This is a genomic window from Pedobacter puniceum (genome assembly GCF_009674685.1).
In the GTDB taxonomy this organism is placed as follows: Bacteria; Bacteroidota; Bacteroidia; order Sphingobacteriales; family Sphingobacteriaceae; genus Pseudopedobacter; species Pseudopedobacter puniceum.
This window is the reverse complement of the sequence record NZ_WKJI01000005.1, coordinates 1-115,343: the sequence shown is the minus strand read 5'-3', so window position 1 is coordinate 115,343 and position 115,343 is coordinate 1. Positions and strand designations below refer to the sequence as shown.

The 115,343-nt window shown below is 35.2% G+C and carries 94 protein-coding genes and 1 tRNA gene (1 of these 95 running past the window's edge); 19 read left to right on the top strand and 76 right to left on the bottom strand.

All coding sequences use genetic code 11. The features are described from left to right. The 3 genes in view from pseG to GJJ64_RS15555 are tightly spaced (at most 4 nt apart) and all read left to right on the top strand, a layout consistent with a single transcriptional unit that may run on beyond the window. A protein-coding gene (gene pseG / locus GJJ64_RS15565) for a UDP-2,4-diacetamido-2,4,6-trideoxy-beta-L-altropyranose hydrolase (protein ID WP_154288679.1) crosses the window boundary here: on the top strand, positions 1–1,305 show its 3' portion. 189 nt of this gene lie to the left of the window's left edge; only the last 1,305 of its 1,494 coding nucleotides appear in the window; the start codon falls outside the window, past its left edge; its stop codon occupies positions 1,303–1,305. Between the two features lies 1 nt (position 1,306). Further along, positions 1,307–2,347, top strand: coding sequence for a pseudaminic acid synthase (gene pseI, locus GJJ64_RS15560; RefSeq protein WP_154288678.1), 1,041 nt, complete (start codon positions 1,307–1,309; stop codon positions 2,345–2,347). Between the two features lie 4 nt (positions 2,348–2,351). After that, positions 2,352–3,839, top strand: a complete 1,488-nt coding sequence (locus tag GJJ64_RS15555) for a lipopolysaccharide biosynthesis protein (protein ID WP_154288677.1) — start codon at positions 2,352–2,354, stop codon at positions 3,837–3,839. 8 nt (positions 3,840–3,847) lie between these two features. Here the strand turns inward: GJJ64_RS15555 and GJJ64_RS15550 are convergent, their stop codons facing one another. The 35 genes from GJJ64_RS15550 to GJJ64_RS15380 all read right to left on the bottom strand — a co-directional run bounded on the left by GJJ64_RS15550 (position 3,848) and on the right by GJJ64_RS15380 (position 41,521). Next, positions 3,848–5,104 carry a pyridoxal phosphate-dependent aminotransferase gene (locus GJJ64_RS15550; protein ID WP_154288676.1) on the bottom strand — a complete coding sequence of 419 codons (1,257 nt, stop codon included), beginning with the start codon at positions 5,102–5,104 and terminating at the stop codon, positions 3,848–3,850. 112 nt (positions 5,105–5,216) lie between these two features. Beyond that, positions 5,217–6,548, bottom strand: coding sequence for an argininosuccinate lyase (gene argH / locus GJJ64_RS15545; RefSeq protein WP_154288675.1), 1,332 nt, complete (start codon positions 6,546–6,548; stop codon positions 5,217–5,219). 86 nt (positions 6,549–6,634) lie between these two features. After that, positions 6,635–7,105: an ORF6N domain-containing protein gene (locus tag GJJ64_RS15540; protein WP_229655563.1), complete on the bottom strand. Its 471-nt coding sequence runs from the start codon at positions 7,103–7,105 to the stop codon at positions 6,635–6,637. 120 nt (positions 7,106–7,225) lie between these two features. Next, on the bottom strand, positions 7,226–8,287 hold the full coding sequence (locus GJJ64_RS15535) for a M20 family metallo-hydrolase (protein WP_154288673.1): 1,062 nt from the start codon (positions 8,285–8,287) through the stop codon (positions 7,226–7,228). A 6-nt stretch (positions 8,288–8,293) separates the two neighbouring features. Continuing rightward, positions 8,294–9,115, bottom strand: coding sequence for a pyrroline-5-carboxylate reductase (gene proC, locus GJJ64_RS15530; protein WP_154288672.1), 822 nt, complete (start codon positions 9,113–9,115; stop codon positions 8,294–8,296). Positions 9,116–9,119: 4 nt separating this feature from the next. Next, the gene (gene argB, locus GJJ64_RS15525) at positions 9,120–9,911 is read right to left on the bottom strand and encodes an acetylglutamate kinase (protein WP_154288671.1); all 792 of its coding nucleotides are present in this window, start codon (positions 9,909–9,911) and stop codon (positions 9,120–9,122) included. Next, a complete protein-coding gene (locus tag GJJ64_RS15520; protein ID WP_154288670.1) occupies positions 9,911–10,858 on the bottom strand; it encodes a Rossmann-fold NAD(P)-binding domain-containing protein in 948 nt (315 codons plus the stop codon). Before GJJ64_RS15520 ends, argB begins: the two co-directional genes overlap by 1 nt. Positions 10,859–10,873: 15 nt before the next feature. Further along, positions 10,874–11,215: a DUF5615 family PIN-like protein gene (locus GJJ64_RS15515; protein WP_317162945.1), complete on the bottom strand. Its 342-nt coding sequence runs from the start codon at positions 11,213–11,215 to the stop codon at positions 10,874–10,876. Continuing rightward, positions 11,215–11,436, bottom strand: coding sequence for a DUF433 domain-containing protein (locus tag GJJ64_RS15510; RefSeq protein ID WP_154288669.1), 222 nt, complete (start codon positions 11,434–11,436; stop codon positions 11,215–11,217). Before GJJ64_RS15510 ends, GJJ64_RS15515 begins: the two co-directional genes overlap by 1 nt. Before the next feature lie 41 nt (positions 11,437–11,477). Then, entirely contained in the window at positions 11,478–11,675 is a 198-nt protein-coding gene (locus GJJ64_RS15505; RefSeq protein WP_026905351.1) for a hypothetical protein, read from the bottom strand. Between the two features lie 37 nt (positions 11,676–11,712). After that, on the bottom strand, positions 11,713–12,846 hold the full coding sequence (locus GJJ64_RS15500) for an aspartate aminotransferase family protein (protein ID WP_154288668.1): 1,134 nt from the start codon (positions 12,844–12,846) through the stop codon (positions 11,713–11,715). A gap of 31 nt (positions 12,847–12,877) precedes the next feature. Continuing rightward, the gene (locus tag GJJ64_RS15495) at positions 12,878–13,237 is read right to left on the bottom strand and encodes a four helix bundle protein (protein ID WP_154288667.1); all 360 of its coding nucleotides are present in this window, start codon (positions 13,235–13,237) and stop codon (positions 12,878–12,880) included. Between the two features lie 56 nt (positions 13,238–13,293). Continuing rightward, positions 13,294–14,325, bottom strand: a complete 1,032-nt coding sequence (argC, locus tag GJJ64_RS15490; RefSeq protein ID WP_154288666.1) for an N-acetyl-gamma-glutamyl-phosphate reductase — start codon at positions 14,323–14,325, stop codon at positions 13,294–13,296. A 1-nt stretch (position 14,326) separates the two neighbouring features. Then, entirely contained in the window at positions 14,327–15,520 is a 1,194-nt protein-coding gene (argG, locus tag GJJ64_RS15485; RefSeq protein ID WP_154288665.1) for an argininosuccinate synthase, read from the bottom strand. A gap of 67 nt (positions 15,521–15,587) precedes the next feature. Further along, on the bottom strand, positions 15,588–16,241 hold the full coding sequence (locus tag GJJ64_RS15480) for a GNAT family N-acetyltransferase (protein ID WP_154288664.1): 654 nt from the start codon (positions 16,239–16,241) through the stop codon (positions 15,588–15,590). 396 nt (positions 16,242–16,637) lie between these two features. Beyond that, on the bottom strand, positions 16,638–17,366 hold the full coding sequence (locus GJJ64_RS15475) for an acyl-CoA desaturase (RefSeq protein WP_154288663.1): 729 nt from the start codon (positions 17,364–17,366) through the stop codon (positions 16,638–16,640). An 82-nt stretch (positions 17,367–17,448) separates the two neighbouring features. Continuing rightward, on the bottom strand, positions 17,449–18,492 hold the full coding sequence (locus GJJ64_RS15470) for a tetratricopeptide repeat protein (RefSeq protein ID WP_154288662.1): 1,044 nt from the start codon (positions 18,490–18,492) through the stop codon (positions 17,449–17,451). A 32-nt stretch (positions 18,493–18,524) separates the two neighbouring features. Then, on the bottom strand, positions 18,525–19,400 hold the full coding sequence (locus GJJ64_RS15465; protein WP_154288661.1) for a sugar phosphate isomerase/epimerase family protein: 876 nt from the start codon (positions 19,398–19,400) through the stop codon (positions 18,525–18,527). A gap of 2 nt (positions 19,401–19,402) precedes the next feature. Then, positions 19,403–20,287: a hydroxypyruvate isomerase family protein gene (locus tag GJJ64_RS15460; protein WP_154288660.1), complete on the bottom strand. Its 885-nt coding sequence runs from the start codon at positions 20,285–20,287 to the stop codon at positions 19,403–19,405. 11 nt (positions 20,288–20,298) lie between these two features. Further along, entirely contained in the window at positions 20,299–21,567 is a 1,269-nt protein-coding gene (locus GJJ64_RS15455; RefSeq protein ID WP_154288659.1) for an MFS transporter, read from the bottom strand. A gap of 36 nt (positions 21,568–21,603) precedes the next feature. Beyond that, complete coding sequence (locus GJJ64_RS15450) at positions 21,604–22,293, bottom strand: 3-keto-disaccharide hydrolase (protein WP_154288658.1); 690 nt, start codon at positions 22,291–22,293, stop codon at positions 21,604–21,606. After that, entirely contained in the window at positions 22,293–22,688 is a 396-nt protein-coding gene (locus tag GJJ64_RS15445; protein WP_154288657.1) for a c-type cytochrome, read from the bottom strand. Before GJJ64_RS15445 ends, GJJ64_RS15450 begins: the two co-directional genes overlap by 1 nt. Positions 22,689–22,698: 10 nt before the next feature. Further along, the gene (locus GJJ64_RS15440; protein ID WP_154288656.1) at positions 22,699–23,751 is read right to left on the bottom strand and encodes a sugar phosphate isomerase/epimerase family protein; all 1,053 of its coding nucleotides are present in this window, start codon (positions 23,749–23,751) and stop codon (positions 22,699–22,701) included. Positions 23,752–23,793: 42 nt separating this feature from the next. After that, entirely contained in the window at positions 23,794–24,936 is a 1,143-nt protein-coding gene (locus GJJ64_RS15435; RefSeq protein WP_154288655.1) for a Gfo/Idh/MocA family protein, read from the bottom strand. Between the two features lie 3 nt (positions 24,937–24,939). After that, complete coding sequence (locus GJJ64_RS15430) at positions 24,940–25,512, bottom strand: gluconate 2-dehydrogenase subunit 3 family protein (protein ID WP_154288654.1); 573 nt, start codon at positions 25,510–25,512, stop codon at positions 24,940–24,942. Positions 25,513–25,536: 24 nt separating this feature from the next. Continuing rightward, complete coding sequence (locus tag GJJ64_RS15425; RefSeq protein ID WP_154288653.1) at positions 25,537–26,979, bottom strand: Gfo/Idh/MocA family protein; 1,443 nt, start codon at positions 26,977–26,979, stop codon at positions 25,537–25,539. 10 nt (positions 26,980–26,989) lie between these two features. Further along, positions 26,990–28,669, bottom strand: a complete 1,680-nt coding sequence (locus GJJ64_RS15420; RefSeq protein ID WP_154288652.1) for a GMC oxidoreductase — start codon at positions 28,667–28,669, stop codon at positions 26,990–26,992. A gap of 178 nt (positions 28,670–28,847) precedes the next feature. Then, positions 28,848–29,519, bottom strand: coding sequence for a GDSL-type esterase/lipase family protein (locus tag GJJ64_RS15415; protein WP_154288651.1), 672 nt, complete (start codon positions 29,517–29,519; stop codon positions 28,848–28,850). A gap of 19 nt (positions 29,520–29,538) precedes the next feature. Next, positions 29,539–30,945: a calcineurin-like phosphoesterase C-terminal domain-containing protein gene (locus GJJ64_RS15410; protein ID WP_154288650.1), complete on the bottom strand. Its 1,407-nt coding sequence runs from the start codon at positions 30,943–30,945 to the stop codon at positions 29,539–29,541. A gap of 59 nt (positions 30,946–31,004) precedes the next feature. Next, a complete protein-coding gene (locus GJJ64_RS15405) occupies positions 31,005–32,588 on the bottom strand; it encodes a DUF5689 domain-containing protein (RefSeq protein ID WP_154288649.1) in 1,584 nt (527 codons plus the stop codon). 23 nt (positions 32,589–32,611) lie between these two features. Then, on the bottom strand, positions 32,612–34,144 hold the full coding sequence (locus GJJ64_RS15400) for a SusD/RagB family nutrient-binding outer membrane lipoprotein (RefSeq protein ID WP_154288648.1): 1,533 nt from the start codon (positions 34,142–34,144) through the stop codon (positions 32,612–32,614). A 12-nt stretch (positions 34,145–34,156) separates the two neighbouring features. Further along, entirely contained in the window at positions 34,157–37,396 is a 3,240-nt protein-coding gene (locus tag GJJ64_RS15395) for a SusC/RagA family TonB-linked outer membrane protein (RefSeq protein WP_154288647.1), read from the bottom strand. A gap of 225 nt (positions 37,397–37,621) precedes the next feature. Next, on the bottom strand, positions 37,622–38,350 hold the full coding sequence (locus GJJ64_RS15390) for an MIP/aquaporin family protein (RefSeq protein WP_154288646.1): 729 nt from the start codon (positions 38,348–38,350) through the stop codon (positions 37,622–37,624). A 62-nt stretch (positions 38,351–38,412) separates the two neighbouring features. Continuing rightward, positions 38,413–39,903 carry a glycerol kinase GlpK gene (glpK, locus tag GJJ64_RS15385; RefSeq protein WP_154288645.1) on the bottom strand — a complete coding sequence of 497 codons (1,491 nt, stop codon included), beginning with the start codon at positions 39,901–39,903 and terminating at the stop codon, positions 38,413–38,415. Between the two features lie 4 nt (positions 39,904–39,907). Then, complete coding sequence (locus GJJ64_RS15380) at positions 39,908–41,521, bottom strand: glycerol-3-phosphate dehydrogenase/oxidase (protein ID WP_154288644.1); 1,614 nt, start codon at positions 41,519–41,521, stop codon at positions 39,908–39,910. 190 nt (positions 41,522–41,711) lie between these two features. On the opposite strand from GJJ64_RS15380, the gene GJJ64_RS15375 reads away from it, so the two are divergent. Next, the gene (locus GJJ64_RS15375; protein ID WP_039448788.1) at positions 41,712–42,476 is read left to right on the top strand and encodes a DeoR/GlpR family DNA-binding transcription regulator; all 765 of its coding nucleotides are present in this window, start codon (positions 41,712–41,714) and stop codon (positions 42,474–42,476) included. Between the two features lie 73 nt (positions 42,477–42,549). On the opposite strand, the gene GJJ64_RS15370 is transcribed toward GJJ64_RS15375, so the two are convergent. From GJJ64_RS15370 to GJJ64_RS15350, 5 genes are all read right to left on the bottom strand, one after another. Next, positions 42,550–43,938 carry a Gfo/Idh/MocA family protein gene (locus GJJ64_RS15370; protein ID WP_154288643.1) on the bottom strand — a complete coding sequence of 463 codons (1,389 nt, stop codon included), beginning with the start codon at positions 43,936–43,938 and terminating at the stop codon, positions 42,550–42,552. Between the two features lie 39 nt (positions 43,939–43,977). Beyond that, a complete protein-coding gene (locus GJJ64_RS15365) occupies positions 43,978–46,836 on the bottom strand; it encodes a phospholipase D-like domain-containing protein (protein ID WP_154288642.1) in 2,859 nt (952 codons plus the stop codon). Between the two features lie 234 nt (positions 46,837–47,070). After that, complete coding sequence (glpT, locus tag GJJ64_RS15360) at positions 47,071–48,405, bottom strand: glycerol-3-phosphate transporter (RefSeq protein ID WP_154288641.1); 1,335 nt, start codon at positions 48,403–48,405, stop codon at positions 47,071–47,073. 22 nt (positions 48,406–48,427) lie between these two features. Beyond that, entirely contained in the window at positions 48,428–49,282 is an 855-nt protein-coding gene (locus tag GJJ64_RS15355; protein WP_154288640.1) for a glycerophosphodiester phosphodiesterase, read from the bottom strand. Between the two features lie 128 nt (positions 49,283–49,410). Beyond that, positions 49,411–49,869, bottom strand: coding sequence for a DinB family protein (locus GJJ64_RS15350; protein WP_229655562.1), 459 nt, complete (start codon positions 49,867–49,869; stop codon positions 49,411–49,413). A gap of 181 nt (positions 49,870–50,050) precedes the next feature. Between GJJ64_RS15350 and rplM the strand changes: the two genes are divergently transcribed. The 6 genes from rplM to frr all read left to right on the top strand — a co-directional run bounded on the left by rplM (position 50,051) and on the right by frr (position 54,210). Then, the gene (gene rplM / locus GJJ64_RS15345) at positions 50,051–50,494 is read left to right on the top strand and encodes a 50S ribosomal protein L13 (protein WP_026905384.1); all 444 of its coding nucleotides are present in this window, start codon (positions 50,051–50,053) and stop codon (positions 50,492–50,494) included. Between the two features lie 16 nt (positions 50,495–50,510). Continuing rightward, the gene (gene rpsI / locus GJJ64_RS15340) at positions 50,511–50,897 is read left to right on the top strand and encodes a 30S ribosomal protein S9 (protein ID WP_026905385.1); all 387 of its coding nucleotides are present in this window, start codon (positions 50,511–50,513) and stop codon (positions 50,895–50,897) included. An 18-nt stretch (positions 50,898–50,915) separates the two neighbouring features. Then, the gene (rpsB, locus tag GJJ64_RS15335) at positions 50,916–51,740 is read left to right on the top strand and encodes a 30S ribosomal protein S2 (protein ID WP_026905386.1); all 825 of its coding nucleotides are present in this window, start codon (positions 50,916–50,918) and stop codon (positions 51,738–51,740) included. 101 nt (positions 51,741–51,841) lie between these two features. Next, positions 51,842–52,681 (top strand): translation elongation factor Ts, encoded by an 840-nt coding sequence (gene tsf / locus GJJ64_RS15330; RefSeq protein WP_154288639.1) that lies wholly within the window; start codon positions 51,842–51,844, stop codon positions 52,679–52,681. A gap of 232 nt (positions 52,682–52,913) precedes the next feature. Beyond that, positions 52,914–53,618 carry a UMP kinase gene (gene pyrH, locus GJJ64_RS15325; RefSeq protein WP_154288638.1) on the top strand — a complete coding sequence of 235 codons (705 nt, stop codon included), beginning with the start codon at positions 52,914–52,916 and terminating at the stop codon, positions 53,616–53,618. 28 nt (positions 53,619–53,646) lie between these two features. Next, positions 53,647–54,210 carry a ribosome recycling factor gene (frr, locus tag GJJ64_RS15320; RefSeq protein WP_154288637.1) on the top strand — a complete coding sequence of 188 codons (564 nt, stop codon included), beginning with the start codon at positions 53,647–53,649 and terminating at the stop codon, positions 54,208–54,210. A gap of 77 nt (positions 54,211–54,287) precedes the next feature. Here frr and ald read toward each other — a convergent pair whose 3' ends face one another. Next, positions 54,288–55,415: an alanine dehydrogenase gene (gene ald, locus GJJ64_RS15315; RefSeq protein ID WP_154288636.1), complete on the bottom strand. Its 1,128-nt coding sequence runs from the start codon at positions 55,413–55,415 to the stop codon at positions 54,288–54,290. A gap of 193 nt (positions 55,416–55,608) precedes the next feature. Between ald and GJJ64_RS15310 the strand changes: the two genes are divergently transcribed. Then, a complete protein-coding gene (locus GJJ64_RS15310; protein WP_154288635.1) occupies positions 55,609–56,073 on the top strand; it encodes an Lrp/AsnC family transcriptional regulator in 465 nt (154 codons plus the stop codon). Here GJJ64_RS15310 and GJJ64_RS15305 read toward each other — a convergent pair. Genes GJJ64_RS15305 through GJJ64_RS15295 form a run of 3 tightly spaced genes read right to left on the bottom strand, consistent with a single transcriptional unit; the run spans position 56,070 to position 58,745 of the window. Beyond that, complete coding sequence (locus tag GJJ64_RS15305; RefSeq protein WP_154288634.1) at positions 56,070–56,642, bottom strand: LutC/YkgG family protein; 573 nt, start codon at positions 56,640–56,642, stop codon at positions 56,070–56,072. The two genes, GJJ64_RS15310 and GJJ64_RS15305, sit on opposite strands and share 4 nt — an antisense overlap. Next, the gene (locus GJJ64_RS15300) at positions 56,639–58,018 is read right to left on the bottom strand and encodes a lactate utilization protein B (protein WP_154288633.1); all 1,380 of its coding nucleotides are present in this window, start codon (positions 58,016–58,018) and stop codon (positions 56,639–56,641) included. The genes GJJ64_RS15305 and GJJ64_RS15300 overlap by 4 nt, the downstream gene beginning before the upstream one ends. Beyond that, positions 58,011–58,745, bottom strand: a complete 735-nt coding sequence (locus tag GJJ64_RS15295; RefSeq protein WP_154288632.1) for a (Fe-S)-binding protein — start codon at positions 58,743–58,745, stop codon at positions 58,011–58,013. The genes GJJ64_RS15300 and GJJ64_RS15295 overlap by 8 nt, the downstream gene beginning before the upstream one ends. A gap of 144 nt (positions 58,746–58,889) precedes the next feature. Between GJJ64_RS15295 and GJJ64_RS15290 the strand changes: the two genes are divergently transcribed. Together GJJ64_RS15290 and GJJ64_RS15285 are read left to right on the top strand one after the other, a co-directional pair. Further along, positions 58,890–59,759 carry a helix-turn-helix domain-containing protein gene (locus GJJ64_RS15290; protein WP_154288631.1) on the top strand — a complete coding sequence of 290 codons (870 nt, stop codon included), beginning with the start codon at positions 58,890–58,892 and terminating at the stop codon, positions 59,757–59,759. Between the two features lie 124 nt (positions 59,760–59,883). After that, positions 59,884–66,522, top strand: a complete 6,639-nt coding sequence (locus GJJ64_RS15285) for an Ig-like domain-containing protein (RefSeq protein ID WP_154288630.1) — start codon at positions 59,884–59,886, stop codon at positions 66,520–66,522. Between the two features lie 5 nt (positions 66,523–66,527). On the opposite strand, the gene GJJ64_RS15280 is transcribed toward GJJ64_RS15285, so the two are convergent. The 16 genes from GJJ64_RS15280 to GJJ64_RS15205 form a co-directional block, all read right to left on the bottom strand. Next, a complete protein-coding gene (locus tag GJJ64_RS15280) occupies positions 66,528–67,802 on the bottom strand; it encodes a LamG domain-containing protein (RefSeq protein WP_154288629.1) in 1,275 nt (424 codons plus the stop codon). A gap of 23 nt (positions 67,803–67,825) precedes the next feature. After that, positions 67,826–68,539 (bottom strand): LamG domain-containing protein, encoded by a 714-nt coding sequence (locus GJJ64_RS15275; RefSeq protein WP_195759302.1) that lies wholly within the window; start codon positions 68,537–68,539, stop codon positions 67,826–67,828. A 67-nt stretch (positions 68,540–68,606) separates the two neighbouring features. Then, positions 68,607–69,350, bottom strand: a complete 744-nt coding sequence (locus GJJ64_RS15270; RefSeq protein ID WP_195759301.1) for a LamG domain-containing protein — start codon at positions 69,348–69,350, stop codon at positions 68,607–68,609. A 59-nt stretch (positions 69,351–69,409) separates the two neighbouring features. Continuing rightward, positions 69,410–70,882 (bottom strand): LamG domain-containing protein, encoded by a 1,473-nt coding sequence (locus GJJ64_RS15265; protein WP_154288626.1) that lies wholly within the window; start codon positions 70,880–70,882, stop codon positions 69,410–69,412. Positions 70,883–70,899: 17 nt separating this feature from the next. Next, the gene (locus tag GJJ64_RS15260) at positions 70,900–71,676 is read right to left on the bottom strand and encodes a LamG domain-containing protein (protein ID WP_154288625.1); all 777 of its coding nucleotides are present in this window, start codon (positions 71,674–71,676) and stop codon (positions 70,900–70,902) included. 79 nt (positions 71,677–71,755) lie between these two features. Continuing rightward, complete coding sequence (locus GJJ64_RS15255) at positions 71,756–72,646, bottom strand: glycine-rich domain-containing protein (RefSeq protein ID WP_154288624.1); 891 nt, start codon at positions 72,644–72,646, stop codon at positions 71,756–71,758. A gap of 45 nt (positions 72,647–72,691) precedes the next feature. Continuing rightward, positions 72,692–73,423: a LamG domain-containing protein gene (locus GJJ64_RS15250; protein WP_195759300.1), complete on the bottom strand. Its 732-nt coding sequence runs from the start codon at positions 73,421–73,423 to the stop codon at positions 72,692–72,694. An 11-nt stretch (positions 73,424–73,434) separates the two neighbouring features. After that, positions 73,435–74,184 (bottom strand): fibrinogen-like YCDxxxxGGGW domain-containing protein, encoded by a 750-nt coding sequence (locus GJJ64_RS15245; RefSeq protein ID WP_154288622.1) that lies wholly within the window; start codon positions 74,182–74,184, stop codon positions 73,435–73,437. Positions 74,185–74,504: 320 nt separating this feature from the next. Continuing rightward, the gene (locus GJJ64_RS15240; protein WP_154288621.1) at positions 74,505–75,254 is read right to left on the bottom strand and encodes a LamG domain-containing protein; all 750 of its coding nucleotides are present in this window, start codon (positions 75,252–75,254) and stop codon (positions 74,505–74,507) included. A gap of 35 nt (positions 75,255–75,289) precedes the next feature. Next, a complete protein-coding gene (locus GJJ64_RS15235; RefSeq protein ID WP_154288620.1) occupies positions 75,290–76,138 on the bottom strand; it encodes a fibrinogen-like YCDxxxxGGGW domain-containing protein in 849 nt (282 codons plus the stop codon). Positions 76,139–76,150: 12 nt separating this feature from the next. Continuing rightward, the gene (locus GJJ64_RS15230; RefSeq protein ID WP_154288619.1) at positions 76,151–76,915 is read right to left on the bottom strand and encodes a LamG-like jellyroll fold domain-containing protein; all 765 of its coding nucleotides are present in this window, start codon (positions 76,913–76,915) and stop codon (positions 76,151–76,153) included. 138 nt (positions 76,916–77,053) lie between these two features. Then, positions 77,054–80,329, bottom strand: a complete 3,276-nt coding sequence (locus tag GJJ64_RS17045) for a hypothetical protein (protein ID WP_154288618.1) — start codon at positions 80,327–80,329, stop codon at positions 77,054–77,056. Positions 80,330–80,342: 13 nt separating this feature from the next. Further along, a complete protein-coding gene (locus GJJ64_RS15220; RefSeq protein WP_154288617.1) occupies positions 80,343–80,963 on the bottom strand; it encodes a hypothetical protein in 621 nt (206 codons plus the stop codon). Then, complete coding sequence (locus GJJ64_RS15215; RefSeq protein ID WP_154288616.1) at positions 80,963–81,460, bottom strand: T9SS type A sorting domain-containing protein; 498 nt, start codon at positions 81,458–81,460, stop codon at positions 80,963–80,965. The genes GJJ64_RS15220 and GJJ64_RS15215 overlap by 1 nt, the downstream gene beginning before the upstream one ends. A 351-nt stretch (positions 81,461–81,811) precedes the next feature. After that, on the bottom strand, positions 81,812–82,873 hold the full coding sequence (locus tag GJJ64_RS15210; protein WP_154288615.1) for a hypothetical protein: 1,062 nt from the start codon (positions 82,871–82,873) through the stop codon (positions 81,812–81,814). Positions 82,874–83,021: 148 nt separating this feature from the next. Beyond that, positions 83,022–84,143: an acyloxyacyl hydrolase gene (locus GJJ64_RS15205; RefSeq protein ID WP_154288614.1), complete on the bottom strand. Its 1,122-nt coding sequence runs from the start codon at positions 84,141–84,143 to the stop codon at positions 83,022–83,024. A gap of 284 nt (positions 84,144–84,427) precedes the next feature. On the opposite strand from GJJ64_RS15205, the gene GJJ64_RS15200 reads away from it, so the two are divergent. Continuing rightward, complete coding sequence (locus GJJ64_RS15200) at positions 84,428–85,447, top strand: DUF6268 family outer membrane beta-barrel protein (RefSeq protein ID WP_154288613.1); 1,020 nt, start codon at positions 84,428–84,430, stop codon at positions 85,445–85,447. On the opposite strand, the gene GJJ64_RS15195 is transcribed toward GJJ64_RS15200, so the two are convergent. The 5 genes from GJJ64_RS15195 to GJJ64_RS15175 form a co-directional block, all read right to left on the bottom strand. After that, positions 85,444–85,932, bottom strand: coding sequence for a DUF2147 domain-containing protein (locus GJJ64_RS15195; RefSeq protein WP_229655561.1), 489 nt, complete (start codon positions 85,930–85,932; stop codon positions 85,444–85,446). The two genes, GJJ64_RS15200 and GJJ64_RS15195, sit on opposite strands and share 4 nt — an antisense overlap. Before the next feature lie 303 nt (positions 85,933–86,235). Then, entirely contained in the window at positions 86,236–87,663 is a 1,428-nt protein-coding gene (locus GJJ64_RS15190; RefSeq protein ID WP_195759299.1) for a TolC family protein, read from the bottom strand. Between the two features lie 2 nt (positions 87,664–87,665). Further along, positions 87,666–90,821 (bottom strand): efflux RND transporter permease subunit, encoded by a 3,156-nt coding sequence (locus tag GJJ64_RS15185; RefSeq protein WP_154288612.1) that lies wholly within the window; start codon positions 90,819–90,821, stop codon positions 87,666–87,668. 24 nt (positions 90,822–90,845) lie between these two features. Further along, positions 90,846–91,946 carry an efflux RND transporter periplasmic adaptor subunit gene (locus tag GJJ64_RS15180; protein WP_154288611.1) on the bottom strand — a complete coding sequence of 367 codons (1,101 nt, stop codon included), beginning with the start codon at positions 91,944–91,946 and terminating at the stop codon, positions 90,846–90,848. A 95-nt stretch (positions 91,947–92,041) separates the two neighbouring features. Continuing rightward, positions 92,042–92,383 carry a hypothetical protein gene (locus GJJ64_RS15175; protein ID WP_154288610.1) on the bottom strand — a complete coding sequence of 114 codons (342 nt, stop codon included), beginning with the start codon at positions 92,381–92,383 and terminating at the stop codon, positions 92,042–92,044. A 224-nt stretch (positions 92,384–92,607) separates the two neighbouring features. On the opposite strand from GJJ64_RS15175, the gene GJJ64_RS15170 reads away from it, so the two are divergent. Further along, positions 92,608–93,966 carry a dihydroorotase gene (locus tag GJJ64_RS15170; protein WP_154288609.1) on the top strand — a complete coding sequence of 453 codons (1,359 nt, stop codon included), beginning with the start codon at positions 92,608–92,610 and terminating at the stop codon, positions 93,964–93,966. Positions 93,967–94,019: 53 nt separating this feature from the next. Here GJJ64_RS15170 and GJJ64_RS15165 read toward each other — a convergent pair. Together GJJ64_RS15165 and metG are read right to left on the bottom strand one after the other, a co-directional pair. Then, positions 94,020–94,091, bottom strand: a tRNA-Arg gene (locus GJJ64_RS15165). Between the two features lie 63 nt (positions 94,092–94,154). Continuing rightward, on the bottom strand, positions 94,155–96,215 hold the full coding sequence (gene metG, locus GJJ64_RS15160) for a methionine--tRNA ligase (RefSeq protein ID WP_154288608.1): 2,061 nt from the start codon (positions 96,213–96,215) through the stop codon (positions 94,155–94,157). Between the two features lie 172 nt (positions 96,216–96,387). On the opposite strand from metG, the gene GJJ64_RS15155 reads away from it, so the two are divergent. After that, positions 96,388–97,275 (top strand): S66 peptidase family protein, encoded by an 888-nt coding sequence (locus GJJ64_RS15155; RefSeq protein ID WP_154288607.1) that lies wholly within the window; start codon positions 96,388–96,390, stop codon positions 97,273–97,275. Positions 97,276–97,329: 54 nt separating this feature from the next. Here the strand turns inward: GJJ64_RS15155 and GJJ64_RS15150 are convergent, their stop codons facing one another. The 7 genes from GJJ64_RS15150 to GJJ64_RS15120 all read right to left on the bottom strand — a co-directional run bounded on the left by GJJ64_RS15150 (position 97,330) and on the right by GJJ64_RS15120 (position 108,931). After that, a complete protein-coding gene (locus tag GJJ64_RS15150) occupies positions 97,330–98,817 on the bottom strand; it encodes a RagB/SusD family nutrient uptake outer membrane protein (RefSeq protein ID WP_229655560.1) in 1,488 nt (495 codons plus the stop codon). 11 nt (positions 98,818–98,828) lie between these two features. Then, positions 98,829–101,777, bottom strand: a complete 2,949-nt coding sequence (locus GJJ64_RS15145) for a SusC/RagA family TonB-linked outer membrane protein (protein ID WP_154288605.1) — start codon at positions 101,775–101,777, stop codon at positions 98,829–98,831. 222 nt (positions 101,778–101,999) lie between these two features. After that, the gene (locus tag GJJ64_RS15140) at positions 102,000–103,505 is read right to left on the bottom strand and encodes a RagB/SusD family nutrient uptake outer membrane protein (RefSeq protein ID WP_154288604.1); all 1,506 of its coding nucleotides are present in this window, start codon (positions 103,503–103,505) and stop codon (positions 102,000–102,002) included. A 13-nt stretch (positions 103,506–103,518) separates the two neighbouring features. Next, on the bottom strand, positions 103,519–106,689 hold the full coding sequence (locus GJJ64_RS15135) for a SusC/RagA family TonB-linked outer membrane protein (protein ID WP_154288603.1): 3,171 nt from the start codon (positions 106,687–106,689) through the stop codon (positions 103,519–103,521). Positions 106,690–106,999: 310 nt separating this feature from the next. Next, positions 107,000–107,767 carry an exodeoxyribonuclease III gene (locus GJJ64_RS15130; protein WP_154288602.1) on the bottom strand — a complete coding sequence of 256 codons (768 nt, stop codon included), beginning with the start codon at positions 107,765–107,767 and terminating at the stop codon, positions 107,000–107,002. 36 nt (positions 107,768–107,803) lie between these two features. Next, positions 107,804–108,511 (bottom strand): peptidylprolyl isomerase, encoded by a 708-nt coding sequence (locus tag GJJ64_RS15125; protein ID WP_154288601.1) that lies wholly within the window; start codon positions 108,509–108,511, stop codon positions 107,804–107,806. A gap of 72 nt (positions 108,512–108,583) precedes the next feature. Next, positions 108,584–108,931 (bottom strand): hypothetical protein, encoded by a 348-nt coding sequence (locus GJJ64_RS15120; protein WP_154288600.1) that lies wholly within the window; start codon positions 108,929–108,931, stop codon positions 108,584–108,586. 126 nt (positions 108,932–109,057) lie between these two features. Between GJJ64_RS15120 and GJJ64_RS15115 the strand changes: the two genes are divergently transcribed. From GJJ64_RS15115 to GJJ64_RS15105, 3 genes are read left to right on the top strand one after another with little or no spacing between them, the layout of a single operon-like run. After that, positions 109,058–109,378 carry a hypothetical protein gene (locus GJJ64_RS15115; RefSeq protein WP_154288599.1) on the top strand — a complete coding sequence of 107 codons (321 nt, stop codon included), beginning with the start codon at positions 109,058–109,060 and terminating at the stop codon, positions 109,376–109,378. 38 nt (positions 109,379–109,416) lie between these two features. Continuing rightward, positions 109,417–111,717: a TonB-dependent receptor gene (locus GJJ64_RS15110; RefSeq protein WP_154288598.1), complete on the top strand. Its 2,301-nt coding sequence runs from the start codon at positions 109,417–109,419 to the stop codon at positions 111,715–111,717. Between the two features lie 30 nt (positions 111,718–111,747). Beyond that, positions 111,748–112,308, top strand: coding sequence for a hypothetical protein (locus GJJ64_RS15105; RefSeq protein ID WP_154288597.1), 561 nt, complete (start codon positions 111,748–111,750; stop codon positions 112,306–112,308). Between the two features lie 72 nt (positions 112,309–112,380). On the opposite strand, the gene GJJ64_RS15100 is transcribed toward GJJ64_RS15105, so the two are convergent. Next, a complete protein-coding gene (locus GJJ64_RS15100) occupies positions 112,381–113,298 on the bottom strand; it encodes a PorP/SprF family type IX secretion system membrane protein (protein ID WP_154288596.1) in 918 nt (305 codons plus the stop codon). A 32-nt stretch (positions 113,299–113,330) separates the two neighbouring features. Beyond that, positions 113,331–115,343, bottom strand: a 2,013-nt coding sequence (locus tag GJJ64_RS15095; RefSeq protein ID WP_154288595.1) for a T9SS type B sorting domain-containing protein, incomplete at its 5' end; no start/stop codon positions are given.

Sequence of the window (115,343 nt, the reverse complement as noted above, 5' to 3'; positions counted from 1 at the left end):
AAACAAACAATTGCAGAAGAACTATCTTTTCTATCTTATTTGTTAAAAAAGGAAGATATTTTAGTTTTAGATGGTTATCATTTTGATTTAGCTTATCAACAAGAAATAAAAAAACAACAGCTAAAACTAGTATTTATTGATGATTTGATTGCCTTCAAACAAGTGGCAGATGTGGTTATCAATCAATCTTTAGCAGTAAAATATCAGGATTACCAAAAAGAAAATAATACCCAACTAAACTTAGGTTTAAACTACGCACTTTTACGCGAGCCCTTTTTTAAACTACAAGCATGTAGAAGCATACAAAAGGTAGAGAAAGTATTTATTAGCATGGGTGCTGCGGATGAACATAATACCAGTTTAAAAGTAGCTAAAACTCTACTTCAAGTACCCTATTTAAAAGAAGTGCATTTGATGCTGGGAGCCATAAATCCTCATTTAAAGAGTATTCATGAATTTATTGCACAGCAAGATGATGTACAATTTAAAATTCATGTAAATATTTCTGCTGATGAGCTACAAAATTTATTAAGCCAATGCGATTTAGCCATTTGTGCTGCCAGCGGCATTTTAATAGAGGCTTGCGCTGTAGGAATACCTATTATTTCTGGTATAACTGCCGATAATCAAAAGGATAATTTAAGAGGATTATCTGAAAAACAGGTACTTTTTGATATTGGTAATTTCTTAGAAATAGAGGATGAGGATTTTGTCAAGCAAATCACGCAAGTTTGTAATCAACCCGATGTTTTAAACCAACAAATGGTTAAACAAAGAACTTTGATAGATGGAAGATCTCCGCAAAGGATATTAAACATCTTTAAAGATTTAGCTGCTTCTAAGCTGATATTTAGATTTGCACAAGATGAAGATTGCGATTTATATTACCAGTGGGCAAATGATGAAGTGGTACGCAAAAACTCCTTTAATCAGGAGGCTATTCAATATGAAAATCATGTGCAATGGTTTAAAGCTAAATTAAAAGCTGTTAATTGCTATTTTTACATGTTTTTTGATAGAGAGACCAATAGCCCAGCCGGACAAGTAAGAATTGATAAAAGTGGAGATGAAGTAATTATAGGCATTTCTATTGATGAACATTTTAGAGGAAAATCATTAGGTTTAGAAATGCTTGGCAAAGCAACACTAGATTATCATCATCAAAACCCAGAAGCTACTATTATTGCCTATATCAAAACAGAGAATATAGCTTCTTATAAATTATTCAAAAAAGCAGGTTTTGGCGATGAAGAGACAAGCCTTTATCAAGGAAATCAAATTTATAAGCTCTTTAAAAAACCTTAGTATGAGAGATATACAGATAGGAAAATTTACGATAGGCCCAAATCATAAGCCTTTTATCATAGCCGAGATGAGTGGCAACCATAACCAGTCTTTAGAAAGAGCTTTGGCTTTGGTTGATGCTGCAGCTGAAGCTGGTGCACATGCTTTAAAATTGCAGACCTATACTGCTGATACCATTACCATGAAGGGTGCTTATACCATTCAGGATAAAAATTCTTTATGGGATGGAAAAGAACTTCATGACCTTTATAAGATGGCTTATACGCCTTGGGAGTGGCATGAAGCTATATTTAACCGAGCTAAAGCTCTAGGTATGGAAGCTTTTAGCTCTCCTTTTGATGAAACTGCGGTTGATTTTCTGGAAGGATTAAACGTTCCGGCTTATAAAATTGCTTCTTTTGAGAATACACATCATCCACTTTTAAAAAAAGTGGCACAAACTGGTAAACCCGTAATTGTATCAACTGGTGTAGCATCTATTGCAGATATTGATGAAAGCGTACGTGTTTTAAAAGAAAATGGCTGCCAAAATATCATTTTACTAAAGTGTACAAGTACTTATCCGGCAACGCCAGAGAACACCAATTTATTTACCATTCCTCATTTAGCAAATTTACATCATACGGTAGTAGGTTTATCAGACCATACCATGGGTATTGGTGCTTCTGTAGCTGCTGTGGCTTTAGGTGCTAGGGTAATAGAAAAGCATTTTACTTTAAGAAGAGCAGATGGAGGAGTTGATAGCGCTTTCTCTTTAGAACCAGAAGAATTAAAAGCCTTGGTTGTAGAAACAGAAAGGGCATTTTTAGCTTTAGGAAACATCCAATATGGTGTGCAAAAAGCAGAAGAAAAAAGCTTATTATTTAAACGTTCTATTTATGTTTCTAAAGATGTAAAACCTGGAGACATATTTAGTGCTGATAATTTAAAAATTATTAGACCAGGTTACGGTTTAGCACCTAAATTTTGGGATGCCATTATAGGAAAAAAAGTAAAAGAAGCTATTAAAGCAGGTACTCCTTTAACTTGGGAGAATTTATAATTACATGAGTAAAACAGGTACCATTGGCTCACAAACCATAAAAGGAAGCATTTATTCTTATTTAGGAATCATCATTGGCTTTTTTAGTGTTACTGTTTTACGTTCTCACGGATTGGGGCCAGAAGAAAACGGGATATTAGATTTAATTCTGTCTTTCACCATGATTTTAGCTCAACTGGGTTCTCTAGGCTTTTTCAACGCCAGTATCAGATGCTTTCCCTATTTTAGAGATGAAACAAGAAACCATAACGGTTTTATGTTTTTATTACTAGCAATACCTTTTTTGGGGCTTTTACTTTTCATGCTACTTTTTTACTTAGGTAAATCTATATTACCTGTGGAAAGTAATTTCACTACGCTGTTTCAAGATTATACACCTGTTATACTGGTACTTACTTTGGGTACCGTTTTATTTAATGCCTTAGATACTTTTAACAGAACAGCTTTGTTAGATGCAGTTACAGGCTCAACACTTAAAGAATTTGTACAAAAACTTACGGTAGCCATAGCCATGAGTTTGATGCTTTATTTTACCTTACCTTTTCCATTATTTCTATGGATTTGGGTATTGGCCAATCTCATCCCAACTGTATGGATATTTATCAAACTATACAGAAAAAAAGCTTTTAACCTCAAACCTGATTTTGCATTTTTAAATTCAGAAATGGTTAAGATGCTAAGTAGCGTGAGTTTATTTGCTGTGCTTACGGGTTTCACCACCATGATTATCCAATACATTGATAAAATCATGATTAATGAGATGATTAATACTTCCTTAACAGGGATATACAGTATCACCGCATTTTTTGGTACTGTGGTATTAATGCCTTCACGTATCATGTACAGAATTGGTGGCATCATCATAGCAGAGAAATGGAAAGTTAATGATATAGAAGGGATAAAATCTGTATACAAGAAAAGTTGTATCAATCAGCTTTTAATTGCCATGCTCATATTTATTGGCATTTGGGCCAATATTGATAATGTATTTGAAATGATTCCTAAAGAATACGAGGCTGGTAAATATGTGATTTTATTCATCAGCCTTTCTGGCTTAATAGAAATGGCAACCGGCTTTAACGGTGTTATCATTGCCACTTCTAAATATTATAAGTACGATACTTATTTCTTTTTAGCACTTATATTCATCACGATAGCTACCAATTATATTTTTATCCCTATTTGGGGGATAACCGGCTCTGCTATGGCAACAGCTTTGGCTACGCTATTATTTAATTTCTTTAGATACCTTTTCTTGGTTATGAAGTTTAAGATGCAGCCTATGGGCTTAAATAACCTTTTTATACTGATGATAGGCTTGTTTACCCTCTTCATCATTGGTTATTTACCAAAACAATCTTTTTTTGTTTGGGATATTATCTTACGCTCGGGTATCATCACCTTACTATATGTAAGTAGCATTTATCTGCTTAAACTAGCTCCAGAAATGAATACCATCATTGATAAATATAAAACCAAATTATTGAGCTAGAACACGGCTTATTTCAACTTAGCCAATGCTTCTTTCAACTGTGGAATTTTAGCTGCAATTTCATCGGCAGAACAAGCGCCTACAGATGCTCTATACCAACACATATCATCGGTACCGAAAGCAGAAAAAGGCACCAAAGCAATATTAGCTTCTTTTATCAAGTAAAAATTTAAATCTATGGATGATTTTAAGACCTCTCCTTCTGGGGTACTTTTGCCTAAATAATCAATTTTTAAGGTAAGGTAGATAGCACCCATAGGTTCAATAGCATCTACTGCAAAACCTTCATTTTTTAAGGCGTTAATACCTTTATAAAGTGTATCTAAACTATTTTGTATGCGGGTTTTAAAATCTCCTAAATAAGTATCAACAGCTAAAGTATCTTTTAAATATTTGGCCATAGCTACTTGCTCTGCCTTTGGTGCCCAAGCACCCATGTGGCCTACAATAGCTTTCATTTTATCAATAATTTCTGCCGGACCAAAGCCCCAGCCTACCCTCACACCCGTTGCTGCAAAACATTTTGAGCTACCATCAATAAAAACGGTATAATCTCTTAATTCTGGAAATAAAGTTACCGGGTCTATATGTTGGTGTTCGCCAAAAGTTAATTGAGAATATATTTGATCGTAAAGGATGTATAATGGTTTTTCTCCTGCAGCTCTACTTTTATTTTCTGCAATAACCAATTCGCAAATCTCTCTGAGCCCTTGTTCAGAAAACATGGTACCCGTTGGGTTTAACGGAGAACATAAAGCCAATAAACTAGCACCTTTTAAATGTGGTTTCAACTCGGCAGCAGTAGGCATAAAATTATTCTCAGGCTGCGTAGCTACACTAATTCCATGAGCACCTAGTAAATGAACGTAATGGTTATTATTCCATGATGGAGCTGGGAAAACTACTTTATCTCCGGCATCAATCAAAGCTAAATAAGTGGCATAAATAAGCGGACGAGAGCCTCCAGAAATCAGAATTTCATTTTTTGCCGCGTAATCTAAACCCATTCTGTTTTTCAAGAAATCAGCAACGCTTTCTCTTAAAGTTAAAACACCATCTGCAGGTGGGTAATTCGTCTGAAAATCAGCGTAAGCGTCAACAATATTACTTTGTAGCTCAGCAGGAATAGGATATAATTGAGCATCAAAATCACCAATAGTCAAATTAGCTATTTGTGCTCCTTTGGCCTTCATTTGGTTTACTTCGCCTGCTATTTTTATAATCTCTGACCCAATTAAGGTTTCTGCTAATACTGATACTTTCATTGTTATTTTGGAATTACGATTGACGATTTTTGATTTTTCCTTACGCTCGGTTTTTATTCTTGCGCTCGTTTGTAACGAGTGCTTCATGTGGTTTGGCGATTCTATCGCACCTTTACTTCACTAATTTATCAATTGCCATTTCTATTTTATCAAACTTAAATTGTGCCTCTAAATTCTGCATCATGGCTTTAACTTCTGGTAAATTTAAGTTTCCGATACTTCCTTCGTGGGTATGATTAACGGTTCTATCCGTTTCAAAATTTCCTGCTTCAATATCTAAACCTACTTTTTTATAAGCTTCTCTAAATGGCATGCCCGCCAACACCAAATTGTTAACTACCTCAACGCTAAATAAGTAAGCATATTTATCATCTGCCAAGATATTATCCTTAATCTTGATGTTTTTAAGCATCAGTTTTGCCATATCTAAGCAACTCATTAGGTTATTAAATGCCGGGAAAAGCGTTTCTTTAAGCAGTTGCATATCTCTATGATAACCTGAAGGCAAATTGGTGGTTAACATCATGATTTGATTTGGCAACGCTTGTAACTGGTTTGTACGCCCTCTTATCAGCTCCCAAACATCTGGGTTTTTCTTATGAGGCATAATGCTAGAACCTGTTGTTAATTCATCAGGGAAACTGATAAAACCAAAATTCTGGTTCATGAATAAGCAAGCGTCCATAGCCATACGGTTTAGCGTTGCCGCGATGGAAGACATAGCCTGTGCAAGCACTCTTTCACTTTTACCACGTCCCATTTGCGCATAAACCACGTTGTAATTTAGTGTATCAAAACCCAATAATTGGGTAGTTAAAGTACGGTTTAAAGGAAAAGATGAGCCATAACCTGCAGCAGAACCCAAAGGGTTTTTATTACTGATTTTAAAGGCTGCTAACATCAACTCTAAATCGTCTATCAGGCTTTCCGCATAAGCTCCAAACCACAAACCAAAAGACGATGGCATGGCAATTTGAAGATGTGTATAACCGGGTAATAATTTATCTTGATGTTGCTCGGCAAGTTGGGTTAATAAATCAAACAGCTCTTTTGTAGAAAGCACCATTTCCTGAATTTGACTACGGAAAAACAGCTTTAAATCAACCAAAACTTGATCGTTTCTAGAGCGTCCGCTATGGATTTTCTTTCCTGCCTCGCCCACTCTCTGGGTTAAAAGCATTTCTACCTGCGAGTGTACATCTTCTACACCATCTTCTATAGTGAAATTTCCATCAGCAATTTCTCTGTAAATATTTTTCAACTCACGTTGTACTTTCTCTAAATCTTCTTTAGTCATTAAGCCAATACTTTCTAGCATTTGAGTATGTGCTAAAGAACCTAAAACATCAAAAGCAGCAAGATAAAGATCCATTTCTCTATCCTGTCCAACCGTAAAAGTTTCTACCAGGTTATTTGTTGATGTATTTTTTTGCCACAATTTCATTTTTTGGAGTATTGAGTATTGAGTATTGAGTATTGAGTATTGAGATTTTTAAATCATCATTCAATCAAATTCAATACAAATTGATATTATTTATTGTCTTTACCAAAGTGAAAACCTATTCTAACTCTTTCTTTTGGTTGATCTTTCTTTTCCAATAATTCATCTAAATATTGGAAAACAACTTCAATATTTTTACTATGATTACTGAGCTGCTTTTTAATTTCGCTTATTTCTAACTTTATTTCTGAATGGTCAACAATAAACTGCCTAAGTTTAGTAAAAATTCTAACTATTTGAATATTTACATGTATAGCTCTTTTACTATTTAGAACACAAGAAAGCATGGTTACGCCTTGTTCAGTAAAACAAAATGGAGAATACCTTAATCCCTTTTTATCAGAATTGGAGGTCACAAATTGTGACCTCCAATTCTTAAATTCTTCCGGAGACATCTCAAACATAAAATCTTCTGGAAATCTCTCGATATTTCTTTTTACAGATTGTTTAAGCACTTTTGTTTCTACACCGAAAAGTTCTGCAAGATCTCTGTCTAACATTACTTTCTGATTTCTTAACAAATAAATCTTGTTAAGAATGATTTCTTCTGGTATAGTTATAGGGCTATTCAAAATTCTTAATACTAAAAAACAATTAATCTACTAATTAATGCTTACCTCTCAAATAATCTCACTTATCATCTTCACATACAGCTTTATGCCTTCTTCAATTTCATCTACATAAATAAATTCATCTGCGGTATGGGAGCGGGCAGAATCTCCCGGACCACATTTTAAAGATGGAATATTTAATAGAGCTTGGTCTGATGTTGTTGGCGAACCATAAGTTTTTCTACCTAAAGCAATACCTGCTTGTACAATAGGATGATTTATTGGAATAGAAGATGGCTTTAACCGGGTTGAACGTGGTATCACTTCACAATCCACAAATTGCCTAATAATTTTTAGAACTTCCTCATTGGTGTAAGCATCTGTTACCCTAACATCCACTGTAAACTTACACTCGTCTGGCACCACATTATGTTGCGAACCTGCATTGATAATGGTTACTGTTGTTTTGATAGGCCCTAAAGTTGGTGATACTTTGGTAAACTGATAATCTCTAAACCAAGCAATATCTTTTAAAGCATTGTAAATAGCGTTCTCTCCTTCATTTCTTGCAGCATGACCAGATTTTCCTTTAGCCACGCAATCCAGTACCAGCAAACCCTTCTCGGCCACTGCTAAATGCATTTCTGTAGGTTCACCTACAATGGCAAATTCTAGTTTACCTAAATCTGGCACAATGCGCTCTAAACCTTCTTTACCAGAGATTTCTTCTTCGGCCGTAGCTGCAATAAGGATATTATATTTTAAATTTTCTTTCGGATAAAAGTATAAGAAAGTAGCTATTAAAGATACCAAAGCGCCTCCGGCATCATTACTTCCTAAACCGTAAAGCTTTCCATCAATAATTTCTGGCAAGAATGGGTCGCGGGTATAACCTTGATTAGGCTTTACCGTATCGTGATGCGAGTTAAGCAGTATCGTTGGCTTTTTTACATCAAAATGCTGATTATAAGCCCAAATATTATTTCCTTTACGATGGATGTTAACACCTCGCTGCTGTAAAAAAACAGCTATTTCATCGGCTGTTTTATCTTCTTCTTTACTTAACGATGGTATAGCAATTAACCTTTGTAATAATGCTAAAGCATCTTGAAACAAAATGTCTATATCCATCAATAATTAATCTTTATCGTACAATTCGCCAGCTTTTTGTGCTGATAATTTTATTCCTTTAATCATGGCCGAGCTAAAGCCGTTATGCTCCATCTCATTTAAACCGGCAATGGTACAGCCTTTCGGCGATGTTACCTTATCAATCTCATGCTCTGGATGCGATGCTAGCTGTAAAAGTAAATCTGCCGCTCCTTTAGCCGTTTGTGCTGCCATTTTTAAAGCTTCGCCAGCATGAAAACCAACCTCAACACCACCTTGTGAAGCTGCCCTTATAGAACGTAAGAAAAATGCGACACCACAAGCACATAAGGCTGTAGCCGATGTCATTAATTCTTCATTAATCACCACACAAATACCTACCGTATTAAAGATATTTTTCACCAATTCTATATTCTCTTGAGATGCATTTCCTACCGAAATACAAGTCATAGATTGCTTAATAGCGATAGCCGTATTAGGCATTACCCTTACTACTTGCACATCCTTTTTCAACCTGTTTCTGATATCCTCGCAAGAAACACCAGATATTACGGAAATGATTAAATGCTTACTTACATCTATTTGCCCAGCAATTTGATCTAATACCTGATTTAATTGTTGAGGTAAAACCGCTAAAACAATAATATCAGCTTGGGCAGATGCTGAAACGTTATCTGCACTAACCTGAAAGCCTTGAAATTTATACTCATCTAAAGCCTCAATATTTCTTCTGGTTAAAGTGATGCTAGATGCCGGATATAAACCAGATTGTGCTAAACCTTTAGCCAGAGATAAACCGATATTACCACTTCCAAGAATGGCTATTTGATTTGATTTTTTAAAGTCCATGGGCTTATTTTGTTAATCTTGTTCCAAATATACTTTCTTTTTGCAAAGCAGCTAATTTAGCAGCATGACCGATATAAACTTCTTTCACCCCATTTTGTATGGCATCAAAAGCATTTTGCAGCTTGGGTAACATCCCATCAGCAATAATTCCATCGGCTTTTAGCTCTTCAAAATAAGATGGATTTATTTCTTGAATAACAGAATTATCGTCATTGATATCTCGCATCACGCCATTTTTCTCAAAACAATAAATCAATTTTGTTTCATATAAAGATGATAAGCCTAGCGCTAAAGCCGAAGCAATAGTATCTGCATTGGTGTTAAATAATTGACCATTTCCATCATGCGTAAGCGCATTAAAAACAGGCACTAAACCTGCTTCTAACAAGGTTTTGATGATATTGGCATTCACAGCATCAGGCAATAAATCTCCTACAAAGCCAAAATCAACATCTTTAACGGGGCGTTTTACGGCTTTTATAGCGTTTGCATCAGCACCTGTCATCCCAATAGCGTTAACTTGGTTGGCTTGTAACTGGGCAACAATATTTTTATTCACTAAACCACCATACACCATGGTTACTACGTCTAACATAGCGGCATCAGTAATTCTTCTGCCATTTACCATCTGCGTTTGTACACCTATTTTTGCTGCCGTTTGTGTGGCTATCTTGCCGCCACCGTGAATTAAGATTTTAGCTCCTGATAAGCCCGCAAAATCTTTTAAAAATTGTACAAGTTGTATAGGGTTATCAATAACATTACCACCTATTTTAATAATATATAATGGATTCATTAGCTACCTTTTAACATTGATTTAATTACCGCCTGAGCTGCCCAAACCCTATTATTTGCTTGATTAAGCACTAAAGAATTTGGTCCGTCTAGTATTTCGTGAGAAAGCTCTAAACCTCTTCTTACAGGTAAGCAATGCATTACGCCAGCGTTGTTGGTGAGTTTTAACTTCTCGTTAGTCATCATCCAACCTTCTCCATCAGAAAGTATTTTACCATAATCCTGATAAGAAGACCAATTTTTTACATAAACAAAATCAGCCCCAGCTAAAGCTTCATCTTGATTGTTGGTTACGACAGCATTTCCAACAAATTCTGGCGCTAAATCGTATCCTGCTGGGTGGGTAATAACAAAATCGTAATCTGCTTTATTCATCCACTCTGCAAAAGAGTTGGCAACAGCTTGTGGTAAAGGTTTAACATGAGGCGCCCATGTTAATACCACTCTTGGTTTAGCTGTTGTTTTTAGCTCCTCAATGGTAATTAAATCCGCCAAACTTTGCAAAGGATGTCTGGTTGCCGATTCTAAACTCACAACCGGAACACCGCAAAACTGTACAAACTTGTTAAATATCAACTCAGAATAATCTTCATCTCTATCTTTTAAACCTGGAAAAGAACGTATCCCAATGATGTCACAATATTCTCCCATAACGCCAGCAGCTTCTCTGATATGTTCTACCGTAGTACCATTCATGATGATGCCATCTTGTGTTTCTAAAGCCCAGCCTTCTTTATCCATATTCATCACCATTACCTGCATACCTAAATTCATAGCTGCCTTTTGGGTGCTTAAACGGGTACGTAAGCTAGGATTTAAAAATATTAGACCAAGCGTTTTATGCTTTCCTAAATGCTCATCAGCAAAAGGATTTGCTTTTAATTGGATAGCTTCTGAAACCAGTTGGTTAACATCAGTTACGTCTTTAACGGAGGAGAATAGTTTCATCTTTATTGAGGGTTATTAATCTATTTCTAGGCAAGCTAATCCCTGATAATCAGGATTATCTATAAAATCTTTTATCAGTTGATATTTTTCACAAAGAACTTTAGCAATATTTATAGTGGTTGTGTTTCCAAATCTTAACCAGATAATTTTAGGTGGATGCCCGTTAAGATTGGCTATTTCAAAAAAATCTGCATCAAAAGTTACGATGGTATATTCGTTATTCTTTGCGAAATCCCAAATTTCTTTATCAGAGGAATTTTCAAGCTGCAAAGACCTTACTTGACCAGCATCAGGATAAAACTCTTGTATTTTAGCTAAAATTCTAAATGAAATATTCTGGTCAAAGAGTAGTTTCACTATGCAACTCGTATTTTATGTTCTCTATCAGCCGCATAAGCCAAACAGGCTTTAATTTGGTTATCAGATAACTCAGGAAAATCTTCTGTTATTTGCGCTATGGTCATGCCATTAGCTAACCAGCTTAAGATATCATAAACAGAAATTCTTGTTCCAGAGATACAAGGTTTTCCAAACCTTTTATGAGGCTCTATAGAAATATAATTTTGGTATGCTATCATATCTTAAATCTTGCTTTCATCAGACCAACGTATTTCAAATTTCATACGTTATATTTTCTCATTACTTCTTCTGTAGATTTTGTAAGTCCGGCTTTACCCTGCTCCTGACCTCTTTTAATTCCTTCCTTAACGTGGTCGGGTAAAAGATTTGCACTTTCTAATAATGAGAGATAATCCTCCATACTTAGTTGTACAGCTGTTTTATTTCCTTTCTCGTCTACTAAATAAGTAACTGTCATATCACAAATATAACCATTATCAAAAAGAGTTGAAAACCTAAGCTTTCAACTCCTTACTTAATGCTTCTAAAAATCTATCAGCGTGTTCTTTGGTCAAATTTAATGCTGGCAATAACCTAATCACGTTAGGTTTAGCTTCGCCAGTGAAAATATGATGGTTAAATAACAAGTTTTTCTTCACTTGGTTAAGCTCTTCTGGTAAATCAATACCAATCATTAAACCTTTGCCACGTACTTCTTTAATATGGTTTAGTTTCTGAAGCTCTTGAATTAAATAGCCGCCTATTTTAGCTGCATTATCCATCAAATGCTCTTGCTCCATCACTTCTAAAACGGCTAAGGCTGCTGCACAAGCCAAATGGTTACCACCAAAAGTAGTACCTAACATACCATGCCAAGGTTTTAACGCCGGACTGATACTGATACCGCCAATAGGAAAACCATTGCCCATGCCTTTTGCCATGGTATAAATATCAGCATCTACACCAGCAAAATCTGAAGCATAAAATTTACCACTTCTACCGTAACCACACTGTACAGAGTCTGCAATGAAATAAGCTCCATATTGTGTACATAATGAGCGTATACTTTGCAAAAATTCATCACTGGCAACCTGTATACCGCCAACACCTTGAATACCTTCTATAATAACAGCACAAATTTCATTTCCTTGTTCAGCAAATAAGGTTTTTAGTGCATCTACATCATTATGAGGCAAGAAAACAACATTTTCTGTTTGGTTAACCGGAGCTATAATTTTAGGATTATCTGTTGCCGATACTGCTAAAGATGTTCTGCCATGGAAAGCTTTGGTAAAAGCCACAACTTTTTTTCTTCCATTGGCAAAAGATGCCAATTTTAAAGCATTCTCATTAGCTTCGGCACCAGAGTTACACAAGAAAAGCTGATAATCTTCTCTGCCTGATACCTTACCAAGTTTATCTGCCAATTCTTCCTGTAAAGGAATTTTAATAGAGTTTGAGTAAAAACCCAATTTACCTAACTGTTGCGTTAAGCGCTCTACATAATGCGGATGCGTATGACCTATAGAGATTACTGCATGCCCGCCATAAAGGTCTAAATATTGCTGCCCTTTATCGTCCCAAACCAAGCTTCCTTGGCCTTTTACGATTTCTATATTGTTTATTGGGTATACGTCGAATAACTTCATAATTATTTGCTGAAAGCGAAAAGCATAAAGCTTAAGGCTTCCTAATCGATTTAATAAGATTAATTAATTTTGACTTAATGATATTGATTTTACTGTTAGATGCGTCATAATCCTCAACAGTTATATATTCAAGATCCTTAATAAGAAGTAATATATATTCAACTTCTTGTGCAGAACCCAGAGCATTATCTAAAAAATTCGCAAAATCTTTATCTGTATTTCTACCTGCTCCTTCAGCTATATTTAAAGGGATAGAATAAGTAGCTCTCTTTAATTGACTAGCCAAATCATACTTTTCTGATGCTGGCATTTTAGGCAATATGAATTTATATGTAAACAAAACATTTTCATGTGCTAGCTGCCATACTTCATATTTTTTAAAATCCCTCATAAAATATATTTTGTCATCAATATAGGTGCTTTAAGCATTAAGCCTTTAGCTTTAAGCTAAAAGTAGACTGCTTTCAACCTCAATCCTTCCCTCTCATCCAAACCAAACATCAAATTCATATTCTGGACCGCTTGGCCAGAAGCTCCTTTCAACAAATTGTCAATAACAGATAATATCATCAGTTTATTGCCGTGTTTTTCTAGATGAATTAAGCATTTATTGGTATTCACAACTTGCTTTAAATCTATATTCTCTTTGCTGATATGTGTGAAAGGCGCATCTGCATAAAAATCTTGATATAATTTCTCTGCTTCTTCTAAACTTAAATCACACACTATATAGCTTGAGGCCATAATTCCTCGCGAAAAAGCGCCTCTGTAGGGTATAAAATTTATCTCTTTATCAAAATCAGCTTGTAATTGCAAAAGGCTTTCGCCGATTTCATTTAAATGCTGATGCTCAAAAGCTTTATAAACCGATAGGTTATTACTCCTCCAACTAAAATGAGAAGTTGTTGTTGGCTTTTGCCCTGCACCTGTAGAACCTGTTGTTGCAGTGATGTGTACTTCAGATTTTAACAATCCTGCTTTGGCCAAAGGCAATAAAGCTAGCTGTAAACAGGTTGCAAAACAACCTGGATTAGCAATGTTTTGTGCTGTTTTGATGGCTTCTTTGTTAAGCTCTGGTAAACCGTAAATAAATGCAGAAGGCTGAAGGCCTAAAGCTGAAGACTGATTTTCTAAATCGCTTTTAGCTTTTGGCTTTAAGCTTTTAGCTTTTAAACGAAAATCTTGAGAAAGGTCAATAATTTTGATATTATCATTAAAACTATTTGCTTCTAAAAACTTTCTAGCATCACCATGGCCAACGCATAAAAACAATACATCAATATCTTGTGATAATTGATCAGTAAAAGTTATATCGGTATCGCCTAGTAAATCAGTATGCACATCTGATATTAAATTACCAGCATTGCTGTTACTGTGTACAAAAGCAATATCAACCTTTTGGTGATTAACCAAAATTCTTAAAAGCTCTCCACCTGTGTAGCCTGCTCCGCCAATGATGCCTACTTTAATATTACTCATCTTAAAGCCCTTCGTTTACTTTATGCCAAATACTTACTTGGTTACCAAATATTTTGGAGAATCCTTTTACATCGTCTCCGGTGTAACCTTCATTCATCTCGCCATAGCTACCAAATTTACTACTCATCAAATCATTCTCAGACTCGATACCAATAATCTGGAATCTGTAAGGTAACAGCTGTACAAATACTTTTCCGTTAACTGTTTTCTGTGTATTTTCTAAGAAAGCTTCAATATCTCTCATCACTGGGTCATGAAACTGACCTTCATGCATCCAATTTCCATAGAACATGGCTAACTGGTCTTTCCAGCTTAACTGCCACTTGGTTAAAGTATGCTTTTCTAAAGCATGATGAGCTTTGATAATCACCATAGGTGCCGCGGCTTCAAAACCAACTCTTCCTTTTATCCCAATAATAGTATCGCCTACGTGGATATCTCTACCTACACCAAACGGAGCCGCAATTTCTTGTAAAACTTGAACTGCCTCTGTTGGGTGGTTATATTTTTTACCATTTACAGCAACCAACTGCCCCTTTACAAATTCAAGCTCAACATTTTCTGCCTCTGTTTTAGTCACTTGTGTTGGCCATGCCTCTTCTGGTAGCATACCATTAGAAGTTAGGGTTTCTTTACCTCCTACAGATGTACCCCAAATGCCTTTATTGATAGAGTATTTAGCTTTCTCTGCATTAATTTCTACGCCATGTTTATGTAGATATTCAATCTCAGCTTCTCGGCTCAATTTCAAATCTCTAATAGGCGTAATGATACCCACTTTAGGAATCAAGATATTGAAAATCATATCAAAGCGCACTTGGTCATTACCAGCACCAGTACTACCATGAGCAACAAAATCAGCATTAATTTCTTTTGCATAGTTTGCAATAGCAGTAGCTTGGGTAACACGCTCTGCACTTACAGAAAGTGGGTAAGTATTATTTTTTAATACATTACCAAACACTAAATATTTTAAACAAGAATCATAATAGCCTTTTACTGCATCAACAGCATGATGAGAAGCTACCCCTAAACTGTAAGCTCTTTCTTCTATTTGCTTTAATTCTTCTGCAGAAAAACCTCCTGTATTTACAATTACCGAGTGTACTTCTAAATCCAAATCTTTAGAAAGATATATGCAACAAAATGAGGTATCTAATCCTCCGCTAAAGGCTAAAACTACTTTTTTCTTCATTTCTTTTTTAGTATTGAGTATTGAGTATTGAGATTTGCGATCTCATATTTCGATACAGATTTATTCTTTAAATTAATCCGGCTACTACCATTTTTAAGGAGCGCAATTTTGCTTCTATTCTTTCTAGTAAAGTAGCTTTGTGTGTTATCTTCTTTAATCTTTCGGCTTCTTCGGCTTTTTTCTCTTCTGGGTCGTAAAGCATGGCTGTACACATACAATTTTGCCTGTTTTTACTCATCAGAATATCGTAGTTTACACAGCTTTGGCAGCCTTTCCAGAAATTTTCATCTTGGGTTAGTTGCGAGTAAGTAACCGGCTCATAACCTAAATCAGAGTTAATTTTCATCACGGCTAAGCCTGTTGTTAAGCCAAATATTTTAGCGTTTGGATATTTCTCTCTAGATAAATCAAATATCTTAAACTTGATAGCTTTAGCTAAACCAGCTTTACGATAGATAGGGTTAACTATTAAACCAGAGTTAGCCACAAACTCGCCATGGCTCCAAGTTTCTATATAACAAAAACCTGCCCATGTACCGTCTTTGTGCAAAGCAATAACTGCCTTACCCTCTAACATTTTATTGGCAACATATTCTGGAGAACGCTTTGCTATACCTGTTCCACGTACTTTTGCCGAGGCTTCCATCTCGTTGCAAATAGTTTCTGCATAACCTACATGTTGCAAACCGGCAACCAGTATGTTAAAATCGTTAATATGCATTTTTTGAAAAAGATAAATCCTTCATGAGGGATTTTAATCAGAATAAACAAAAATTTAATTAGAGACCTGTTTACTTACAAACAGAAAAAGATGTTGAAACTATCAGCAGAGGTTTAAGCCCTGGTGACAAACAGAGGTCTTCGTCGTAGTAAACGAATAGATGTGTGTAAATCAGAAAGCAACATATAGAAATTAAATGCTTTTTTAACAGCAGCTAATTTCTTAAAAGTATGTAAGTTTTGTTGTTTCATTTCTTTTATCCATCAGCCACTTAGGGCTGATATTTGACGCAAAAGAGCGTATTATTTTTATTAATTACAATAAAAAAATGCAATTAATGATAATAAAATAAAAAGGTGTTGTAAAATTAACACAACACCTTTATTTATAAGTCTTTTAGGCTTTCCTTAATTTGATTATCCTTACCCAATGTAAAACCTTTAAAACAGGATATACGGGGTCAAACTCGAACCACTTTTTTGCAAAGTTTGGGCTGTTTGGAAACTTATGGTGATTGTTCTGAAAAAGCTCTCCTAACATAAAGAAATCAAAAGGGGTTGAGTTTTTAGATTTATCATCATTATCAAAATTTGAATATCCATATTTATGGCCACACCAGTTTACAATAGCGCCATGTAGTGGGCCCATAATAAAATGAATGGGAAGTAATAAATACATCCACCAAGAGGTTGCAAAAAACACGTAAAAAGCAATGTATCCTAAGCCAAACAATATTCTTGAGGTATAAGAAGAAGCTACTTTATCTATAAATTTCCATTCAGGATAATTTCCTTTAAATTCTTTATCAGCTTGTAAGGTTCCTTCTGCAAAGCCATTGTACATACCTCTGGTATTCCACATCATCTGGAAAACATCTTCAAAAAAATGTGGCGAATGAGGGTCTTTTTCTGTGTCTGAAAAAGCATGGTGCATACGGTGCATAATGGCATAAGCTTTAGGTACTAAGTAAGAAGCGCCTTGACTAAACCATGTAAAAATATAAAAGGCTTTCTCCCAAAACTTGTTTAATGTAAACATTTTATGAGAAGCATAACGGTGTAGGTAGAAGGTTTGGGCAAAAAGGGAAAGAAACCAATGTGCCAAAAAGAAAATAAGAATGTACATGTGTGATTTTAAAAAATTTAGATAATATAATCTGGCTGCTAAGTTAGGCTAATTGTTTTTTAATCTAAAAAAAGCCTTTGTTTTAATTTATTGATTTATTAAAATAAACGTAGTGATCTTGCTCTTTGTTATATATTTCCTTGTAACGTTTATACTGCTGCTGATCTCCTAATTTTTGATAAGTTAATGCCATATTTTTTAAAATATCAGCTTTAAAATAGCTGTTATGTGCATTTAACAAGTTATTTGCCAGTTTTAAATCGGCCAAAGCCAAACTATAATCTTTTATTTTATTTTTCACTTTTGCCAACATCAGTAAAGAGCGGATGATACCTACGCTATGGTTAAGTTTTTTTGCTAAAATATTAGCTTGTACAAAAAACCACTTAGCTTCTGTAAATTTATTCTGATGCCAATAAACACGCCCCAATTGCTGATAGCAGTTCATTTCGGCTTGCTTACTATTCATCCGATAAGCCATCAATAAAATTTTGGTTAGGATTTGTTGCTCTGCATGTTTTAAATGACCAGCTCTAAGCATCAAATCATTTTGTTGTAATAATGCTTTAATAAGTTTTTGGTCATGTTCCATAATCTTATATCCGGCTATAGCCATATCATTAAAATCGGCAGCAGCTTTCTCATCTCCATTTAATAAAGATAGTTGATATAAATAACTTGATGTTTGGGCAACCTGAGCGTGGTTAAGCTGTGCTTGGTAAAGAAATAATGCCTTACTAAAATGATGATAAGCAATGTTTAAGTCGCCAGATAAAGTTTCTGTAACTGCCATCATTTTATATAAACCTGCCTGATGATTAAGCAAGTTTGCTTTGGCATAAAAATCAAGCTGTTGTGTTAAAGCATTAAAATAATGTTGGCGCTGGTGATAGCTTATTGCGCTTACGCTGATGTTTAGACTTAAAGCATCGGTTACGCTTTTTACCAGTTGATAAGTATCTAAAAGCACAATACCATCTGCCAATAAATACTTGTCTGGTTGTTTATAGAAAATAGAATCGGCAAATTTTTGTTGAATACTATTGTATAAAACAAAATTCCCTCTTGCAAAGCTCTTTCCTGTTATACAAATACATAAAATTGATAATAGAAAAAAACGTAGCATGAGGGTATTTTAATTTACAAAGCTAACTGCTTTTATATGATATTTTGCAAACGCTTAGCGCTAATTTTGATACTTTCAAAAGGATTAATATCAAAATTTTCTTGCTCTACAAAAGGATACTTTAAGCCTGATAATTTTGCCTCTTTCACAAAAGATTCAAAATTGATAGAACCGCTACCAACTTCTGTATTTTTTTTAGGGTTTATTTTATCCATATCTTTTACATGCCATAAAGTAAAACGACCTTTATAAGTTTTAAAAAGCTTTAAAACATCTTGTTTTGCTCTTACAGCCCAGTATAAATCTAATTCAAACTCTATATTTGGATGCGTATTTTCTACTAATATCTGATAAGCTGTTTTATCTCCAAGTTGTTTAAACTCAAAATCGTGATTATGGTAAGCCAATTTTAACCCTTCCTTTTCTAATTTTTCTGAGACTTTATTAAGCTTTTTAGCAAACGCTTTCACGCTTTCTGTAGTATTAAATATTTGAGGATTAATACCCGGAACAACTATATAAGTTTGCTTTAAAACTTTAGCAGCTTTGATATAATCATCTATGATAGATTCATCACCAGTTTTTTCCCAATCATGGAAATTATAATGCCCACTAGGGCTTGTTAAGCTGTATTTGTCTAACAATTGCTTAAACTGAGGTGCTGTTAAGCCCCAAAAACCATCTTTAGCAGAATAGCCATAAACTTCTACCCAAGAGTAACCTGCTTTTGACACTTCGGCAATTACATTTTCTACACCTTTAGGAAATTCGTCTCTTAATGAATAAAGTTGTATACCTATTCTCTTTTTATCATCTACCAAACAACCAAGATTTGGCAAAACCAAAACCGATGCGGCAGCTAAACCTACTTGCCTGATAAATACTCTTCTATTGTTAGATGCTTTCATAATTAAACGTCACAAATTTTAACTGCTTGATATAAAGATGCTATTTTATCTTCTTTTTTAGGAATAAATTCTTGCGCAACATAGCCTTTAAAACCTGTTGCTACAATGGCTTTCATAATAGCCGGATAATTTAGCTCCTGATTTTCGTCTATCTCATTTCTACCTGGTACACCTGCAGTATGGTAATGTGCAATATAAGGGTGGCTATCTCTTATAGTATGGATAACATCTCCTTCATCTACCTGCATGTGATAAATATCATAAAGTAATTTGAAGTTTTCTGAGCCTACTCTTTTACAAAGTTCAACACCCCAAGCTGTTTTATCTGCAAAATAATCTTTATGGTTAATTTTACTATTTAAAAGTTCCATAACCAAGGTTACTTTATGCTTTTCTGCAAGCGCAATTAGCTTTTTTAAACCTTTAGCTGCATTATTTAAACCGGTTTCATCATCCATACCTCTGCGGTTTCCGCTAAAACAAATTAGATTTTTATACCCTGCTTTAGCAACAATAGGAATCATCTCGGTATAATTCTGGATAAGTTTCTCATGAAAATTTGGTTCTGCAAAGCCATCAACCAAATTGATTTCTGCACCGTTACACATGCTAGAATCTATACCATGCTTTTTCAGAATATCCCACTCTTTAGGCCCAACCAAATCAATAGCTTTAATTCCTATTTTTTTTGATAAAACACAAAGTTCTTCTAAAGACATAAAACCGTATGTCCATTTACATACCGCATGGTTGATGTTTCCTTTTAAAGTGATGTTTTGCTTTTCATCAGAAGAATTAGCGAAACTTAGCATAGGTGTTGTGGTTAAAGCAGCAGTGCCTGCTATTATATTTTTAATAACTGTTCTTCTATTAGTTTCCTTTGGCATTATGATGCGAATTAATGAGTTAAAGCCTCTTTTTTCTTATTTTTCATGTAAATAACCAATCCTGTAAAAGCTACAACTAAAACTATAGGAATTACTAAAGTAGCTTGTAAAACTTCTGGTCCGGCTGCATTTTTTGCCTCATTAAGCAAATTAGCCATTTCTGTACCTGGTGCTGCACTTAAATAGTCGGCTTCATTAGCACCTGCCGGGAGTTTTTTTAGGATTAATCTATCATAAAAACCTCCCATGAAAATGGTATAAACAGAAACTGCAAACATACCGGCACCGCCCATTAGGTTTAAACCTAAAGCACCCGATTTTGGTATATTCTCTGCCACAAAGCCTAACATGGTAGGCCAGAAATAACATACGCCTAAGCCAAAAATAAAGGCTGCAAAATAAATAGCATTTCCTGTTAAAGTACTTAATAAGTATAAACCTAAAGCAGCTAAAATAGCAGAAATTAACAATACCCCTTGCGGAGAAAAACGGTGAACAATAGGTTCTGCCAAGCCTCTTCCTATAACCATTACACCTGTGGTAAGGGTTAATATCAGGATAGCATTATCGGTAACGTTTTTAAGTAATACATCTATCCATTGGCCTGTAAAAAGCTCGGTAATAGCTGTGCCAAACATGCAAATGAACATGAAAATAAATAAAGGCGATGTTACCGATTTATACATAGTAGCTGTAGAAACACCAGAAGCTACACGCTCTGTTACTGGAAAATCTAATTTAGAGAATAAGTAACCGTATACCAAGGTTGGCACTATCATGACAGCTACTTGTATTTGCCAACTTAAACCTAGGCTGTTAAATAAAATTACGATAAGTGTTCCTAAAAATATACCACCTGGGAACCATAAATGAAAATGGTTTAGCTTGGTAGTTTTATTATCAGGATAAATGGTTGCAACTAATGGGTTACAAGCTGCTTCTACTGTTCCGTTAGCAATACCAATAAGTAAAGTAGAAATGAAAAGTGTCCAATATCCTTGTGCAAAAATGGTTAAGACAATACCTAGCAAATGAAAGATAAAGGCCATCACCAATAATCTTTTCATGCCAATGGCATCAACTATAAAACCACCTATTACTACTGCTAAGGGGAAGCCCCAAAAAGCTGTAGCTGTTATGGTGCCTAATTCTGTTGCGGTTAATTGAAAATCTGTTCCTAGTTTTCCTAAGATACCGGCTCTTATCCCAAAAGATAAAGAGGTAACCAACAGCGCAAGACAGCTTGCCCAAAATAGTTGGCTTTTATTAATATTATTCATTTAAAATTGGGTTAGGTTATAATTGGTTGGTTGGTATTAAAGTGCTTTTATCATGATGTTTTTAAACCAAACTTCATCGCCATGGTCTTGTAATACAATTTTTCCTGATTTAAATTTTCCAAAATCAGGCATAGTTTTAAACTTACTAGCAGCTACCATTTTATTCCAAGCCTCATCCCACATGGTTGTAGAAACAACTTTAACTCCGTTTAAATAAAATTCTAACTTGCCATTATTGCTTATAATTTCTGCCTTATTCCACTCGCCTGCTGGTTTTACTGTTTCTTTGCTGCAAGGAATTAAATCGTATAAATCTCCAGCTCTGTGTTTAAATATTTTAGCATCCGGATGCCCATCATTATCTAAAACCTGCATTTCTGGGCCAGTTAAATAAGGTTGTGGATATTTCTTAGCATCCTCAAATACATTAAACATAATGCCGCTATTAGCATTTTTTGCCACTTTCCACTCTAGTTTTAAATGGAAGTTTGCGTAATCTTTATCGGTAGCTAAGTCTCCGCGTTGAGCTCTATCTGCAACTGGTTTAAAATGGAGAACTCCATCTTCTATCGTCCATGCAGAACCTGTTTCTGCTTTGCCGTAAGTATGCCAATCTTGTGTTCCGTTTGCCAATAAGTTTTCCCAACCTTTATTGGCTTTTACTTTTTGCGATTTGCATGATAGCGTTACCAATAACACCAACATGCAGGTTAAAATACTTCTCATTATTTCTTAATTGTTAAGATATACTTGACCATTTCTTCGGCATCAGCCTGGCTAATTTGTGGATGAGCAGACATTGGAACTTCTCCCCAATTTCCTTGTCCGCCGTTGATAATTTTACCAGCAAGCATAGTAATATTTTCTGGCGTAGCTTCATATTTTGCAGCTACATCTGCATAAGATGGCCCTACTAATTTTTGTTGTTCTTTATGGCAACCTAAACAATCTGATTGTGCTATTAATTGCTTGCCCTTGGGTTCTTCTGCCGCTGGTGCTGCTGCACTTTCTGCCACTGTTGAAGTTTCTGAACTTGTACTTTCTGTATTTTGCTGACCACCACCACAAGCCCATAAACTAACTGCAAGAATACTTAAACTTAATACTTTGCTGATTTTCATAATTATATTGTTATATACCTAAAACTTGATTATTAAAATTTGCATCGCCACCGGAAGCTGCGAAATCATCAAAAGCTTTTTCTGTTACCCTAATGATATGGTCTGCAATAAATTTTGCCCCTTCTTTAGCTCCATCTTCTGGATGCTTGATAGCGCACTCCCATTCTAAAATTGCCCAACCATCGTAATTGTATTGTGCCAACTTGCTAAATACCGATTTAAAATTCACCTGTCCATCCCCCAAAGAACGGAAACGCCCGGCTCTATCTATCCAATTTTGATAGCCGCCATAAACACCTTGTTTGCCCGTTGGGTTAAACTCTGCATCTTTAACATGCATCATTTTTATACGCTCATGGTAAATATCAATAAAAGCCAAATAATCTAAACACTGTAATACAAAGTGCGATGGATCATATAAAATATTTGCTCTTTTATGATGATTTACTTTATCTAAAAACATTTCAAAAGTTACACCATCATGTAAATCTTCACCGGGGTGAAGTTCATAACAAAGGTCTACACCGTTTTCATCAAAAACGTCTAAAATAGGTTTCCAACGTTTTGCTAACTCATCAAAACCTGTATCAACCAAACCTGCTGGGCGTTGTGGCCATGGGTAAACAAAAGGCCATAATAAAGCACCACTAAAAGTAACATGAGCGTTTAACCCCAAGTTTCTTGATGCTTGTGCTGCATACTTAAGTTGTTGTACTGCCCAAGCAGTTCTAGCTTTTGGGTTTTTATGTAATTCTGCTGGTGCAAAGGCGTCAAATAAATCGTTATAAGCAGGATGAACCGCCACTAGCTGCCCTTGAAGGTGTGTAGAAAGTTCGGTAATTTCTAAACCCGCTGCATTTACTTTTCCTTTGATTTCATCGGCATAAGCTTTACTTTCTGCTGCTAATTTTAGGTCTAAAAACCTACTATCATTTGTAGGTAATTGTAAACCTTTAAAGCCTAAGTCTTTTGCCCATTTACAAATACTATCTAAACTATTAAAAGGCGCTTGGTCTCCTATAAATTGTGCTATAAATAATGCTGGTCCTTTTATTGTTTTCATTGTTATCTGAGATTTGCGTATTGCGTAGTGAGTATTAAGTCATTAAAAATTTATCCATTTCTGGGATGATTTTCCAGACTCAATAACTTTTTCTATAAATGTCATCCCTCTTACGCCTTCTTTTACACCCGGATAATCAAGTGCTTCTTTTGCCGGCTGCTGCTGGTTCATTTCTGCTAAAACAGTTAAAGCAAAATTTCTATACAAGTTAGCAAAAGCTTCTAAATAACCCTCGGGATGCCCGGCTGGTGTACGTGTATTATGTGAAGCAAAAGAACTTACATAGGCACCACCAGTTCTGAAGGTTTGTGCAGGCGCATCTAACCATTTTATAACTAAAGAATTAGCGTCCACTTGTTGCCATTCTAAACCTCCTTTTTCCCCGTAAACTCTTATTTTAACGTTATTTTCTTCTCCGGCAGCTATTTGTGTAGCCATTAAAACCCCGCTTGCCCCATTATTAAATTTAAGTAGAACGGCGCCGTCATCATCTAACCTTCTACCCTCAATTACGGTATTAATATCAGCGCAAAGCTTGGTAACACTTAAACCGCTTACATACTCGGCAAGGTTAAAAGCATGAGTACCAATATCGCCCATGGCACCAGCAATACCACTTTTAGATGGATCTGTACGCCAATCGGCTTGCTTATTTTCTACCGCTGTACTTAACCAGCCTTGCGGATATTCTACATAGATTTTTCTAATGGCTCCTAGTTTACCCGCCAGAACTTGCTGACGAGCTTCCTTCACCATAGGATAACCCGTGTAAGTATGGGTTAATAACAGTTTTTTACCTGTTTGCTGCTGTATTTTTTCTAACGCTAATGCTTCTTGAAGAGATAGTGTGATAGGTTTATCTAAAATAACATGAAAACCATTTTCTAAAGCCATTTTAGCTGGCTCGAAATGTAAGTGGTTTGGTGTTACAATACTGATAACTTCTACTCTCACGTCTTCTGGTAATTTTTTTTCTGTTTCTATGAGTGTTTGGTAAGATGGATAAGCTCTCTCTGGCGATAAGCCTAACAAAGCACCGGTTTGAGCAGATTTTTCTGCCGAGCTGCTGAAAGCCCCACAAACCAATTCATAGTAATCGTCTATTCTTGCTGCAATACGGTGTACTGCCCCAATAAAAGCATCGGGGCCGCCACCTATCATGCCTAATCTTAATTTTTGTTTCATAAGTTATGGTGTAAGATAAACAGGGTCTCCTTTTTTATAAGGAATACAAGCGTCATATCTGCCTGGTACTTCTACATAAGTTAAAGCTTTGCTACCGCCTATTTCTGATGTAAAATAACCCAATAAAGTTAGCTCTTTCATCATCCTAAAATAATGTGGTGGCGCTTCCTTTTCTTTTGTTTCTTGATACGCTTTTTGTTGTTTATCTAAATTAGTTAATAAAGCTTTTTTCTGGTCTTTATCTAAAGAAAGGAAATCTGCTTTATATTGTTTTTTAGCTTCATCATCAACGTTTTTCAATCCGTCGAGGAAAACTTTTTGATGTTCTTTATCATAACAATCTTTCACCATTAGGGCCATAAACTCGCCTGCTTTAGTAGCTTTGGCACCCGGCGTATCGGTTTCTGGAATAATGGTTTCTGCAATTTCATCTAACAGTAAAACATCATTGCTATTAAACAAATCATTTATTTGCTTTGGCGATGAAGTACAACCTGTTAAAGTGAAAATTTCTGCCCCTAAAACAGTACCTCCTAATAACAGGGCTACTGATGATATGGCTTCTCTTCTATTCATGATTTTAATGTTTTTGGTCTTTAATTAAACACCTAGCGTCCAGCCGGCTCTGTAATTTCTTTTTACAAATTGATTAGCTTCCTCAAAATTGGTTACCCGCATTTGCGCATTATCCCAAAGTAATTTGATGTTTCTGCCTGGAAAAATGTCTTTACCATCCTTTTGTGTTTTGATATCATAAGACCTGATGGCTAAGTTGGCCATTAAAAGAGCTTCTGTTAAAGGAACTGCTTTTTCAAATGGCGAACTCAGTTCTTTGTTACCATAACCTGCCAAGCAAGCTTCTACCCATTGTGCATAATGACCATTGGTGCTTCCGGTTACTCTGTCGTATTTTTGTTTAACTTTTACTTCCTGAGTTTTGCTGGTAGGCAATAAACGAGGGTTTTGGTTATAAGTACCCGCCATCATTTTGCCTTTTGTACCTATAAATAACATCCCGTTTCCACCATCACCAAATACTTCATTTGGGCCTAATTCTTCTGGGCGTTCTGGCTGTATACCGCCATCCATCCAATGTAATTTAATTGCCGATTTATTTTTTGCCGTTTCTGGGAAGTTTAGGATAACATGGCTAGAAGGTGGGCAAGATTCTGGGAAATAACCACGTTTAAACTCATCTACATAAACAGAACCAACGCTAGCTTCAACTGAAGTTGCTGCATTTAAGCCTAAAACTGTGAACGGACCTTCCATTAAATGGCAACCCATATCGCCTAGTGCTCCAGTGCCATAATCCCACCAGCCACGCCAGTTAAAAGGCACCAATTTATCTACATAGTTTTTCTGAGGTGCAGTGCCTAACCATAAATCCCAATCTAGCTCTTTTGGAATTTCTGCAGCTTGCGATGGCCACGGAATACCTTGCGGCCATACTGGGCGGTTTGTCCAGCAGTAAACGGTATGTACTTTACCAATTACACCAGCATCAAACCATTCTTGCATTTGCCTAACTCCATCATCTGAAGCCCCTTGATTACCCATTTGGGTAACTACTTTATATTTTTTAGCGGCATCTAATAAGACGCGAGCCTCATAAATATCATGCGTAAGCGGTTTCTGTACATAAACATGCTTACCCAATTGCATAGCTGCTAAAGTGGTGATAGCGTGGTTATGGTCTGGTGTAGAAACGCAAACGGCATCAAAGTTTTTTGATTCTTTATCAAAAAGCTCTCGCCAATCTTTATAATATTTTGCTGTTGGATAATCTTGTCTTGCTTTTAATGCTCTTCTATCATCCACATCGCACAAGAAATTGATAACGGCTTTGCCTGAATTATGGAAGCTTTTTAAATCGCTATAACCTTTGCCACCAACCCCAACACCGGCAATATAAAGTTTATCACTAGGAGCTAAAAAACCTTTACCCAAAACATGTCTGGGTACAATAGTAAACGCTACCGCTGCAATTGCACCAGATTTAATAAAGTTTCTTCTACTTTGTTGATTACTTTTATTTTCCATGTTTAAGGTATTAAAGGTTCATCTTTTTAAGTTCAGAAACAGCGTGGTCTACTGCTCTGGCAGTAAAAGCCATATAGGTTAAAGATGGATTTACGCAGCTTCCTGATGTCATGAAAGAGCCATCTGTTACGTAAACATTTTTAGCATCCCAAACTTGATTATGCTTATTTACCACAGAAGTTTTAGGGTCTTTACCCATACGGGCTGTACCCATTTCATGAATACCTTGACCAAAACCGTAACCATTATCATGCGCTTTAACATCTTTAAGACCTGCTTTTTCAAGCATTTCTTTAGCGTCATCCATCATATCCTTACGCATTTTAATTTCATTCTCTTTTATTTCAGCATCAATAGCTAAAACGGGTAAGCCCCATTTATCTTTTACAGTTTTATCAAGGGTAACTTTATTTTCATGGTAAGGTAAAATCTCGCCAAAAGCTGTCATACCCATCGTCCATTGGCCAGGTTCTAATAAAGCCTCTTTTAACTCGGCACCTATGCTTAACTCTGCTATCTCGCGGTTCCAGCCTTGTCTGCCCGCACCACCTTGATAGCCGAAGCCACGTAGGTAATCTCTTTTCTCGCCATTCATGTTTCTAAAACGTGGTACATAAATACCGTTTGGTCTTCTTCCGTAATAGTATTTATCATCATAGCCCTCTGCAATACCAGAAGCTCCTAATCTGAAGTGATGATCCATCAGGTTATGACCAAGCTCGCCACTGCTACTTCCTAAACCACCTTCCCAAACATCGGTTGCAGAGTTCATTAATACCCAAGCAGAGTTTAAGGTTGATGCACAAAGGAAAATCACCTTAGCTTTATACTCATAAGTTTTATGAGTTTCTGCATCTATAATTTCTACACCTGTAGCTTTTTGGGTGTCTTTATCATAAAGAATTTTAGTAACGATAGCATGCGGACGAAGCGTAAGATTTCCAGTTGCCATAGCTGCTGGTAAAGTGGAGGATTGTGTACTGAAATAAGCGCCAAAAGGACAACCTAAAGAGCATTTATTTCTGAACTGGCAATTGCTACGACCTTTAATAGGAGCCGTAACATGAGCTACACGACCAATAAACATATGTCTTTGATCTTTATATTGTTGTTTGATACGAGCTGCCACATCTTTTTCTACACAATTTAATGCCATTGGTGGTAAGAACTCGCCATCAGGTAAGTGAGCCAAATTTTCTTTTGAGCCACTTATTCCGGCAAATTTCTCAACATAACTATACCAAGGAGCAATTTCATTATAACGAACTGGCCAGTCTACAGCAATACCTTCTTTAGCATTGGCTTCAAAATCTAAATCACTCCAACGATAAGATTGTCTACCCCACATTAAAGATCTGCCGCCTACATGGTATCCCCGATACCAATCAAAGCGTTTTACTTCTGTATAAGGAGCATCTTTCTCATTAACCCAAAAACTTAGGTTCTTTTCTGATAGCGCATAATCTCTTTTAAGAACAGGATAATTGTCTATCATTTCTTGCGTTCTTCTACCTCTGTGCTCAAACTCCCATGGAGCTTTAGTGGCATTTTCATAGTCTTTTACATGCTCTACGTTTCTGCCTCTTTCTAGTAAAAGTGTTTTTAGACCTTTTTCTGTGAGTTCTTTAGCTGCCCAGCCTCCGGATATACCGGAACCTATAACTATGGCATCATAGCTTTGTTCTGACATTCGTTTAATATTAAAAATTGGTTAAGTGAATATAGAAATTTAATTTCTATAAACAATGAGCTAAGTGTATTTTTTACAATATGTTATATTAGGATTTTACCAATAAACGTAAAAACCACACTAAATATGATTTAGTGTGGTTTCAGAAGCTTTAAAAAAAAGCTTTAAGTGTTATAAACTATAAATATTTTTTTAGCAATTGTGCCCAAACTGCATAACCTGCAGCTTTTAAATGCAAACCGTCATGGGTATATTCTTTTTTCATACGGCCATCGGCATCTAAAAATATTTTATGCGTATCTATTAAGGTGGCTTTCTCTTCTGCTGCTAACTTCTTTAAACCTGCATTAACAGCAGCAATATGTTCATCCTTATTATAATGATTTTTAAACTGCGTAAAAGTATTATTTACAGGAAACACCGTTTGCAAGTAAATTTTCGTTGCCGGAGACTCCTTTTTGATTTGCTTTACAATTCTATAATAATTATTGATGATTAAGCTATCAGGAATATTTCTTGAGATATCATTGATACCTATTAACAAAAAAACCTTAGCTGGTTTACCTTCTGTTACTTCACTTAATCTTTCTAAAACACCAAAAGAAATATCTCCAGAAATACCTCTGTTCTTGATATTTGGGTTACCTAAAAGCTCAACCCAATCTACCCCAGCGGTAATGCTATTACCTAAAAAAACAATATCTGTTTGGGCATTTGGGTAACTTTTAAATTGTTCTACTTTAAGCTCAAAATTGCTAGGGCGATACGTAGAGTCCCACTTTACAACTTGTGCATGGGTTTGGTTAACAAGAAAAAATAGCGCAAGGCTAAAGAATAATAACTTCTTCATATATCTAAATTTAGGAGGTTTAAATTACAGTTTTCTCTTCATATTTATTGCCAAACCTATCTGTTGCTTGTACTTTGATATTTCTAACCTCAGGATTGATATGAGCCATAAATAAATGTTCTGTTCTTCTAGGTTCTGCAAAAGAGCGTGGTTTAGGTAATTGATCGCCTTTGTATAATTTTACACTTAAAGGATCAAAACCTTTGGTTTGTTCTAGCAATCCCATGTATTTATCATCGGCCCACCATTCTATTTTCCATTGCGGGTCCCAATTCCAAACATTGGCTAAAAGCCTTTTTTGCGCTGTTAGTTCTTCTATATGTAAACTTATTTGATGCGTTTTAGGTTTCCGCATAGATTTATAATACCAACTTAACTGATTACCTTTTACATGATAAACGCCATAACCACGAGGAGCACCATCGCCGCAGATTGGCCCTGTCCACCATGCACCACAAACAGTACCGTGTACGTGTTCATAAACATTATCTGTGATAAAGTTATCGTTATAATGAGTATGCCCAGACATGATATGTACTTGCCTACCTTTCAGAATTTCATACAAAGCGGCGTTATTCTTAACTGCATTATGTACCGGAATATGTAGTCCAATAACGATTAAATGCTCTTTAGGAACAAAAGCTAAATCTTTCTTCAACCAAGACAACTGCTCATCTGTGATATAGCCATCGTATTTTCTTTCTTCACCTAGGTACCGAACATCATCTAAAACAACATAATGTACCTGCCCCCTGTTAAAAGAATAATAGGTTGGCCCAAAATTTTGCTTAAAGGTTTTATCAGAAGTTTCATCTCCGCCTTGGCGATAATCCATATCATGATTACCTAAAGCTTGAAAAAATGGTATGCCCATTTGTTTAACCGCTTCTGCATAATCTTTAAATAGTTCAAGCTCATCCCAAACTAAATCTCCGACACCTATACCATGTACCAAAGCTTTATCTCCTAAATCTTTAACCAGCTCCTGTACATCAGGCACAGATTCTTCCATCATTTGCTTTACATCGGCTTTGTTTTTCACCTGTGGGTCTGCCCAGATAACAAAATAATGCTCTTGGTCGTTCTGTTTAAGCTTGGTTAAGTTAAAATCAAAACTGTTTGTGGTATTTAAATTTTCATATTGTTTTGAGATACTGTTTTGAGTTTTAAACTCGTAACCAGCCGGTGTACTCATGAAAACATGGGTAGCTTTATCATGAGCTTTAAATTTATAAAAACCATTTTTATCGGTTTTCACCACACTAAAACCATCAGAAATAACCACATCTGCTAAAGCTTTACCGTTTACTTTTACGCTTCCGCTGATGGTTTTATCAGCCTTGTTTAAAAAACCATGACTATTTAAACTTATAAAAGCACTACCGGCTAATAAACTAGTACTTTTTATGAAAAATCTTCTGTTCATTTTAATTTTTGATTATAAAAGTTCAGGAGTTATGTTAGATAACTCCTGATACTTTATGCTTATTGTTTTAGTCTGGTTGGGGCTACACCATCCGGATTTTCTGTTGTTGCAGCCGGGAATACTCCTTCTAATTCTTCTAGTGTAGAAGTTGCTGTTAACCTAAAATTGGTTTGTGTTCTCGCTTTTACCCATCTTCCTAAATTTGCGTTATAAATACCACCTAGCTTGTAATAGAAAGCTGCATCAGAAGGGGTAGTATAAGTTAAGTTAATGGTATTGCTTCCTTGTCTGTAAAAAGGCTGAGATTGTAATGTTATAGGGTTGATGACATCATAATAATCTGTATTTGCAATTTTATAACCAACAACTGGCGGACCAGCAGAGAATAAACTTCCGCCAGCAGCTACAAATATAACATCAATAGGTTGGGTATCCTTAGTAACATCTGTTCCTTTAAAAACAGCCATACCAAATGCATTACCGCTGTTAGCTAATAAATTAGTGTTTTTGGTTCCAAATCCATCGCCATTTGTTGTGGTATAGTTGAAAGATCTAATCCAATTTGCATTACTTATAGAAGTAGAACTAGCGCCATTAATTAATTTAGTAGAACCTCCTACATAGAAGAAAGTACCTTTAGCAGCGGTACCTGTGGTAAGGTTAAATTTAAAAGTTCTAAATGATGTAGAACCACCACCAGTAGCCCAACCATTAACAGGAAAACCGGTAGGTTGTGCTGTACCAGCATTATTAGTAACAACAACAGAGAAAGGTGTAACAGAGAAATCAATATCTCTGGTTGCCATTAACTGAATGTATTCGTAATTACCATCAGTACCACTTACATCATTTATAAAACCACTAATAACAATATCAGCAATTTCTGGAGTAGAGCTTAAAGGAACAACATCATTAAGAGTTCTTATGCGGTGCTCTGGAATAATTTTACCATCTGCACCTTGTTTACTGATGATAATGCCATAATAATTAGCAGTAAAAGGCAAACCGCTAGTATTAGCAAAAGTTGCGTTGGCCTCTGTAAATAAGGTGAGGTTATCAAAACCATCGTTGATGATTTTTTCTCCTCCGTAAACAGCTGTTGGCGCTGGAACTGGATCAAAACCTGCCTTAACAATTGCTACCAAGGTACTTTCATACTTATCAGGATTGGAAAGAATAAGGTTAGCTCCTACGCGGTTTGCTGGTATGGTTTTTCCTGAAGCTACTTTGGTAACGTCAGAACCATCAACACCAGTAATTTGTAATAAACCATTTACTCTTTTTAATACTCCACCGGCAATTTCAACAACAACAGAATCTCCGGGAACGTAATTAGCAGCTTCTGGTCCAATAGCAATAGAGATTCCTCTTAACTCGTTTAAGCGTTTTTTGTCTTGTACAATAAGTAAACCAGCAGGTAAGTTATTTCCAGAATGATCTGAAACCACAACAGCACTTATTTTTGAAGACCCAAACATATTGTCAACCGTAAGGTTTAAGTCGGTACCTTTGTATAAGCTTCTTAAATCAAAGATTGGAATGTAAGGACTTACTACGCCGCCCGGATAATTACTTTTCTCGCAACCCACCCATATCGCCGATAAGGCAAGGAAGCATAAACTGAGAAATATATTTCTTTTCATTTTCATGATATTAAAATTTAATGTTAAGGTTTTTGCCACCAAACTTGTGTAAATATCTCATCAGGACCTTGTGCGGCAACAGCAAGTTTGTAATTGGATGGATTAGCAGATTCTACATAAACAGGATAAGTCATACGAGCTGGCATAATACCATCATTTCTTAAACCCGGACCTTTTGGTAATGTTGGATATCCTGTACGTCTGTACTCAAACCACTGTTGGTTATCTGCCAAGAATAAAGCGTAATATTTCTGTAAATGGATTTTCTCCATTTTTTCTGCTAAACCATCTGTAGGAAGGAATTGCATATCTGCATTAATTAAATAAGTATCAACACTTAAACTCCATGTTGGTACCCATAGCGTAATGCTATTTAAAACTCCTGATTTATAAAAATCTTCAGCCGAACCATTTATCCAGCCTTTAGCTGCCGCCTCTGCTAGTATGAATTGCTGCTCTGCATAATTCATGATCATCCCTGTTAAAGGATCATTTTGTAAATTTTGTGCTGGGAAACCAGAAACTACTGATGCACTAGAATAAAAATAAGATTGTTTTGGCTCGCCAGTACCGGGTACATAACCACTTTTTACACCAGCAAAACCATTTGGACCTTGTGCAATTCCCCATCTGTTTACTCCATTTCTACCATAGGTTGAAATATCTAAACGAGGATCGTTCCAGTCTCTTAAATGATCTATAAAAAAAGCACCAATAGAAGGGGCTCTCCAATCTTGCTCTCTTACACTTAAAACGTAAGGAGAAGTGAACGGACCCATACCTGTCCATTTCAAAATAGCTGATTCATCATTACTAGCTATTCTTGGATAATTTGATGGATTTACATCTACAATATCTTTAATTTTATCTATACACTGCTGAGCTACTTCTGCTTTACCAGATAAACGAAGTAATAATCTTAAATAAAGAGAGTTACCAAATTTTCTCCATCTTGATGCATTACCTTGGTATACAGGATCACTACCTGCAAGAATATTGGGAGCTCCTGCTAATAAAGTATTAGCTTCTTCTAATTGTTGAAATAAACCTAGATAAACATCTTTTTGTTGATCAAATTTAGGTTCAAACACTAGTTCTTTACCTTTTAAAGCTTCACTGTAAGGGATATCTCCATAAGTATCTGTTAAAATAGAAAATACCCAAGCTTGGCAAATAAGAGAAATACCTCTGTAAGATTTATCTATATTACTATCGCTATTTGCTAAATTATATATGTCTTTGAAATTGTTTAGCTGCACATACAAGTTATTCCAAGCATAATCAGAAAGGTTTCTACGAAACTCATATCTAAAAACAACTGCCTCAGCATCACTTTGGTTAACGGTTACCTGCATTAACTCGTTATTAAAGTTTCTGTTTCTAACCATGTTAGTTGTTAGTGTATTTACCAAAGCAGGTGCTAATAACTGTGCTGGTAATGCACTTGGCGTACCATTGGGGTCGGTATTAATCTCTGTAAAATCTTTCTGACATCCTGGTGATATGACAACCAGTACAGAGATAAATATCATCGTTATTCTCAATATCTTTTTCATTGCTATTTTGAATTAAATTCCTATAATTAAATTGATGCCGTAGGTTCTAGTAGATGGAAACTGTGCTGTTTCAAAACCTTGAACAATATCAGTTCCTGCTAGTGTACCAAACTCTGGATCGAATATTGGCCATGGAGACCAGATAAACAGGTTACGACCATAAACACCTATAGATGCTTTTTGCATACCTAATTTCTTAACTAATTTTGGTGTTAAGGTATAATCTAATCTTGCCTCTCTGAACTTTATGAAGTCTGTTCTGAAAGTACTTCCCTCTGCATTATCAATACCCATATGAGATCTGTAATAACCATCAACATCAAAAGTTATTTTATCATTCGGACGGAAAGTTCCATCTGCATTTTGAATAACCCCGTTTCCTATAATACCGCTATATCTACCTGGTAGTGTTTTGGTTAACTTACCTTGCTCTACTAATTTATAATGACTTAATGAATGTGCTACACCACCAACTTGGGCATCAAAAAGGGCATTAAATCTAAATTGCTTATATCTAAATTCATTACCTAAACTTGTTCTAAATTTTGGAATTGTATTTCCTAAATAAACTACCTCATCACTAATTTTAGCAAATCCGGTAGCTTCGTCATAGATTACTTGTCCGTCTGGAGCTCTTTGGTAACCTCTTCCATATAAATCACCCATGCTACCACCCACTTTAACTACAATTTGGCCTCCACCAACTGGTCCATTTCTTAATACAACTGAGCTATCTCCTAATTCTTCAACTCTGTTTCTGTTTGATGAGAAAGTGAAGTAAGAAGTCCATTTAAAACCAGATTTTGTACTAATTGGTGTACCATTAACGGCTAGCTCAAAACCTCTGTTACTAACTTTACCAAGATTCACTAAAACTTGATTATAACCTGTAGAACGGTCAACAATACGTGTTAAAATTTGATCTTTGGTATTTCCATAATAGTAAGCAACATCAAAACCTAAACGATTATTAAAAAATCTTAAATCGGCACCAAACTCATAAGTTGTAGTTCTTAACGGTCTTAAATTTGGATTTGGTAATAAACTTGGGTTATTTAAAGCTCCTCCAGGATATAAACCACTACCTGCTATTTCATAATTATAAGATGTTCTGTAAGGAATAGTAGAACCACTACCAACCTCAGAGTATGAAGTTCTAAACTTAGCAAAGTCTATCAATTTTGGTAGTTTAAATATTTCAGAGGCTAGGAAACTTAAACTAGCTGAAGGATAACTGAAATTAACATTATCTGTACGATTTGGCGTTGCTAAAACGCTATTCCAGTCTATTCTATTGGTTAAATCTAGATACAAAAAGTCTTTGTAAGAGGTAGATAATAAGCCATAGAAACTATTGATATTGTACTGACTTCTAAATGGATAAGTAGCTAGAGGCCCAGCACTGTTAGCTGTAGTATAAACCCCTGGTTGATTTAAAGAATCGGCTCTGATTTCATCTTTATTGTAGATGTTTTTCAGCATGCTTCCTCCTGCCGTAGCTGTTACTTCAAAGTCTTTTTTAAACTTTTTAGTATACTTTAATAAGAAATCGCTACTTGCTTCTTGCGAATATATATTTTGTGTTCTGTAAGAACCTTTTGGTAATCTTGTACCTGCATCATAAGGACGCTCTTGCGCTCTTCTTTCATAACCCATATCCAAAGAGGTTCTTACCATTAAGCTTAAATTCTTGGTGAAATTGTAAGTAGCTTGGATGTTTCCGGTAAGAGTATTTCTATCAGACTTATTGATAAACTCATAAGAAATAGCATAAGGGTTTTCTGGGAAAGAGCTAAACGGATATTGTATAGCCCTTCCTTCTTGACCAAGTTTCCAATAATTTCTTAGCCAATCTGGATCTGCACTTGGCTGCCAAAATATATACCAATACATTAAAGACTGGTTACCATAACCTGCTCCGGGTAAATTATCACTATTTCTGTTTGTATAGTTTATTTTAGAAGTAACCTGAAGTTTTGAGTTGATTTTAGAACTTACAGATAAAGCCACTGAATTACGATCATAACCTGTATTTGGAGTAATCCAAGTGTTTTTAACATTGGTAACAGAGAAACGAGCAGTAGTTTTATCTGTACCGCCATCCAAACTAACTGAGTTTGTAAAAGTTTCACCAACCTCAAAAAAGTCATTTAATTTATTGTAAGGCACCCATGGTGTTCTTTCTGTTCCTCTAGTTTGAGTTACAGGATCGTATTGAAAAAACATTTGCCCGTCAAACCTTGGTCCGTAAGCAGAACTTGTTCCGCTAGTACTTGGTCCGTCTGGTCCAGCACCAAATGAATAATAAGAAGCACCACCAGTACCTTGACCATATTCATACTGTAAATCTGGCCAACGGTTACCGCTTTCAAGTGCAACGTTAGAGTTAAAAGTAATGCCTAAACCTTTTCTTTTTGCACTTCCAGATTTTGTAGTGATAATGATAGCACCATTAGCACCTCTTTGTCCGTACAATGCCGCAGCACCTGGTCCTTTTAAAACAGAAACGCTTTCTATATCTTCCGGATTAATATCATTTAAACCACTACCATAGTCGGCCGGCATATTATCACTTCCTGTACCATACGCACTCTCGCCAGCATTAGCAGTACGTCTACCTGTACCTTGGTTAATAACTACGCCATCAACAACAATTAAAGCCTCGTTATCGCCAGTAAGATTATTCTCACCACGAAGGATAATTTTATTAGAACCAGCAGGACCACTATTAGACCTTACTAAGTTTAAACCCGCTACTTTACCGGATAAAGCATCTGTCCAATTGTTAGAAACTGCATCAGTTAACTGTTCGCCTTGTACAGTAGTAACAGCATAACCCAAAGCTTTCTCTTCCCTTTTAATACCTAAAGCCGTTACTACAACTTCATTTAAAGCAGTGGTGGCAACTTTTAATCTTATGGTTAAATTGCTTTGGCTGTTAGCAAAAGTCATTTTCGTAGGCTCATAACCTATGTAAGAAAAAGTAACCATGGTATTCTTTGGTATGTTGATAGAAAACTCACCATCGAAATTGGTTGTACCCAAATTTTTCTTGTTGCTATCTGTTATGATAACACCAATGATAGGCTGACCATCATCATCGCCGATAAGTTTTCCTTTAATACTTATAGATGCCGTTTGAGCAAAGGCACTTAACGTATTAAAAATAATTAGAAAGAAGGATAGAAATAAAAGGCTTATACCCTTTGTTTTTACCACTTTCTTTGAGCGGGGTAAACATTTCTCATTCATTATTTAAAAAATTGATTTTCAATTACTTATTTAGTATTTAGGTCTAGCTTAATAATAAATTTATTAAGTTATTTGGTTTATTAAAATTAAAATAAAAAACATTTAAAAACACCATATTATTTACAATTTATTTTTTATTGTTTCTTTTTGTTGTTAAGCGGCACAAATAGAGCAATTAAATGTTACTAACTGGTTATTCTTATGTTAAGTATTTGTTATGATTGTTTATGAGAGTAGTATAAATAATAATGCGGCCAAAACTGCCCCAAAAAGAGGTCCTATAACTGGTATCCACGAATAAGACCAGTTACACACACCAGCTTTCCCTTTATTGATGAAAAAGAAAACAATACGTGGCCCTAAGTCTCTTACCGGATTGATAGCGTATCCGGTTGTACCTCCTAAAGATAATCCAATTGCCCAAACTAAAAAAGCAACAGGTATAGCACCTAAAGAACCTAAACCTATAACAGTTTTAGGATTTTCTAGCTCGGCCCCAGTAAAATAAAAGATAGTAAAAATGAGAACGAAAGTTCCAACAAGCTCATTCATAAAGTTTAAGCCTTTATTTAAAATAGCAGGTTGGGTATAAAAACAAGCAGCTCTAAGGTTAATATCGTCTGTACTTTTAAAATGATCATAATAAAAAAACCATACCATTAAGGAACCAGCTGCTGCTCCTATTAGTTGCGATAATGCATAAGCAGGAACTTCTGCCCAAGCAAATTTATCGGCAACAGCCAAAGCTACACTTACAGCAGGATTTAGATGCGCACCACTATGAGGCCCTGCAATAACTACTCCTACAAAAACAGCTAAGGCCCAACCAGTAGTAATTACTATCCAGCCAGAATTTTGTCCTTTTGTTTTATTGAGCACTACATTGGCTACAACACCATTTCCCAATAAAATCAGGAAAAATGTACCCAAAAACTCGGCTACATACTGATTCATGTTTTCTTTATTTTAGTTTATAATTGGTGATGTACCTTTTCCAGACTAGGTACATTTGTTTTTTATAAAGTTGTCCAATGGTTAACCGCCTGAACAGCTTTTTTCCATTGCTTAATGTTATTTTGAACCTGTGTTGTATGGGCTGGCTCAAAAATTCTATCTACTTCCCACTGCTTCTTTATCTCTTCTATATTAGCCCAAACACCAACCGCCAAACCTGCTAAATAGGCTGCACCAATTGCAGTTAACTCTGCCGCCTTAGGTCTTATAACAGATGTATCTAAAACATCTGCTTGGTACTGCATTAATAAATTATTTACGGTAGCACCACCATCCACACGTAATTCTTTAATGGCAAAATCAGCATCGGCTTCCATAGCTTTTAAAACATCCATGGTTTGGTAGGCTATACTTTCTAAAGCTGCTCTTGCTATATGTGATGATTTAGTCCCTCGGCTTAAGCCAAAAATTGTCCCTTTAGCATAAGGATTCCAATGTGGAGCACCTAAACCAGTAAAGGCAGGCACCAACACAACACCTCCATTATCTTCACAAGCACTAGCCAAATCATCAATTTCTGAAGATGTTTTAATAATACCTAAACCATCTCTTAACCATTGTACAATAGCGCCTGCCATGAAAATACTGCCTTCTAAAGCATAATGAACTTCATTATTTATCTTCCAAGCTACGGTAGTAACTAAATTGTTTTTAGACATTACAGGTTTGTTACCGGTATTCATCAGCATAAAGCAACCTGTACCATAGGTATTTTTCACCATACCAGCTTGTGTACAAAGCTGCCCAAAAAGTGCCGCCTGTTGATCGCCTGCTATACCTGCAATTGGAATTTTAGCAGAAAATATAGCTCCTGCTGTTTCTCCATAAACTTCACTTGATGATTTCACCTCTGGTAAAACCGATTTTGGAATATCAAAAATGCTTAACAATTCATCATCCCAACTTAATGTATGGATATTAAAAAGCATGGTTCTTGATGCATTGCTTACATCTGTAATATGAACTTTTCCTGCTGTTAATTTCCATACCAACCAGCTATCTACCGTACCAAAAAGTAAGTTTCCGGCATTGGCTTCTGCTCTTGCACCTTCAACGTTGTCTAAAATCCATTTTAATTTTGTGGCAGAGAAATAAGCATCAACCATTAAACCGGTTTTTTCCTTTATCGATGGTTCTTTACCAGCTGCTTTTAGCTCATCACAAAAAGAAGCTGTTCTTCTATCTTGCCAAACTATAGCATTGCAAATAGGCTCGCCGGTTTGTTTATTCCAAACGATGGTAGTTTCTCTTTGGTTGGTAATGCCAATACAGGCAACGTCTTGCGGAGAAATTCTGGCTTTGATAACTGCTTCTGTAGCCACACCTATTTGAGAGCTCCAGATTTCCATAGCATCATGCTCTACCCAGCCACTTTGCGGATATATTTGTGTAAATTCTTTTTGAGCAACTGCTAGTTGCTTGCCTTCATCATTAAAAATAATTGCTCTTGAACTTGATGTTCCTTGGTCTAAAGACAAAATGTATTTACTCATGATATCAAGCTTTAGTTAATAATTGGTCTTCTGTATAAGTTGGCGTTACCGGATGCTTGTTTAATAAATATTGTTTAGCTAAAGTTATAAAATTGCTTATTTGTTGGGCTTTCCATTCTTCATTTTGGTTTAAAACCGATGCCATTAAATCGGCAACTTTAGGAGCCATTTCTATAGCCGCTTGCGCATCAACAAATAAAATACGCAATCTTCTAGCCAATACATCTTCTACGGTACGAGCCATCTCATTTTTGGTAACCCAAACTACTTCTGCTAAATAATGTGGGAATTTAGGATGTAGCAAAGCTTTTAAACTTGAATCTTGCTTCATAAGATTTTGAATATGCGCAGCATCCAAGCCGTAAAAATCTAAATGGTTACCTAGTTTTTGCGTTGTGCTTCCGTGGATAGCCAAAGCTTCTGTTTTACAAACTGCATTTGATAATTTAGCTACTTGAATAACTTGATCTATAGTATCTTGCGCCATTTTACGGTAGGTAGTCCACTTACCACCGGTAATAGTTACCAAACCAGTATCACTTACAATAAGCTTATGACTTCTGGATATTTCTTTTGTTTTACCTGTATTTTTTGTTGGCGCAGCTAAAGGCCTTAAACCCGCAAAAACGCTTAACACATCTTTTTCAGTCGGCTTTTTAGCCAGATAAAGTGCTGCTGTTTGTAAAATAAAATCTATTTCTTGTTGTAGCGCTTCTGGTTCGAGGCTATTTTTATCTAGCGGTGTATCTGTTGTACCTACCACTAAATAGTTATGCCAAGGCACCGCAAATAATACTCTACCATCAGAAGTTTCTGGAATCATTAAAGCAGCATCAGCAGGCATAAAAGATTTATCTAAAACAATATGCACACCCTGACTAGGTCTTACCAAAGCTTTTGAGCCTGGTTTATCCATACTTAAAATATCATCAACAAAAACTCCCGTAGCATTTATTACAGCTTTTGCTTTAATATTATAAGTAATTTGTGTCTCTAAATCTCTTACAGCAACACCATTAACCTTAGAACCAGATTTAAGCAAGCCCTCTACCTTCATATAATTAAGTACAGTAGCGCCTTGTTCTATGGCGGTTTGCGCCATGTTTACTGCTAAGCGGGCATCATCAAACTGACCATCGTAATACTCTACACCGCCTCTTAACCTCGTACTATCTAAACCTGGTAAAGCTTTCTCTACACTTTTTTTATTTAATATGGTTGATGAACCAAAACTAAATCTTCCGGATAACCAATCGTAAAGCTTTAAGCCAACAACATATTTAAGCTGTTCAAAAACGCTAAAACATGGTATAATAAAAGGTTGCTTTTTTACTAAATGTGCTGCATTTCTCAACAATAAACCTCTTTCTCTTAAAGCCTCGTAAACCAATGCAACATCTCCGGCTGCCAGATACCTAACCCCACCATGAACTAATTTGGTACTTCTGCTTGAGGTTCCCTTTGCAAAATCTGATTGCTCTACCAATAAGGTTTTAAAACCTCTTGAAGCAGCATCAACTGCACAACCTAAACCAGTTGCACCACCTCCTATCACCACAATATCCCACTGTATGTCTTTTTCTAAGTCTTTTATCTGGCCTTCTCTATTCCTATCCATAATTTAAAAATCGAAAGTAAATCGAAACACTAAACAATTATAAGAAAATAAATCGAAATAAAAAAGAACAAATAAAAATAAAAAGAAAACCTTAACGTATTAAAAAGAGATTAGAAAATATTTTGGTAACCTATAAAACATTTTCTTTTTATATTTAATTATTACCTTAGAAAATCAAAAAAATAGTGTAATGATAAATATTGCAGAACGCCATCAGTTTATTTTAAATAAACTTCAAAAAGAAGAATATATAGCAGTAGTTGATTTATGTAAGGAACTTGATGTATCACCTGTTACTATTAGGAAGGATTTAAAGCTGCTAGAAGAGAAAAACTTACTTTTCAAAACTCATGGTGGAGCTACACTTCAAAACCCTTATACTATAGATAGGCCTGTTAATGAAAAAGAGAAAATTCAATCTTTAGAGAAGGTTAAAATAGCATCAACCGCGGCAGGCATGATACAAGAAAACGATGCTTTAATTATTGCATCTGGAACAACCGTTTTAGCTTTGGCAAGAGCTATTCCTGCCAATATGCATCTAACTGTAGTTACAGCAGCTTTAAACGTAGCGCTAGAATTAACTAGGCATCAAAATATTGAGGTTTTACAATTAGGCGGTTTGTTAAGAAAAAGCTCATCATCTGTTACAGGTTCTTATGCGGAAACTATTTTAAAAGACTTTTTCTGTAATAAACTTTTTTTAGGTGTTGATGGTATTGATCTTGAATTTGGCTTAACCACAACCAGCTCTATGGAAGCCCAGTTAAACAGAGAAATGATTAAGGTTGCCCAAAAAACCATTGTTCTGGCAGATTCTACTAAGTTTGGTAAAAGAGGATTTGGTAAAATTTGCCCAATTGATGAAATAGACCATATTATTACCGATAGCGGCATTTCTGCTTCAACTTTGCAAGCAATAGAGAGTATGGGAATACATGTTACAGTGGTTTAATTATTATTTATAATATAAAAAACAGCGCCCTCAAATAAGAGAAGCGCTGTAATTATACATCTCCAAACTAAATTTAAATCTTAATATCCATTATTTTACCGGTTCTACGACTTTCCTCAGCCATGAAGCCCATGATATGGCTTTCGATAGATTCATCAATAGTAGAAGTTAAAATACTGGCATTTTGCTGACCTACAGCTTGTACAAAATCTTTAACCAAAAGCCAATCGCCACCACCATGGCCACTATTTTTATAACCATCTACATCTTCTGCTTTAGGTATAAACTTTACTGATTTACCGGTTCTAAAATCACTTACAACTAGTTCTTCCATATCGCCAACCATATCTCCCATAGTTCCCATGATACGGGTTCTTCTTCCGTGATACGATGTAAAAGCCTCCATAGAGAAACTTGCTGTAACACTATCAGCAAACTGGATACTTGTTATGTAATGGTCTGGCTGGTCATTCTCCATACGGTAAACACATCTGCCGTAATTGGTTGTTTTTAACCGTTCCATAATTACTTCCGGATGCTTGGTTTTATCCTCTGGCAAATCTAAAACGCCTAATCTTTTTCTCTTTTCATAATACTCTTTAATGGCAGAGTAAGGACACTCTCTTTCTACTTTACAACCATCTGTACATCGGGCAGTACTACCCGCAGGTGCGTTTTCTTTTTTAAACCATTTCAAATCGCCCATGGCAGCTATTTTTTGACTTGATTTATTGATAATCCATTTGATGATATCTAAATCATGACAAGATTTTGCCAAAATAATAGGAGTAGTTTGCTTCGCATTATGCCAATTGCCACGCACAAAAGAATGTGCCATATGGGTATGTTCTATTGGCTCAAAATGTTGTACACTTACTATTTCTCCAATGGCACCTTGAGTAATTAAATCTCTCATTTTAACAAAATAAGGTGCGTATCTGAGCACATGGCAAACAGCAACAATTCTACCTTTTTTCTTCGCTAAACTTAAAATTGCTCTGCATTCTTTCTCTGTTGGTGCAATGGGTTTTTCAAGCAAAACATCATAACCCATTTCTAAGGCTTTCATGCAAGGCGCATAATGCAAATCGTCTGGTGTAGAAATAATAACAGCGTCAGCAAACTTAGGTTGTTTAAAAACATCTTCCCAAGTCTTAAATCTATATTTATCTGCTATCTGATGTTGTTTTGTATACCTATCGTTTCTAAATTCATTAGGCTCTGCAACGCCAATAATATCTAATTGATCTGGAAATTTAGCTGCAAAATTACCATAAACCGTACCCCTGTTGCCAGCTCCAATGGTGATTGCTGTTATTGCTTTACCAAGAGGCTTATGTAGTAAATTTGGCCTGCTGGTATACAAAAAAGAATCATTAGCTAATTTAGCTATTACCTCTGTACTGATGACTGTGGCACCCAAAGAGATGCTTATTGTTTTTAATAAATTTCTACGATTCATGACAATTTTATTAATGCTTAACGCAATTATTATGGATATTTATTTGATAAATTTTACCGAAAGCTTCTCATATGCCTTATCCAACCTTAGTATGTAAAGGCCTTTAGACAAATTTATAGGTAAAGCAATTTTATTTTCACCTGCTACTAATTTCACACGTTCTGATAAAATTTGCCTTCCCATTAAATCAAAAATGTTAAGAAAGCCTTCGTCTACTTGTTGTTGGTTAATAAAAACTAATACTTTAGCATCATCTGCAAAAACCTTTAACTCATTGGTTAATAAAGCATAATTTACAACTTTGATTTCAGATAATTCAAAATTACCATCAAAATCTACCTGCTTTAATCGGTAATAATTATTTCCAATTTTTGGATTTACATCTGCATATTGATAGTAATTAACAGCAGTTGTTGTACCATTGCCTTTTACAGAGCTTAATAAAGTCCAATTTTTAGCATCGCTTGATTTTAAAACCTCAAAATGCGAGTTGTTTTTTTCTGATGATGTGCTCCAATTTAAACCTACTTGTGTGGCTTGTTTAACTACTTCAAATTTATTTAAGACTACCGGTAATGATGTTGATACAGCTGTACCTGCAATGGTAAATACATCATCAGAAGATGTTTCTGATAAACCAAAAGCAAAAGAACCACCCGTAGATGTATAACCCCAAGAATAAATTCTGAATTTGATATTTTTAGCACCTTCAATATTTTGTAAAGCAGCTACACCAGATACATCTATTGGGTCTTGCGGAATACCTCCGGCAAAAGTATTTGAGAAAGCTACAGTTGAGCTTGCATCTAAAAAAGTACCTCCGTTAATACTATATTGGATAATATAATTTCTTGCACCTGCACTAGACCGTCTTAACTTAGCATAAATGGTCTTAATAGAAACTTTATAATTAGCCAACACATTAACATCAAACTCTACATAGCTATTATTGGCTATAGCGCTGGTTTTATCTGTAACAATTGTATAACTAAGGTTTGCGTTTGTTCTAGAGCTAAAACCTTTTGATAATGAAGAAGCTTCTAAACCACTTCCTCTAATCATAGTAGATGAACCAATAGCATTAGAACGAGTAGTTGAAGCAAAAGAAGCTGTCTCTCCACTTAAAGTATTTGCAGACCAGCTGATGAGTAAATTATCATCAGAAATATTAGCTAAATCGCCTCTAATGGTAAGTACGTTTAAATCAGTTGTTGAACTTTGCCCAAAAGCAATAGTTCCTGTTCTAGTACCTTCGCCATATACATAAAGTCTTATTTTTACTAATTCATTAGGCCTAATGTCTTGCAAATCTGCAATATTACTCACATCTACAGGGTCTAAATAATAACCGGCAGTAGTAGAATTAACACTAATTTCTGAACCAATATTCGTAATAGGACCACTGTTAAGGATATAAGTCCACTGTATTTTAGATGAACCATTAGAAGTTCTTCTAATCTTAGCCGAGATTTCTGATAAAGAGATGGCTTTACCAGGTAAAGGCTTTACAGAAAACTCATAATATTCATTTCTATCTTTAGCCTCAGTTAAAGTAGTAGTTAGTATACCCGAACCTAAATCTACTTTAGCTGATGAAAACCCCTTAGTTAACACGTTGTATACTAACCCGTTGCCCCTTGCTATTTTTGAACCTAACATACCAGATGAATAAGTGGCTGGGTAGTCTGATAAATCTGAAGTGGTAATAGAGTTAAAGTCCCATGCTAATAATTGAACCGATGGAACAACAGTTTTTAATCCTTCAAAGTAAGTATGATATTGATTAAAAACCGAAGAGTTTAATAAATACACTAAAACCTCGTTATTGGTTTTAAGAGCAGGATCAGTATAATTATGAGAACCTGTAATAATAACTTTTGAATTAGCCTGACCTTTCCAAGTGCCTTCTATCAGCATGATTTTAGCATGAATATTAAATTTAGCATCGCTACCACTTTCTAAATTAAATATCCTTACCGTTGCCCCTAGTTGTTGCAATTGTCTTAATTTAGTTTGTACCAGTGTTCCTGCTGCATCTTTTGCATAAACTTCTATAATTGCCCCTTGATTTTTAAGAGCAATTAATTTATCGGCTATAGCAACTCTTAAATCAGACCAATCAGACATAGCAATTCTAATTTTAGCATTTGCTACATCTGTAATAGCATCAAGATTTTCTAGAACGTTATCCTGCCCAATAAAACTGCCACCAGAAATCTTTGGAAAAAATTCGGCTCTTAAACCATTAGCCACATCCTCAAAAACATCATAGTTGAAATTGTTTTTCATTCCTGAAGCAGCATTATTACGCATAACTTGCCAATTATTTAAAAAAGCATTGTAGATACCTGCATTATTAAATGTTATAGCATCTTGAACTTTTTTAGCATCAGAAGAAGTAAAGTTGTGCGATGTCTGAAATGTAACATTACTTACTAAACCAGCATTTGTATTTACCTTAGAAAATAAAGCATATTTATGATGATTGATGGAAAGCGTACTTACATCGTTATAAGTAGCTACTACCTCAGATGCAGCTAAATTTGTTTGCAACCATGGTAATGAAGTAGCATTAGTCTCCTGACTATCAGACCTACTCATATCTACCAATATTTTGATATTCACTCCTCTAGTTTCTGCATTCTTTAAAGCATCCATCAAAGGCTGATAATTAATTAGATAAATAGATATCCTAATTTGCTCTCCGGCGGGTGTGTTATCAACCAGAGAAATTAACCTATCCAAGATAACAGTAGAAGTACCTTCTCTAGCAATAGTAGAAGCATTGGTAAAAAGCACCTCTGGGAATGTAATATTAACCTGTGCTTTTAGGGCTGAATTCATCATGCTAAACATCATGAAAAACATCCCCATTTTAAAAAGTAATTTTCTTATCATACTCTCTTAATTTTAGTTTATAATATTCTGTTTTACAGTTACTTAAATCAAAATAACAACTCAATTTTTAGGCACAACAAAGGAGCCTCAAGGGTTTTAAACCTTGAGAAACCTTATAAGCAATATGTGTTAATGACTAGTTTTTAGTTTGAGTTGTCGCTTGTCTGTTAAACGAAGAGAAACAGTTAAACCATCCGGATATGTTTAACTCTCGTTTCCTTCGGGCATTACAAATTATATGGTTGATAATCGTTTAATTTCATCTTTCCATGTTAATAAGCTTAAGAATATAGTTAAAACGCAAGCCATTACTAAAACGTAAAAGCCTCCGTCCCAGCCCCAAGCATCCACAATGTAACCAATAGCAATATTGGCAAATACAGATCCTCCTAAGTATCCAAATAAACCGGTAAAACCTGCCGCCGTACCCGCTGCTTTTTTAGGTACCAAGTCTAAGGCTTGCACACCTATCAACATCACCGGGCCATAAATAAGAAATCCTATTACAATCAAAGAAATATTATCTATCATCGGGTTTCCGGGCGGGTTTTTCCAGTAAACCAATACAGCTACCAATACAAAAAACATGTATACAATAGTTGCAGGTACTCTTCTGCCATTAAAAACCTTATCACTTAACCAACCGCAAAGCAAGGTTCCCGGAATACCAGCGTATTCATAAGCAAAATAAGCCCATCCAGACTCAGACATAGAAAAACCTTTTACTTCTTTTAAATAAGTTGGTGCCCAATCTAACACACCATACCTCACTAAATACACAAAAACATTGGCTATAGCTATAAACCATAAAGCTTTGTTAAAAAGTACATAATCAAGAAAAATACGCTTAGCGCTGAGTTCTTTTTCAGCTTCCGGAGAAGCCTCTCCTTCATTTTTATAAATCTCTATAGGTGGCAAACCACAAGATTGTGGTGTATCTCTTACTAAAATATATGCAAGTATGGCAATTGCCAATGCAATAAAACCTGGGAAATAGAAATTGCTATGCCAATCATTAAAAATAGCTAAACCTAAAATAGCTAAAGGCCCAATAAGGCCTCCTCCTACGTTATGCGCAACATTCCAGATTGACATTTTAACACCTCTTTCTTTTTTAGAAAACCAGTGTACCATTACACGTCCACATGCAGGCCATCCCATTCCTTGAAACCATCCGTTAAGAAATAATAAGGTAAACATGATGGCAATAGAACTGGTGGCAAAAGGAAAAAAGCCCATCAAAATCATGGTAAATGCAGATAACATCAGCCCAAGAGCTAGAAACTTACGGGCATCACTTCGGTCTGATACGTTGCCCATTAAAAACTTACTCATTCCGTAAGCAATAGAAACTCCTGATAAAGCTAAACCTAAATCTCCTTTAGAATATCCTTGCTCAATTAAGTTGGGTATGGCCAAAGAGAAATTTTTCCTTACTAAATAATAACCTGCATAGCCGATAAAAATTCCTAAAAAAACTTTCCACCTTAACTGTTTATAAGTAGGATCTATTTTTTGTTCATGTATAAGAGGTTGATGCTTTGCTGGGTCTAAAAAAGATAATTTCATGTATCTTAAAGATAATTAGCTATTAAAATAAGTTTGGATAATCGGATATAATACCATCAACACCTAATTCCTTTAGTTTTTCTATTTCTTCTTCGGTATTAATTGTCCAAGGTATCACTTTTATACCTTGCTTTTTACAAGCCTCTATCATTTCTTTAGTTACTAATTTATACGCCGGACTATAAATAGCGGGTTTAAAGCTTAAATCTTTAAGATGATTTTCTAGAGAACCTTTAGAAACTAAATAAGCAGTTTTAACTTGCGGATATTTTTGATGAACGATTTCTAAAGAGCGAGGATCAAAAGATTGAATAATCAATCTATCTATTATGCCTTTTTTCTTGATGACTTTCATTAAACGCTTCACAAACTCCTCTGGTGCTGGGTGTAATTCTCCATCACCTTTTGGAGTAATCTTGGTTTCCATATTATAATGAGGTGCCGGATAACCTTTTTCTTTAGCATAAGCCTCAGAAGCGTCAATTAAATCCTCGAGAAGTGGGATATTTACTTTCAGTTTCTTTTGTTCTGGAAATAAGGGGTGGAGTTTAGAGCCTACATCGTAAGTTTTTATTTCTGCGTAGTTCATTTGGTAAAGCTTTAAGCCTTTCCCTTTTGGTATTTCTTTACCATTTTGATCTAAAGCAAATACATCAGAAATATAGGGATCATGAGAAACTAATACCTTTTTATCTTTACTGATAGCAATATCCATTTCTAAAGTAACCCCATAATCGAGTGCTAATTTCATAGCCGGAATAGTATTTTCTGGCATTAACCCTCTACTTCCACGGTGCCCTTGTTTATCAAAATTTGCCTGTGCCATGCTAACAAGGTTAGAAAAAATCAACAATAAAGCTAATACTAAATTTCTCATTTATTTAAATTGTATATACAATGCTAAACAAAAAGAAACAAAAAATAAAATAATAAATAAAAACAAAAAGAAAATAAAAAGATAATAATTAGTTAATAATAGCTCTAGTATGAAATGCACAATAATAACTACCGTTTATAAAAAATATAATCAGTATTAACAGGCTCTAAGCCTATTGATTTAAATTCTGTTGCAATTTGTGCTCTGTGGTAATTAGAATGATTGGTGATATGAAACAAGATATCGCATACACTACTATTAAATTCTATTCCATTACTTGTTTTGTAGTTGAGGACAATATTAAGGTCGAAATCCTCTATAATCTGTAAAGTTTGCTGATAGTTTACAGCATTAATATTTGGTAAATCAACAAGTAAATGAACATCCCAAACACCGAAGCTAGTAACTTGAGACTTTATTCTTTTATTCCATATATGGTGTGCATTTAAAATGTGGCTATAAAGTTTAATAGCTTTTTCAGAAAGCTTATCAGGATGTTCACTATAGACACTCTCTAATTTTGTATTGGCGTAATTATTATAATCGAATAATTCTTTAAAAAATGATTTCATTGTTGTGGTTATCATGATTTATAAAAATACGAAAGTTTAGATGCTAACAAGCAAATCACTATTAAGTTAAATACAAAAGAAAATAAGATAACAAATATCCATTTAAAGCCCTTGACAATTAAAGATAAAGCCCTATCTTTGCAGTCCCTAAAAATTAGGGATAAAACATTTTTATAAATAATTTAAAACAAAGCAAGTGAATACGTTAAGTTACAAAACTGTCTCTGCTAACAAAAAGACCGTTGACAAACAATGGATTGTTGTTGACGCTCAGGGCGAGATTTTGGGGCGCTTGTGTTCTAACATCGCGAAAGTGATTAAGGGCAAAAACAAGCCAGGGTACACCCCACACGTAGACTGCGGCGATAATGTAATCGTTATCAATGCAGACAAGGTTAGACTAACTGGTAATAAATTAGGTGATAAAACCTATATTTCTTACACTGGTTATCCAGGTGGTCAACGTTTTATTTCTCCAAAAGAGTTATTAGCAAAACATCCTGAAAGAGTAATCGAGAAGGCTGTACGTGGTATGTTACCTAAAAACAGATTAGGAAGAGCAATCTTCAAAAACCTATATGTTTATGCAGGTAATGAGCATCCACATGTTGCACAAAACCCTAAAGAAGTTAAATTTTAATTAAAGGAGAAAGAAAATGTCAGTTACTAACACTTCTGGAAGAAGAAAAACTGCAGTTGCCCGCATTTATTTAACTGAGGGTAATGGTCAAATTACCGTAAACGGTAAAGATTATACAGAATATTTCCCAACATTACCTTTACAATACATTGTTAACCAGTCCTTCATCGTTGCTGAGGTTACTGGTCAATACGATGTTAAAGTAAACGTAGCTGGTGGTGGTATTAAAGGTCAGGCTGAAGCTGTTCGTTTAGCGATTGCTAAAGCTATTGTTGAATTAGATGGAATTAGAAAACCTGCTCTAAGAGCTAAAGGCTTAATGACACGTGATAGACGTATGGTTGAGCGTAAGAAACCAGGTAGAGCTAAAGCTCGTAAGAGATTCCAGTTCAGTAAACGTTAATTTTAGGAGGACACAACAATGGCAAGAACAACTTATCAGGACTTATTGGATGCAGGTGTACACTTTGGACACCTTACCCGCAAGTGGAATCCTAAAATGGCGCAATACATTTTCATGGAGCGCAATGGAATCCATATTATCGACTTAAACAAAACTTTAGTAAAAGTTGAAGAGGCTGCAGCTGCTATCAAGCAGATTGTAAAATCAGGTCGTAAAGTATTATTTGTTTCTACTAAGAAACAAGCTAAAGACATCGTTGCAGAATATGCAAAATCTGTAAACATGCCTTATGTAACCGAAAGATGGTTAGGTGGTATGTTAACGAACTTTGCTACCGTAAGAAAGTCTATTAAAAAGATGACCAACATCGATAAAATGACTAAAGACGGTACTTACGATGTATTATCTAAAAAAGAAAAATTAATGATACAGCGTGAGCGTATTAAATTAGAAAACCTTTTAGGAGGTATCGCTGATTTAAACCGTTTACCTGCAGCATTATTCTTAATAGATGTTAAGAAAGAGCATATCGCTGTTACTGAAGCTTTAAAGTTAAATATCCCAACTTTCGCAATGGTGGATACTAACTCTGACCCTTCTAACATTGATTTCCCTATTCCTGCGAATGACGACGCAACTAAATCTATCTCTTTAATCGCTGGCATTATTGTTAAAGCCATTGAAGAAGGTTTAGAAGAGCGTAAGCAAGAGAAAGAAGCAGAATCTGACAAAGAAGCAGCAGCTGAAAAAGCTAAAGCTGATGCGCCAGCTGTTGAAGCTAAAAAAGGAAAGAAAGCCGCTGAAGTTACTGCAGAAGTAACTGAAGAAGCAAAAGGCGAATAAATAATTTAGTTGTGGGTTGTTTGTTTTTAGTTGATAGATTTCTACAACTAACAACTAACAGCCCATTACTTTTAGTTTGAAACTTAAAAAAAGAAAATAAAATGTCTACAGTACAAATTTCTGCAGCAGATGTAAATAAACTTCGCCAACAAACTGGCGCAGGTATGATGGATTGTAAAAAAGCTTTAACAGAGTCTAACGGCGATTTTGAAGCAGCAGTAGATTACCTACGTAAAAAAGGTGCTAAAGTAGCAGCTTCTCGTCAGGATAGAGATTCTAACGAAGGTGTTGTTATTGCTAAAACTACTGCCGATGGTAAAAAAGGTGTTGTAGTTGAAGTAAACTGCGAAACAGATTTCGTTGCTAAAAATGCTGATTTTATTGCATTTGCTGATGCTATCGCTGCTAAAGCTATTGAAACTAACCCAGCTTCTTTAGAAGATTTATTAGCTCAAGAATTAAACGGAACTAAAATTTCTGACTTAATATTAGACCAAACTGGTAAAATTGGTGAGAAAATTGGCGTTTCTAAATACGAAGTTATTGAGGCTGAGAAAGTTGTAGCTTACATCCACGGTAACTACCGCTTAGGTGTATTAGTAGGTTTAAACCAAGATGCAGCTGGCGTTGATGAAGCTGGTAAAGACGTAGCTATGCAAATTGCTGCTATGAGCCCAGTTGGTGTTGATAAAGACGATGTTGATGCAAGAGTAATCGAAAGAGAACTTGAAATTGCTAAAGAGCAAATTAGAGCAGAAGGCAAACCAGAAGAAATGGTAGAAAAAATTGCTGCTGGTAAATTAAACAAGTTCTACAAAGAGCAAACTTTATTAAATCAAGAATTTGTTAAAGATTCTTCTAAAGATATCAGAACTTTCTTAAATGGAGTTTCTAACGGCTTAACTGTAAAATCTTTCAAGAGAATTGTTTTAGGAGCTTAATTCAGATTTGAGTAATGCGTATTGAGTAGTGAGATAGCTTAACAAATCGAGAAAATTAATAATTAGATTTGAGTAGTGTGTATTGAGCAGTGAAGATTGCATAATAGACCGAAAAAATTATAAAATCCTCATCTTTTAGTAGATGGGGATTTTTTGTATCAGCGTTTAGCTAAATCTAAATTGTTATTTTATTTAACAGGATAATTCCTATTTTTGCCAAAATCCCCCTTTAATGAAATATAAGAGAATTTTACTGAAACTAAGTGGAGAATCCCTGATGGGAGACCAACAATATGGTATTGATAATGCCAGAGTATTACAATATGCAAAAGAGATAAAAGCAGTTAAAGAAGAGGGAGTAGAAGTAGCTATTGTAATTGGCGGAGGGAATATTTTCAGAGGCTTAAGCGCAGAAAAATCTGGTATGGACAGGGCTCAAGCAGATTATATGGGTATGTTAGCAACAGTGATTAACTCTATGGCCTTACAAAACGCTTTAGAAACAGTTGGTGTTTATACCCGTTTACAATCGGCTATAAAAATGGAACAAATTTGCGAGCCTTACGTTCGTAGAAGAGCCATGAGACACCTAGAGAAAGGTCGTGTTGTAATTTTTGGTGCCGGAACAGGTAATCCGTATTTTACAACAGATTCTGCAGCTGCATTAAGAGCTATAGAGATTAAAGCTGATGTTGTTTTAAAAGGAACCAGAGTTGACGGTATTTATACTGCAGACCCTGAAAAAGATACAACAGCTACCAAGTTTGATCATTTATCGTTTACCGAGGTTTATGATAGAGACTTAAATGTGATGGATATGACAGCTTTTACTTTATGTGATGAAAACAATCTTCCCATTATTGTATTTGATATGAATAAGCCTGGGAACCTGATGAAGTTGATTAAAGGAGAGACTATAGGCACTTTGGTTAAATAAAAACTAATTTTACGTAAATAAATTAAAGATGAACGAGTTTATTAAGTTAGAATTGGAAGAGGCTACCTCTACCATGCAAAAAGCTTTAGCCCATACAGATAGTGAGTTTACTAAAATTAGAGCGGGCAAGGCATCTCCGGCAATGCTAGATGGTATTATGGTAGAGTATTATGGAACACCTACTCCACTTACGCAAGTAGCTAATATCAACACACCAGACGCAAGAACCATTGTAGTGCAACCTTGGGAGAAATCTATGATTGGTCCTATTGAAAAAGCCATCATGATTTCTAATGTAGGTTTAAACCCACAAAATGATGGACAATTGATTAGGTTAAATGTGCCACCTTTAACAGAAGAAAGAAGACGTGATTTAGTGAAGAAAGTTAAAGAAGAAGCAGAAGCTGGTAGAATCAGCATCAGAAATATTAGAAAAAACACCAATGAGAGCATCAAAAAATTAAAAAATGATGGTGCCTCTGAAGATGAAATAAAAGTTGGAGAAGCTGAAGTTCAGAAAATTACCGATGCTTATATCGCCAAAATAGACCAATTGGTTGAGCTGAAAGAGAAAGATATCATGACTGTTTAAGTCTGTAAAATAAAAAGGGAACATCGCTATTGCTTTGTTCCCATTACTGTTAGTTAGTCAGTGTATTATCTTTAACCTTAAGCAGGTATTTCTTCTTCTAATCTAATAATGGGTTGTAGTGGTAAGTTAAAGGCATCTGCAACTCCTTTATAAACTACATCTCCATTTACGATATTTAATCCTTTTCTTAATTCCTCATTCTCTTTAACGGCTTTTATCCAACCTTTGTTTGCCAATTGTAAAGCATAGGGTAAAGTAGCATTAGTTAAAGCTAAAGTAGAAGTGTAAGGCACAGCACCCGGCATATTAGCTACACAATAGTGTACAATACCATCTATCATAAATATAGGATTCTCATGCGTGGTAGGCGTACAAGTTTCTATACAACCACCTTGGTCTACTGCTACGTCAACCAAAACCGTTCCCGGTTTCATTAACTTCAACATAGAGCGTGTAACCAAATGAGGTGCTTTAGCCCCGGGTATTAAAACTGCACCAACAATTAAATCTGCTGTTTTAACAGCTTCTTCTAAATTATATTCGTTAGAAATTACCGTATCTACGTTGGCAGGCATGATATCTTCTAAATGACGTAGCCTTTGCAAATCTACATCCATGATGGTGACATTAGCCCCTAAACCTGCGGCCATTTTAGCTGCTTGTGTCCCCACAATACCACCACCTATTATTAAAACATTAGCAGGCTTAACTCCGGCAACACCACCTAACAAAACACCTCTTCCACCTGTTGGCTTACCTAAATACTTAGCACCTTCTTGTATAGCCATTCTGCCCGCAACTTCAGACATAGGGATTAAAAGTGGTAAGCTTCTATCCTTTTTCTCTACTGTTTCATAAGCTAAACAAATAGCCTTACTTGCAATCATGGCTTTTGTTAGAGCTTCTGATGATGCAAAATGGAAATAAGTAAATATTAATTGATTTTCTTTAACTAGTGGATATTCTTGTGCAATAGGTTCTTTTACTTTGCAAATCATTTCTGCAATAGCATAAACTCCTTCAATGGTATCCAATAGTTGAGCACCTACTTTTGTATAATCTTCATCGGCAAAACCACTACCTAAACCAGCAGATTTTTGAATATAAACTTGGTGGCCATTTTTTACAAAAGCAGCTGCACCTGCAGGAGTAACTGCAACCCTATTCTCGTTATTCTTAATTTCTTTTGGTACTCCTATAATCATAAATGTGTTTTATTCTTTTTCAGTATTTAAATAAATTCCTTTAAAGAATATCTAAATTACGACATCAGAATATTTTTTTATCACTCTCAGAAAAATAAGAAAATTCATATATTTAAAAGGAATATAAAAGAAAATTATTCTTCAAATAATTGTTTAAACACCCAATAAAGTAAAATCTTTCTTTTTATAGCTTATGGAGGTAGATAAAACAGACCTAAAAATATTGAAACTTTTGCAGGAAAATGCGCAATTAACTTTCAAAGAGATATCACAAAAAATTAATCTTTCTATCACGCCAATACATGACCGTATTAAAAGAATGGAAAAAGAAGGCGTTATAGAGAAGTACGTTACCATCCTTAATAAGAAAAAGGTTGGGACTTCTTTAGTTGTGTATTGCAACATCACATTGGATAAACAAACGCGTCATAATTTTACCGAATTTGAAGAACGCGTTACCCAATTCCCAGAAGTTGTAGAATGCCATATCGTCTCTGGAGGTTTTGATTATTTACTTAAAGTGATAACCAAAGACATGGAAAGCTACAACCAGTTTCATCAACAGAAATTATCTGTGATGAGTACTGTGGCCCATATACATAGTTTCTTTGTGATGTCTGAAATTAAAAGTACTACAGTTTTACATTTGCAGGATTAAACCAAATAAACCGTTAAACTTCTTGCTCCGTGGGCACCTATCACTAAACTTTGCTCAATATCAGCGGTTTTAGATGGACCAGCAATAAAAACACCAAAGCCTGTTTCCTGAACTTGTAGTTTTTGGTACGCCTGATACATATTATCTACCAAAGTAGCTTTATCTAAAACAATAAATAAATGCTGGCAGATGAATGGTAATAATCTGTTGCCCATTTGTGCCTCATACAACCAAACCGAACCATTTTCTGCTACGCCTAAAGTTGCTTTTAAATAAGCTCTGTCTACTCGTTCTAAATCAAATGAAGTTTGCGTTTTTAAAGCATCATCTATATTAAAAACGGTATCAACTACAAATTCTCCTGATTGCTTATGTGCAGCTATTTCTTCTTTAACCTGTTCTATATTTTCTAATGCAACAACTTTACCTCCTATGCCTTCTAAAACTAACTTAAACTGAGCTAGTTTATCATCATAATGGGTTAAATGCTCGTCTGATAGCTGAGGTAAATCAACCAAAGCTGGTTTATTTGCGGTACAGGTTGCTAGTATTTTTTCTCTTGAGCTCATTTGTTTTTGTTTTGTTGATACCAATCGTGAAAGCTTTGTTTTGGTGCTTCTGGCATTTCTCTTTGTTTATACCAAACGTTTAATTTGTTATTGCCTAAGAAAGGCATCGTTCTTAAAAACCATCTTCCAGATTTACCAGCCCATCTGTAAACTTTAGGATTTGAGAATAGCCAAGCCATCCCTTTCATGGCCATTTTCTTTTCTGGCTTAACATAGCCTTCTTCTACAATGACTTGTCGCCATTTCCAAAGTTGCTCATGAATATCAATTTTAACTGGGCAAACATTACTGCAAGAGCCACATAGGGTTGATGCAAAAGGTAAGTCTGCATTGGCTTTCATATCTAAATTTGGATTTAAGATAGAACCAATAGGACCAGCAACAGCGGTATGATAGCTATGCCCGCCACTACGTCTATAAACTGGGCAAGTATTAAAACATGCTGCACAACGGATACATTTTAATGAGTTTCTAAAATCGGCTCTGCCTAATTGCTTTGTTCTACCATTATCAACAATAATGATGTGCATTTCTTGCCCTGGTCTTGGCTTTTGAAAATGACTAGAATAGGTGGTAATAGGTTGCCCAGTTGCGCTTCTGGCTAATAATCTTAAAAACACGCCTAAATGCTCGGCTTTAGGAATAATTTTTTCTATCCCCATACAAGCCACATGAATTTTTGCGGTGTGGGCACCCATATCGGCATTACCCTCGTTGGTACAAACCACAAAACCACCAGTTTCTGCTATGGCAAAGTTTACACCCGTAATAGCTAGTTCTGATTGAATGAAATGGTTTCTTAAGTGTTGTCTAGCGGCTTCTGTAAGGTATTGAGGGTCGTTATTTCCTTCCTCAGTATGTAAATGTTCATGAAAAGTTTCACTAACATCTTGCTTTTTAAGGTGAATAGCTGGTAAAACGATATGACTAGGCGCTTCATCACGCAATTGCACAATACGTTCGCCCAAATCTGTATCAACAACTTCAATACCTTGTTTCTTTAAATAATCATTTAAATGGCATTCCTCCGTAAGCATGCTCTTGCTTTTTACAATACGGCTGATGTTATTATCTTTTAAGATTTTATGCATCAGCTGGTTATGCTCTAAAGCATCAGCAGCCCAATGAATTTTTATACCATTGGCTTCAGCTTGTTTCTCAAAAGCTGTGAGGTAATTATCAAGGTTTGAAAGTGTATGATTTTTAATTTGCGAGGCCCATTCTCTAAGTTGTTCCCACTCAGCAATACCATGTACGGCTTTATCTCGCTTTTGGCGCACAAACCATAAGGTATCATCATGCCAATCTGTTCTGGCCTCATCTTTTATAAATATCTCTGCCGCAGCAGCGTGGTCTAAAGTCTTTAAATTACTCATGATTTAATATTTCTGCCAGATGTATGGCCTTTACCTTACTACCTTGTCTTTTTAAGATTCCTTCTAAGTGCATTAAACAACTTACATCGCCAGCGGTAATATAATCTACTTCGTTTTTTTGATGTTCTTCTATCCTATCTTTACCCATTTTTACACTAACTGCTTCTTCAAATACGCAGAAAGTACCACCAAAACCGCAACATTCATCTTTACGCTCTGGGTAAGACAATTGCAAACCTTTAACCTTTTGTAGTAACTGCTCTGGTTTAGAGAATTGAGGTAATACCCTTTCTGTCATAGATGATAAATTCAAACCTCTTTGCCCGTGGCAACTGGTATGAAAACCAACTTTATAAGGGAAGTTTGAAGAAAGATGCTCTACTTTTAAAATATCAACCAAAAACTCGGTTAGCTCATATATAGTATTTCTAATTTTTTGTGCCTTTGCGGGATTTTTATCATCCTTAAGATGCTCTTTAATGTGCAAAACACAGCTGCCAGATGGCGCTACAACATAATCATAAGCATCAAAATTGGCAACAAAGTTTTTATCACACCCGCCTGTTAAAGCAGAAAAACCACTATTAGCCATAGGCTGCCCGCAACAGGTTTGGTTCTCTGGATAATCCACATCGCAGCCCAATTTTTTTAATAATTGATAGGTTGCGATACCCACTTGAGGGTAAAACTGATCTATATAACAAGGAATAAATAGTCCAACTTTCATGAATGCAAGGTTTTATAATTGCGATTTGAAAAGTAAAACTACAGCGAAAAGAATTTTTAGAATACCACGTCTTTAACCAAAATTGATACTATTTTAACATAAATTGGTAATTATTACTATTTTTAGATTATAATAACATCAAAAATGAAACCTCACTTACTTAAAATAGCTTTAAACCCTGAGCATTCTTTTAATGTAAGGTATGATGTTGTTCCGCATTTTTATGATAAATGGCATTATCATCATGAGATAGAATTGGTATACATCATTAAAGGAACAGGCTTACAATTTATTGGCGATGAGATTTACCGTTGGAAACCCGGCGATATGTTATTAATAGGCTCAAACCTGCCCCATTTATGGCGTAGTGATGAAGAGTTTCTTTTGCCAGATTCATTGGAAAAAGTTGAGGCCATTGTGGTACATTTTTTACCTAGCTGCTTTGGTGCAGATTTTTTTAGTTTACCAGAACATCAGGAAATCAACAGGTTGTTAAATCAATCAAAAAAAGCTTTTAGAATACAGGATGCGTGTAGAGATTTAGTTGCCGATAAGCTATTTCAGCTGCTTAATGCGTCAAAGAGTAAAAGAACCATTTTGCTTCTAGATATTTTATCAGATTTAGCTGATAGTCCGCTTAAAAAGCCTGTTTTAGATAAAGAATCAGACTTTATCAATCAACCTAGTGAGATGGATAGGTTAAATAATATATATCAATACATCCTGAATAATTTCACAGAAGAGGTTAGTTTAGACCAAGCTGCACAAATTGCACATTTAACTCCTCCTGCTTTTTGCAGATATTTTAAGACCAGAACGCGGAAAACCTTTTCCCGATTCTTATTAGAGTTAAGAACTGCTCATGCTGCCAAACTACTAACAGAAAGTTCTAAAACAGTAGCTGAAATTTGCTATGAAAGTGGTTTCAATAATTTTTCTAATTTCAATAGGCATTTTAAAAATATTATTGGAAGAACACCTTTAGAGCATAGAAAATTTTTTAGGGTTTTATAAATGATATAAACCTTATTTCTATATATTTACCCTCGTTAACTTATATTTAATAAGTTAATTGTAACAAATTTCTACTGTTTAAGTAAAAGGTTTGTAATTGCTCTCATTATTAGAACTACAGTTTATGCCTGACATTAAAAATGTTATCAGGTGGTTTCGTTATGTTAAAAAGTATGTAATAGGTAAAAAAATCTACCCATCCTATTTTCTTTTAATGCTTTTTAGCTTTGGTTTTGCAACCGAGGCCTTGGCACAGTGTGGAACAGGCGCAATACCTTTAGATTTAAGTAGTTCACCTGATGCAACAATTGTTACTCCATTATTAACACGTAACGAACCTGGAAGTTGTATTACATTTAGTATTACATTGCATCCAGGAGCACAAGGAATTAGGTTTGCTATCCAGGACGGAGCTAACCCACCAGGAGCATTAACTTACAGCATTAACTGTGGCCCTAGCCAAACATACGGTCAAATTGTTTGCTTAACAGGAGTAGGCCCTCATATTGTTACCTTTTGTAAACCTGGAAATAATGCTAATAGCTATGCTGTAACTTCTGTACCTAATGTGCAAGCACAAAGTAATAGTCCTACAGGTTCAAGCGTATCAAGTCAGGTTTGTGAGGGAGGAACGTTAAGTTTAACAGCTACCACTATCCCAAATGCTACTTATAGCTGGTCTGGACCAAATGGTTTCGCTTCTAACGTACAAAATCCAATTATCCCAAATGTTTCAGCAGCTGCTGCCGGAACTTATACAGTAGTTGTTACAGCCCCAGGTAGCTGTGGAACTCCATCAAGTTCTACACAGGTTACCATAAATCCAAAACCAGCAACACCTATTGCTACTGCTAATGGACCAATTTGTGAAGGGGGGAGTATCAGCCTTTTTGCTAGCACTATACCAGGGGCAAGCTACAGCTGGACAGGGCCTAACGGGTTTACATCAAGCTTACAAAACCCAGTTATTAATAATGCAAGTACAGCTGCATCCGGAACTTATACCGTTAGAGCAGTTAGCGGTAATTGTATTTCAGACGCAAGCACAACAAATGTTGTGGTAAACCCTAAACCTGTAGCTACTGCTACACCAACCGTGGCTACTTTATGCTCTGGCACAACCAGTACTATCATATTATCTAGCAACGTAGCATCAACAACATTTTCTTGGACGGTTACCACAACAGGTAATATTACTGGTGCTTCTGCGGGAAGCGGATCAAGTATCAACCAAAATCTTGTTAATACAGGCACTAATAATGAAACGGTAACTTACACCATCACCCCCACTGCAAACGGCTGTGCTGGCGATCCTATTACTGTGACTTTAACTGTTGCACCAACTCCGCAGAGAGCACCAATAACACCACTATCTCAAACTATTTGTTCTGGAAGTAGTACTAATTTACCGCTAAGTTCTACCGTTGCTAATACAACTTTTAGCTGGATAGTAACACAGAACGGCGTAACCGGAGCTTTTGCAGGAAGTGGTACTAGTATCAACCAAATATTATCTACAACAGGTGCCAGTAGCGGAACAGCTACCTATACCGTTACTCCTATTTTAAATGGTTGTAGTGGAACATCATTTAATATCACAGTAAGCGTAAACCCTTTACCAGTGGTTACTGTGCCAAATAATTTGGTTTATTGTGATGGAGATAATGTACCAGTTACCAACTTTAGTAGTACTTCAGTAGGTACTACTTTTTCATGGACGAGTTCTAACCCAGCACTTGGTTTAGCAGCATCTGGAACTGGGAATTTACCTTCATTTACAGCTACCAATACTACAAATGCACCAATCACCAGTATTATTATAGTTAGAGGAACAGCTAATGGCTGTGAGGGTGCTCCTGCAAGTTTCAGCATTACTGTAAACCCAAGAATTATTGTAAGTGTACCTTCTAATTTAACTGTTTGTGATAATACCATCATCTCTGCTAGTAATTTTAGTAGTAACTTAGCTGGTACAACATATACTTGGACAAATTCTAATACGAGTATAGGCTTAGCATCATCTGGAACAGACAATTTACCTAGTTTTACAGCTACAAATACCAGTGGTGCAACCCAAACTGCCACCATAACAGTTACGCCTTCTTTAAATGGATGCACTGGAATACCAAGTTCTTATACCATTACGGTAGAACCTCTCCCTAATGTTACTGTTTCAACAACACAAACTTCATCTTGTGGCACTAATGATGGAACTATTACCGTAACAGCTACCGGAACTGGCACATTAGCATATTCTAAAGATGGTGGAATAACTTTTCAAGCTAGTAATGTTTTTACTAATTTGCCTGCGGGAAGTTATCCAATAGCAGTAAGAAACGCGTTAGGTTGTATTGTTTATGCAAATCCGGTAACTTCTGTAACAGCACCTAATCCTCCGGTAAAACCACAATTATCTACTAACAACCCGGTTTGTGTGGGCGAAGTATTCTCCATAGGTATCCTAAATCCTGATAACAATACTACTTACAATTGGACTGGTCCAAATGGTTTTACGGCAACAGGTTCATCTATAACAATTAATAACCCAACAGCAGGAAGCTATGCGGTTACCGCTATTACAGGCGGTTGTAGCAGTGAATCTGAAACTTTTAGTTTAGTAGTAAAACCCTCGCCAATTGTTAACGTACCGTCTAATATGGTAGTTTGTAATAATAGCTCCATCCCTGCTACTAACTTTAGTAGTAACCCTAATGGAGCTACTTATACATGGACAAATGACAACACTGCTATTAACTTACCCGCAAGTGGAAATGGTAATATCAATAGTTTTACAGCTACTAATAATACAAATTCCCCTATAACAGCTACCATAACCGTTACACCAAGCTTAAATGGTTGTGTTGGAACACCAAGAAGTTATACTATTACAGTTAATCCATCACCTATTGTTACTGCCACCCCTCCTAGCCAAAGTATTTGTTCTGGTAGTGCGCCATCCATACAATTATCTAGCAATATACCCGGAACTACCTATTCTTGGACGGTAGTACAAACCGGAGTAAGTGGAGCTACTTCTGGAACGGGAGATGTTATCAATCAAGTAATTACTGCTACATCAGGAACGGCGGTTTATACGATTACGCCCACGGCTAATGGTTGTGTGGGAAATCCTATCAATGTTACTATTAATGTTTATGCGGTTCCGGTAGTAGAAACTACCGCCGGAGATAGCCAAGAAATTTGCTCTGGAACAAACACTAATATTCCGCTTTTTAGCAGTACCAGTGGTACCACTTACAATTGGACAGTTGTTCAAAATGGTGTAACAGGAGCTTTTAATGGTTCTGGAACTGGTCCGATAGCACAAAATTTAGTTGCCACCAGTAATGTAACTGGCACAGCTGTTTACACGATAATTCCTGTTTCTAATGCTTGTACTGGTAACCCAATTACCGTTACAGTTTTTGTAAAACCATTAGCAGAGGTAAGTGTACCTAATAATTTTGAGGTTTGTGCAGAATCTCAGATACCTGCGAGTGTTTTTACAAGTACAGTTGCGGGTACCATTTACAACTGGACAAATTCTAATCCGGCTATTGGGCTGGTAGCCAGTGGCGGTGGAAATGTACCCAGCTTTATAGCTAAAAATACTGGTACTACGCCTATTACTGGTACTATTACAGTAACCCCAAGTCTTAATGGCTGTAATGGTCCCTCAAAAACTTACATTATAACGGTTAAACCTCAGCCTATAGCTATAAAACCTAATGATATTACTGTTTGTGCAGGCAATACTGTTGCGCAAGAAATATTGCAAAGTTTACCTAGTGGCGCTACTTATACTTGGACAAACTCTAATTCTGCTATAGGTTTGGCAAGTAGTGGAATAGGAAACATCCCAGCTTTTACAGCAATAAATGCATCAGGGACACCTGTTACGGCCGTAATAACTATTATACCTACAGTAAATGGATGTATTGGTTTACCAACCAGTTACTCTATAACAGTAAATCCTTCACCTAATTTAAATATCAGCCCGGCAGAGGCTATTATTTGTGCTGGTGGTAGTGTAACCCTTACAGTAAGTGGTGCTAATAGTTATGTTTGGTCGCCTGCTACAGGGTTAAATACAACATCATCTGCTACGGTTGTTGCCTCACCATCAGTAACAACAACCTACACTGTTTTTGGAGTTGGAAATTTTGGTTGTGCTTATGCTAAAACAGTGAAAGTTATAGTTAACCCTCGTATCGTTTTAGCGTCAACAATTAAAAATGTAAGCTGTAATGGAGCTAATGATGGAGAGATAAATATTAATATTTCTGGTGGTATAGCCCCTTATAACGTTTCTTATAGTTTAAATAGCGGCCCTTCTTCAAGTTTAATCAATACTTCATCAGGATTGGTAAACTTTAATAATTTAAGTGCCGGAAATTATAGTATCAGCGTAATTGACGCTGTGGGATGTACAGAAAGTATCAATATTGTTATTAACCAACCTTCTCCTTTATTGGCAACTGCAAGTATTAATAATACAACTTGTAAAACATCATCTGACGGTAGCATAACCATTACACCTAATGGTGGAACAGCACCGTATAGCTATAGTTGGGTAAACCAAAATAGTACAAGTGCTGTGTTAAATAATGTAACTGCTGGAAACTATACTGTAATAATTAGAGATGCTAACAATTGTACTTTCTCTTTAAGCTCTACTATTTCATCAGGAAATTGCCCTCCAGTGGCTTTAGATGACAATTTTGTCACAGCAGAAGACACACCAATAAATGCTATTGTTGCAACTAATGATATTGATGCAGATGGGGATGTTTTAACTTTTACAAGATTAAGCAACCCAGCTAATGGTAGTATTTCTTTTAATAGCAATGGTAGTTTCACTTTTGTACCTAATAGTAATTGGAGTGGCACTACATTTTTTGATTATAGAGTTTGTGACCCCTTAGGTTTATGCGATATCGCAAGAGTTACTATTACTGTAACCCCAGTAAATGATGCCCCAGTTGCTAATGATGACAATTTTACTCAGACTGAGGATAACCCTATTAACGCTACAGTAACTACCAATGATTTTGATATTGATGGCGATGCTTTGGTTTACACCAGAATAAACAACCCTGCCAATGGTAGCTTGATTTTTAACCCGAATGGTACTTTTACCTTCACGCCTAATCCTAATTGGCATGGTACAACTTCTTTTGATTATCAGGTTTGTGACCCTAATAATTTATGCGATATTGCGACTGTAACGATTAGGATAAACCCTGTAAATGACCCTCCGACGGCCGTTAATGATAACTTCTTTGAAAGAGAAGATAGACCTGTACAAGGTACTGTAGGTACAAATGATTCTGACCCTGATGGGGATAATTTAACTTTTATTAGATTAAGTAGTCCTGCTAATGGTAATATCACATTTAATAATAATGGTACATTTACTTTTACACCTAATTCCAATTGGAATGGGACAACATCTTTTGATTATCAAGCTTGCGATTCTTTTGGTTTATGTACCAGAGCAACTGTTTTTATCAACATCACTCCGGTAAACGACCCCCCAATAGCAATTAATGATAATTTTACAGGTGTAGAAGATGTTACAATTAACGGAAATGTGGCTCCAAATGATCGTGATATTGATGGTGACCCTCTATCATTTAATATTTTAACTAACCCAGCCAATGGTAGCATAACTTTTAATACCAATGGTACTTTTAATTTTAGGCCTAATACCAATTGGAATGGTAACACAACCTTTACTTATCGGGTTTGTGATAATCAAAACCTATGTGATACAGCAACCGTAACAATAGTTATTAGCCCGATTAATGACCCACCAACAGCCATTAACGATAGATTTTTAGTTTTAAAAGATTCTTTAATAACCGAAACAGTTGCTAGGAATGATTATGACGTTGATGGTGATTTCTTAACTTTCACGAGGCTTACCAGCCCTATGCATGGTTCTATCACTTTTTCTGGAAATGGAAGTTTCACTTATGTACCGAACAGAAATTTTGTTGGTAGAGATTCTATTCGCTACCGGATTTGCGACCCCTTGGGTTTATGTGATACGGCAACAGTTCTTTATTTGGTACAACCTAGGGTAATGGTAAATTTAATACCTCCAACTGGTGAAATTTTAGAAGGTGAAAGTATAACTATTAGGGCGCAACTAACAGAGGCTCTTTTAGAAGATGTGATTATTAATCTTGCATATACAGGTACTGCAAACTTTCCTTTAGATTATGAACTTAGAGCAAGTACACAGAGTTTATTTTTTCCTGCAGGTAGTGTTTTTAGTGCTGATTCTTTGATTATAACTAGTAAAATAGATGCTTTAAAAGAACCAGTTGAAAATGTAGAAGTGAATATAGCTTCAACATCATCCATTTTTGTTCTTATTGGTACCGGATCTAATATCAATATTGTTGATAAATACCCAGAAAGTAAACCTATTGGACCGGAAGAAAACCCAGATATTAACCCAGATCCATTTATATCTCCAAACGGGGATGGTATAGGTAATGAAGGTTTTATTATTTATAATATTGAAAAATATCCTGATAATGAACTTATTATCTTCAATAGATGGGGAAATGCTGTTTTTAGAGCCAGAAATTACAACAATAAAGACAACTTATTTACTGGAAGTGCCAATACAGGGATATTAACCAACGAGAATGTTGTTCTGGTTGATGGCGTTTATTATTTTCTTATTTACACTACAGATAATACTGGCGTTAAAAGAATGAATAAGGGGTATATTATTATCAGGAGATAAAAATATTAATACCCCCAAAATTCTAATTCTCCTATATAATTATTTCCATCAGGAAATTCTAATCTCCATGTTGTACCTGAAACATTCGGCTGAATATAATGCCCTGTTCCGGTGTAAGATATATTTAAACCGTCTGCAGAAGAAATAGATGCAAGTCTTGTATAAGTACCTACTGTATTACCATCAACTTTTAAAGTAACGGTATTTGGAAATGAATCACCTTGATTACGAGGAACTAAAAATATTTTTGTAATGGTTACTGCCCTAGGGAAAACAAATTGTCCAAACTGGCCTGTTCCTCCACTGCTGCACCAATCAAAATCTGTTCTTGTATTATCAAATAGCGCCTGAGGCCCCCAAGTGGTACTACCTTGATAGGTATTAAATCCGGTAAAACTAACATTACCACTACCTAAAGTTGTATTAAAAGGAAAAGTTCCTGAAGTTGTTATAGCGGTATAGTTGCCTTTTGGAATTAATAAAACCGAATTTGAAGGTACCTTACCTTGTACAAAATTACTAGTAGTACCAGTTTTCGCAAAGTTCATTAAAGTGCCATTAAGGGCATTGCTAGTTTTGTCTGATATTGTTGTAATAGCTGCATTACTACCGCCTGCTACCCCTTGATTAAAAGTATAATAGGCTTTTAAACCAGTCTCGTTACCAAATAGCTCTGTATTCATACTCGCTTGAATTTGTGCCTGTGTGCGGGCTACATTCCAAATTCTAACATCGTCAATAGCACCTTTAAAATATTCTCCGTTATTTGTAGATCCTATTCTAAAATTAGCTGCAGAAGCTACACTTGGAGATGAAGGAGAATCTTCTGCTTTTATAACTCCATCTACATAAATCCTTCTTTTAGTACCATCATAAGTAGCAGCAATATGATACCATTTATTATCAGCTAAGCTTACTCCCAATGGTGCATATAAATCTCTGGCCCACCAATAATTAATAATGTTATTTCCATCACCTAACCTTAGGGCATTAACTTGATTATCAGAACCGTAATTCCCCCATCCTACTATTCCATTAGAAGAATGAACACTTGGCTTAATATAAGCCTCTATCGTATAAAAACTAGACCCTTGCGGTACTATTGTATTAGTAGGAATTGAAATGTAATCATCTACACCATCAAAATGTAAAGCATTAGCTGTTACCTGATTTAATGGAGTGGAATTAGTGCTTTTCAAAAAACTTATTGGTACAACCTGCGCTAAAGAAAAGACAGGAAGTAACATTAATAAGCATATTTTAATAAAGTTAGTTTTCATTTTACTTAGTTTTTGATTTAACCTTAATAACCATATTTTACTTTTTGAGCGTTCCAATTGGTTGTTATATCAGATGCGGTTAATGCATAATTATAAATTAAGGCTGCCCCTAAACGAAAATTTGCTCCCTCATTAAGCGTGTGACGTTGACCAAAATAAATTTTACTTCCTGAAGTAAAACTTGTTAAAGATGCAGTATAGGTAGAAACTCCGTTAATATAAAAAGTTATGCTATTTGCTGATTTTACTACAACTAGTTGGTTCCAAGCATTACTTGTAATTGAGGTTACAGAACTTTGCCAACTTACACTAGGAGAGTGATAGCTTATTTGATTACTTCCATTAATAGCAATTTCTAAATTATCTCCAAAGCCAGTACTTAAAATACGAGAAAAATTTCCTCCAGGTGCTCCTATAGGATATATCCATAAACTACAAGTAAACTGAGCTGGCCAAACGAAATTAAAATTTGCATTATTACTTCCACTAAAAGTGAAATTTGCAGGAGCTGTAGAAGTATAAATTGGATTACCCACTAAGGTAGCGTTATTACTAGATCCACTAATATCTGACCATGTAGTACCAGAGCCACTATAGCTAGACGCTACAGATGCATCTAGATTTAAAACTAATCCGTTGGTAACTATGGGTCCTGATGGATTAGGAACAGGAGGAGTTACATAGTTATTATTTCCTCGAAATAAATTTTGTTGTGCTTGCAGATTACACTTAAACAAAAGAAACATTATTAAGACACAAAAGGTAATTTTCATTTTTAAGTATTTATAATTCTTGTAAAGCTGTTTAATTGCTGATAACTTTTCCTGTAATGAAATTACTGGTAGTACCATTTTTAGTAAAACCCGATAATGTAGCATTTAAAGCATTTGAAGTCTTATCAAGAATAGTTGTAATTGCACTGTTATTATCACCAGCAATTCCTTGGTTTAATGTATAATAAGCAATTAATCCAGATTCATTCCCTATTAACTCTTTATTCATATTAGTTTGAATTTCTGGTTGTGTTCTAATAACATTCCATACTCTAACATCATCTATGCTACCTTTATAAAATTGTCCATAAGTAGGAACACTAGCCCCTATGGTAAAAAAATGCTCCTGCGAAAGAATAGACATTGTAGTCGTTAATCTAAGTACTCCATCTATGTAAATTAAAGTACCGTTATTAACACCAGAATTAAATGTAAAAGCTATATGATGCCAAGTATTGTCATTTAATAAAACACCAGTAGACCTATTAGTTGCAGCTCCCCAGTCATAAATAATAAGCTCATTATTATATAAGAATGCCATATAGGCGAAAGTTTTACCAAATATTGCGCAGTAACTAGTTCCGGCATTACTGGTTTTAATCCATCCTTCAATAGTACCAGAACTTAATTTGAATTTATCATCATTAGTCCCCGATACCCTATCATCAATCCCATCAAAATCTAGCGCATTTGCTGGAGTTGAACCATTAGGCTGAGGAGGCGCTACGTACTTATTATTACCTCTAAAAAAATTCTGTTGCGCTTTAAGAGACATTGTAATACTTATTAAAAGGAATAATAAGTATGGTCTTATATTAATCATATTAATAAGGATTAATTGATGAGAAATCTTGTTTTATACGCATTAAATATTTGAGTAATTTCAGTTTGAGATAATGCTCTATTGTAAAATAGTATCAAACCAATATTTGCATCCATATTATAACTTGCACCATCATTCCTTACCCATCCGATACAAACTTTATTAGCAGTACTATTAGGAATAGCGTTAACTACATTTGCTGTTTTATCTAGATTACCATTTATGTATATGCTTTCTGTGGTACTATTGTAGGATACAGCCATACAAAGGTAAGATGAAGTTGATGGTACAACTCCAGTATTTGCACCCCAAGAACCTAAACCACCACAAGATCCGCCAGAATACCGGCCTCCACTACCAATGCCTGAATGGATTTGAGTTCCTGTGCAAGAATTATCTCCTGGGCCTAAGCTTAAAATCATTTTAGCAGCACTTACAGAGTTAGGCTTAAAAAAGACAATAGAGGTATAGCTTCCATTTCCTAATGGTAAATTATTGTAATTGGTAGATACCATAGCTCTTAAACTAGATATGGTAGGAGTTGTCTTAATTACTTTAATTCCGTTGTCTGTAGTAAAGATAGGTGCTGGTGATGTCCAAGATATATGATTGTTATTTCCTGATAAATCAAACCAAGTATTACCTGTTCCACTATAACTAGCTGTATTATCGGCATCTAAATTTAGTACAAGACCATTTGTTATTAAATTACCTGGAACAGTGCCTACCACAAAATTACTTGTAGCTCCAGTTTTGGCAAAGTTTGTAAGTGTTCCATTAAAAGCACTCGCTGTTTTATCTAATATGGTTGTAATTGCTGTATTATTACCACCTGATATACCTTGGTTAAATGTATAATATGCTACCAAACCTATTTCTGAGCCGCTTAGCTCAGTATTCATGTTGGCTTGTATTTGCGCTTGGGTTCTTTCTATACTCCAAACTCTAACATCATCTATTCTACCTTGATAAAATTGTCCTGGCGCTCCTTGTTGAGAGCATCCTATAGAAAATTTAACATTTGAAGAATGTAAGAATGGCCCAGGATTAAAATTATACTCTACTCCATTTTTATAAAACTTAACATAACCCACAGCTTCATTATAAACTACAGCAATATGCTGCCATTGATTCATATCTGCTGCAACAGGATTCCATCCATTAGATCCGTATCCTACATAAAACTTTCCTGAATTAATAGCAATAAATCTGTCCCAATTGCCATCTTCAATACTTACAATCATTTGCCAATCACCATTGTTTTTTGTTGGATAAACCCAAGCTTCCCAAGTAGTAATTGGCATTACAGAAACATCAGCATTTAAGGTTGTAATGATATGATCATTTATCCCATCAAAATCTAAAGCGTTAGCTTCCAAGGTTGTTACTGATGAGGTCTTTTTTTGAAGAAAACTTATAGGAACTACCTGTGCTGTTATTACGTAAGGTAATAAGAGTAATACTAATAATTTTAAATATTTCATGCTATTAGTCTTAATAACTAGTTTATGGGGGCTGTTGAGGGTACTATCCAACTAGGTGAATTTATTAATGAACCGTTGCTATCGTTACTGATACTATTAGATGTAGTAGCTCCACTACCCTCATCAAATTTGTAATAGGCTACTAAACCACTGCTATTTATTGGAACAGTAGTATTATAATTGGCTAGAATTTGTGCTGCCGATCTACAAATATTCCATATTCTTACTTCATCCATCATACCATTGTAAGCCTCAGACGCGGCAGATAATGTAAGTGAGTTATTTGTGCTTCCGGTAATTGTACCATTCCAAATAGTAGTAGATACGGCTAGGCCATTTCTATATATTGTAATTGTTTTAGAAACTACATCATAAGTAAACGCTACATGTTGCCAGGTATTTGGAACTACAGTGTTATTAGGTGTTACTGCAGTATTAAGATCTCCATTTAATACAACAGCAAGAGCATTTGTTGCACCAGCTCTACCTCCAAAATAATAACCTGTTGGATAATATCTATGAACTAATCTATCCCACTGTCCGATACCTAAATTCTGACTTGGATTTATCCAAAGCTCAATAGTCATAGACCCTGTAATATTAAGAGATGAGCTTGTACCACAGTCTATATATCTATTAGGAGATGAAAATTGTAATGCATTTCCAGCACCTAATCCATTATTAGATGTTTTAGATATGATATAGTTGTTATTTCCTCGAAATAAATTTTGTTGAGCTTTAAGGTTATAAGCAAGAGTAATAAGAAGAAATAAGGCGTAGTGTTTAAGTCTCATATTTATTATTCATGTTAAATAGTGAAATGCATCAAACCTTTTCTATTATTAAAGTTGCTCTTTAAAATTTTCTTGGTTTTTAATTTAAAACAAAGTTTCCCGATACTTTAAAAGTATGTATGGTATATCCATTAACTTCAGAAATATCACCCCCGGTAGCCCTTGGCCTACCTAAATATCTAATGAGCACAATACCTGAAGCTCCTCTACCTGCATTAAAATTAGTTGCTGTTGAAGGCCCGCCGCCGCCACCTCCTCCAGTATTAGGTGTGGCATCTTTACCAAAAGTAGGCCCTGTTCTACCTCCATCACCACCGCCATGTGTACCTAAACCAGTTGTAGTACCCTGATATTCACCACCGCCGCCGCCACCTCCATAATAATTACCATCTATAATACTCAAAACACCTAAACCACCGTTACCAGGACTTGTACTAGTTGCAGATTGGCCGGCCCCACCAGAACCTCCGCCACCACCACAACTTCTAGAAGAGAAAGCGTTACCTCCAGCAAAACCACCTTGGCCAGCATTTCCAGTATTGTAATCATAAGAACCGCCACCACCATTCCAACCTGTATTTGTTCCAGGGCCTCCGGAACTTCTAGATCTTCCACCATTACCCCCCATTGCAGTTATTGTACCTGTATTTCCTCCTGAAACAGAAGAATTACCTCCATTTCTACCAAAATGATTGTAACCAGCTGGATAGTCCGTTTGTACAGCAACAGTTATACTTAAGCTTTTTACACCACTAATATCATAACTTGCAATATTTATAACCTGGCCACCTCCGCCGCCGCCGCCAACATCTCCACCACCTCCGCCGCCGCCGCCAACAACAGTTAATGCTACTTCATTAATTGGCATGGAAGGCACAACATAATTATTGTTACCTCTAAAAAAAGTTTGTTGAGCTTTCAGATTAAAGGTTAAGAATAGGAGAATAAGTACAGTATAATTAAGTTTCATATTTTATTATCTTAAAATCCTTCTAGTTACGCTTGATTTAAATTATTATAATCCAAATCTTGCTTTCGTAGCATTAAAATTTTGTTGAATTTCTTCGGCTGCAAGAGTTCTATTGTAAATTCTGACTATAGCAATTCTTCCGTTTAAACGAGAATTTACATCAGAGCGGGTAGCACCAAAATTTAGAACTCCGTAAGCATTATCGGCACCAGTACCTGTATATTTTGTTTGATTGATGTATAAATCACCATCTTTAACTAAACAGAACCTGTACCAAGTATTGGCTGGAGGTTGTCCTGTGCTATTAAAACTTCTTCCTCCATCTCCGTTACCATCTGTTCTAAATGATGAGCCATTATAAGTATAGGACCCTGCATTTCCGTTATATGTTAAAATATCTCTATCTGAATTGATATTGTTACGTATATCATAAAGCCATATCTCTAAAGTGAAATTTGGGTAAGAGGATAAATTCATACTACTTACATAATCATCTACACCATCAAAAGTTAAAGAACCTCGATTTGCAGTACTATAACCAACACCATTAAAAAGTGTAGCATTCCTATTATTTCCACTTAAATCTATCCATATAGTTCCAGTTCCAGGATAAGATGCTGTATTACCTGCATCTAAATGTACTAGAAGTCCATTTGTTACTATAGAGCCTTCTGCAGTATTTGTTTGTACAGGCTTACCTAAAAAACTTATTGGAGCTACTTGAGCTTCACCAAAAAGCGGAAAGATTAGGAATATAATTAGCTTGTACAGTTTCATAATCGTTTTTATTATCGCACCCAATACCATATTATACCTGGACTTTGTATTAAGTTCTCTATCCAAGGAGATGGATCCCAAGTAGTATTTGAGGTTACTAGCGTACCCCACCAGTTTCCTGTCCCATCATCAGTTGTTATAAAAGCGTTATTATTAGCAATATTACCACGCCATGGCATACGTGGCTGTATAGAGTTTGTTAAAGACAAACTATAATCGTAAGTATCCCAAGCAGTATTTCTGGTAACATTTGTTTGAGAATTATCAGTTTTAACAAAAGTGTAAGCTTGGTTAGCTGTCCAAATACCACCGTATCTTCTTCTAGCGCTAGCATCTATCATATACTGAAATCCACTAGGACTTTTTTTAATATAATCTGCCCAAGCTATGATAGAATAATTATCTGTTATGCTAGGAGTACTCGTGTTTCGTAAAATAGCATTATCATAAGTCCAACCAGAGCTGGTAGAATTACATAATATCAATGTCCATCCGCCCCCATCTGTAGTCATATCCGCATAAATTTGAAATGGTGCCCCACCATTTACATTAGGATTCTTTATCCAATATATACCGTCAGTAGAGCTTGGATAATCTGTCTTAATTTGAAAAGCACTTGTACCGGCCATTGCGGCTGTTTTTCCGTCACCAGCATTAACAAGATTGCTTTTTTGAATAAAACTTATTGGTGCTACCTGTGCAACAGAAAAAAAAGGAATAACTATTAAGAAAAGTAAACCATTTAATTTAAGCTGATTCATTTTTTTATATTTAAATAGTTAATCAAAACCTGATTAATTGCTTGAAAATTATCTTATTCTTGTCTTGCTATTGAAATAATAGACTAGTCTGGACAATGGCAAGCTTTGATTTGCTAGTTACATTTACGTCAAAATCAAAATTATTACTAGGAGGCGCTATTAAAGGCTCTCCAAGAAATAGTGTAGAAATTAAATTTTTACTTTCCATTGTTATACGATTTTATCAAATAAATTGAGTTAGCCTAGTCTTATTAACACTAAAATAATTATTGCTGATTTTCCAATTAAATAATGATTATAAACTGATTTTATGTAATTCATTAAAATGGGCCAAAATTGGGTGTAAAAGTTGGATTACCGATTCGTGATATTGAAATGTTATTAGTACTACTATCTTTATAAGGTGCACTTGAATCATTAACTAATAAAAGAAATTGCGTACCGGGTATAGCTGTTAATAAAGTTTTTGGAGGAGTGAAATTACTTGTATATACTGCTGTACCTACAACATACCTCATGTTGGTGATATAAGCATCTAAATAACTTGACCGCCAAGTATTTCTACCTATTAAGATAGTGCTTAATGAGTTAAGAAAAGTGCCTGTACAGTCTGTAGAACCTCTTTCAACACCATCTAGATATGCTTTAACAATGCCATTAGATCTTACCATAGCAATATGATGCCATTTTGTTGTTGTTAATAATGATGATAGAAAAAAATTCCTATCTCCCGTACAAGGATTATTAACATTTATACGTGTTGCAAAATATCCATTATAAAAAGAAATATAATCATTTTGTCCTCCACCAAAAATTGGATCCATTAAGCCCGCTCCAATCGTATTAAGCTTTATCCATGTTTCGAAGGTGAAATCTGCCGTAGCATTAAAAGATGAAAGTTTAGTAAAACTTAATTGATCTAATGTTGCTGCTGTAAATTTTATACTATTAGTAGTTGCTGTAGTAAGCGTTGTACTCGAATTACCCAAAAAACTTATGGGTACCACTTGTGCAAAAGATAAAATTGGTAGTAGTATCAGTAATAAAATATATTTTTTAAAATTTATCATGATCTTATAATTTTCATTTAAATTTATATAAGCTTTTATCTTACGTAAACTTCTACCCTAGCACTTCTGTTAATACCTAAAGATCTATGACAACAGTTAGCTTTATCTCCTGCAGAAAAATTACCATAGGCTACATCCATCCCTATACCTCCTGATACATCGTTAGAGCCTTGGTCAGTTTCATTATTCCATGCAAACCCCCATCGAACCCTAGCACCTGAATTAGTTGTATAATTTAAACCATAAAATGTAAAACCTCCTTGATCAGAAAATTTGGTGTTATTAAAACCAGAAAAAGGCATTGACCCATTTGTTGAAGTATTATAAGCTAATTGACCCCCACTAAATTTTGATATAAGTGTAGTACGTAATCCATTACTATGAAAATTAGTTTGTAACCAACTCCATTGAGATAGTCCATCAATACTTCCACTTTCTCCAGAAATATTAGGTATATCTGGCCATAAAGCCATTAAATCTTTGGCTTGAAAAGTATTCATGACATCATATTTTGCATCAGCATCATTTAAAGTAACATCTGCTGCATTAAGAGTGCTTGTTGTTGTCCAATGAGTTGAACTATAACTAAATGTTGTTCCTCTAGTTGCTTTCATGGCAAGCATCCAACCTCCTCCATCATACATACTATTCATCAAGCAATAAACTTGTTTAACACCAACAGATGGAAGATTTATCCAATACACCCCATCAGTAGAGGAAGGATAATCTTGCTTAATTTGTAGAGCACTTGTACCTGCTGTTGCCGCTGTTTTCCCATCGCCCGCACCAGATAAATTGTTTCTTTGAATAAAACTTACAGGCACCACTTGTGCAAAAGAGATAAACGGAAGTACGATGAGTAATAATTTAATAATTCTTTTCATTGTGATTAAAACTTATAAACCATATTTTGCTCTGTGTGTATTGTATATTTCAAGAATCTCTGAATTAGAGAGGGCTCTATTATAAATTAGAATTTGATAAATCTGTCCGTTAGGTCCCCATGGCTCTGCTCCATCAAGTATTCTCATACCTATTCTGGCTATAGAAGTTCCTGTATTAATAGCATTAGCCACTCCACTACCTTGCTGAACACCATTAACCCAAAAATTATGTAGGTTACCACTATTAGTATAAGTTACCGCAAAACAATAATTTGTTGATGGGTTTACCGCTGCGCCTCCTGAAGATGGATATGCGGCCCAAGTATGTGTATTTAACCTGCCATCACTTAATGATAAAGCGAACGCTTGATTTGTATTAGTAGAACCATAATGTATTACATGTTGTATACCTGAAATACTAGTTGGTGTTCTTACAAATGCAATTATTGTTCTATCGCTAGTGCCTGTGGGTAATTTAGAAGGATCTAAAGTTATGTACTGGTTTAAGGCATTAAAATTAAAATAACCACCGTTTGCTACATTATAAGTAACGCCGTTTAGTATAGTACCATGATTAGCGCTTGGGCTTAAATCGGTCCAAATGGTGCCAGTACCAGGGTAAGATGCTAAATTACCTGCCTCTAAGTGTAAAACTAATCCATTAGTAAATGGAGCTTTAGGTATATAGGTATTATTACTTCTAAATAAGCTTTGCTGTGCGTGTATGTTGAAAGTAAGTGAGAAAAAAAAAATTAAAAAGGAGAGTTTAAATTTCATAGTCTTTTTATTTTACAGAATGATTGTTAAGACCGAAGTTAATAGCGTACTATTTTAGTATTAAAAATTGCCCATCACAAATAATTAGCGATGGGCAATTCTATTTTTTAAATCTTAATATTTATTAAAATTGTCATTTTAGAAATTTTGTAATATCGCTGCATAATACGTTGTGCCATCATAAATTATGGTTACAATATCAGTTTTACCAGCACCAGCTGTTATGGTAGGTGCAGTACCCCCAGACCATTTCCAATTTGTAGTAGGGAAAGTTACAGTTCTAGAACCAGTTGCGTCTTGCGTAAATTCTATAATATAAGTTCCTGGAGTTGGATTTGTTAAAGACAGGGTACTGATATTTGTTCCTAAAGTAACTTGGAATAAATTTCCCTCAGACAAATTAAGCGTGGTAGTTGCAGCAGCAGCAACTGTAGGCGCTGTAATGGTATATTTTTTGGCTGTTACAGTACCTGCAACACCCACACCACCGTTAACTACTAATGCTCCTGTGGTAGTGCTAGTTGAAGCTGTAGTAGGCAAGACTGATACTTTAGTAGGTGCAATTTCAAATAGCGAAGGAGCATTTCCGTTTGAAATCGCTACACGAAATTTCAAAGGGGAGCTTCCTGCATCTGGTGCGTCATTAAACATACCCGTATTTTTTGCCCAATCACCTCCTCTAAAAGAAAATCCAACTGCATCATTATAAGTACTTCCAGCAGCAGCTCTCATTTCTTGAGCCGCCGGTGCCGCCCATGTAGGTAAACCACTAGTTAAGGTTAAAACTTGTCCATCTGTTCCCTTTGCTAACCTAGTTCCTGTACCAGAAGTTCCTCCATAAATGATATCCCCAGCGCTAGTCATAGGTGATAATGCATCAAAAGCAGCAGTTTTTGTTGTTGCATTAGTTCCTCCATTGGCAATAGATAATGTCCCAGTAACTCCACTAGCTAAATTGGTAGCTGCTGTTGTAGCTGCAGTTCCATAACCTTGCCCTACGTTCCAATAATATGTTGAACCATTATAATAGAAGCTCACTATATCTACAGCATTACCTGCTGTTGATAAACCAACAGTGGTTGTTGATGAAGAACCTAATACCCTATGTGTACCTGAAGGTAATGTTAGAGTTGCACCTCCACCAGCTGGCTGAGTAACTACAAGAGTTCCGTAAGAACCACTTGCTGGTGCTGAACTAAACGCCAAAGTACTATTTCCGGCCAAAACTACTGAAGCATTTAAGCCTAAAGTTGGATTCCAGGTTATAGTACCTCCTGAAGGTGTTAAAACTATAGGAGTTGAAGCATATATTGGTGTAGTTACTGTACCTGCAGTTATACCGTTAGTTACTGCTAAACTTCCTAAAGTACCTACTGATGTTAAAGATGAATTTACAACTGTTGATTTTAGTGTAGTTCCTGTTAAAGTACTAGCATCTGCAGTTACTGTAATATCTGCAGTTCCGTCAAATGCGGTTCCATTGATATTTCTTGATGTTGCCAATTTAGTAGCAGATCCTGCATTTCCAGAGATACTTCCTCCTATAGTACTGTTAAAAGTTTTAGCTCCTGCAATAGTTTGTGCGCCGGTAGTTAAAATACCTGGATTAGATGCATCGGCAGGACTTAGACTTAAAACGCCGCTCGTAATAGTAGCTCCATTTGCATTAGCTAAGCCAATAGTACCCACAGTGACAGATGCATTCGAGCCCGCAGGACCTTGAGGGCCTGTTGGTCCAGCAGGACCTTGTGGACCAGTAGGACCAGCAGGGCCTGTTAAACCAGTTGCACCTGTAGGGCCAGCTGGGCCTGTTGCTCCTGTATCTCCTTTGTCTCCTTTCAATCCTTGCGGACCAGTTGCTCCAGTAGGACCAGCTGGACCTTGTGGACCAGCAGGACCTGTTAAACCAGTTGCACCTGTAGGACCGGCTGGACCTGTTGCTCCTGTATCTCCCTTATCTCCTTTCAATCCTTGCGGACCAGTTGCTCCAGTAGGACCAGCTGGACCTTGTGGACCGGCAGGACCTGTTAAACCAGTTGCACCTGTAGGACCGGCTGGACCTGTTGCTCCTGTATCTCCCTTATCTCCTTTCAATCCTTGCGGACCAGTTGCTCCAGTAGGACCAGCTGGACCTTGTGGACCGGCAGGACCTGTTAAACCAGTTGCACCTGTAGGGCCAGCTGGGCCTGTTGCTCCTGTATCTCCCTTATCTCCTTTCAATCCTTGTGGACCAGCTGGGCCTGTCGCTCCTGTATCTCCTTTGTCTCCTTTTGGACCTTGCAAACCTTGTGGACCTGCTACTCCATCAACACCGGCTGGACCTTGTGGACCTGTTGCTCCTGTATCTCCTTTGTCTCCTTTCAATCCTTGTGGACCTGCTACTCCATCAACACCGGCTGGACCTTGTGGACCTGTTGCTCCTGTATCTCCTTTGTCTCCTTTCAATCCTTGTGGACCTGTTGCTCCAGTTTCACCTTTATCTCCTTTTGGACCTTGCAAACCTTGTGGACCTGTTGCTCCAGTTTCACCTTTATCTCCTTTTGGACCTTGCAAACCTTGTGGACCTGCTACTCCAGCAGCACCGGCCGGACCTTGTGGACCTGTAGCTCCGGTATCTCCTTTGTCTCCTTTTGGACCTTGCGGGCCTTGTGGACCTGTAGGCCCAACTGGTCCTTGTGGACCTGCTGGCCCGGTAGCTCCAGTTGCTATCGTAGCAAAAGTATTGTCTACATAAGTTTTTACAGCTTTTTGTGTTGGATATAATACATCACTCGTTCCTAAAGTTATTGATGAAGACTTATTTGCTAAATTCTCTTTAGTATCTAGGGCAGCTTTTGTTGCATTACTTATAGGTTTATTGGCATCACTAGTATTATCAACATTACCTAAACCTACTTTTGATGGACTTATTCCGCTTGCTATTTTAGCATCTGTAATAGCCCCATCGGCTACTTTTACTGTTGTGATGTTGCCGTCACTTACAGATGCTGTTTCTGAAAATAAAGCATAAGGAACAGACATAAAGGCTTGATCACTAATCTTTGTATAAGATGCACAAGTACCAGTAGTATTCAAACTTACTACCAATCTCTTATTTCCTAAAGACCAACGGATTTTATCAAATCCTGATGCATATCCTCCTGTCTTTGTTCCTGTACCTATCATCAGGTTAACCATACCAAACATATCTGTTGTTGTTTGTATGGATTCCTGATATTCTACCTGTGAGGAGCCATCAACAATTTCAAATTGCATACAAATTTTCTTGTTTACTAAAGGAGCATTGGGAATGTCTGTACCTGGTGCTGATAAACCTTTAGGATTCAAAATAACTGCTTGATAGCTTATCCCTTTTTGTTGAGCGTAAACATTTAGCGTTATAAATGTTATTAAGCTGAGTATAATTCTTTTCATATAAATGGAAGGATTAATTAATATCGATACTAAAACCTAGACTTAGACTATGGTTATTAAATGATAGCTTTTGACCATTATTGTTGGCTAAACGATACTGTTTGCCATAATCATAGTCTGCAAGGACTTGTATATTATTGTTGATAGAAAACCTGTAAGAAAGGCCTAGTTGCGTATTTAAAAACAAGCCTTTGAATTCTTTCTCTTTTAACAGATCATATCTGCCACCGTTAATCTGTTGGCGTCCATGTATTAAAGTTGCCAAACCTAAACCTCCTTTAACAGAAAGTAAATTCCTTTCTATTTTTAAAAGCCTGTAATATCCTAAACCTTTAAAATTAGCGTAAGAAGTTTCCCATACTAGGTTATTTGAAGCGTAAGAACCGCTAGCATTGTATTCTTCTAAACCTATGCTATAACCATAATAAAAACGCTTCTTTTCTGGTATTTTACCGATATAACCAAACTCATAGCTTTGTCCAATTTCATTCTGTAGATTAGCAACCTCATTCCCACTACTGCTAAATTTATAGTTATTAAGGTTTCTACCTGATTTAATAAATACTGTTTGAGCTTCTATGTATTGCAGACTAACAAGCAATAAAAAACTCAGAAGAATCGTTCTTTTCATCATTATAGTTTAATTAAGGTTTTTGAGTGCGTGTAATTTTTAGCGGATAAAACAACTATATAACTCCCAGGAGCTAGATGTTCAATATTTAGTTCCATCGCTGTTAAGGGAGCTTCAAAGTCTTTTTTATAAACCATTACCCCTAACAAATTGTATAGAGTCACATTCATTGCCTCAGATAGTGTTTCTGAAAACCTGATGTTTACCCTTGTTAAAAATGGATTAGGATAAATAGTTGTTTCTATACTATTAATATTGTATACAGGAATGAATTTTGAAACCATACTTTGCTGAAATCCTTGCTGTATGGTTAAATTAGATATGCTTGAATTCCCGATTATACTTTGCTGACCTACAGTTTGTCTAACCACCATACCATCTTTTAATATCGATGTATTACCCTGAGATGATAACATCTGGTGGTGTAAAGATTGCCCTTGAGCTTTTAATCCTAAAACTGATAGGAAAAAAATTAAAATTTTAAAGATTTTTTTTAACATAAGCCGTATTAAAATTCTATATGAAAACTCGATTTTAATTCTTCTAAGATGTATCTAGTCTTCACTAAACAATTTCAAAACTAACTATCCAAAATCTGCAGCTCAAATATTAGTAGTAACTCTAGAAATTACGTTGTTAATTTTTATGACACTTTGATTATCAGTATTTTACAGATATTATAAGAAAACAAAGCAAACGTTAAAACATTATGGATTTGATGCTTTTTATTCTAACTTTCAGATAAAAATTAAGGCGTTATAAAAGCAATTACACTACGGTATAATAGGTAAGTAATAAAATGATTATAAAAAAACACGCTATAGAAACATTAAATTGGCTCTAATAGACTACTACATGTAATCTAAAGACTTCATAAAATCTGAGGGTACACCACCATGAAATTTCTTAAATGGTTTGTATAAATGATGCCTAGAACTAAATCCTGCAAGTTGAGATAAAGCATCAATCGTATAATTATTATGCTTTTTACTTTTCACAATATCTATAAAATACTTCACCCTATTCTCATTCACCAAATCATTAAATCCAGATTTGTAGTTCGCATAGATATATCTGTATAAAGTATCTGAAGAAACTTTCAACTTCTTACTTAAGTCTTCCATTGATGCATCAGCATTAAGAAAGTATAAATTATCATAAAAAGCTTCGTTAAAAGTGATATGATCAATTTCAGTATCGGGTTTCTTTGTAAAATAGTTGCTTAAAGAAATACTGAGTTTTGATGTATTTAAAAACTTTGGTCTGAATAAAAGTGCCAAAACAGTTATAAATAAGACCAAACTATTCAAATACCGACTTAATTCGCTATTGTATCCATTAAAAATACGATTTATACCAGATATAAAAATGATAACTACGCCTACAATGAAAAAACAAATCCAACTTTTAATTCGCTTAAAATATATGTTATCTGCCTGATATTTTGATTGCATCTTAACATATAAAGAACCACTAATAACTAAAAATGCAATCAAATACCCTAACTTAATGTAAGAGACATATTCTCCTAAAACATTTTCATCGCTTAACGGAATTCTTATATCAACTGGTTTTATAAAAAGATAATATATAACGAAAGCTAAATAGTTTAAAAGGCTTATTACTGAAAATACTATAACATAGTTTTTAACTTTATTATAACATAAAGTAGAAAACAGTGTCATAAAACATATAGAAAGCAAAGGGAATGGCAACTCTAGTAAAACTCTATTATAGCCATAATAACTACAGTATAAATGACTTGCACTATACCATAAAACACCTGAAACATAGCCAATTAGAATTGTTTTTAGTGATTTATTTTTTTTAAGCACAAAAATCAACTCAAATAAAACTATTAAAGAAACAACAAAAAGTGCTGAGTAAATATGGACCAAGATGTTAAAACTCATAGCTTCTAAATCAAGTTAATTTTTAAATTATTGTACTAACCTTTTTAGAAAAGCAATGATAATGATAAAGACAACGCTTCAGATGCCTTAAAATAGGGATACGATTTAATAATAATTTAAAACAATTACTATTGTTAAAATTCAGCATTTATAAGGTTAAATTATAGGTAAAACCGAAGCCTATAAAATCTGCCTCAGCTTTATGAACATATAATTTTGTTTGAAATGCTAGCTTTTTATGGAAATGATAATCTGAATTTGCCGTCCAATAAGTTTGTATGGGTTTTAGACTATTGAAATATAAGTAATATCCATATTTGGGGCTTATTAAAAATTTTCCAATCCTCACACTCGGACCTATAGCTGTACCTAATCTCCAATTATCAAATGAAGTAGCAAGAGATTGATAAGTACCAAGATTATTATCTGCATCATAAACCTTATGGTAATAAATAGCATCAATACCTGAGCTTAAACTTAAAAAATAATTGAATTTGTAATTATAGCCTAAGTAAAAAGCACTCCTAAATAATCCTTTTGAGCTTTTATAGGCCCCTCTTCTCCCTAAATTTATACCAAATTGTAATTCATGCTTATTTAAAGTGGTATCAGAAAAAGCTCCTAAATTCTCATTTGGATACCTATTATCAATGCTCTTTAACTTTTTTAAAATCCCAAAACTTAAGGATGATTGATTTAAACCCATATTTGGGACACGTGTTGCAGCATTTGAAAGATGTAAAAAGTTTATTCCTGTAAGCAATTTTACTGATGGAGCTATATTTATTTCTGTTTTAAGAGCCCCTCTTGCATAAATATTTATATGACTACCAATAATTCTATTTTCATTTGTATAGATAGTTTTATTTGTATAGCCCAAGCCAAAGGCCGGTGAGAAATTTAGATTTACATATTTTGTTTTTAATAAAAAGAAGTTCAACCCGTAAAGTAGCGCATAAGAATCACCAAATTGGTTTTTATTTTCATTGATTTTAAGGCTTCTTAAGGTGTTAAATCTTAAAACCCAATCTTGACTTTCTATATTCATTCGCCTTTGCCAGGATGTATTTATAGATTTGTGATAAATTAGCTCACCGCCATAAACTTTACCAGATAAATGATTAGTAGAAGGAAAATACTTTAAGCTCAACTCGGTATTAAACTCTATGCTATTACCCAAATCTTGAGCAAAAGCATGGTTAATTAAAGCCACAAGAATTAAGGAGATTAAAAACTTTTTAAACACACAAAGCGATTCAATTAAGGCCAAATACTTCCACTTTTAAAGGAAGCTGCGCTAAATTAATCTCCTATTGAATGTTATTTACCCCTTAAATAGATAGGTACAAGGAATCTAAATACTTTGTATGCCTTTGTAAAAACAATACTTATAAGAAATTAATAAAAAGTACATCAAACCCCATAAACTTTTGCTTACTAGATATTTACTAGAACCTGTTTCATGATAAAACTTAATAAAGAAATAAATAAAAATTAAACAGATAAATGTCTAGCGACTTATATTTGAATTCTAATCAATTTAAAATTAAACTCATGCAAAAAATTTTATTTTATCTATTGATGTTGACTTCTGTGCTATCATTTGCTCAAGAAGACACCACAGAAGTTGTAGATTATGGCAAATTTGGTGATGCAGAAGGGGTTAAACGTTATTGTAACCAAAAAGTAATTAACCAACTTCCTCAACGTATTATAAGTTTTGGTTATGAGCACCAAGGTGGTTTTACCATGCCAGGTATTAGGAATTCAGCGTCATCATCAACACTTCAAGATTTTACAGTAAATCAGGTTTCTTCACTAAGGGCTCAAGTTAACATTCCGGTTATATCAAATACCAAAATTATATGGCAAGTAGGGGCCAATTATTGGGCAAGTAGGTTTAATTTAGATAACCCTGGTAATAATTCTTTTGCACAAGCATTAGATAGTAGAGCATTAACCACAACAGGAATTAATACCACCATTTTTAAGCCCTTAAACGAGAAGAATTTTTTAATTATTCAGGCTAGCGCCGATGTTAACGGGCTTTTTAAAAATTTTAGTGATATTTCAAGCGATGCCATTACCATTAGCGGAGCTGCCATTTATGGATGGAAAACATCTGATAGAAATATGATAGGAGTGGGTATCTCTCGTACTTATAGAGCAGGGCAACTTTTACATGTTCCTATACTTTTCTGGAATAAAAGTTTTAACGACCATTGGGGGATGGAACTTTTATTACCTGCCCGCGGTCATCTAAAATATAATTTTTCTACCTCTAATATTCTTCAACTAGGTTTTGAACTTGAGGGGAATCAATTCCTAGTAAATTTACCTAACAGCCAAAACGGAAAGGTTTTTTTACAAAGAGGAGAACTTAAACCACGAGTTGCATGGGATAAGAAATTAACTGGCTTTTTATGGTTGAGTGCGCAAGCTGGATATAGGCATAATTGGCGCTTTGACGTTATGAACGGATATGATGCTAGAGAAACAAGCCAACGTTATTTCTCTAGCAACTTAGGTAATCCTTTTTATTTTAACCTTAGTTTAAACTTTGTATCGCCTTAATTTTTAACAACTTGCTTGGTCCAAACATCTGTTCTGCCAATTAAAGAAACGCCAATATAACCTCTAACTTCAAGAGTGTTGGCATTGAGCATCTTAATAGTGCAAGAATAGGTGTTTCCGCTTTTAGGATCGTAAATATTACCCTCATCCCACAAATTTTTCTCTATAAATTTAAAACCCCAAATATTTACCAAGCCTACTACTGGGCGGTTTTTAGAGGTTTCTGTAGGATTATTTTTGTCAAGTTTAGGTTTTCCAGTATCCGGGTCATTAGGCTCTTTTAACCATACAATTTTACCTTGATAGGTTTCCCCATTTTTATAAATACGAACAATTGCATTTCCATCTCCAGTCTTCCAAACACCAACAACTGCATCTGGGTTATTTACAATAGATGCTACCGTTGCGCTGTTACCTAGAGATACAATCATAGCGGCTATGATGACGAAAAGAAACTTTTTAGTGGCTAAATATTTAGTTATCATATCATTAAAATGGTTTATTGAAAAGATTATAAACAAATATAAAAAAATTATACACTTGCTAAAATTAGTATCATGAAGATTTAATAAGCAAGTAGCTACAGGGCTTACAAAACGTGAAAAGGCACTTTTGGTAAAAAAGAGCGACACTCACTATGTATATAAAGTTAAAAACACAAAGAAGTTGTCTCAACTACTCTTCCACAAGACAACTTCTTTGGCTTTACATATACTAGTCCTAATTAAAAGAAATCTCTATTAAGAAGATATTATGATAGCATAAACCTGAATCTATATTCTTATATTTTACCACCCTCCACCTAAAGCTTTGTATAAGTTTACTGCTGCAATATGTTGTCTTTTATTCACATTTATCAATTCAAATTTTGCTTGAAGAGAATTTTGTTGAGCTAGCAATACCTCTAAATAACTTGCTCTTCCTGTGCTGAATAGTTCAGTTGACATATCAACCGAGTTATTAAGCACACTATTTTCTTCCTTTTTTAAAACATGCAAGTTCTTTAGGTTTTCTAATGCAGATAATTGGTTCATAACTTCCGTATAGCCCGTAAGAATACTTTTTTGATAATGATGCATAGCGCTTAACTGATTGGCCTTAGCATAACTAAAATTAGCCTTTAAAGCGTTCCTATTTATCAAAGGTGTCATTAAACCTCCTAATGCTTGGTAAGTGATAGATGCTGGAGCTAAAAACAAAAACTCTGGCTTAAAGGCCTGAAAGCCTAGCCCAGCAACTAAATTCATACTTGGTAAAAACGCAGCTTTTGCAGATTTTAAATCAAACTTACTTGCTTCAAGTAACAATTCTGCCTCGCGGATGTCAGGTCTGTTTTCAAGAAGTTGTGAGGGTAAGCCAGTTTTAATTTGACTAGGAACATCAGCTAAAAGAATTTCTTTAAATCGTTCAACTTTTTGGGGGAATCTCCCTAGCAAAAAATTTATTCGATTTTCAAATTCTACAATTTGCTGTAATAGCTCTTTCTCAATTGCTTGAGTGTTTAGCAGTTGAGCCTGAAATTGCTGCACAGCTAATTCATTTGTTCTACCTGTTTCTTTTTTGAGTTTTATGATTTCTAAAGCATCTTTTTGCCTTTGAATAGTTTGCTGAATAATTTCTAACTCATGATCTAGCGCAAGCAATTCATAATAAGAAGTGGCAATATCTGAAACTAATGAAGCAGTAACAACTTTAGCTCCCTCTGCACTTGCAAGAAATTGATTAATAGCTGATTTTTGTTTGCTTTTTAATTTTTTCCAAAGATCTATTTCCCAACTTGCCTGAAAACCAAGAAAGATATCAGGTAAGTTGATAGGTACTATTCTACCCGGTGTCATTTCTGTAGCAATATTTCCAGCTCCATCCATTGTATAACGTCCGAAACGACGGATACCGCCATTAGTCCCTGCATTAACCTGAGGAATTAAACTAGCTTTTGCATTTGTAACACTCGCTCTAGCAATTTCAATTTTTTGAATGGCGATGTTAAGATCGTGGTTATTTACTAAAGCAGTATCAATAAGACCACTTAATATAGGATCATTGAAATAGCTTCGCCAATTTATTTTCGATATTTCAGAACTATCTGAATCGTTATAAAAACTAGGAGGCAATGGTTTTTTTTGTATGGATAAGTTAGTGTCTACAGTTTTACAAGCATTAAATATCATACCCGTAAATAAACACAAGCCTACGTATATTCCTTTAATTTTCATTTTTAAGGATTTAAATTTTCAGTAAAAGGTTTTTCATCATTCCTATTGGAGCTAAATTTCTCAGCTATTTTTGCGAAAGCAAAATATAATCCTGGTATTAAGATAACACCGCATACGGTACCAAAAAGCATCCCTCCGGCAGCTGCAGTTCCAATAGTTTTATTACCAATAGCCCCTGCGCCTGATGCAAGCATAAGCGGAATTAAACCGGCAATAAATGCAAAAGATGTCATTAATATTGGGCGCAAGCGTTGTTTAGAAGCTTCTATTGTTGCTTCTAAAACCGATTTACCTTGGCTATGGCGTTGTGCAGCAAACTCAACAATGAGAATAGCATTTTTTCCTAATAACCCTATTAACATAATCATAGCCACTTGAGCGTATATATTATTTTCAAGTTGGAAAACCATAAGCAATAGTAACGCACCAAATACCCCTGTGGGTAAAGAAAGAATAACGGGTAATGGTAGCAGAAAACTTTCATATTGTGCGCAAAGGAGTAAATAAACAAACAGCAAACAAATGATGAAAATGATGATAGATTCGTTTCCGGCATTTGCCTGATCACGTGATGATCCTGCCCAATCAAAATCATAACCTTTAGGTAATTTTTCCGCGGCAGTTTCTTTAATCGCACTTATGGCATCCCCACTACTGTATCCATTTGCAGGCTCACCATTAACCAATGCTGAGGAATACATATTATATCTCGTAATTTGTTCTGGCCCATATATTTTATCTATGGTTATAAAAGAAGCTATAGGAACCATTTCTCCATCCCGGTTCTTAACATGTAAATTCATTACATTTTCTGGAAGAGCTCTAAACTCTGGTGAGGCCTGAACCATTACTTTATACATTTGACCAAAACGGATAAAATTGGTAGCATATTCACTCCCTAGGTGAATTTGTAGAGTGCTTAAAATATCGTCTACAATTACATTTTTCTGAGCGGCTTTAACATAATCGATATTTACCATCAACTGTGGGAAACTTGCGTCAAAAGAAGAAAAGGAGTTATTTATTTCTGGCCTTTTATTAAGTTCTAGCACAAAGTTTTTTGCAACCTGCTCTAATTGCTTGGCATCCCCTTTACCTGATTTATCTAACAATCTTAACTCAAATCCGCTTGAGTTTCCATAACCAGGAACGGGTGGCGGTGTAAAAAATTCAATACGAGCATCCTTAATTTGCGATGTTTTCTGCTTAAGCAACTCCATAACTTCCTTATCCGTTTTTTCTCTTTCATTCCAAGGTTTTAAACTGATGAGGTTCATTCCGTAGCTAGCTCCCGTACCATCTGATAATATACTAAAACCCGCAAGCGTTGAAACTGAAGATACCTCGTCTAAAGACTGAGCAACTTGCTGAATATGATCAACTACTTTTTCTGTTCTTTCAAGAGTAGAACCAGCTGGAGTGGTTATATTGGTATAAATAGTCCCCTGATCTTCATTAGGTATGAACCCGCCAGGAACTATATTGCCTAAAATTCCTGTTGCCAGAAGGAAAAATATTAAGCTACCAAATGTTATAACTCTTCTATTTACTATTTTCTTTATTAACCTAGCATATTTGTTTTCTATACCATTATAGGAATGATTAAACCAATTGAAAAATCTATTGAGCATACCTTTAGAATGCGCTTCACCATGGGTGTTTTTAAGTAGAATAGCGCATAATGCCGGGGTTAGTGTTAAGGCAATTATACCAGACAGAACAATAGCAACTGCCATTGTTAAAGAAAATTCTCTATAAAAAATACCTGTAGGACCAGATATAAAAGATACCGGAATAAAAACCGCAGACATCACTAAGGTAATGGCTATAATGGCTCCAGTTATTTCATGCATAGCCAATTCTGTGGCCAAACGCGGTTTAACATTGCCATTGCTCATTTTAACATGGACGGCTTCTACTACTACAATAGCATTATCAACCACAATACCTATGGCTAGTACTAAAGCAAATAGTGTAATTAAGTTCAAAGAAAAGCCCATCAACTGCATGGCCAAAAGTGTACCTATTAAAGAAACTGGAACTGTTAAAATAGGTATCAATGTAGAGCGCCAGTCTTGAAGGAAAATAAATACCACAAGCGCAACCAGAATGAACGCCTCAATTAATGTCTTTATAACTTCCGATACGGAAGCATCTAAGAAAGCTGAAACATCATAACTTACGGTATAATCCATACCTGCGGGGAAATTCACTTTCAGTTCTTCCATGCGGTTTTTGATGTTACTAATTACTTCCCGAGCGTTACTACCTGGTCTTTGCTTTAGCATAATGGCAGCAGAAGGTCTTCCATTTTCCTTAGAAAGTACATCATATTCTTGCGAATCAAATGCTACAGTAGCAATGTCTTTTAACTTTAGTATTTCGCCACCTCCATTACTTTTGATAATGATATTTTCATATTGCTCTACCGTATTAAATTTTCCGGTATACTTTAAAACATATTGAAGTGCTTGAGCTTTTCTTCCAGAACTTTCTCCAACTTTACCAGGTGCTGCTTCAATATTCTGTTCACGAAGACTATTAACAACATCTTCCGTAGAAATAGCATAGGTCGTCATTTTGGTAGGGTTTAACCAAATACGCATAGCATATTCTCTAGAGCCCATAATATCTGCAAAACCTACTCCTTCTATTCGCTTTAGCTCAGCCAAAAGATTGATATCCGCATAATTAAAAAGAAATTTCTCGTCGGTTTCTTCATCTTTACTCAGTAGATTTAGGTATAATAACATGCTGTTTTGTACCTTTTCTACAATAACTCCGGCTTTTATAGCTTCTTCAGGCAGTTCATCCATTACTGATGAGACCCTATTCTGGACGTTAACTGCCGCAATATCAGGATCTGTTTCTGAGCTAAAAATAATTTGGATAACCCCGGTTCCATCATTTCCAGATACAGAAGTCATGTATGCCATACCTGGAACCCCATTTATAGCTTTCTCAAGAGGTGTAATCACAGCTTTCACAACTGCATCTGCATTTGCGCCTGTATATTTTGTAGTAACAGTAACCTCAGGTGGTGCAATATCTGGAAACTGCGTCATAGGCAGTTGAACTAGGGCAAGTAGCCCTAATAAAGTGATAATAAGCGATATTACAATTGATAATACAGGCCTTCTAATAAATAACGATTTCATAATTTTCTGGTTTACCTGTGATTTTTAGTTTTTAAAAGCTTGAGATGCGGAAATCTTTTGGGTATTTATCTTGTCGCCATCTTTTACAAGCTGTATACCTTCATAAAGTATATGATCATTTAATTGAAGGCCTGACTCAACTACATAAAAATTTTCTAACCTAAGCTTAGGTATAAATCGTTTCATTTTCACAACGTTATTGGCATCTACCACAAAAACGTAGAGGTTTTCTTGAATCTCAAATGTTGACTTTTGGGGAATGATCATGGCATTTTTAAGTGCTGTATTGATTCTTATTTTACCACTACTTCCATGCTTTAAAAGATGCTCTGGGTTAATAAATCTGGCTCTAAAGGCAATATTACCCGTGTTTTTATCAAACTCACTTTCAGAAGTTTCTATATTTCCCTTGTGCTTATAAACATCGTTATTAGCAAGTATGAGCGTTACTTGGTCCATTTTACCTCGCTCTTTCGTTTTTGCAAATTCAAGGTAATCTATTTCAGATACATTGAAGTAGGCAAAAACTTCCTTATCGTTAGAAATACTTGTTAGCAAAGCTTCTTCATCAACCAAACTTCCTATTTTATTTGGTATCCTATTTATTATTCCATTAAATGGTGCCTTAATTTGGGTGAATGATAAATTTAACTTAGCCTGCAAATTATTTGCTTTAGCCTCCTCAATTTTAGCCTTCACTATTTCAACTTTAGCCCGTAACATTTCAAGCTCGGTTTTTGAAACAACATTTTTATCTGCTAATCTTTTAGTGTTTTGAAGCTCTATTTCCACAGCTTTTAATTCTGTGATTGAACTTCTTAACATAGCCTGTGCCTTAACTAAATCTTGCTGAAAGGAACTATTACTGATGGTAAACAAAGGTTGACCTTGCTTTACAATTTGCCCCTCATCCACATGAATTTTTTCAATAATTCCATGAATTCGCGAACGAATTTCTACATTTTGAATGGCATTAATTTCTGCAATATATTCCCTATCATATAGGGTATCCTTTATAATAGGATTGAAAACTTGAAAATTTTGTTCTATTTCTTTTTTTGTATTTGTTGAGCATGCAATAAGAAATGTACATGCAATAAAACCCAACATAGAGATTATTTTCATCTATACTTAAATTAATAATAGTAATTACACGAAAGAGTAAGGCATGAAATCATTGATTAATGATTCATACGGGTAAATGATAGAATAATAAAAATCTAACTAAACTTTGGTGGAGGGGGTGTTAGTTCTGGGAAAAAGTGTTCTTTATAAAGCTCTTTATATAGGATAACTTTAGAAATAATAATTTGATAAGAACTAAAAGTTAATGACTGGGTTAAAAGATACTCTGGAATCTCATTAACTTCTATTAAAGAAAAGTTTCTATTATTATCAGCATCAGAGGTATGATTTTTATGATCTAAACCTTTATAACCAAAAAAATCTTTAGCTACCTGCTCAAAAAAATCTGTTATTATATTACACTCATGAAAATTTCCATTGCCTTGAGATTTAGAATCAGAACCTACCAAAGTGTAATTTAAAATTACAATTGACATGATCATCCAACTTAACTGGATAAAGATATGGGTTCTAATAAATCGCATTTCGGCAGTAAATGTAAATATAGATAAGGCTAGGATAATCAATTAATGCTTGAAAATATAATAATTGACCGTATTTTTACAAAGAGCATAAGGGAGTAAATAAGGCATCTAATTTAACTGGATTAGTAATTTGGAAAAATAAGTGGTAGGCGCCCTAGAAAAAGATAATCATTACAATGACTGAAAAAACGCTAATCAAAAATATAAGCATCGTTAACGAAGGCCAAATAATTGTTACTGATATATTAATTGGTAATGGTGTAATTCTAAAAATAGGACGAAATCATGATGCCTTAGATACTAAAGTAATTGACGGAACAGACAAATATTTATTGCCTGGTATTATTGACGCTCAAGTACATTTTCGTGAACCAGGGCTTACACATAAAGGTAATATTTATTCAGAAAGTAGAGCTGCCGTTGCTGGTGGCGTAACTTCCTTTATTGACATGCCAAATACATTTCCGAATGTTTTGACCATGGACATCTTAAATGAAAAATATCAAATAGCATCAGAAAAATCTTTAGCTAATTATGGCTTCTTGTTAGGTGTTAATGATGATAATCTGGATTACATTATTAATCTAGATACATCTAAATTGTTGGGCGTTACTGATGACGGACTTTACTTTACTAAAAAAGGGAACCTATTGGCAGACAATCCTGAAACCATGGAAAAACTATTTGCCAACTGTAAATCTATCATTGCTATCCATTCTGAAAAAGAACAAATAGTTGAAGAAAATGAAAACGTTTATCGTGAAAAATATAGCGATGATGTGCCTATTGCATTTCATCCTCAGATAAGAAGTGAAAAGGCATGTTACGAGGCCAGCAAAAGAGCCATAGACATTGCAAATAAACACAAAGCCCGACTTCATATTCTGCATTTGACCACAGAAGCAGAAACGCATCTCTTTCGAAATGATATTCCTTTGAAAGAGAAAAATATTACAACTGAGGTATCGGTTCATCACTTGTGGTTTTCTGATCAAGATTATGAGCGTTTAGGAACGCTTATAAAATGGAACCCAGCAATCAAAACAGAAAAAGATAAAAAAGGACTATTGAAAGCATTATTAGACGATAGAATAGACATCGTAACCACAGACCACGCTCCTCATACCTTGGAAGAAAAACAAAAACCTTACTTTCAATCCATGTCAGGCGCACCAATCGTTCAGCACTCCTTAAATATTATGCTTGAATTTTATAAACAAGGGCTTATCTCTCTAGAGAAAATTGCTGAAAAAATGTGCCATAACCCAGCAACATTATATAGTATTGAAAATAGAGGTTTTATACGTGAAGGCTACTTTGCAGACTTAAGTATTGTTGACCTCGATTCTGTTTGGACAGTTAGCAAAGAAAATATTTTATCAAAATGTGGCTGGTCGCCATTAGAAGGAACAACATTCCAAACGAAAGTGACTCATTCATTTGTAAATGGCAACTTAGTTTACAACAACGGACAGTTTAATGAAAGCATAAAAGGTAAAGCGCTAACATTAACAAATAATACCCAAAGAAAATAGATTGAGTGATACTTTCCATAGGTTGAAAAACAAATTGAGGTAGATTTTAATAGTGGTCCCGGCGGGAATCGAACCCACATCTAAAGTTTAGGAAACTTCTATTCTATCCGTTGAACTACGGGACCTTTCAATTTTTGATTTATTGATTTTTGATTTACGAATTAAATCCAAACTCGTCAATCAAAAAATTACCTAATTACAGAACCGTTATTAATATCACTTTCTGTTGGTGCTACAAAACTAAGTTTTCCTGATGAATTTTCTGCCATTAAAATCATCCCTTGAGATAAAATTCCTTTAATTTCTCTTGGTTCTAGGTTTACGAGTATGCTAACCTGTTGCCCAATGATTTTCTCAGGCTCGTAAAACTCTGCAATACCAGATACTACTGTTCTAACATCAATACCGGTATCAATTTTTAGTTTCAGCAATTTCTTTGTTTTAGCAACTTTCTCGGCTTCTAAAATAGTCCCTGTTCTAATATCTAAACCAGAAAACTGCTCGAAACTGATATTCTTTTTAGCAGGAGCTACAACACTAGTCTCCTCTTTTACTTGCTCTAAAGATGCTTTTTTGTCTATTAACTTTTGAATTTGGCGTTCTATCACCTCATCCTCAATCTTCTCAAATAATAAAGCTGCTGTATTTAACTGATGACCACCTTCAAAAACAATCTCTTCATCAAAAGAGAACTTATTTTTAAGATTTAACATAGTAAAAATCTTTTCGGCTGTGTTTGGCAAAAATGCTTGTAAACAAGTTGCAGCATGTGCTATAATATGTAAACAATTATGTAAAACTTCTCTTGCAGCTTCCGGATTTTCTTTATAAGCCTTCCAAGGCTCATGCTCTGTTAAATATCGGTTGCCTAAACGGGCAATTTCCATAGCTGCAGTTTGTGCTTGTCTAAATTTATACGACTCAAATGCCTGCTCTACCTCATCATAACAATTACCTATCGCTTCGTTAATAGCATTATCAGAGAGCTCTATTTTACCCGAGCCTGCAACTATACCATCAAAGTATTTGTGCATCAAAATCATTACCCTATTCACAAAATTACCTAGGATAGCCACCAACTCGTTATTTACTCTTGCTTGGTAATCTTTCCAAGTAAACTCACTATCGCTGGTTTCTGGCGCTATGGCAGTCAAGTAATATCTTAACTCGTCAATCTTATTAGGGAAATCTTCCAGATACTCATGCATCTCTATGCTCCAACCTCTAGAGGTTGACATCTTGTCTCCTTCTAAGTTCATAAACTCATTAGCAGGAACATTCTCTGGCAAAATAAACTCACCTTGAGTATGCAACATCACCGGGAAAACAATACAATGGAAAACAATATTATCTTTTCCTATAAAATGCACCAATTTGGTTTCTTTATCTTTCCAATACAGCTCCCAGTCTTTGTTATGGTCTAGCGCCCATTGCCTAGTTGCAGAAATATAACCTATTGGCGCATCAAACCAAACATAAAGTACTTTACCATCGGCACCCTCTGCCGGAACTTTAATACCCCAATCCAAATCACGGGTAACAGCTCTAGGATGTAAACCTCCATCAATCCAACTTTTACATTGGCCATATACATTGGTGCGCCAATCATGCTTATGACCTTCTAAAATCCATTCTTTTAACCATCCTTCATATTGGTCTAAAGGTAAATACCAGTGTTTAGTTTCCTTTCTTACCGGCTTATTTCCGGTTAAGGTAGATTTTGGATCGATTAAATCCTCAGGACTTAAAGAAGTCCCACATTTTTCGCATTGGTCTCCGTAAGCGCCATCGTTTCCGCAACTAGGGCATGTACCTGTAATATACCTATCAGCCAAAAATTGCTTAGCTTCTTCATCATAATATTGCTCTGAGGTTTCTACTTTAAAAATCCCTTTTTCGTTAAGATTTTTAAAAAAATCTTGAGCGGTCTCGTGATGAATTGGCTCGCTGGTGCGATGATAAATATCAAATGATATTCCTAACTTCTCGAAGCTTTGCTTATTAAGCTCATGATATTTATCAATAATAGCTCTGGGTGTAGTTTGTTCTTTCATAGCTTGGTTGGCTATGGCTGTACCATGCTCATCAGAACCGCATACAAAAACTACATCTCTATTCTTTAAACGTAAATAACGCACATATAAATCTGCCGGAATATAAGCACCAGCTAAATGGCCAATATGTTTTGGTCCGTTAGCATAAGGTAGTGCAGCAGTAATGGTATATCTTTTAAATTTATCTTGTCCCAAAGCTATATATCTGTATTTCTATGAATTTGCAAAGATATATTATTTAAGATAAAGATGAGTAGGATTCGGTTAGGAGTTGTGGATTGCCGGTTATCAGTTATTTAACGATTACTTACAACAAAAAACAAATCCACATTTCATCACCTCTTATACTTTACATTATATTTGATACATGTTACAAGCCCCATTTCTAAAAGCTGGCGATAAAATTGCCATCACTTGCCCTGCAAAATCTTTAATTAAGCCTATGGATGATGCTATAGAACTGCTATCATCTTGGGGGTTGGAGGTGGTATTAGGTGATACCGTTCATGCACAATTTCATCAATTTGCGGGTACTGATGAATTGAGAGCTCAGGATTTCCAGCGTTTTATTGATGACCAAGATATTAAAGCTATTATTGCTGCTCGTGGAGGTTATGGCTCGGTTAGAATTATAGACCAAATTGATTTTTCTTCACTTTTAACGCATCCTAAATGGATTGTAGGTTTTAGTGATATTACGGTATTCCACATGCACTTACAAAAATTAGGCTTACAAAGCATACATGGTCAAATGCCTGCTACTATTCCAGACAGTACCACTTTAGGTTTAGAAAGTCTTAGAAAAGCCCTTTTTGGGGATGCTTTACAATATCATCTGCCTAGTCATCCGCTTAATATCCAGGGAAACTGTGAAGGCGAATTAATTGGAGGTAATTTAAGTATTTTGATTTCTTTACTAGGCTCTGTCAGTGATATAGATTTCAGTGGTAAGATTTTATTTATAGAAGATGTAGGGGAATATTTGTATGCTATTGATAGGATGATAAGAGCGCTAGACCGAGCAGGTAAACTCGCTCATTTAAAAGGATTAATTGTGGGTGGTTTTACCGATTTAAAGGATAACGATATCCATTTTGGATTTTCTGTAGAAGAGATTATATATGATGTTGTTAAGAAATATAATTATCCTGTAGTTTTTAATTTTCCGGCAGGACACATTAAAGATAATGGTGCGCTAAAGTTGGGGAGCAAGGTTAAACTTGAGGTAGGAGAGCTTGGTAAGATAAGTTTTTAAAATAAAAAAAGGAGTTCAGATTGAACTCCTTTTTTATTTATTTAATATCTCATATTAATAGCCAGTTGTTTGCTGTGCTTGTGGGATATTAGGGTTTGCTAATAATTCTCCTTGTGGAATAGGCCAAGTCCAAGAACGGCTTGTTGGTGCTAATGAACATGAAGTAGCAGTACCGCAATCAGATCTTGTAATAGTTTTAGTAGTTCTTTTCAAGTCAAACCATCTATGTCCTTCAGCATATAACTCTCTCTGTCTCTCTTCCGCAATAGCGTTAATTAGAGCGGATCCAGTTGCTATTAAAGGAGTATAATTGTTAATTCTAGCCTCTCTCAATGTGTTTAAATCAGCTAATGCCCCCACGAAATCAGGTGTTGCTTTTAAAGCTCTAGCTTCAGCTCTAATCAAATACATTTCACCAGTTCTAAAAGCTTTCCAATTAACAACGTTATCGGTAGCCGTTCCTCTACCTACATGTTTATTTGTTATTTTTCTAGCATTTGAAGCAAAAGGTAGAATAGGAGCGCTAGCACCTGTGGCCCTACTTGCAAAATAAGCAGGAAACCTTATATCGTTTGCTTGATCATATAGGGCTAAAATATTTGATGTAGGTCTATAGCCTAGATTATTACTACTAGCAGTGTAAATACCACTTACTGGGTTACCTTCCCCAGGATTAAATGCCACAGCCCAAATAACTTCTGCAGCAGAAGCATCTTTCCATATGTTAGGAAAGTTAGTTTTTGATGCCAATGGTCTTTCATTTATTACTAAAGTAGCATAAGATTCTGCATTTGCATAATCTTTAGCATAAAGATATACTCTTGCAAGCATTGCTCTGACAACTAACCTGTCAATATATGCTCTTGCATTAACTGCCGAAGTTGATGTATTAACTACTTTTGTACCTAATAGAGTTTCAGCTTCCAATAAATCTCTAAAAATATTATCGTAAGTAGTTTTAACATCTAGTCTTGCTGGTCTTTCCTCCAAATCTATTACTGTTCTATAAGGAACCCCTTTAGCAGTTGAATTACGGCTGTAATCTTCTCCCCAATATCTTAATAGGTCAAAGTGAACCATTCCTCTAATAGCCAAAGCTTGACCTTTGATTTTATTAACTTCATCTTGATTCACACTAGCAAAATTATCGATATTTCTAATAACACTATTGGCTTGTGTAATCACACTGTATGCAGCTAACCAAGTTGTAGCAATATCAGTATCATCAGCTGCATAAGTCCAGTCAGTTTGAGTTACATAATTCCCAAGTTCATTATTAGTTTCTGCAACATGTTCAGACATCATATCTGGTAATACAGAAAAAGCTCCTGTAACCTGTGGTCCATTACCATAGTATCCAGTCTGTCTTAGTAAAGCATAAGCTCCAGTCAATGCAAATTGATAGTCTTCTAAGTTGGTAAATATTTGAGAACCATCTTTTGAAAATTCTGGTTCTACCTCAATTACTTTATCACAAGAACTGAAAACTAGAACACTACTTAGCCCAATTGCAGTAAAAAATTTATTTATGTTCATTTTCATAATTTTTTTATTTAAAACCCAACATTTAACCCAAAAGTCACGGTACGTAACGCTGGATATTGCGCACCTGTTAAAATACCTGTTGAAATTTCAGGATCAAAACCTTGGAATTTAGTCCATGTAACTAAGTTTTGTCCTTGTACAAATAATCTAACATTATTAGACTTAATTTTATTTGAAATTGATTTTGGAAGAGTATAGAATAAATTAACATTTCTAAGTCTTAAGAAATCACCAGATTCAACCATCCTTGTAGTATTATCATTAAACCATGCTAAACTAGGATCAGGAATCTGAGTGATATCGCCAGGATTTTGCCATGCTGTTAGCATTACTGCTGCTAAGTTATCAAATACATACTGTGGATTTTCAAGGTTAACTCTGTCATTATTATAAACTTCATTACCCGCCACAAATGAGAAGAATGCATTTAACTCCAAATTTTTATACTTAAAGCCCGTTCCAAAGCCTCCAAAGAAAGGAGCCTCAACAGAGCCTACAGTAACTCTATCATTAGGGTCATAAGTATTGGTTATAGCTCCATCTTTTGTTAAGAACTGAGGTTTACCGTTATTGGGATCAACTCCAGCATATCTAACTAAATAGATTGTATTGATAGACTCTCCTACTCTTGTAATGTAAATACCGTTTTCAATGTCCTCACCAGGAGTTACTAACTCTTTAATTCTATTTTTATTAAAGGTTAAGCTTAGGTTTGCATTCCATGTAAAGTCTTTAGTTTTAATTAAATCACCATCTAAGAAAAACTCAAAACCTTTATTTTGTAACTTACCAATATTGGTATTTAGAAAATTAAATCCAGAAGTTCTTGATAATTGTCTATTTAAAAATAAATCTGAGGTAATGGCATCGTAATATTCAGCCGTTACTCTTAATCGTCCGTTCAAAGTTGCAAACTCTATACCTGTATTAAAGGTTGTTCTTCTCTCCCAACGTAAGTTTGGATTTTCTAAACTTACTTGGACTAAACCACCAATACCATTATACACAGAACGGTTATATAATTCATAAGCAGCAAAATCATTTGTTAGAGCTTGATTACCTGAGCTTCCATAACTAGCCTTAAATTTTAACTCATTAAAGATATTACTTTCCTTTAATGAAGACATGAAGTTTTCTTCAGTCAAAATCCAACTTAATCCAACAGAACCAAAATTGGCGTATTTATTTGCGGAACCAAATCTAGAAGAACCATCTCTTCTTACCCAACCGTCTACAAATAATTTGTTTTTATATCCATATTGTGCATTACCAAAATAAGAAACTAAAGCATTCTCTGTCCCGGTACCACCAACTAATGGAATAAAGCCGTTTGTTGTATTACCTGGTGTAATACCTGCTTCATTTTCAAATGCGCCTCTCAAACCAAACCCTGAAAAGGAAAAACCACGAGATCTTCTATTTACAACCTCGTTATATATACCAACAGATAAATCATGATCAGTATTTATAGTTGTTTTGTAGGTAATACTATTTGTACCAGTATATCTAAATGATCTTGTATACCCTCTAAAAAGACTTCCTGCTCTACCAATTGTTGCAGGTCCGCTTCCCAGATTAGTTGTTGGGTCAGCATAAGTGGTATTTTCATTTGATGTATAATCGCCACCCCAATTAGTCCTAAAACTTAATCCTTTTAAGAACGGTGCATCATAATTGATGTAAATATTACCAACACCTTTCAATTGTTGTCTTAGATTATTGTTCTCTAATAATTCTTGTAAAGCATTTGGCTGACCAGAAAATATTTGAGTATATGAACCATCATCCTGATATGGCTTTTCGTATGGATTACTCCATCTAATTGCATTTAAGGGAGATGAGATAACTGCATCATTTTCACTTGTATTTGAAAAATCAGAATAACCTAAAGTTGTGTTAATACCAAACTTAAAATCACCAGCTGTTGACTCTAAATTAGCTCTACCGGTATATCTTTTTAAGCCAGTATTTATTACTGTACCAGTTTGATCGAAAATAGATCCAGATAAAAAGTAAGTAGTTTTTTCTGAACCACCTGATGCACTTAATTGATGCGTTTGAGTTTGCCCTGTTCTAAAAAAAACATCCTCCCAATTAGTATTAATCTGTCTTAGATCTTCTAAATCAGCAGGGGTCCAATCATAAACGTTACCAGCAATATCCACTTCATACCTTAATTTTTCTTCGGTATTCATTACTCTTAACTTATTCTGAGGAGCTTGTGAAAAACCATACTGCGTATCATAAGATAATCTAACTTTTCCACTTTTACCCTTTTTTGTTGTGATTACTACAACACCGTTAGCACCTCTAGAACCATATTGAGAAGTTGACACTGCGTCTTTAAGAATACTAACTGACTCGAAATCAGCAGTGTTTAATGTTGCAAAATCAGCATTAGATATTTCCATACCATCAACCAAATATAAAGGAGCATTGCTACCAACAATAGAGCCTTTACCTCTGATAACAACGCTAGCGGCAGCACCCGGCTGACCTGATTGTGCTTGCACTAAAATACCAGGAGCTTTACCTTGTAAGGCTTGGTCAAATGATGCAATTGGCACTCTTTCTAAATCCTGCGAACCAACTGTTGCTACAGATCCTGCTACTGTTCTTTTATTTTGCGTGTTATAACCGGTGACAATTACTTCACTTAATTGCTTATTATCAGTAGATAATGCAACTGCTTTAGCAGTTGAAGCGGGAAGTTCTTTTGTTTCTGTACCAATAAAAGAGAATATTAAAATAGATGTTGCAGAAGGGACACTAATACTGTATTGACCATTAGCATTAGTTTGTGTTGAGGCAGTTCCTCCTTTTACTCTAACACTTACACCAGGAAGAGGTAATCCATCTTCGGCGGAAGTTACGACACCAGTTACGGTACGCTCTTGTGCTATTGCATTCAACGCAACAAACAACAAGATGAACAAACTCTGTACAAGTTTTTTCATACGATTGAAATAAATTAGTTAATAAAAAGTGTTAATTAATGTTAAATATAGAGTTATTTTGTTATTTTTTTTAAAATATCTAAAAAAATTTGAATCCCATTCTACAGAGAGTATATAATATGATTACTGTATCACTATAAGATCACTATAATCAATAGTCATAAAAAAACCCTTTAGAAATAAAATTCTGAAGGGTTTTAATAAATTTTAGTAATTATAATATCAAGGGTTTTGCTGACCAGTTAAACCTTTATTTGACTCCATTTCTCTTCTAGGAATCAAAAATTGCCACTGATCAGTTCCAGCAGGTTCAGTAATTTTATTTAAAAAAGACGCCGGAACAAAATTAGGGAAGGCTGTTGCAGATCTATCAAGCGGTTGATTTAACCTCTTTAAATCCAAAAATCTGAAACCTTCACCCCAAAGCTCAACTCTTCTATTTAAATAAATTTCATCTAATAGTGCAGCACCAGTATTTGTACTTTTGGCGGTACTAGCTCCTCTTGCTGAGGTTAAAACAAACAAAGCATCTTGTGCTAATGTTGTCTGTGCGGGAGAAGAACTTGCATAAGCTTCTGCTAAAATTAAATGTAATTCTGAAGATCTCATTAAAGGTACATCACCTAAAGTTGGCTGACCTACAACTTTTACAGAGAATTTTCGACTCATGAAGTTAGATCTAGAAAAAGTAGGTAATGGAAGAGGAAAATTCGTAGCAGTTGGAGCTGGCTCCCACATTCTTCTCCTTATATCTGTTGAGGACATTCTATTATATGTTGCAGAATTGATGCTCTTAGGATTACCTCTCATGTAGGTTGTATTAGCATTAAACGCTATTTGAGAAAAGAAAGACCCAAAAGTATCTGCTTGATCTGCAACTGGCATAGAAGCCCACATCCATTCGGTCGAAGCTGTTGCATCATTAAAACCAGATTGATAAACAGTAGTATTCATTAAAGGGAATACATTAGCATCAATAACTTCCTTAGCCAACCTGATAGCATTAGGATAATCTTGCATGGTTAATGCAACTCTTGCTCTTATACCTTTAGCCACATTCACATTAATATGACTTTTATTTACCCTAGTTGATACATTTAAGGCTATTGCATCATCCAAATCTTTAACAATCTGTGTATAAACTTCCTCGACTGTAGCTCTTGGCTTATTAGAATCAGTAGAAGAAATCATTAGTGGAATACCTAGTTGATTATTTGGCTTTGTTGCTGCATCGTACCTTTTACCATAAAGTTGAACCAAAAAGAAGTGCGCATAAGCTCTTAAAGTTAACGCTTCCCCTTTAATTCTTTTCTTTTCGTCATCACTCCCAGAAGCAGCATCTATATTGTCAATAATATAATTAGCATTGCCAATAACACGATAAAAGAAACGGTAGCAATAGCTTGTAAATGCGCTTATCTCATTTCTATGAGACTGCCAAGAACCAGAATCATTAGAATACCAAGCTGCACCTGGCTGTGTAATATCATCACCCATAAAATCCATATGGAGTAAAATACCACCTACACCCGGCTGATTTTGTGCATCATACCTTTCGAACATATATCTATATATACCATTTAATGCCGTATTAGCATTACTAGTGGTTGTAAAAACTGCAGAATTATCAACTTGATCAGTTGGAGCAGTTTCTAAATAATCCTCTTTACATGAAACAAATGAGAGCAATAATACTCCTACAAATGTTATAAAAATTTTATTCTTCATAATCAATCAATTATTATAAATTTACACTTAACCCTAATACAACAGTACGACTTGGAACATAAGTAGTATTGTTAACGCCAGCAAAAGACTCGGTAGGATTCAATCCTTTTCTTTTAGCAAATAAGGCAAGGTTTTCACCAGAAGCAAACATTCTCACATTACTTAAATCTAACTTACTGATATACTTTTTCGGTAATGAATATGATAAATTAATATTACTTATTGTTAAATAAGAAGCATCAATTAACCATCTAGATGATTGAGCTGTAAAAAATGATGAGCTACTTACATCAAGTCTTGGAAATGGTGATGAAGTATTCGACTCTGTCCAAGCATTTAAGGCATCTTTATGTAATGATTTCCCATAAGTATTTATAGCCATTAAACCTGCATATTGACTATCGTAAACTTTCCCTCCTAATTGATAATTAACTAATACTGATAATTGCAAATTTTTATAATTAAAAGTACTTGTTACTGCACCAAATAGATCTGGGATAGCAGAACCCATGTAAGCAAATTGAGCATTATTAAAATTTGTAGTGTAAGTTGTTCCGTTTATAGTTCTTAATTCTGTAGTAGCTGTTGGGGTTGGAATAAACAATGCCGAACCATCTGCTGGATCTACCCCAACGTACTGACGCAGGTAGAATTGATAAAGATCTTGGCCAACTTCCAATCGCTGAGTACCAGAAGTAATAGTAGGAGTTTCAGCAGGCAATTTTGTGATCTCATTCTTTATTATAGAAGTGTTCGTTAGAATATTCCAAGAAAAATTCTTGTTTCTTATTACATCCCCACCTAATTGTAGTTCTATACCTTTATTGTTCATGGCACCTACATTTTGTCTTATAGTAGTAACAGGGTTTGATAGGGGTTGTGGCACTGAAAATAAAAGATCTTTTGTTCCTCTATTAAATACTTCCAATTCTCCGGTTAATCTACTCTCGAATAGAGAAAAAGCAACACCAAGATTTAGTGTTTGAATAGTTTCCCATTTAAGACTAGGAGTAGCAGCACTGGATAATAGTATACCTGGTTCACCACCATTATTCCAACCTAAATTATAAAACGCTTGATAATTATAGTAAGAGCTTGCTCCTCCAGAAAGTAAATTATCATTACCTACTTCACCAAAAGAAGCTTTTAATCTTAAATCATCAATCCATTTTACTTTTTCTAAGAAACTTTCTTTACTAATAGACCAAGATGCTCCTAATGAATAGAAAGTGCCATATCTAGCATCTTCAGAGAATCGGGATGAACCATCTCTTCTTAATGAAGCATCAAAGAAGTATTTTTCATCATAATTATATGAAGCTTTACTTAGATAAGACTCTATTCTATACGTATCTTTAAAACCACCTGCAGCTTGTGGTGTAACAAAGTTTGCAAATTCTGTATTTCCAGCTAATATTTGATTTACTTTTGTTGCATTATTACGCTGAAAAGTAAAATCATAATTTTCATGACCTGCTAATACCTCTATTTGATGTTTACCAAAAGATTTCCCGTAAGTTAATATTTGATTGAAAGTGTAAGATTTAGTTAAATCATTTGTTCTTGTAGCTAAGCCATTTACCCCTTGACCATCTCCTACAATAGCATTCCAATATGTTTGACCATTCACTTGTCTTAAATCAATATTAATGCTTGGTCTAAAAGTAAAGTCTTTCAGGAACTTTATTTCAGCGAAAGTTCTAGCATTTAAAGAAAGTCTTCTATTTAAATTATCATTCAATAAAGTTTCATAAACCACATGCCTGCCAGGGCTCGCTCCTGCTGGTCTATTTACTGAGCCTGGATGTTGACCATAGTCATAAAAATGTTCACCTGTTGGTGTCAAAACCGGTTGGCCTGCTGAATTGTAAGCTCTTACCGGATATATAGGGCCAATATTTCTGGCAAATTGAAATGGGTTAACAAAAGAAGCTGCATTATCTGTTGAAGCATCTAACGCTAAATTTGCATCGGAAAGAGTACCTGCAATGTTCAATCCTGTTTTAAACCATTTTTTCACTTGTGAGTTCACATTCATCCTAGCATTAAATCTTTTAAAATCAGAATTTAATATATACCCTTTATCATTTAAATATCCCAAGGATACAAAATAATCACTTTTACCTGTATTACCATTGTAGCTTAAGTCAGTATTAGTTCTAGAACCAGTTCTTTCCATTGGAGAAAACCAATCAAAATCATTATATAAAAGAGAAGCATTAGGATTCATTTTACCATCTGCATCTAGTATTTGATTTGCTGGTACGTTAAAAGGATTGTATACTAACTGTGTTGGTGTACTAGTAGACGCAAAAGTTGCAGCTGCTGCAGGTGTTAGAGGAGTTGTACCAGGTCTAGGATAAACTCTACTATTCCTTATGGCTTGCCAGTAAAGAGGATAATAATCATAAGCACCAACAGTTTCATATTCTTCAATTCCTCTTTCGGAAAAACCTTGAGTAACATTAACATTTAGCTTACTTTCGCCTAGTTTACCTCTTTTTGTATTGATAATAATCACTCCGTTTGCTCCTCTTGCTCCATACAAAGCAGATGAAGAAGCGTCTTTCAATAAAGAAACACTTTCTATATCGTTAGGATTAATATCTCCTATACTTCCATCATAAACAGCTCCATCTACTACATACAATGGGGCATTTGAAGCAGAAATAGATCCGAATCCTCTAATTCTTACTGCAGAACTAGTTCCAGGTTGGCCATTAGTTGCACCTATCTGAATACCAGGAGCAACACCTGCCAAAACGTTGGTAATATTTGTTACCACTCTTTTCTCGATGTCTTTAGATCCAAGAGTAGCGACAGACCCTGTAATAGCTTCCTTTTTTGAAGCACCATAGGCAACAACCACAACTTCAGAAAGCTGTTTAGCATCTTCATTCAAAGAAATATTGATGTTACCCGAGCTAGGAATTGATACATCCTTGGAAACAAATCCTATGAAAGAAAATGTTAAAACATTCGATGAGGATGGTATTCTTAAACTGAATTTACCATCTGCATTCGTTTGAGTAGAGGTTGTACCTCCTTTAACTCTTACACTTACCCCAGGAAGAGGCGATTTATCTTCTGCGGAAGTTACCGTACCAGTAACGGTACGCTCTTGTGCTATTGCATTCATGGCAATAAACAGCAAGATGAATAAACTCTGTACAAGTTTTTTCATACGATTTGAAATAAGTTAGTTAGTTAATAAAGTGTTAATTAATGTTAAATATAATATTATCTTATGCTTACATACAAATTTTTTGCACAGAAAATTTGATTTCGACGTATAAAACACTAAAAATCAGATGTTTAAAAAAATTTAATATTTACAATTATCAAGTATATATATTGATAAATTTTTAAAAATATTATTGATTTATTGCAAAAAAACATTCTTATATCTCGAATTATTAAATTATTATGAGATAAATCATGTTTATTTAATAATTTCGTTAAAAACAAGACATATTAATTAATGTCTAGAGTATTTAAATACTTAACTCTAATACTATAGGGCAATGATCAGAATGTTTGGCTTCTGGTAGTATGGAAGCTCTCTTTAAATGAGGTTCTAAAGCTTTGGTAGCTAGATGATAATCTATACGCCAACCTAAATTTTTTGCTCTGGCTCCGGCTCGGTAGCTCCACCAAGTATAATGGTGTGGGTCTTGATTAAAATATCTAAAAGTATCTATATAGCCACTTTCAATAAATTTCTCCATCCAGGCTCTTTCTTCTGGTAAAAACCCAGATGAGTTTGCATTTGATTTTGGATTATGTATATCTATCGCTTTATGGCAAATGTTATAATCGCCACAAATGATAAGTTTCGGGAAACGCTCTTTTAATTCTTGTGAGTAAATATAAAAGTCGTCTAAAAATTTGAACTTAAAATCTTGTCGTTCTTCCCCGCTAGAGCCTGAAGGGAAATAAGCACTCATTATAGAAAAATCCTCAAAATCCGCTCTTATGGTTCTGCCCTCCGTGTCGTACTCAGTAATTCCGCAGCCATACTCTACATGATTAGGTTGTTTTTTACTTAAAATAGCTGTACCGCTATAACCTTTTTTTTGTGCTGGATACCAATAGTGATAATAACCTAACTGCTCAATTAAAAATAAATCTGCTATTTGGTCTGGTGTTGCTTTAATTTCTTGTAAGCAAACAATATCTGCATTTGTAGCCTGCAACCATGATAACCATTCTTTATTAATTGCCGCTCTTATGCCGTTTACGTTATAGGATATAATTTTCATGATTGTTATCGGTTGTCAGTTCCCAGTTGTGAGTTCTTAGTTTTTCAATTTTAGCTTCTTAATTTCTCTTGGTTTCATAAGAGTCACTTGCATTTTTATATCTTCTAGAGGTCTATTATTTCTATCTACCTTTACATCAGCAATAGCATCTACCATTTCCAAACCTTTTACAACTTCTCCAAAAACGGTATAATTTCTATCTAAGAAGGGTGTACCACCTATGGTTTTATAAATTTCGCGTTGGTAAGCCGGTATTTTCTTTCCTTCTAAACGGTATTGCTCTATCTGATCAAGCTCCTTATCAGTATACTTTTTACCTTGAACAATATAAAACTGGCAAGAACTAGATGCTTTAGCCGGATTGTTATCTCTGGCAGCAGCTAAAACTCCCCTTTTATGAAAAAGGGTAGTATCAAATTCAGCATCAATACGATAGCCTAAATCTCCTTCACCTAGTAAATCTCCTGCTTTAGCTGTTTTAGAAGTTGGATCTCCGCCTTGTATCATAAAATTCTTGATAACTCTATGAAAAAGCGTTTGATTTAAAGTGCCTTCCTTCACTAATTTCAAAAAATTATCCCTATGCTTTGGTGTTTCATTATATAGTTTTAAATAAACATCTCCTTTAATGGTAGTAATTTTTACATATTGATTCTTAGGCTTTGCTGCAAAAACAAAAGTATTTAAGAGAACAAAAACCAGTGTTAATGAAACAATCTTTGCTATTTTTTGAACTTTATACATATCCTTTAGTTTGTTAGGTGGTTAGTTTGTTAGTTGATTAGTGGTTATGGTTAGTTTGATAATTTCGATATTCTACAAATCAAATAAATTTTCAAAATAGGTTATTATAAGAGATTTTAGAATCATTTCTTGTTCTAACAAAGTATAATTTGGAATAGGTTTTATTTTTCTCCAATGTGGCCAACCATCTTGGTCTAAGCCTTCTAATTCATAAAAACCCATTTCAGAAAATAAACGACAAGTTGCAATATGCATTAATTCTTCTTTTTGTCTTTTACTAAACTTTTTAGGCCCTTTTCCTAACTCTTGTACACCTATAAGAAAAAGAATTACCTTCATATCTGGCTTTTCGTTATCAAACTCAGCAGCCAGAATTTGCTGTAACTTATTAAATTTATGATTGATTTCCGCTGGTATCATTAAAACAAAGATAATTTAAATAGCTATAAATACTTGGCTAAACTATGTATGATTAATTTTACATAACCTCATAATGAAACATTGTTGCATATTATGCGTTTATAGCTATATTTGCTACGTTTTAAAATGATGATTAACAAAAAAGGAACAAAGTTTTTAAGTTTATTGCTGCTTGTAGCGGTAATGCTTTCGGCTATTCCTTTGCATCAGCTACTACATCAACATCAAAACCTAAAAGAGCAAACACACACTTGCGAAGTAAATAAATACGAGCCACATTGTTGTAAGCCAGCAAATGTTTTTCATAAAAGCTCTGCTATTCTTCAGCAAGATTTATTTCTTTTTCTATCACAGCAAGAAACGGTTTATCATCGTATTTATCAAAGTATTGTTGTTTTAAAAAGTTTATCTTTTTCTAATAAAGCACCTCCAGTTTATCTGTCTTAAAACATTTCTTTAGTTTTTACAGATAATTTTTACACTTAATGAGGTATTTATTAATACTTTTTAACCTATTTATATTTACGGAGTTGAGCTTGGCTCAAAATTGCGACTTCTCCATCTTTGGGACTGTTAAAGATGAAGTTGATGGCAAAGTTTTGCCCGGAGCAAGCGTTAAACTGATTAAGGAAAATCAGATAGCTGTTTCTGAAATTGATGGGCATTTCCATTTTTATAAATTATGCCAAGGAAATTACAACTTAGAAGTTTCTTTTGTAGGCTATAGCTCTAAAATTATTTCTATAGATGTTAAAGGAAAAACAGATTTAACCATCAGTTTAGCGCCTTCTTCATCCTTATTGAGTACCGTAAAAATAATTGGTTCTAGGGTAAATGAAACTCCTTTACAAAGTACTGCTAGGTTAAAAGACCGCGAATTAGCTTTAACCAGAGGCGAGTCTTTAGGTGAATCTCTTAAAAAAATACCCGGACTAAATTCTATCCAAACTGGACCTAGTGTTTCTAAACCTGTCATACATGGGATGCACTCTAATAGAGTATTAATTTTTAATTCGGGAGTACGCTTAGAAGGCCAACAATGGGGAAGCGAGCATGCTCCTGAAGTTGATCCTTTCTTGGCCCATGAAATTAAAGTTATAAAAGGAGCTGCCAGCGTACAATACGGTGCTGATGCTGTTGGAGGTGTAATTTTAATAGAACCTGCCTCGCTTGATTATTATAATCGTTTTAAAGGCGAAGTAGATTTTGCCGCTATGAGTAACAATCAGATGGGGGCTTTATCTACAAAGATTGAGGGTTCTAATCAAACAAATACCTTTGCATGGCGCTTACAAAGTACATTGAAACAGGCTGGGAACGCAAAAACTGCCGACTATATTTTAGATAATACTGCTTTTAGAGAGCTTAATGGCTCTTTAACATTGGGTTATCAAAAAGGACATTTTAGTACTGAGCTTTTTGCAAGTTCTTTTAATACAAAACTGGGGATTTTTACAGCCTCAAATATCGGTAGTACCACAGATTTAGAAGAAGCTATTCAACAAACTCGTCCGGATGTTATTGGAGAGCGCTCTTACCGTATTGATAGACCTTATCAAGATGTGCAACATCAAACCGTAAAATTAAAATCTTCCTATCTTTTTGATGAGCTGGGTAAATTAGGCTTACAATATAGTTTTCAGCGTAATATCCGTGAGGAATATAGTTTGGTAAGAGCATCAAACAGGAATAATTATCAATTACAATTTGAATTAAATACTCAAAACTTAGATTTATATTTTGAGCATAAACCCATTGGTAATTTTAACGGAAAATTTGGCCTTACGGGGATGTTCCAACAAAATTTTTATGATGGCAGTTATTTAATTCCTTTTTTTGATAGCTATAATACTGGAGCTTATTTTATAGAGAAGTGGTCTAAAAACCAATGGGAGGTTGAGGCTGGTTTTAGGTTTGACTATAAATATATGCAAGCTAGATTAAGAGAAAACCCTCGTAATAGCAATAGCCCAATCATCACTCCTGAATTTAATTTCACGCAAACAGTAGGTACCTTAGGCGCTTCTTATCTACTAAAACAAGGTTTAAAAGTTCATGCCACGGTTGCTCAAGCATGGCGCCCACCAGCCATAAGCGAGTTATTTATTGATGGTATTGTGCAAGCACAGGCTGCCTATGTTATTGGTGATAGAAATTTAAAAGAAGAATCATCTTTAAACCTTAGTACCGGGATAAGCAAAACAGCAGGTAAACTTACTGGTGATATTTCTTTCTATTATGATTTTAATCAAGATTATATTTATCTAAGACCAACCCAAGAACTTATCCTAACAACTAGAGGAGCATATAGGGTTTTAAGATACGTTCAGATTGATGCTCGCTTCTATGGCGCTGATGCTTTTCTAGCTTATCAACTTCATAAAAATTTAAATGTGAGCTTGAAATATTCTGGTGTGAGGGCTTACAATAAAGCTAACAATAGCTTTTTAGAACTTATTCCGGCAGATAGAACATCAGCAACTTTAAGTTATAAAATCCCAGACTTAAAGTTCATGAAAAGCAATCTTTTAGATTTTAATGTGCAGCATGTTGCCCAACAAACCAGGGTAAACCCTAATGCAGAGCCACTGCTGCCACCCGCAGCCTATACACTTTTTGGAGCTGATTTTACAAGCCAAATAAGATTTGGTAAGCGAGTTTTAGGGCTAGGATTAAGCGCACAAAATTTATTTAATAAGAGCTATAGAGACTATTTAAACAACTTCAGGTATTTTAATGATGACCTTGGACGAAACATCATTGTAAGATTAAACATGAAATTTTAACTCAATTTTTAACATTAAACAATTAAGAACATGAAGAACAAATTTAAATTTTTAGCTTTTGCAGCATTGTTAATCGGAAGTATCTCGGCATGTAAAAAAGATGACTTACCAGAAGTAAATGAAGATGAATTAATTACTACCGTTACTTTAAGATTTACCAATACAGCTAATGCGAATGATGTAGTTACTGTAACAGCCAGAGATGTAGATGGAGATGGCGGAAATGCTCCGGTTATCGGGCCCTTAAATTTGCGTCCAAATACAAGTTATAATTTATCTGTATCACAAATATTAGATGAAACTGAAAACCCTGCTGAAGATATCAGAGAAGAAATTGTTGAAGAAGATTATGAGCATTTATTAGTTTATACGGCTACTCCATCTAATTTGATAACTTTAAATATTACTGATAGAGATAGGAATAATTTACCTGTAGGCTTAGCTGGAACCGCAACCACTGGTGCTGCTGGAACTGGTACCTTAACAGTTACTTTAAAACACCAGCCGGATGGATTGAAAAACGGAACTGCTACTCCGGGAAGTACTGATTTTGAATTTACTTTCCCTTTAAATGTTTCTAGCCCTCGTTAATTTAAGGATAAAAGCACAAAAAAGCCCTAAGATAAAATCTTAGGGCTTTTTTGATTTGAAAAAATTTTAAAACTACTTTTTTCCTTTATGAGGAAGATTCACTCTTAAGTTAACTTCGAAATCACCAGTTGCATTGCCATTTAAAGCTGCTGTTGCAGTTCTATAAATTGCATTTAAATAAAACATGTCATTCAGCTTAGAACCAAAACCAAAAGACATATTTTTTGTAGAATGGTAGAGTGCCATGAAATTAAATTTATTATCTAAAAAGGTTGCATTAGCTCCTAAATCAATAATATCATCATAACCACTAACGGCTCTGTAAACCAATTTAGGTTCTAAACCTATTGTCCCAATTGAGCTTTTCACATCGAATTTATAGCTTACCGCACTAAAGAATTTTACCTCGTCTACAATATTACTTGCATTGGCAGCATCAGTTCTAAAGAAAGTCTTCAAATTAGGTACAGCTAACTGCAATGTAATAGCATCCTTTTTATAGGCAACACCAAAATCACCATCTATATAAGCAGGACGCTGATTAAATCTGCCTACTGATGCATCATTAAGATCTCCATTATAATCAGTCAATCGTTCTTTCATTAAACCCAAAGATAAACCAAAGCTTAAATTACCATTATCACTATCTATAGGTAAATTATAAACATAAGTTCCCATTAATCTTGTACGGTTAAATGCCCCTGCCTGATCCATTAAAAGACTTAGACCCAAACCAACTTTCTTAATGCCATAACCCATTGTTAAAACCTGTGTTTTTGGTGCGCCTGGCATATTAGTTTGTTGACTGCTGTAACCTAAATCTGCTCTTAAACCTTCTTTTGAACCTGCCATAGCAGGATTACCCAAATATTGATTTTGGAAATACATAGCTCCAAAAGGTGATAATTGCGCTTTTGAACTTGTAGTACTTAAAAGGGAGATGATAATGATCATCATCCCTTTTAGTATATTATTTATATTTAATTTCATGATTTTATTCTTGATGATTTATACCTAATCAATTAATCTCTAACAACACTTACAAAACCTTTCATCTTTGGATTACCTGCACCAAAGTCTACGATATAGTAGTAGGTTCCTTCTGCCAATGGAGAGCCATTTACAGTCATATCCCAATCATTGGTATAACTTCTAGTGCTGAATAATAATCTGCCTGCTCTATCAAATACCTTTACCTCATTACTAGGATACATATCAATATTTTTAATCACTAACTTATCATTTACACCATCTCCGTTAGGTGTAACAATATTTGCTAGGTTGATTAGGATATAATCTTCTTTAACTGAAACTGTAAACTGGCTTTGAGATTGACATCCTGATGCATTTGTTATTATTACTGTGTAGGTTGTATTCTCTGATGGACGTACGGTTAGTTCCGCTGTATTTTGACCGCTGATGATTCCATTTGCATTAGACCATTGGTAAGTTAAAGCAGAACCTCCACTAGCAGTTAATTTTACTGTCGCACCTTTAGAAACATTGTCTCCTAAATCTGAAGTAATAGTTGTAGTTGGAAGCGCATTTACTGTTAAGGTAAATGTTCTAGAAATAGTATTCACTCCTCCATTAGCTACACCGCCGTTATCTGTTACTGTTACCGTTATAATTGCTGTACCCGAAGCGCCATTAGCTAAGGTGTAATTTAAGTCTGCATTACCATTTGTTAATGAACCAACAGATAAAGCACTAAACATTGCTGTATTATTACTTGCAGCTGTTACTGTAATTGTTTGACCAGTTTCTGCACCAGCTGTTATACCACTTAAAGAAACCTTTTGAGCTGTTGTAGCATAACATAACGATACATTATTTATAGCATTTAATGTAGGCTGTTCATTAACATCAGTTATATTGATAACAAACTCCTTTTCTAAGGTTAAGCCACCAGCATCTGTTGTTCTTACACGAATGTTATAAGTACTCTTAACCTCGTGATTAAACACAGCATTAGATTTTAATTGGTTACCGCTTATGGTAAAGCTTGTGTTATCTGTACTACCAGTACCTGTAACTAATGTATAAGTGAATCTTTCAACTTTATTACCATCTACAGTATTAAACAAACCAATTGTTGTTCCTGATGCTTGATTTTCTAATATGCTTAAAGCTGATAATGTTAAAGAGGTTGGAGCCTGATTATTAGCTTCATAGTAATCTGAAAGACCATCAGCATCACTATCTTTAAAATTATCCTTGTTAGCTGGATTAGTTGTTTCTTTTACTTCAACATAATCAGGAACACCATCGCCATCGCTGTCTTTATAGTCAGTTTTATCGTTTGGTTTAGTTCCATCTTTTGTTTCTACATAATCAGGCACACTGTCTCCGTCTGTATCTTTCCCATCATTAGGATTATTTGGGTTTGTACCTTCTTTCTTTTCTATATAATCTGGAACGCCATCACCATCTGTGTCTTTGAATTTAGAACCATCATTAGGGTCTGTGCCTTCTCTTAATTCTATATAGTCTGGAACGCCATCACCATCGGTATCTTTATAACTATTTTTATCATTAGGGTCTGTTCCGTCAGTAGCTTCTTGGCTATCTGATACACCATCCCCATCTGAATCACCTACAACAACTGTAAGTGTTAAACTAATTGTGGCGCTATTGTAATTGCTTGTAGCAGCTTGTGTTGCTGTGATATTGGTTGTACCAATTCCGTTTATAGTTACCGTAGTACCTGAAATAGAAGCTACTGCTGTATTGCTACTAGTATAGGTAAATGCACCAGAGCTATTTGAAGTTGGCGCCGTTAAGCTAAATGCTGGATCTGTTACTACCTTTTCTATGTTAGCAAAAGCACTAAGCACTGCATTGGCTTGTGCAACTGTAAGCGTACTAGTAGCTGTTGCACTGTTATAATTACTAGTGCTTGCTTGTATTGCTGTTATCGTTGCTGTTCCTGCACCAACTATAGTTACTGTATTTCCTGATACCGTTGCTACTGCTGTATTGCTACTGCTGTAAGTAAACGCTCCACTACTGTTACTTGTTGGTGCTGTTAAAGT

Coding starts and splice junctions, on each gene's coding strand:
- GJJ64_RS15155 (WP_154288607.1), top strand. CDS start 96,388: ATGTTACAAGCCCCATTTCTAAAAGCTGGCGATAAAATTGCCATCACT.
- argH (WP_154288675.1), bottom strand. CDS start 6,548: ATGAAATTGTGGCAAAAAAATACATCAACAAATAACCTGGTAGAAACT.
- GJJ64_RS15200 (WP_154288613.1), top strand. CDS start 84,428: ATGCAAAAAATTTTATTTTATCTATTGATGTTGACTTCTGTGCTATCA.
- GJJ64_RS15375 (WP_039448788.1), top strand. CDS start 41,712: ATGATAAATATTGCAGAACGCCATCAGTTTATTTTAAATAAACTTCAA.
- GJJ64_RS15500 (WP_154288668.1), bottom strand. CDS start 12,846: ATGAAGTTATTCGACGTATACCCAATAAACAATATAGAAATCGTAAAA.
- GJJ64_RS15220 (WP_154288617.1), bottom strand. CDS start 80,963: ATGATGAAAAGAACGATTCTTCTGAGTTTTTTATTGCTTGTTAGTCTG.
- GJJ64_RS15450 (WP_154288658.1), bottom strand. CDS start 22,293: ATGAGAAGTATTTTAACCTGCATGTTGGTGTTATTGGTAACGCTATCA.
- GJJ64_RS15455 (WP_154288659.1), bottom strand. CDS start 21,567: ATGAATAATATTAATAAAAGCCAACTATTTTGGGCAAGCTGTCTTGCG.
- GJJ64_RS15110 (WP_154288598.1), top strand. CDS start 109,417: ATGAGGTATTTATTAATACTTTTTAACCTATTTATATTTACGGAGTTG.
- GJJ64_RS15435 (WP_154288655.1), bottom strand. CDS start 24,936: ATGAAACAAAAATTAAGATTAGGCATGATAGGTGGCGGCCCCGATGCT.
- proC (WP_154288672.1), bottom strand. CDS start 9,115: ATGGACTTTAAAAAATCAAATCAAATAGCCATTCTTGGAAGTGGTAAT.
- GJJ64_RS15425 (WP_154288653.1), bottom strand. CDS start 26,979: ATGGAAAATAAAAGTAATCAACAAAGTAGAAGAAACTTTATTAAATCT.
- GJJ64_RS15415 (WP_154288651.1), bottom strand. CDS start 29,519: ATGAAGAAGTTATTATTCTTTAGCCTTGCGCTATTTTTTCTTGTTAAC.
- GJJ64_RS15265 (WP_154288626.1), bottom strand. CDS start 70,882: ATGAAATATTTAAAATTATTAGTATTACTCTTATTACCTTACGTAATA.
- GJJ64_RS15420 (WP_154288652.1), bottom strand. CDS start 28,669: ATGTCAGAACAAAGCTATGATGCCATAGTTATAGGTTCCGGTATATCC.
- GJJ64_RS15465 (WP_154288661.1), bottom strand. CDS start 19,400: ATGAAAGCATCTAACAATAGAAGAGTATTTATCAGGCAAGTAGGTTTA.
- GJJ64_RS15395 (WP_154288647.1), bottom strand. CDS start 37,396: ATGAATGAGAAATGTTTACCCCGCTCAAAGAAAGTGGTAAAAACAAAG.
- GJJ64_RS15405 (WP_154288649.1), bottom strand. CDS start 32,588: ATGAAAAGAAATATATTTCTCAGTTTATGCTTCCTTGCCTTATCGGCG.
- GJJ64_RS15145 (WP_154288605.1), bottom strand. CDS start 101,777: ATGAAAAAACTTGTACAGAGTTTGTTCATCTTGTTGTTTGTTGCGTTG.
- GJJ64_RS15310 (WP_154288635.1), top strand. CDS start 55,609: ATGGAGGTAGATAAAACAGACCTAAAAATATTGAAACTTTTGCAGGAA.
- GJJ64_RS15520 (WP_154288670.1), bottom strand. CDS start 10,858: ATGAAACTATTCTCCTCCGTTAAAGACGTAACTGATGTTAACCAACTG.
- GJJ64_RS15475 (WP_154288663.1), bottom strand. CDS start 17,366: ATGTACATTCTTATTTTCTTTTTGGCACATTGGTTTCTTTCCCTTTTT.
- GJJ64_RS15190 (WP_195759299.1), bottom strand. CDS start 87,663: ATGAAAATTAAAGGAATATACGTAGGCTTGTGTTTATTTACGGGTATG.
- GJJ64_RS15540 (WP_229655563.1), bottom strand. CDS start 7,105: ATGTTAGACAGAGATCTTGCAGAACTTTTCGGTGTAGAAACAAAAGTG.
- GJJ64_RS15180 (WP_154288611.1), bottom strand. CDS start 91,946: ATGAAAATAATCTCTATGTTGGGTTTTATTGCATGTACATTTCTTATT.
- GJJ64_RS15370 (WP_154288643.1), bottom strand. CDS start 43,938: ATGAATCGTAGAAATTTATTAAAAACAATAAGCATCTCTTTGGGTGCC.
- GJJ64_RS15350 (WP_229655562.1), bottom strand. CDS start 49,869: ATGATAACCACAACAATGAAATCATTTTTTAAAGAATTATTCGATTAT.
- GJJ64_RS15230 (WP_154288619.1), bottom strand. CDS start 76,915: ATGAAATTTAAACTCTCCTTTTTAATTTTTTTTTTCTCACTTACTTTC.
- GJJ64_RS15100 (WP_154288596.1), bottom strand. CDS start 113,298: ATGAAATTAAATATAAATAATATACTAAAAGGGATGATGATCATTATC.
- GJJ64_RS15215 (WP_154288616.1), bottom strand. CDS start 81,460: ATGTTAAAAAAAATCTTTAAAATTTTAATTTTTTTCCTATCAGTTTTA.
- ald (WP_154288636.1), bottom strand. CDS start 55,415: ATGATTATAGGAGTACCAAAAGAAATTAAGAATAACGAGAATAGGGTT.
- GJJ64_RS15185 (WP_154288612.1), bottom strand. CDS start 90,821: ATGAAATCGTTATTTATTAGAAGGCCTGTATTATCAATTGTAATATCG.
- GJJ64_RS15410 (WP_154288650.1), bottom strand. CDS start 30,945: ATGAACAGAAGATTTTTCATAAAAAGTACTAGTTTATTAGCCGGTAGT.
- GJJ64_RS17045 (WP_154288618.1), bottom strand. CDS start 80,329: ATGAAAAGAATTATACTCAGCTTAATAACATTTATAACGCTAAATGTT.
- GJJ64_RS15280 (WP_154288629.1), bottom strand. CDS start 67,802: ATGAAAACTAACTTTATTAAAATATGCTTATTAATGTTACTTCCTGTC.
- GJJ64_RS15470 (WP_154288662.1), bottom strand. CDS start 18,492: ATGCTACGTTTTTTTCTATTATCAATTTTATGTATTTGTATAACAGGA.
- rpsB (WP_026905386.1), top strand. CDS start 50,916: ATGGCAAGAACAACTTATCAGGACTTATTGGATGCAGGTGTACACTTT.
- GJJ64_RS15260 (WP_154288625.1), bottom strand. CDS start 71,676: ATGAGACTTAAACACTACGCCTTATTTCTTCTTATTACTCTTGCTTAT.
- frr (WP_154288637.1), top strand. CDS start 53,647: ATGAACGAGTTTATTAAGTTAGAATTGGAAGAGGCTACCTCTACCATG.
- GJJ64_RS15555 (WP_154288677.1), top strand. CDS start 2,352: ATGAGTAAAACAGGTACCATTGGCTCACAAACCATAAAAGGAAGCATT.
- GJJ64_RS15510 (WP_154288669.1), bottom strand. CDS start 11,436: ATGATAGCATACCAAAATTATATTTCTATAGAGCCTCATAAAAGGTTT.
- GJJ64_RS15195 (WP_229655561.1), bottom strand. CDS start 85,932: ATGATAACTAAATATTTAGCCACTAAAAAGTTTCTTTTCGTCATCATA.
- GJJ64_RS15440 (WP_154288656.1), bottom strand. CDS start 23,751: ATGAAAACAATAAAAGGACCAGCATTATTTATAGCACAATTTATAGGA.
- GJJ64_RS15535 (WP_154288673.1), bottom strand. CDS start 8,287: ATGGATATAGACATTTTGTTTCAAGATGCTTTAGCATTATTACAAAGG.
- GJJ64_RS15305 (WP_154288634.1), bottom strand. CDS start 56,642: ATGAGCTCAAGAGAAAAAATACTAGCAACCTGTACCGCAAATAAACCA.
- GJJ64_RS15210 (WP_154288615.1), bottom strand. CDS start 82,873: ATGAGTTTTAACATCTTGGTCCATATTTACTCAGCACTTTTTGTTGTT.
- GJJ64_RS15140 (WP_154288604.1), bottom strand. CDS start 103,505: ATGAAGAATAAAATTTTTATAACATTTGTAGGAGTATTATTGCTCTCA.
- GJJ64_RS15300 (WP_154288633.1), bottom strand. CDS start 58,018: ATGAGTAATTTAAAGACTTTAGACCACGCTGCTGCGGCAGAGATATTT.
- GJJ64_RS15390 (WP_154288646.1), bottom strand. CDS start 38,350: ATGAATCAGTATGTAGCCGAGTTTTTGGGTACATTTTTCCTGATTTTA.
- glpK (WP_154288645.1), bottom strand. CDS start 39,903: ATGAGTAAATACATTTTGTCTTTAGACCAAGGAACATCAAGTTCAAGA.
- tsf (WP_154288639.1), top strand. CDS start 51,842: ATGTCTACAGTACAAATTTCTGCAGCAGATGTAAATAAACTTCGCCAA.
- glpT (WP_154288641.1), bottom strand. CDS start 48,405: ATGAAATTATCTTTTTTAGACCCAGCAAAGCATCAACCTCTTATACAT.
- pseI (WP_154288678.1), top strand. CDS start 1,307: ATGAGAGATATACAGATAGGAAAATTTACGATAGGCCCAAATCATAAG.
- GJJ64_RS15130 (WP_154288602.1), bottom strand. CDS start 107,767: ATGAAAATTATATCCTATAACGTAAACGGCATAAGAGCGGCAATTAAT.
- GJJ64_RS15445 (WP_154288657.1), bottom strand. CDS start 22,688: ATGAAAATCAGCAAAGTATTAAGTTTAAGTATTCTTGCAGTTAGTTTA.
- GJJ64_RS15505 (WP_026905351.1), bottom strand. CDS start 11,675: ATGACAGTTACTTATTTAGTAGACGAGAAAGGAAATAAAACAGCTGTA.
- GJJ64_RS15480 (WP_154288664.1), bottom strand. CDS start 16,241: ATGCATATTAACGATTTTAACATACTGGTTGCCGGTTTGCAACATGTA.
- pyrH (WP_154288638.1), top strand. CDS start 52,914: ATGAAATATAAGAGAATTTTACTGAAACTAAGTGGAGAATCCCTGATG.
- GJJ64_RS15460 (WP_154288660.1), bottom strand. CDS start 20,287: ATGCCAAAGGAAACTAATAGAAGAACAGTTATTAAAAATATAATAGCA.
- GJJ64_RS15430 (WP_154288654.1), bottom strand. CDS start 25,512: ATGAATAGAAGAGAAGCCATATCATCAGTAGCCCTGTTATTAGGAGGT.
- GJJ64_RS15550 (WP_154288676.1), bottom strand. CDS start 5,104: ATGAAAGTATCAGTATTAGCAGAAACCTTAATTGGGTCAGAGATTATA.
- GJJ64_RS15290 (WP_154288631.1), top strand. CDS start 58,890: ATGAAACCTCACTTACTTAAAATAGCTTTAAACCCTGAGCATTCTTTT.
- argC (WP_154288666.1), bottom strand. CDS start 14,325: ATGAGTAATATTAAAGTAGGCATCATTGGCGGAGCAGGCTACACAGGT.
- GJJ64_RS15135 (WP_154288603.1), bottom strand. CDS start 106,689: ATGAAAAAACTTGTACAGAGTTTATTCATCTTGCTGTTTATTGCCATG.
- GJJ64_RS15250 (WP_195759300.1), bottom strand. CDS start 73,423: ATGAAACTGTACAAGCTAATTATATTCCTAATCTTTCCGCTTTTTGGT.
- GJJ64_RS15235 (WP_154288620.1), bottom strand. CDS start 76,138: ATGAAAAGAATTATTAAATTATTACTCATCGTACTTCCGTTTATCTCT.
- GJJ64_RS15495 (WP_154288667.1), bottom strand. CDS start 13,237: ATGAGGGATTTTAAAAAATATGAAGTATGGCAGCTAGCACATGAAAAT.
- GJJ64_RS15355 (WP_154288640.1), bottom strand. CDS start 49,282: ATGAGAAATTTAGTATTAGCTTTATTGTTGATTTTTTCTAACCTTGTT.
- argB (WP_154288671.1), bottom strand. CDS start 9,911: ATGAATCCATTATATATTATTAAAATAGGTGGTAATGTTATTGATAAC.
- GJJ64_RS15105 (WP_154288597.1), top strand. CDS start 111,748: ATGAAGAACAAATTTAAATTTTTAGCTTTTGCAGCATTGTTAATCGGA.
- argG (WP_154288665.1), bottom strand. CDS start 15,520: ATGAAGAAAAAAGTAGTTTTAGCCTTTAGCGGAGGATTAGATACCTCA.
- GJJ64_RS15175 (WP_154288610.1), bottom strand. CDS start 92,383: ATGTCAATTGTAATTTTAAATTACACTTTGGTAGGTTCTGATTCTAAA.
- GJJ64_RS15400 (WP_154288648.1), bottom strand. CDS start 34,144: ATGAAAAAGATATTGAGAATAACGATGATATTTATCTCTGTACTGGTT.
- GJJ64_RS15295 (WP_154288632.1), bottom strand. CDS start 58,745: ATGAAAGTTGGACTATTTATTCCTTGTTATATAGATCAGTTTTACCCT.
- GJJ64_RS15115 (WP_154288599.1), top strand. CDS start 109,058: ATGATGATTAACAAAAAAGGAACAAAGTTTTTAAGTTTATTGCTGCTT.
- GJJ64_RS15255 (WP_154288624.1), bottom strand. CDS start 72,646: ATGAAACTTAATTATACTGTACTTATTCTCCTATTCTTAACCTTTAAT.
- GJJ64_RS15365 (WP_154288642.1), bottom strand. CDS start 46,836: ATGATAAGAAAATTACTTTTTAAAATGGGGATGTTTTTCATGATGTTT.
- GJJ64_RS15120 (WP_154288600.1), bottom strand. CDS start 108,931: ATGATACCAGCGGAAATCAATCATAAATTTAATAAGTTACAGCAAATT.
- GJJ64_RS15150 (WP_229655560.1), bottom strand. CDS start 98,817: ATGAAAATGAACATAAATAAATTTTTTACTGCAATTGGGCTAAGTAGT.
- GJJ64_RS15285 (WP_154288630.1), top strand. CDS start 59,884: ATGCCTGACATTAAAAATGTTATCAGGTGGTTTCGTTATGTTAAAAAG.
- GJJ64_RS15170 (WP_154288609.1), top strand. CDS start 92,608: ATGACTGAAAAAACGCTAATCAAAAATATAAGCATCGTTAACGAAGGC.
- GJJ64_RS15125 (WP_154288601.1), bottom strand. CDS start 108,511: ATGTATAAAGTTCAAAAAATAGCAAAGATTGTTTCATTAACACTGGTT.
- GJJ64_RS15245 (WP_154288622.1), bottom strand. CDS start 74,184: ATGAATCAGCTTAAATTAAATGGTTTACTTTTCTTAATAGTTATTCCT.
- GJJ64_RS15240 (WP_154288621.1), bottom strand. CDS start 75,254: ATGATAAATTTTAAAAAATATATTTTATTACTGATACTACTACCAATT.
- GJJ64_RS15270 (WP_195759301.1), bottom strand. CDS start 69,350: ATGTCTCTTAAAGCGCAACAGAATTTTTTTAGAGGTAATAATAAGTAC.
- GJJ64_RS15380 (WP_154288644.1), bottom strand. CDS start 41,521: ATGGATAGGAATAGAGAAGGCCAGATAAAAGACTTAGAAAAAGACATA.
- rpsI (WP_026905385.1), top strand. CDS start 50,511: ATGTCAGTTACTAACACTTCTGGAAGAAGAAAAACTGCAGTTGCCCGC.